This window comes from Bacillus sp. AFS053548 (assembly GCF_002575105.1).
In the GTDB taxonomy this organism is placed as follows: Bacteria; Bacillota; Bacilli; order Bacillales; family Bacillaceae_G; genus Gottfriedia.
This window is the reverse complement of the sequence record NZ_NUHI01000015.1, coordinates 57672-173014: the sequence shown is the minus strand read 5'-3', so window position 1 is coordinate 173014 and position 115343 is coordinate 57672. Positions and strand designations below refer to the sequence as shown.

Sequence of the window (115343 nt, the reverse complement as noted above, 5' to 3'; positions counted from 1 at the left end):
TTTGTTTATCGAAGACCGCCTTCGTATTAATTTGCATTGAATGACAGTTTACAAAATCTTCAAATGACATATACTCACTCTTTTCATCATTAATTAAAACAAAATCAACAAGGTATTATATTCCATTTAATCGTCATTTGTACTATATTCTTCATTTAAAATAAATAATCACTACATTGTAACTAAAAAAAAGTAAAATTTTAGTAGCTTCCTATTTACTAATTCATATTTTCCTAGTACGATAGTGGATAATTTATACAGTTCATATTAGGAAGGGGCTTTTTTATGATTAAAGGAATCATTTTTGATTTGGATGACACATTACTTTGGGACCAAAAAAGTGTTCAAGTTGCATTCGCAAATACATGTAAGCTAGCTACAGAAAAATACGGTATTGATCCAACTGAATTTGAAAATGCCGTTCGTGATGCGGCTAGAAAGCTTTATGAATCATATGATACATACGAATTCACAAAATTAATTGGCATTAATCCATTCGAAGGACTATGGGGGAATTTTTTAGATGATCATGATCAATTTCCAAAAATGAGGGTGAATTCACCTACCTATCGAAAAAATGCATGGACGCTTGGCTTAAAAGCATTTGGAATAAATGATCCAGAATTTGGTCATTTATTAGCCGAAACATTCCCTGAAGAACGCAAAGGAAACCCTTTTGTATACGATGAAACATTTGATGTGCTTGATCGATTAAATGGACAGTATAAACTACTCTTACTAACAAACGGCTCCCCTGATTTGCAACATACGAAGCTTTCAATTACACCAAAGATTAAAGAGTATTTTGATCAAATACTAATTTCTGGAGACTTCGGAAAAGGTAAACCTGATCCAAGCATTTTTGAACATGCCTTATCATTAATGGAACTATCAAAAGAAGATGTCATGATGGTTGGAGATAATCTTTTGACTGATATTTTAGGCTCAAGCAGAATTGGAATGAAAAACGTATGGATTAATAGGCATAATAAAGAGCGGAATGAAGTTGTTCCTACATTTGAAATCACTCATTTAGAAGAGCTTTATCCGATTATTGATTCTTTGAATAAGTAGGTTTTGTTTAAAAAATCTAGTGGTCCATTATTGTGGGGACTTGCTGGATTTTTTTTGATTGGGTATTAGTTCGAAATTCCTCAAGCAAGTGCAATTAAATTCATAGAATCGCAATTAAAAATGGAGAATCTGTAATTAAAAATTCTAGAAATGCAATTAAAAGGATGAAAAACGCAATTAAACTAAAAATATACCCATACTACTATCCGTATTTTGGGCTACTTTTCATCATAAGTTGTTGCCCATAAGGAATTTTTTTAGTCTAACTAGTCAATTCGTTCAAAAAATCAAATCAAATTAGCAATTTCACATCGACATTATTTTATAAATATTACGATTTTGACTAGATATACCCTCTATTTATGTCAATGATCTTAAAAATCTTCTCTTTGAAAGACTGCTCGTCCTATAAATTTTCTTTATTAATGAAATTGACCGTTTCGATGAATAGGATTCGTTACATAAAATGTGGTATCAAGTTTATGGAGGGTAACTATTGTCGGAACAACATGGAATTAGCATATCTAAAAGTACTTCACTAGAGAATAAAAGCCATATTTTAAAAAGAGCTCAGAAATTACTTGGGAAAAAGGTTTTTTTGGAGACATTTTTATTTAATTATAGAGGAAGATTAGTATCAATTAATGAAGACCATTCATTAAATATTATCATTTTGGCTTCTGATGAGGTGTTTAGGCAAATTAGAATTGATTTAGCGTTGGTTATTGAGATTGGTAAATTATCTTGTAAAAGTGTTTCTTCAAGAAATGAGCAAGGAGATTTTTCAAGTGATAAGTCATGGCAGGAAAAGAGACATTATATAACTGTAACTGAAAGAACGTCTCCTCAAACACAAAAAAGGATTAATCGTCTTGCAAAAGAGTTTAAAGGTGAGGTTGTCATTGTAAAAACACTAATTTATCATTATGTAGTTTGCATAAATGAAATTCATGATTCATATATAACAGTCCATCAACTCATCGATTTTGATCCGCATTTTACCATTGAGTTTAGGATTGATAAAAATATTATTTATGAAATTGTTGATTTTCCAATTTAATTTTAGAGCTAAAATAAAAAGTACTTTCTAACAAAAAATTTAGAAAGTACTTTTTTTCAATTCGAGATTAACAAACTGTATTGCTACTAGATTTAAGTAAAGCTTGTTGTAAGTCCGAAACGATATCTTCCCATGCTTCTAATCCAACTGACATGCGCAGCATATTTTCTGTTATGCCCATTTTTTCTCGTAACTCTTTTGGAACTACTGCATGTGTCATCGTCGCAGGATGCTGAACTAATGTTTCTGTATCACCAAGACTTACCGCTATTTTTATCATTTCCAAATGATTAATAAATTCCTGTGTATCTGCCTTTGTCCCGTCAATTGTAAATGCGAAGACTCCTCCGCCTTTTTTCATTTGCTTGCTTGCAATAAAATAATTTTGACTTTTAAAATCTCCAGGGTAAAATACTTCCTTTACCATTGGATGCGATTGTAAAAATGAAACGACCTTTTTTGCATTTTCACATTGACGGTCCATTCGAACTGCTAACGTCTTTAATCCTCTAAGCAGCAGCCATGCATCAAATGGTGACATAATCGCTCCTATATCTTTTCGAATAGTGATCATCCGATCAGCTAGCTCTTTTGTTTTACAAACAACAATTCCTGCAACTACATCACCATGACCACTAATATATTTCGTTGCACTATGTAGCACAATGTCACAGCCTAGTGTTAATGGCTTTTGTAAATAAGGTGAACAAAATGTATTATCAACTACTACGGTAATATTATTTTTCTTTGCAACTTCGACAACCATTTCAATATCAATGACTTTCATTGTCGGGTTGATCGGTGTTTCAATAAATATAACTTTCGTGTTTTCTTGGATTAAGTTTTGAATTTCTTCCTCTGTATCCATTTCACAAAAGTTATGTTCAATTCTAAATTTGCTCTCAAGCATTTCTAAAAAGCCATACGTACATCCGTATATGCCTTTTGAGCATAAAATATGGTCTCCGGTGCTAATTAAAGAGAAAATTGTAGCAGACACAGCAGCCATTCCAGAACCAAATGCTAACGCTACTTCTCCTTCTTCTAACGCAGCCATTCGTTCTTCTAAAATTTGAACGGTTGGATTTCCTAACCTTGAATAAATAAAGTCATCTCTTTCTCCAGCAAAGGACTGTTCTCCATGTTGTGCAGTAGGAAATGTATAGGTAGACGTATGAAATAATGGAGGAGTCAAACTCCCGTTATACTCACTAGTTTTGTAGCCTTCGTGAATCAACTTTGTATCAAACTGATTTTTCTTCATTTCTAATTAGCCTCCTTAATTAAGTGCATGTTGTCAAACGTTAATTAAAGCAAAAAACTAAAATGAAAGCCCTTACAAAATATTCACTTAGACTACTTCTATATATAGGAAAGCAATACCTTTTAAAAGAACCTACTATAGGTAAAATTACATACTCTTAATCCAATATAGTACTCAAACACAAAATTAAAAGTAGCAAAATGTTCAATTTCATATTGGTTCTTACTATTTATTCACTAGAATTTTCTACCAAACTTTTTCCCTATTTCTTTTCCGTTCGGTAGAATTGTAATGATCAAGTAAATCATCCTCTTTAACTAGGTTGATTTTATGTTTATAGATAATGAAAAAAAGCACTTTCTAAAAATCTAGAAAGTACTTTTTTATTTTCATTTTAATCTTATTTCGTTAATCCTCTAACCACTTCAGAATTTCATCAATTCCAATCGCTTCTTCAACTTCTGGAAATTTCTTAATAAAATTTAAATCGGTATCATTTGGTATCAATTCATCAAATTCGTTTGGATCATGGAAGCTCATTGACTACACCTCTTTAGTAAATTTTATTTAATTTTTGTATTGTTAACAAACTTACTTAATAAAATACATATCCAATTTTTAATGAAAAAAGTACTTCGATTAACGAATGAATCAATAATAATAATAGTTCGTAGTTTTTTTATTTTTTCCTCTTTTTTATCACAAAAAATCTTGTACAAATTAGTTCATAGTCTAGTACAAACTCTTCCTTTCGAACATTTAATATAATATCTATTTAATTAGATCTATTTTATGATCATATTTATTACCGAGTCTATATAACGAAGATTTTCTACAACATTTTATTACTGAGTATAAAATCATCCCTATAATTACTTCTTCTAGTCTAACATTTTATCTAAAATTAACTTTTCAATTCGAAACTTCTTCTCCTAAACTACCCTTTCCACTATTTCCCCGAATTGATTTTAAAAGTAATACAAACCATTATGAAAAAATTTCATTTATGTAGATTTCGGTCCAAATAAAGTAGGTGTTATCTCAGATAGAAATAACATCTACTTTTTATTTACGTTCCTAAACTTCCTTCTTACTTCACCATTCCATTTCTTAGTGCCGTTACGACTACTTGTGTTCGGTCTTCACAGCCAAATTTTTGTAATATACGATGGACATGTGATTTAACAGTACCTTCCGTTATAAATAATTTTTTACCGATTTGATCATTTCGAAGTCCATAGGCCATTTCCTGGAGGATTTCTTGTTCGCGATCCGTTAGTTTCTCGATTAGTATTGATTCACTTTTTTTACTTGGAATGGCAAATCCAGAAACAATCGCTCTAGAAAGTGCATTTGCTGCAAGGGTTGTTTTAAAAATAGCTTCACCTCGATAGGCTGAACGAATCGCATCAAGCATTTCTTCAACTTCAGCATCCTTTAATAAAAATCCTACAGCTCCTGAGCGAATTCCTTGGTAAATATATTCTTGATCATCAAATGTAGTTAAAATAACTATTTTCGTCGTAGGTAATTGTTTCATTATTTCTTTTGTAGCATCTATTCCTGAAAGTTTTGGCATTTGTATATCCATCAGAATGACATCTGGGAGCTTTTCTTTTGCTAGCTTGATTGCTTCTATTCCATCGGATGCCTCACCAATTAAGTTCATATCATCTTGTAGATTTATTACATAACTAAAACCTTGCCTAATCATCGTTTGATCATCAACTAGTAAGACCTTTATTTTTTCAATTGACATATTTTCTCACCCTTTCCTTCGTCACAATGGTATTTTTGCAACGATTTCAAAGCCATGTGGAAAAATAACTGAATAAGAAAGACTACCATTCATTTTCTCTAGTCTTTCTCTCATTGATTTTAATCCAAATCCTTCACTAATTTTTTGAGCATTTTCTACATCCCCATTATCCCTTATGGTCATATTGATGACTTCAGATTCCTTTTTTAGTACAACATCTAGTTTTGTAGCTTGAGAATGACGTATAACATTTGTAATTGATTCTTGTAAAATTCTAAACAGTATTTTGTATACCTCGACGTCTAATTCAATATCACCAATCTCCGCTTTAAAGGAATATCGAATAGATGATGAGGACTCCATATGTGTCAATAAAGTTTCTAATGTGCCAATTGCAGATTGAGGAAGATCATCAGCAAGAGAATGAACGGATTTTCGTATATCATCTAAACCTTTTCGAGCAACTACTAACATATCCTTTAAACTTTGTTCGGCTTGATTTGGATCCTTTTTTATCATGTATTGTACAGCTTGCATTTGAACGATAATTGAAGTTAAACTATGTCCCACGGCATCATGAATATCTCTTGCAATTCGATTTCTCTCTTCTAAAATTGCATTTTGCATAACAGTAGAAGACGCTTCTTGTAATTGACTGTACGCTTTTTCTAAATTTACGACATGTTGTTTATTCAATTTATACATTTCATTTCGCTGCATTCTACTTCTTAAATTTAAATAAATAATAATTGAGATCAAAATATAGGTTAAAACGTTTAATAAATCTTGATGTCCGAATCGCGTATAGATAAAAGCAATGACAATCATAACGATCATTGATGTAATCGGAGTCCTCGATAAAGAGGACCGAATAATCGTTACGTGAAACATAAATGCTAAAAAATACAACACATTTATTTCTTTAAACAGAATTAATCCGACCAACGCTTCAATCACCATAATACTAAACGCAATAACTAAATTTACATTCGACCATTTATCTTTAGGAATCAATAAAATACATGTTAAAGTAACCCAAATCGTTAAATAAAGTGCCGTTTTAAGTGGTGGTCCACTAAATAATTTTCCGGTACTCATGAAAATTAAAATAATAGTAGCACCTATGATCGGTCTTAATAAGAAGACTTTGTTCTCCTTCAAAATAAACTTACTCCTCTCAATTTCCCTTTAAAAAAATTCACTTTTAATTTTAATCAATATTCTTCCTGTTTTCCTCTATCTCTAGTTATAGACTTTATGAATAAATTTCTATCAAATAGAAGTCGATTCAAAATAAATAAAAGAATATCATATGAACATACAATACAAATTAAGGAGAAAAACAATGAATCAACAATATATTTTTATTGGAATTATTATTATACTTTTAGTTTATCGCATCTTTAAAAGGTTCCGTCGAAGTATTGGATGGCAGCAATTGAATAAGAAGAGAATGCGTATAAGTACAGTTATCTTCTTTATAATTGGAGCATTAATCCTATTTCAAGGTGGTTTAAAACCAATTATTTTAACTTCAGATATTGTTGGTATTTTAATTGGGATTGGGCTAGCTTATTTCACTTCAATCAAAACAAATTTTGAAAATAGAAATGGAGCATGGTTCTATAATACAAATATTTGGATTAGCGGTACTGTTACACTACTATTCTTCGGTCGCTTGGTTTATCGAATTTATGATATATATTCAATTGAAAAACTAAGTGGATTACAAAATGATGTTTTATCTAACAGATTACAGAGCTTGGCTTCTGGATGGTCTGCTGGGCTAATGCTAATCATGTTTGCCTATTATATTGTCTTCAATTTATATATGATCCGAAAAGAGAAAACACTTGCTCAAGGAAACAACGATTTCCCTATTGAAGGGTAATTGTTCTAAATCGTGAAATATGAAAACCCACAAGGAAATTTTTATACCTTGTGGGTTTCTTTTATTATTGAATACCTAAAGCAAAATCCACAGCACTTTCAGCATGAATTCTTGTCGTATCAAAGACAGGGATACTGCAATTTTCCTGAGAGATTAACATCGTTATTTCAGTACATCCCAAAATAACCGCTTCCGCTCCACGTTCCATTAAATGATCGATTATGTTTAAATAAACTTGTTTAGATTCCTCTTTCACAATTCCAAGACAAAGTTCCTCATAAATAATATTATGTATTCGTTTTCTTTCAGCTTCATTTGGGACAATAACATCTAAACCAAACTGCTCAATTAATCTTCCTTTATAAAAATCATGCTCCATTGTAAATGCTGTTCCTAACAAAGCAACTTTTTTAATTCCATTATTAACAATTTCTTTAGCAGTTGCATCAGCAATATGTAATAAAGGAATTTTGACCGATTCTTCAACTTCCTTTGCCATCTTATGCATTGTGTTCGTACAAATAACAAGACAATCTGCTCCACTTGCCTCCAACTTTTTAGCAATTTCAATCATAATTTTCGTTAACTCATCCCATCGATCCTCAAACTGAAGCGTTTTAATTTCTTGAAAATCGACTGAATACAGTAAGCTTTTTGCGGAGTGATGCCCGCCAAGCTTTTCTTTCACACGTTCGTTCATAATTTGATAATACAGTAATGAAGACTCCCAACTCATACCACCAATCAGCCCAATTGTTTTCATCATCATTCAGCTCCTATTTCTATTTAAATTTTTACTCATCTGTTCATCAAAAAATTCAAGACCTATTAATATCTCTTAGTTTAACAAGGAAATTTAACGAGAACTATGGAATATTTTAAGCACATTAATATGAAGTAGGAGAGAACAAAATGCATATTGAAAAAGAAAAAATATACCCTAATTGTCCATTTATTACTAGAATAGTAGAAATTGGTGGCCAAACGAAATCCCAGTTAATCAAGAAACTACAACAAGCCTCTATCTCGATGAATGAATATGGTGAGATGCTATTAAAAAATGATCACTTTACAGTATCAAATACAAAGTACAGCCTTCAAACAGTTGAACTAACGGTTGGCGATCTTGGATTTTTAGAAGGAGCTACAACACCTCAAATTTATAAAAAAGCTAAGGAACTAAATTTGCAATTGTGCCCTCTTGAGCTAGGACCATACATAAGACTATCCTATTTAGATCAGCCAGAAGGTTTTATAGGGAATTCTTTAAAGCAACATCAAGCTCCATCCGGTTCAATCACAATTGCATCTGAGGCACTATCTGAAGATGAAGATTTTCCGAAAGGTTTTTACATTAGACGGATTAAGGTGTACTATGGCTGCGCGGATACCGTGCCGATCATTTACATGTTTGGAACAACGATGATCATTTTATCTTTTGTCAAAAATAGTGATTAGTTTGCTTTAGATAATCGATCAATTGCTTCTTGTTCAGTTGAAACAAAAAATACATTTTTCCCTTTATTGCATTCATAAATGAAATCCTTTAGTGCTTTACTTGTATAACTAGAAAAGTCACCTATAATCGCAAACTTAATATTGTAGTTAACGAATTTTTGAAGCGCCGCACCTGCGAGTTTCGTACTAAGATTGAAAAAATCTTCTGAAATTGCTTCTTTGTTAAGTGCTATACGATTACTTTTATGATCATAACTTATAGTCATAATAAGATCTAAAGCACTTTGTTCATCCATAAGTATTACTGAATCTGCATTGGCAATTGCAATTAGTTTTCCGTTTACTTCTGTTGTTTTAATATTCATCTACTTTCCCCTTTTCAAAGTTTTTATTATTTCTACTATTTTAAAACAAAGAGTATGTAGCGTGAAGCGATACTTTTATTTTAACTATTTAGAATTAATTGTAGATGAACACTAAAATACCATCTATTTTTGTCGGATTGATAAAAATAGATGGTATTAAAATCTAAATAAGGATAACTTTCTTTGAAGACGGGAGACTACCAGCAGCTTCAAAAAAAGTCATAAACCCTAGCGAAAAATCATTTAATAAACTTGAATAAGAGGTTGGGACCTAATACGCTTGTCCTTTTCTTCTCCAAAAATTATTAGCCGAGTTTTGCTACTAATTGTGCTAATAATTGAATTGCAGCTTGAATGACTACTTCCATTTGCAGTTCAGTTTGTGTTACGACAATTCCATCTGAATTTTCAATGACAACAGATTGGGATTGTAATTGAAGATTTTCTAAGGATTGAGCAACTTTTTGTAGTTGACTAATTCTTGGATCATCAGCAAATAAAAGAATCACAGCTTCAATTGCAGCTTGAAGTGAAGCTTGTACTAAAACTAAAGCTTGAGCTTCAGTCTGAGCAACTGTAATTTATTCAATATAATAGAAGTAGATTGGATAAGTATCCTAGTATAAATATGGAAGTTTTAATAAATTTAGTTGGAAATAAATGACAAGTTTGATGTAAAGGTTAAATATTCGGTGCTGATTTATAAGTCTCAGAATCGCTTGTTTCCGGAGCACCTTGATTGAGTTTAGATTTTTTTTGCTCTTTATTTGATAACTTAAGTGATTTTCAAAATACAAATGATACTCTTCATCTTATATATACAGATATAAGGTCAATCGACTGTTGCAAATAAACTGAGATTGTTGAAACTTCTTGGAGAAATACAACAAGCATTATTGAAGCTGTTTTGGACACAGACCTAAAAAAATTAAAAGTCTTTTTTTAAAACTCAAAGTTCTTTATAGTAATGATTAGTTAATCATAGATGTAAGTTTCATCCAACTTATTTAAAGAGAGGAATCACTATGAAAATCGATACACCTACTATCCCAAAAGAATTAATTGCTAAAAATTTTTATGATATTTTTTATGAAGAAGACCCAGAATTGGGAATGTGTGAGATCTCTGGCTCTGTTTTTGAAAATGAAGTTATAGATCGAGTATATTTATATAAAGCGGTCATCAAGAATTGTAAATTTACGAATACAGATTTTAAAAATATCAGTATGACTGATGTATATTTTGAAGACTGTGATTTATCAAATTGCAATATGAGAAATTCTTCGATCCACAAAGTTATCTTTAAAAATTGTAAATTATTAGGCGCAAATTTTACGGAATCTAGCATTGGTAATGTACAGTTCGAAAATTCTGTTTTGAATTTGTCACTATTCGGTGAATCAAAACTAGAAAAGGTAATTTTTCGTGATTCAGTTCTAAAAAGTACTGATTTTTATGATTGTAAATTCAAAAAAGTTGATTTTAATAGATGTGATCTTGATGGAGCAAATTTTGAACAAACATCTCTCAATGGCATCGATATTAGTAGTTCTACTTTTAATGAATTAACAGTTTCAATTAGTAATTTAAATGGCTGTAAAGTTTCATCAAATCAAGCCGTTCAATTTGCAACATTAATGGGTCTAAAGATTGTAGATTAGAAGTTAAGTATTGGATTAAATCTAAAGATTTTTAGTTAGAATTACTGTTTAAATTCTGTTAGTAATGGGAGTGATATAAACATGGATTATACTTCACCGAACGAAGCGGAGTTAAAAGTGAAAATATGGCCTAAAGCTGCTATAGCAGCTGGTTATCGTCATTCCGTCGGGCTTAAATCAGATGGTACGGTGACAGCCGTTGGTGATCATAAATATGGCAAACTGGAAGTAAACGATTGGCGCGATATTGTGGCGGTTGCTGCAGGGAACGCTCACACGGGAAATTCTCATACAGTTGGACTTAAATCAGACGGTACTGTTGTTGCTGTGGGATGTAATAAGCATGAACAATGCAATGTTAGTGGCTGGTTTGATATTGTGGCGATTACGGCTGGTTGGCGTCGTTCTGTCGGGCTTAAATCAGATGGTACGGTCGTAGCTGTAGGTCGAAACAACGATGGTCAGTGCAATGTAAGTGATTGGCACAACATAGTAGCGATTGCGGCAGGTGACTGGCATACCGTCGGACTTAAGTCGGATGGCACAGTTACAACTGTAGGGAACAATCGGTATGGCCAATGTAAAGTGAGTGGATGGCATGATATCGTGGCGGTTGGCGCAGGTTATCTTCATACCGTCGGGCTAAAATCGAACGGCACGGTTGTCGCTGTAGGATTGAATAAGGATGGTCAATGCGATGTAAGCGAATGGCACGACATTGTAGCGATATCGTCAGGAAGTAATCATACGATTGGACTAAAATCGGACGGCTCTGTTATAGCTGCGGGGTTGAACAAACATGGTGAATGTAATGTAAGTGACTGGTGCGATATTGTAGCGACTTCGGCGGGTTGTACACATACTCTCGGACTTAAATCAGATGGCACAGTTGTAGCTGTAGGTAGTAATGAATTTGGACAATGTGATGTAAGCAGCTGGAACGGTATCCAACCAAATACAAAATAGATTTAAATTACAACAAGCAAAAATTTTCTGAAAATACCCCTTCTCCTCTTCTGTTAATAATGATATATTTTCTTCTATAAGGTGTAAAAAATATCCAATTATCTAAGGGGAGATTTATAAATGAAAAAAACAGCTCTATTAGTAATTGATGTACAGGCTTTTATGTTCTCCGAATCTAATCCGGTTTATAAAGGTGAAACATTATTAAATAATCTAAATAAATTGATCGAACAAGCAAGAGCTACGAATACTCCAATCTTTTATATACAGCATTCTGAAGAAGGTTCTCCACTTGAATATGGTACACCTGGTTGGGAAATTCAGTCAGATATTGCTCCAATTGTTGGAGATATCATTATACATAAAACAACACCTGACTCATTTTTTAAGACGAATTTAAAAGAAGAGCTAGCAAAACTGAATATTAATCATTTAGTCATGGCGGGAATTCAAACGGAAATCTGTGTTGATACAACGACTAGAAACGCCTTTGGAAATGGCTATGAAGTTACACTTGTTACGGACGCACATAGTACATGGAATTCAGATGAGCTTACGGCTGAGCAAATTATTAATCACCATAATCAGACACTGCGCTGGTTAGCTGAGCCTAAAACTACTAATGAAGTTAAATTTTAAAAAGGCAGCTAATATGCTGCCTTTTTTCTTAACAAACCCTCACTTACTTATTTGCCTCACCCTATCTGCGGTGCTTTTTAAGCCTTAGGTAAATTCACACATCATAAGGCAAACGCTTGCATTCAGCCTGAAAATCTTCTGAAAGGATGCCTTTGTTTTCATTTAATTTTTAAGTATGCGAAACAATTATTTCACAATCTCCATCTAAAACAAATTCCCCAAATCCAACAGGAATGATGAAGTTTGAGCCTTTTGATAAACTATATTCTTCTCCGCTATGAATCAGTTTTCCATTACCGTTTATTACACTTAAAAGTAAATATTGATCATTATAAGTTAAATAAGCCCTACCAGTAATATCCCATTTATATACGGTGAAAAATTCCGAATCTACAAATGTATTAATCTTTATATTTTCTTTTTCTTCCGTCTTAAATTCCACTTCTGTTTCTTGATGAGGAACTGTTGTTACATCGATTGCTTTATTTAAATGAAGCTCTCGTAAATTTCCTTCATAGTCTTTTCGATCATAATCGTATACCCGGTAAGTTGTATCAGAGCTTTGTTGAGTTTCTAATACGAGAGTCCCTTCACATAAAGCATGAATAGTTCCACTTGGGACATAGAAAAAATCACCCGGCTTTATTTTTACTCGGCGAAGTAAATCTGACCATTCACCTTCTTCAATTTGTTTAATTAGTTCTTCTTTTGTTTTGGCATTATGGCCAAATATCATATGTGCATCTTCTTTACAGTCAAGAATATACCAGCACTCTGTTTTCCCGAGATCACCATTTTCGTTCACTTTTGCGTAAGAATCTTCAGGATGTACTTGAACAGATAAATCCATATTTGCATCTAATATTTTCGTTAAAAGTGGGAAAACCTCTTCCTTTGGGTGACCAAATAACTCCGGTTGCTTTTTCCATAATTCATTTAATGCAATACCTGCAAATGGACCATTTTCAATAATGGAAGCACCATTAGGATGAGCCGAAATTGCCCAGCATTCACCTGTATTTTCATTTGGTATATTATAGTTAAAATCTGATTTTAAAGCTGTTCCTCCCCAAATTCGTTCCTTAAATACTGGTTTTAAAAATAATGGTTGCATGCTAATTTCCTCCTATAGGCTATTTAAACTAGTGCATTTTTATTTAAAGCATTATGTGCAAGCATAAGAGCTCCGGTAATTCCAGCACGATCTCCTAAGCCTGGTGGTACGATATATTCAGATAACTCTGGTAAACTAACATAATGACAAACTAGTTCATTTAAATATTTATAGATGCTATCGAAAACTTGCTTTTGATTCATAACTCCCCCACCAAGAACAATCTTCTTAGGTGATAAGATTAAAATATATTGCATAAGTGCTTGTGCAATATAGTAGCCTTCTAAGTCCCAAACCTCTTCTCTATTAACGAGGCTTGAACCATTTTCTCCCCAACGAGCTTCGATAGCTGGACCAGCAGCTAACCCCTCTAAACAATCACGATGATAAGGACATTTACCTTCGTACTGATCTAATGGATGACGTCTTACTAAAATATGTCCCATCTCAGGATGAGTCATCCCTTGAAGCAATTCTCCATTAACAATGGCGCCAGCCCCAATTCCAGTACCAACAGTAATATAAAGACAGCTATCTAAACCTTTCGCTGCTCCAAAAGTAGCCTCACCTAGTGCCGCTGCATTCACATCCGTATTAAAACCAATTGGGACTGAAAAATGCTCTTTAAACACTTGAAGAAAAGGATAATTCTTCCACGCCGTTTTTGGTGTTGAAGTAATATTTCCATAAGTAGCACTTTCTTTATTTACATCGATTGGACCAAATGAAGCGATTCCAATTGCTCGTATTGGAAACTTATCGAAAAATTCAATCACCTTTGGGATCGTTTCATCCGGTATAGTTGTCGGAAGTTGAATTCTCTCAATTAAGTTTCCATTTTCATCTCCAACTGCACAGACAAACTTTGTTCCCCCTGCTTCGATTGCACCTAACATAAACTTTCCTCCCGTATAAACTATTTTTTATATTTCCTTCGAGTGAAGCGCGGCCTTTGTGATTGGTTTCTTCCAAATCAAATAGAGAATTGGAATCATTACTACATATATAATTGGAAAAAAACTAAACGAAATTGGTAAAAGTGAATCGAGGTCAAAGTATTTCCCCATTACTAGAAAAATAATTACCCCGATTATTCTTCCGATTCCAAGTGGAATTTCGCGAATAATAATATAATCCAATCGTTTATTCTTATAATTCGGATCTCTTTCAATTGATTCATAAATCATCGCGTTCATTGATGTATTAATCATATTCATTGCAACTGGAGAAATAATACCGAAAATAATTAATGAAATAAGGAAAGGAAGTGATGAAATTAGAATAGAGCTCACCAATATACCAATCGACCCGACAGCAAAAATCTTAATACGATCGTTTTGATTCGTTAGTTTCGCTAAAAAATAAAATGCAGCAACCGCCACAAGCTGTGCACCGGTATTATAGATTCCAAGATTTAATTCCCCGCCAGCTATTTTGAACGTCATCATAGTAATTAAAAAGGTTGTGTACACCCCAGATACTATTCCATCTGATAACATGACTAAGTACATCTTTTTCCATTCCCTAGAAGGACTTTTTACAACCTCCCAAAATTGACTTTTAGAAGAAATAGGTTTTCCTTTTACCTTTAAGGATGTTAAAAAAGAAATAAAGAAGAATACGCAAGTACCAGTAAAAACGGCATAGTATCCCATCATTCCATTAAATTGAGAGATTATGATACCTGACAGGAGCGGTGCGATTACGCCTCCGATTGTCATTAAGATTCCTTGAACGTATAAAAACTTGTCTCTTTGTTCATTTGTCGTTAAATCTAAAATGGCTAAATGAACGCCAACATAGTATAAACTCATTGCTAATCCATTTAAGAATCCTAGTAATAAGATATGCTCGTTCAAAGTTGAATGGTAAAATAACATGATTAAATATGTTATTAAGTAACAGATAAAACCTAATCGCATCGTAATCATTGGACTCGTTTTTCTAGCAATCCATGCACAAATACCAAAGCAAAAAATAATGGCAACTGACCAATATAAGCTGAAATAGGCTAGTAGAGAATAAGTTTTATCAAGCTTCCATAAAAATACACTTTGAAAGATCCCCGATAACGCTCCTCCAAAAGTAAAAAAAGTATTCATCATTAAGTAGAACTTTAATTCTGTCGAAAAAGATTTAAAAATTTGAAGCATCAATAATTTCTCCTCTATTAAGAAGGGCTATTTACAAGGACGACTAACCGCCTTCTATTCCTTTCCTTAGCAACCTCTGAATTTAAGTTTAATAGCTTCCAGCTGTTATTCTTTTTCATCGATTTCACCTTCCTAAAAATTTATAGATAGAAAAAAGGATGCATAAATCAAGTTTCGTTTACCCCATTCCACAAAATTTCATTTCGATAGATTTGGTGCAAATTTCTTTTCCTTGTTTTATGTCATCCTTTCTACAAACGTAATGTTTATAAATAAGTTAGTGAATCTACTATTTCTTGAAGGCTTAATTCAACACATGCCATTGAAGTGTCTGCCACACCGTAAAACATTTTTACAACGTCACCTTCAACTAGCGCTCCACATGAAAAAACTACATTTCCGAAGAATCCTTCTACTTCATAATCTGCTTCTGGTTGAAGTATTGGTTGGTTAGAACGAGCGATAATTTTAGTAGGGGCCTCTAAATCTAGTAAAACGGCACCCATGCAATAACGGTGATCTTCAGTCGCGCCATGATATAATTCAAGCCAACCTTTTTCTGTTTTAAAAGGAACAGCTCCTCCTCCCATTCGAGCACTATCCCACATTCCTTCTCTTAGACCTAATAAATGTTTATGATTTCCCCAATGTAGTAGATCCGGAGATTCAGCAATCCAAATTTCTGGTTCACCGATACTTTTCGGTACCGGACGGTGAAGTGCATAATACTTCCCATTAATTTTTTCAGGGAAAATTAATACATCTTTATTTTCAGGTGCAAAAATCATTCCATGATGCTCAATTGAGACAAAGTCCTTCGTTGAAACCATTGACTCACCAACACCTACTGGAGAAACGGCACTAAAATAGATATAGTATGTATCATCAATTTGAGTAATTCGTGGATCTTCAATCCCGAAAGATTCTAATTCATTTGAAGGATAAATAAATGGTTTTTCATCAATGGTAAACTGATGCCCATCTTTACTACGAGCAATCCGTAAATACGAAAGTGAAGTTAAGTATTTAAAGCCTTGTTTATCACTATTTTCACTAATCGTACGTACATCTGAAAAATCGTATTTTGAATCATTTACATTAAACTCTAAAATTTCAAGTTCATTTGTAGTTGGATTAAAGACTGGTGATTTGATAATGTTAGGATCTTCACTAATTGGGCGTTCTGCAACACGTAGGAGCATGATAATTTCATCATTAAACTTTGCGATTCCTGCATTAAAAGCTCCAATTACTTCAAAGTCGGGACGATGGGGTTTTACGTTTTTCGGCGTTACTACTGGGTTTTCTTCATATCTATATACATTCATTTTTATTAGCTCCTTTGTTGGTGTATGATTAGTACTTATTGTTCGAATTGTAAAAACGGATCAACCATCGTAATTTTTTGGGCATCTGCATCACTAATTCCGGCATAAAGTTCAGCCGTACCATTGGTATTACGAACTAATCCCCCGCTGAAGACAACTTCAATTAAGTCTGGACGCTTCGAAGGACCAGGTAAAAAATGACTTCTTGTCGCAATTAATTCCATCTTTGAAAATGATCCTGTTTCGGGATCAAGACCAAATATCATTGGATAATAATGACGATTACCCTCTTCATCAAAACTAGCAATATGACCTAACACACCAATCTTTCCATTCGATAATAGATGTGCTTCATTTGCTCCTCCCCACTGCTCATCAATAAATTGATTTTCAAGTAATGGAGCATTATTAATTACATCAAGTGTTAAATCAGAAAGTGATTGAATCTTTGTCCAACCAATTTTTCCTCTACCACCTTTTTCACCCTGTGGTCTAGTTAATACACCAATCGTTTCATCTTTCAACTCAATTAAACGTAGATCTTTCATTCCATCAGGACCTTTTGCAAACCTCTCTAACTTTGTAATTGAATCACCTTTGTAAAAAACTGTTCTCCAGCCTAATTGCCCTTCTTTTTCTGGATGTGGAAAGATTTGCACTCCCCCGATCACTAGTTCTCCGGCGATTCTTGTAAAAAATGGATCTTGTAATTCAAGAATAGGAGAATCTTCTCTACGTACCCACTCTCCATTTTTTTCAACGAAGAAATAAACAACTGAATGCTCACTATCACGAGATTCGACCCGGCCAGCAATAACTAGTTCACCTTCGACTTCAAAAGGAGCACTGATATTATAAACATCATTATTTCCAACTCCAGTAAAAACGATATTTTCTGGATTTGTTGGCTGCTTTTTGGTTGTAAATTCAAGAATTAACTCTTCGCAAGTTTGAGCATTTTGCATCTGATTAAATGTCATTCCTCTAATTCCCCTTTTAAAATTAATGCTTCATTTGATAAAGCTTTTATATCCTTAGTAATCCCTAAATCCATACGCTGAGAAGAAAGTAGTATTTCAAATTTTAATTGTCTATAAGAATCTAACGTTATTGATTTTGGTTCATTTGAAAAATTTAAAATTACAATTATTTTTTCATCTTTATACGATCGAATATAATAGAATAAATCTTCTTCATACTTTAATAATTCGTACTGACCTAATTGCAATGAAGTATACTTGCTTCTTAATTTAAGCAAGCTCTTATAAAAAGAAAGCATTGAATTTGAATACTGTATTTGATTTTCAACATTAATATCAAGAGTTTGACTTGGGATTGTAATCCATGGTTCAACAGTTGAGAAACCAACATTGACTTGTGAGTTCCATTGCATTGGTGTTCGAGATTTATCCCTCGATTTCTCATTGGCTACTTTTAATGCTTCATCTTCTGAATTTGTCGATTGCATTTTTAATTCGTATGCGGTCAATCCTTGAACATCCTTCATTTTTTTTATGTCATCAGTAGTCCAATCTCGCATGCCAATTTCATCACCATAATAAATAAATGGGACACCTTTAGCTGTAAGCATCAAAGTAGCAACTAGCTTTGCTCGCTCCTCATCTCCGCCAAATCTTGAAGTAAAACGGGACATATCATGACTTGAGAAAAACAGTGTAGGAATTTGGTTTTCATCATAAGCTTGTTCCGTTTCATATAATTGTTGAAAAATCCTATTTGGATCAAACTCTGAAATACTTCCAATATTAAAATTAAAAACTACGTCTAATTTATTAACGCCTGAGTAGTCTTTAAGAATTGATAAATCCTCTGATCCAACTTCGCCAACTAAAAACTTATCCTTATAGCGATTTACAAACTCAGCTATTTCAGAAATGATTGATAGGACTCCCTCTTGATCTTTATCATGCAAATGAAGTTGCTCATTCTTTTCAATATCATTTGGATTATCTTTGAACGAATTATTTACCTTTAAAAAATTGATGACGTCTAAACGAAAACCATCTATTCCTTTTTGAAGCCAAAAGTCCATTACATCAAACAAAGCTTTTTTCACTTCTGGATTTGCCCAATTTAAATCGACTTGTTCTTTTGCAAATGCATGATAATAATATTGGTTTGTGATCTCATCATATTCCCAAGCTGTCCCACCAAAGAATGATTCCCAGTTATTTGGTTTATCTCTCCAAATATACCAATCTCGTTTTGGATGGTTCCTAGAGGATTTTGATTCTTTAAACCATTTATGTTCAGAGGACGTATGATTTAAAACTAAATCAGCAATAATACGTATTCCTCGTTTATGGGATTCTTTGATAAATAATTCAAAATCCTCCATTGTTCCATAATCCGGATCAATCGAATAATAATCTGAAATATCATATCCATTATCAACCTTAGGTGATGGATAAAATGGAGTTAGCCATATTCCACCAATTCCTAATTCTTTTAAATAGTCGAGTTTAGAAATGATACCAGCAAAGTCGCCAATTCCATCTCCATTACCATCCATAAAGCTCGGCATATAAATTTCGTAAAAAGTAGTTTGCTTCCACCAATTTGCCATTTTGTTAGAACTCCGATCCATGAATTACTTAAGTGTAAATTGCATACCTTCTTTAAACTTTTTAGCAAATAATAAGAAGATAATAATGATAGGCATTGTTAGTAATACTGCTGCAGCATACATTGGCCCTGGGTAACCACCGTAAGGTCCAAACATTTGAGATAATAAAACGTTTAAAGTTAGCATATTGTCACTCTTTGCAACTAACATGTCCCATAAAAGCTCTGTCCATCTTTCCATAAATAAGAAGAGGAAAATAACAGTTGTGATTGATTTGGACATCGGCAAGACGATTTTAAACATGATTTGCCACTCACTAGCACCATCTAATTTAGCTGCTTCTATAAATGTTTCAGGAATAGCTTTGAAAAAGTTTGTGTACATAAAGACTGCCCATAAGCTCATTGCTTTTGGCAATATCATCCCCCAATATGAGTCATACATCCCAATTTTTTGAATGACAAGGAATGTAGGGATTAATAAAATAATCGCAGGGAAAAACATTTGAAATAAAATAAAGTTATTAATAAAGTTTCTTCCTTTAAAAGGAATTTTAGCAAGCGCGTATGCTACCATAACTGCTGTCACCATCATTAATAATGTAGATGCAGCTGATACAAAGAAACTATTAAAAAAGGCATTGATCCATGGCCTTGGTATTGCTGATTCACCACCAGCTAATAACCAGCTATATGATTTCAAAGTAAAACCGGTTGGAATTAATTTTCGGTCTACTTGACTCCAATCAGCGAATGAATTTAAAACCATATAAATATATGGAAAAATCATAACTAGTAAGAGAATCGAGGCAATCAGGTAACGAAACCATAGTCTTTTTTTCTTAATTCCAACCATTTCGTTTTCCCCACATTTCTAAAAGTTTTCGAATAATAAAGATTGATATAAATGTTACTATAGAGGCAATTATCGCAATGGCAGATGCATAACCAGCTTGAAGATTCGAGAATGCTCTCGTAAAGATTTCCATTTGCCATGTATTCGTTGCGAAATTCGGACCCCCACCTGTTAATTGATAAACCTCTGTGAAAATACCAAATGTTACACCGATTGCTAAAATTAATACTGTAAATAATGCAGGATATAATAAAGGAAATGTAATTTTCCAAAAACGCTGCATTGGTGTTACACCATCAATTAATGCTGCCTCATAAACTTCTTTATCGATACTATCAAAACCTGAAGTTAAGATTAGTGCATAGTATCCCGTAAATTTCCAAGCAATAATTACCGCTACAGTGAATAAAGCACCAAACGGCGACCCTAACCAGTTAATATCTAAACCTAATGAATTTCTTAAGAATTCGTTAATCGGGCTATTGTATGATAATAGCCCTTTTACAATTAATGAAGAAACTACACCTGATGCTAGATACGGAAGAAAAAATCCGATTAAAAATAACCCTTTAAACTTTGGTAAACCTTGAACGATTAAAGCTACAATGATTGAAGCTGCTACAACCATCGGTACAAATAGTGCCATAAACTTAAATGCAACGAAAAATGCACTTTGTACACCTGGACTCTTAAAAGCTTCTGTATAATTTTCGATTCCAACAAAGCTAAACGTTGGAGCGATTAAATTCCAATCAGTTAGTGATAGAAACAAAGACCACACTAGAGGAATTAGAAAAAAAACTATTGCATAAATAAGATAAGGACTGGCAAATAGCCAGCCCAACCTTCCTTGTTTCGTGCTCATTACTTAAGAGCCCCCTCAATAGCCTCTTTCATGTCTTTCCATGCAGATTTAGAATCTTTTTCACCTTTTACTACAGGATTGAATGCATATTGGCCAATATAGGTTTGAATATCATTGTATTTTGCGTTATCCATTGGCGGGATCGCATTAGGAACGGCTGCTGCATATGGTTGTAATGCTGGATTTTTATCAAAGAACGACTTAAATGTATCATTTGTTGTTAAATCATCACGTGCTGGTGGTAAGTTCGTTTTCTCAAGCCATTTCAAATCATTTTCAGGATTTGAATACACCCAGTTGATAAACTTCATCGCTGCTTTTTGTTGTTCTTTTGTAGCAGAAGCATAAATTACTAAGCCTTTTGTATCTGCAAATGTTTTAACATTTTCAGTAGACATACCATCTGGAACCGGTGGTGTAGATAATGTATATGTCTCATTAAACTTCATATTAGGGAATTTATCTGCCCAATAAGAGATTGTCCAAGGACCAATATCAGTAAAGATTCCTAATCCAGTTTCAAATGGATCTTTTGCTTGTCTAGTTAGTAATGCATTTGATTTACGTAAGTCATTCACGAAATCAAATACTTGCTCTCCGGCTTTCTTATCACCTGTAAAGTTAGAACCTTCTACGAACTTGTTACCTTCAGATGCTGCATCATATAGCATGAAAAAGTCGAACCATCTTTTCCAAGCCGTTGGATCTGCAAGGTCTGCTTTAGCCCAAACATATTTATCTGGATATTTTTCTTTTAACTTTTTCGCAACCGCTAACATTTCACTGTACGTTTTAGGTGCCGTGTTAAATCCTAATTCTTTTAAAATATCTAATCTCCAACCAAATAGCATTGCATTTGAGTAGATTGGTAGAACGTATTGGTGATTGTCAGCAAACTGCCAACCTTTCATTGTATCGTTCATATGACGATTTTCTTTCACTTTGTCAAAGCCATCTAATTCATCTAAAGGAACTAGTGCTTTACTATCAGCCAACTGCGCTGCAAATCCTCGGTTAATATTTTCAGACATTGTTGGAGCGCTTCCACCTGCAATAGCAGATTGAATACTAGCTTCAGATGTTGGACTTTCCTTCATTGGACTTACATTTACTTTGATACTAGGATTCTCTTTCGTAAACTGTTCAGCTACTTCTTTCCAATAAACTTGTTGAGTCGGATTTGGTGCTGCCCAAAATTCAATTGTTGTTACGCCATCTTTTGCTCCACCTTTTACTTCCTTATTACCTGTAGAACAAGCAGATAAACCAGCAACAGATAAAGAAGCTGCTAATAAGACTGATGATACTTTTTTCATTTCCATCTGGTATTTCCTCCAATGATTAAGATAGAATCAAAATTCTTTTCAAAGAAAAACATGTTGACTAATTTTAATACACTATGTATTTCATTAATCTGGAAGCGCTAACAAATACTCGAAAAAAAGGTATAATAATTGTTAGGTCATTCATAAAAATAGTTATTTGTGCCCTTTATTCATTCATTACTACTAATTCACAAACAAACATTACTATAACATTACAAATATACTTAAATGTAATTTTGTAACGTTATAAATCAACTTATAAGCTGATTATTCCACCTAACATAATTTTAGTCAAGTGATTTTTTACTATTTTCATTGTTTTTTAATAAAACAGTTAATTATTTAACATTACAAAAAGTTGCATTACTATTTTTGTAACGTTACAATATACTTACAATTAATTTTAGGATATAATTTAGATAGATTGATTTAGGGGAGAAATTTATAAATGGAAAAGAAAGTGACAATGCAAGACATTGCGACACGATTAAATATCTCAAAAAACTCAGTATCGCAGGCTCTATCTGGGAAACCTGGTGTTAGCGAAGAAACAAGAAAGCTGATTCAAGATACTGCAGATGAATTAGGTTATTCTTATTCAACTATTCGTACCCAAAAACAAGTTGAAGAAAAAACAATTAAAACAATTGGGTTAATTGCTTCAGATCTTGCGTTTTCTTTAACTGGATTTTTTGGTGAAATTTATTTAAGTATTCAAAAAGAATTAAAAGCTAAAGACATAAACTTTTTGATTGAATCGATCGATCAGCATTCGGTTGAAAATTTAATTATGCCTACCTTATTAACGAATCAAGAAATTGATGGATTGTTGATCTTGTCTCATATTAATACAGACTACACTGCAAAAGTTATAAAATCCGGTATTCCTACCGTACTAATTGATCACCATGAACCCTTCCTTCATGCTGATTCAATTTTAACGAATAATCGATTTGCAGCATTTACAGCTGTAGAGCACTTAATTAAATTGGGACATAAAGAAATTAGCTTCGTTGGAGATGTAGACATATCGCCGAGCTACCAGGAAAGATTAGAAGGATATTTTTTAGCTCTTAAAAAATATGGAATAAAACATGATGAGGACCTACTGTTAAATCACGCTAAAGAGGAACAGGCCCATATTATAACTTTACTTGATCAATTTTCAAAACAACCTACAGCCTATTTTTGTGTAAATGATGGACTAGGTTTTCTAGTTCAAACCGAATTACAACGAAGAGGATTCAATGTACCAGATGACGTATCAGTATGTAGCTTTGATAATGGTCAGCTTTCTCAAATTGCAACACCAAAAATGACGACAATGGATATCGACTTAAACTTCTTCGGTAAAAAAGCAGTTGAACAATTATGCTGGAGAATTGAAAACAAAGACGAGCCAATCCATGAAATCTTATTGCCTACTAGACTGGTTATTAGGGAATCTACTGGTGAATTAGGAAAGTAAGAACAATAGGGTTTTAGAGGATTGGAAACTTAGGAATACGAACACTTATTTACACACCACTACTTCATTTTAAGGTAAGGGTGTTTTTTTTACTATTAATTGTCGATTTTCTTACTTAACATGAGTGAGATTAGAAGAACAAGGAGTTAAATTCTTCTTATTGAATTATTAATCTTAACAATAAATAAATGCATCAGGAATATATTTATTAAAATCAAACACTTGTCCATTTCATTTTGCTTGTCCAATCATAAGCTATCGAGATGAAATTAAAGGAAAAGGTAGTGTTATAATGGGTTGCAATTGTAATAACGAAAGAAATAACCAAAGAAATGACGAAAGAAATGACGAAAGAAATAATAATCGAAATAATAGAAGAAATAACGAGGTTACATTTAATGCGAAAATCACGGTTGATAAAGAGGAATTCTGTCGTGCAGTAGATCGATGTGACGATGAAAGACGCGATAATTTCAATCGTCGTAGTGACAGATGGTGGAACTTTTAAGTCAAAAAACAGAAAAAAGGAAAATCGATTTTTCTTTTTACTAGGAATTGATTGAATGATAGGATAATCTTCAATTTCTTTTACGAGAACATCTATCCCTGACTTTAATAGGATAGATGTTCTTTTGCATTTCAAAAATAAATTTGAAATGCTTAATTCTCGCAAAAATGGAATGATGTCAATTTCCCATATAATAGAAAATGAGATTGTATTAGAAGTAATTTATAGGAGGAGTCTAAATATAAAAAAGCATTTTAATATAAAAGGAAGCCGCTCTAACTGAAAGCGACTTCCCGTAAACTAATAATATTTAAACTAAACTCTCCAAACGCTTTTCTAACCGATTTCTCCAATCCTCAGCTAACTCAGAAACTTCCAATATCGCTTTTATTCCTTCAACATTTTTTGGATCATGGAAATAAATCTCGTTGCAATAAAGTACTGAAACTTTATTTTTTTGAGTTTCGATTAATTCTATGTTCGAATCTTTTCTGATTGTTCCCTCTTTCAATACACGGCATAAGTAGCCTGTAAAACCAGTTTCTACGATTCTCTTAAGTGCTACATTCGTTCTCCTTGTAATTGTGTCACAAGGTATTCTACTTTGTGTAATTTGTATCATTGCATCGCCAATTTGGTAGACATCGCCAATGCATACGTCTTTTTCTAACATATTTGTGACAGTAATATTTTCTCCGAATGCTGAAAGTGGTAAATTTAGATTAAACTCTTTTTCCCAAAGTGCGTAATGTTCATATGGATACACACATACAGCTCGATCTGGTCCACCGTGATGTTTTAAGTCAGCTACTCCATCACCTTTAAAACCTTCTTTTGATAAGTAAACTTCTTCGATTCCTTCTTTACAAATCCCCGTTATCATTTCTTTGTTTTCGCCGTATTCCATTTTACTCGGTAATCCTACTGCAAGATTAATTAACTCAACTTTATTTGCCATACCTTCCACCCTCTCTTTTTTAAGTTTCTAATTGTAAAACTGGGTTTTATTTATGTAATCTAAAATTTTGGAATAAAAAGGAAAAATATCCTACATACAGCATTATATACTAATTTGAGACAATACAAATCTGCAAAATCATTTTTGTTTCAGCTGAACAACGAACAGCATAATAAAAGAAATTAAGACCATTGAAAGCACCCATAACCAAGCCATTTTCATATTTCCAGCATCAATTGCTAAATAAATTGCCGTTGGGACAGTTTGTGTTTTCCCTGGAATATTTCCAGCAAACATAAGTGTAGCACCGAACTCGCCTAGTACTCTTGCTACGCTTAATATACTTCCTGAGATAATGGCTTTTAATGAGAGTGGAATTGAAATCAAGAAAAAAACATTCCATTCATTTGCTCCACAAACTCGAGCTGCCTCTTCAATCTCATTATCTACACTTTGAAATCCAGTTTTTGCAGATTGATACATAAGCGGAAATGCTACAACAATTGATGCAATTACAGCGGCCCACCATGTAAAAACAATTGGCTGTTTAACTAACCATTCGATCATTTTTCCAACGAAGCTTTGTCTTCCGAAAATGACTAATAGTAAAAATCCTACAACTGTAGGAGGAAGAACTAAAGGTAACATTAAGATTGTTTCTAGAAGTGTCTTACCTTTAAATGATTTCATAGAGAGAATTTTTCCAGCTAGTGTACCTAATATAATAACGATAACTCCTGCCACAATCGTAACCTTAAAGGAAATCTTAAGGGGTATTAAAAACTCTTCTAACAATTAATCTCCTCATTTCAAAACCAACCATATTTTCATCTATTTTTTAATCCTCAATGAAATTACCTTTTGACATTTCATTCATCAAGAAATCTAAATAATTTTCTTCATCATAAAGATGGAAATATTGATAATCTTTCAATCTACCCTCTTCAATTTCAAAATGGCTAATCACACAGATAATATTCGTTAATGAATCGAGTAAATTTAAATCATCCTCACTTCTTATTAATACTACTTTTGGATAACTTTCCCTTTTATAACCTTCAATAAAAATAATATCTGTTGAAAAAAAGCGATATAATTCAATTGTTTTCTTTAAATCCCAATTGATAAAATTTGTTCTTAATTGCAAGACTCCATCACCTTCAACACTAGAAACGATTGCTCCTGCATCTAAGTGACGACTACTGTCTTTGCGTTCTATTTCTAAATCAGGTGCACCGCCATGACCATGATGTTTTATAGTTGCACCTGATAATCCTTGGTGATTGGCCAGTTTAATAAGTTTTTCAGTAAGTGTTGTTTTCCCACTATTTTGATAGCCTACAATTTGCAAAATGGAATAGTTTTTTTTCATCGCTCTCAATTCCTTTTTATTAAATACTTTTATTATAAGGAGCCTACTGAAAAAACACCATTAATACAAAAATCAATTTGATCGATTCTTGTATTGATGGTGAAGCAGTTTAGTAAAGTCTTTTAGAAGATGTTCTCTAAAAGTTTTTTCCTTTAAATTTACTAATCATTGTTTTATGATAAGAAAAACAGAATTAATTTAAGGGGTATATGTAATGTCTAAAGTCATCCATGAATTTAATGACTATATACGAAAACTGCGTAAAGAATTATTTGGTAAAGGCCCTGAAAGAATCCATACTGTTTTTGTTGAAAATATGGCTGTTTCAACTTTGTATGGAAATCTGACTCCTACTGAGCTATTTATTGCTCAAACTTCTGAAGGGCGTGATATCGTACATAATGCTAGAACTAAGATGATTCAAGATGTATATGCAAAAAATCATCCAGTTAAGCTAGAAGAAATCGTTGATGCAAAGTTTATCAATCTTTTCTCGGATATGAAAGTTGAAGAAGATATTGCGATTTCAGTTTTTGTATTCGATAAAAAATTAGAAAACTTAATTGATTAGCTAGTAGATGCTACTAATCAATTAAGCTTTTGTTCCGATCTTATTTATGGAAAAAGTCGCCGCTTTTACCACCTTTTTTTTGAACTAAAAACGTTTCTTTTATGACCATACTTTTATCAACGGCTTTACACATATCGTAAAATGTAAGGCCAGCTACACTTACAGCTGTAAGTGCCTCCATTTCAACTCCAGTTTTTCCACTGCATTTCACTGTCGCACGAATGATTAAATCATATCCATTAGGTGCCTCTACATATTCGAATGTAAAGTCAGTTCCTGAAAGTGCGATTGGGTGACACATTGGAATAATGTCAGAAGTTTTTTTAGCTCCCATAATTCCAGCAATTTGTGCAACATTTAGTGGATCACCTTTTTTAATTAATCCATTTTGAATTGCTTCATATAATTCCGTTGAAATCGAAATTGTACTTTGTGCAATCGCAACTCTAGTAGTGATGTCTTTGTCTGATATATCGACCATTTTAGGTCTTCCTTCTTCATTCCAATGTGAAAATTCACTCATGCAAGTACCTCCAGGTAAGTCTTAAATTTGACAAATTAAATCCAGTCATTCGGACTATTTATATTTTTAAAGATGAGATCGTCACTTGAAAATTGAACAGTCATTACATTTACTTCACTGAATAATAACTGAACTTTTCGATTGTTATTATCTAAAATCTCTTTCATTTTTTCAATGCAATTTCGATGATAGAGCGCAAATAGTGGTTGAAGTTTATCCGACTGGATCGGAACGATTGCATCAACATTCGTATTTTCTGCCCTTTCGATCATGTTTTTTACAAAGTCAACTGTAATAAAAGGTGTGTCGCATGCTAGGACAAAATACCAGTCTTTGTTTGGTATGTTGGAAAATGCATTGTACATCGCATATAAAGGTCCTTGGTATTCTTTGGCTTCTCCTTCAATGACAAATTCTAGATCATTTTTATTAAAATACGGAACTAGTTTTTCGTTTGTTGAAATGATAATTGGAGAAATCGAATTTCCCTTTAAGGCTTCGACACTATATTCATACAATAATTTGTCTTTATACGTTTCAAACATTTTTGGTTTACCGTAACGGGATGACTTTCCTCCTGCTAAAACGACGCCAGCTATGTTCATTGTCTATTTAATTCTTCCACAAAATGTTGGCATGTCGGTAAAATTAGTTTTGTCATTGCTAGATTTACTGCGTTTTTTGAACCTGGAATTACGTAGATTGCTTTATCATGAAAGCTACCTGCGATTGCTCTGCTAAACATAGCCTTTGGTCCAATTTCTGTATAACTTAATGAACGAAACAGTTCCCCAAATCCTTGCATTTCTTTATCTAGCATTTTTGAAATTGCTTCATATGTAACATCTCTTTTCGTAAAACCAGTACCACCTGTAATGATGATAACTTGAATCGTTTCATCTTCACTCCATGATCTAACAATCGATTCGATCAATGCTATTTCATCTTTTGTGATTTTATAATCATGGACGATATGTTTTTGCTCGTCTAATAAAGCTTTAATTAGTTTACCGCTCTCATCAGTTTCAACAGTTCTAGTATCACTAACTGTTAAAATCGCTGCGTTAACAATCGCTTTTTCGTTATGTTTATGCATCATTCTACCTACTTTCGAGCTTTATGAAATCCATCATCCTCCACTTACTGGTGGAATAAATGCTATCGTATCTCCATCGTTTACAATTTCTTCATCTGTTACGAATTCTTCATTGATTGCTGTCATAATCTGATTCAGTTGTGGTAAATCATAGTTATTCATCAGCCAGTCTTTTAAGTCTTTTACGTTAATTCCACTTTTATCAGTTAGCGTCAATTCTTCCGTACCAGCTTTCTCACGTAAATGAGCAAAGAATAAAACTTTAATCATTTGGATTCCTCCATATTTGGTTTTCCTTCTTGGTATGATGTATTTTCTAATTGGTCACCAATCCACATCGTACCATCTTCCCAAAACTCTTTTTTCCAGATCGGAACGATTTGTTTAATTCGTTCGATTGCGTATTCATTTGCTTCGTAAGCAACTTTACGGTGCGGAGAGGAAACTGCAATCACAACGGCAATATCGCTAATCTCTAATCTTCCAATTCTATGAGTAATCGCAACAATTGCTTCTGGCCATTTCCCGTGGATTTCATCACCAATTTGGGCTAGCTTTTTTACGGCCATTGTTTCATACGCTTGATATTCTAGCGACAAAGTCTTTTTTCCTTTTGTTAACTCCCTAACTGTACCAATAAAAACAGTAATGGCTCCTGCATTTCTACTTTTTACTTTATCTGAAACTTCCTCAACAACAATCGGTGTATCGACAATATTAAAAAATGTTTGTTCCAAGTAAACCACTTCACTTTTCTTAAATTAATAGAGTACTACTGCTTATTTATACGCTGGAATAAATTCATACCAAGGCCATTTACTTCCTTCATGGTCTTCTAATAATAATAAGTCTACTGACATACCTTTTTCATATTTTCTAGTTCCTCCAGGTAAAACAATAAAAGCATCTGTATAAGCTAATGACGATACAGCGCTGGACTTATCAAAACCTGCTGGAATTGCTGTTAATTGACCTTCATGATACACAATTTTACCTCTTACAAATCTTGTAAATGGATTTGGTTTTGGAAAGTTTTCACCTAAAATTGCACTGACTCTTTTTAAATGTGGTGTTTCGTTAAATAAATAAGTTTGGATAATCGGTCTGACAAATAGCTCAAATCCAACAAAACAAGCAGATGGATTCCCTGATAAACCGAATAATAATTTATTTTCAAAATGCGCTACTGTTGTTACACTTCCTGGACGCATGGCAATTTTATTAAATAAAACTGTAGCTCCTAATCTTGCGTAAATATCTGGTAAATAGTCATAATCACCGACAGATACTCCACCGGTCGTAATTAGAATATCAACTTGCTCTAAGGCATTTTTAACTTCTGAAAAACAAGTATCCAAATCATCGCTAAACTTTCCTAAATATTTAGGGATTGCACCTGCTTTTTGAATTTGAGCGAGAACCATATAGGAATTACTATTGCGAATTTTACCAGGTTCAAGCGGTTCGTTGACATCTAGCAGTTCACTCCCTGTTGCAATAACTCCGATGACTGGCTTTTTCGCTACAGGAACTTGACTATATCCAAAAGTAGCAAGTAAAGCAATCACTCCAGGGTTGATTTCAGTTCCCTTTTTAACAAGAATATCACCTTTATGCGTTTCTTCCCCTTGGAATGAAATATTATCGCCTTTTTGATAAGAACGTTTAATTTCAATAAACGTTTTACCTTCAGTTTTAATCTCTTTTGCTAATTCAAGCATGACAACGGCTGTGCAACCTTGAGGTATTTGAGCTCCTGTCATAATACGAACGGCCTGTAATGGAGCTACTTCATTTGGAAAAACTGAACCAGCACCAATTTCTCCAACCACTTCAAAGATTGTTGGATTTTCATTGCGTGTAAGAATAGTATCTTCAGCTCGAATCGCAAAGCCATCATATGGAGAGCGGTCAAAAGCAGGTATATCCTGATCAGCTTTTATATCATCAGCTAATACTCGTCCATATGCTAAATCGATTGATACCATTTCTTTTGATCCGTGTTTGGCAAAATCCATCACTTTACGAACTGCTTCTTCGATCGGTAGTGGCACTCGTTTTTCAACCATTCTTTTCATCCTCTCTCTATTAACCTAATAAACGATAATATAGTTTTTTAGCTTCCTGTATATCATTTGTTCCGTGAACAAAAACCCTTCCATCCTGAAAAACAACAAATCGATAATCTTCTATCTGACAAGAGATCAAATAAGGATTCCGCCCTACTTTCCCGTGTTGTTTTAGTTGGATTTCTAGTTCATTAAAGTCATAATTTTTAGTCGTTGAAGGTCTAATTTGAACCGTGTTTCGCCCACAAAGTGTACTTGTTTTCGTTTGATTTTCAAAGGCTAAATAAGGATACGTCCTATTTGTTCCACATGAAGGACAATCATCTGATTTGAGTTTCGATAATTTAAATGAAAAATGTTGATTATTCCATAAATCAAATGTAAGGAATTTTGAATTAATTGCTGAATAATCCTCAACTAATAGTTTTAATACTTCAGCAACCTGATATGCCGCTACTAATTGTACCGCAGGACTAATGACTCCAGCTGTGTCACAAGTCACACCAGGTACTGGTAAACTTTTTAATATACAGTTTAAACAAGGAGTTTTACTTGGTAAAATCGTACAACACATACCAAAGCTCCCCACACAAGAGCCATACACCCACGGAATTTCATATTTCTGTGATAAATCATTTATGATAAAGCGAATATCAAAATTATCTGTTGCATCAATCATAACATCAGTGTCCTTCAAATGGACTTCCATATTATCTGCACTTGCATCCATTACTAATGCATTGATGAAAACATCTGAATTTATTTTTTGGAGACGTTTTTTAGCGGCAATTACTTTCGGCAATTTCTCAAAAGTATCTTCTTCAGTATAAAGCTGTTGCCTTTGCAAGTTACTCATTTCAACATAATCTCGGTCAATTAAAGTTAACTTTCCAATTCCAGCTCTAACAAGTGCCTCCGCGCTAGCACTTCCTAACGCACCTGCCCCAACAATTAAAACATGTTTCTTTCTAATTAATTCTTGTCCATTTTCACCAATCGGGGTAAATAGTTGCTGACGTGAATAACGTTCTGACATAAGATATCCTCCATTAAAGAGCAGGACCTAGCGAAAGAGATAAAAAGTTTTCTCCGGGTATCCTCACCAATTTTTCTGCTTTTCTTGTTTTCCTTATATGTAATAAAGCAGCATTAAGAAATCCTCATCATATAAGGAGTTCTGAATGCTGCTTAATTTCTCTGCTAAACGAACAGAGATACCAATCATCACTTTCTAATTTTTAGTTAGAGCATTATATAGACATTGCATAATCTCCAAACCTTCTATTATTGGTAATGATTAACCACCTATATGGGACATTTCAATTTTATGTGATGATTTATCATTCATTTTTTTTGTATTACTTAATCGTTCATCTGAATAACGATCCGTTCGGTTGCTCCATATTGATAGAATCGTTTCTTTTATTTGTTCATCATCTTGGTTAGACCTGACTAATTCTTTTAGATCATAACCTTTTGTTGCAAATAAACATGTATATAATTTTCCTTCTGCAGATATACGCGCCCTTGTACAAGTTGAACAAAATGAATCGGTCACTGATGAAATAATTCCAATTTCATCATCACTATCTTTGTAACGGTATCGATTAGCAACTTCTCCTACATAATTAGCTTCTGTAAATTCTAAAGGCATGACTTCATTGATCAGATCGATGATTGTTTGTTTTCCTACAACTTCATCGAGCCTCCAGCCGTTATAATTTCCAACATCCATATACTCAATAAAACGAAGAATATGTTTTTTCTCTTTAAAATATTGTGCCATCGGGATAAGATCTTGTTCATTCTTGCCTTTTTGAACCACCATATTGATTTTAACCTTCATTCCGATATCAGAAGCAGCTTGTATCCCTTCAAGAACAGACTTTACATTTCCTCGATTACCACTCATATATGCAAATCGTTCTTCATCTAAAGAGTCTATACTTACGGTTACTCTTCTTAAACCGGCTTCATATAAATCTTTTGCAAACTTTTTAAGTAATGTCCCGTTTGTTGTTAAAGCAATATCTTCAACACCATCAATTTTATTTAATCGTTCAATCAGTTTAGGTAAATTTTTACGTAATAAAGGTTCTCCACCAGTAATTCTAATTTTTCTTACTCCTAAAGATACAAAAATACGTGTTAATCTTTCAATTTCATCAAAGGATAGTATTTTATCTTGTGATAAAAAAGAATAGTCCTGACCAAAAATTTCTTCCGGCATACAATAACGGCAACGAAAATTGCAGCGATCGGTAACAGATATACGTAAATCCTGTAAAGGTCGATGATGTTTATCCAATGCAACATTTTTCATAACCATTGCCCCACTTCTTTTTATTTCATAAATGATTTGTTTAACTCACTATTTCACAATACGCTTTGAATGAGTATAAACATTGAGTGACTGATTTCGAATAAATCCAACTGTCGTAATACCTAATTCTTCCGCTAGTTGAAGAGCTAATTCTGTTGGAGCTGATTTCGTCAGTATGACCTCACAACCAATTTTAGCTACTTTTAGTAAAATTTCAGAAGATAATCGCCCACTAAAAACAATTATTTTATCTGAAATACTAATATTGTTTTTTAGACAATATCCATAGATTTTATCTAATGCATTATGCCTACCAATATCCATTCTATTCAAAACAATCCCATTTAAATCACATAAAGCAGCATTATGGACTCCGCCTGTTTCATGAAACAAAAATGCGGACTGTTGCATTTCTTTCATTAATCGAAAACAATCTTGAAATGATAGTTGAACATTCACTTCTTTCATTTTTTTTGCAGTTAATGCATCATTTACAAAAACAAACCCTTGTCTACTCATTCCACAGCATGATGTAATATATCTTTTACTTTGAATATCTTTATAATATGGATTAATATTCTTTGTTTTTACATGGACAAAGCCTTCTTTTTCTTGGAACCATATGTTTTCAATATCCTCGTATTTTCGGATGACCCCTTCGGATGCTAAAAATCCTACGACCATATCCTCAATAAACTCTGGGGTACTGACCATCGTAACAAATTCTTGTCCGTTGATTTTTACCGTGACGGGAAATTCTGTGACAACGCTGTCTTCAATATAGTTTGTTTCACCATTTTCAAAGCGGAGAATTCTTCTTCTCACTTCAGTTGGTAGCATCGTTAAAGATTCCCTTCTTCCTGAAATATTTTTCATATCTCGTTTTTCCACAAAAAATATTCATTAAGAGATGAACCTATCAATTCATTTTTTGATTAAAAGGTTCATCTCTTATTATTAAACTCTTTTCTATTAAATACAAATTGTTTTTTCTATTATTCTTTTAGACCTTTTCCCATACCTTTTAGAAAATGAATACCAAAACCAACTGCTCGATTTACATCAGGATCTTTTAAAACTTTTACTAAATCAAGTATTCCTACTTTATCATCATTTTCAAGATGTTTATTTCCTTCATCGATTCCTTTTGTTACGGAATTGATTAGCTTTGTTGTTAACTCTGGGTCCACACTTGAAAGTGCACCAGCAGCTCCCATAATATTATTGATGATATTCGTGACTGGCTCTCGGTTCATTTGTCCTAAAGCAATTTTTGTAATCTTCTCTTTAGATTGTAGCATTGAATTTGCAGCTTCAAGGACACCTGTTTCATTTAATTCAGAAACGATGTTTAAAATTTTATTTAACGAATCTTCATTTTCTGCTAATAAAAGCTTCAAATCCTCTAGTTTCTGTTGATTTTGCTCTTCTTTAGTTGGTACGTATTTTTGAATTGTCGTGATTGGTTGTGCCATCATTATTCCCCTTTATTTTGTCGTTAAGTGGACGTATCCTTTTCGTTCCCATTTACGCTGAACCTCAACTCCATTTTGAGGGTTGCGCTTTTTATTACGGGGGTTCGACTTTGGCAACGGACTTTCACCCTCTACACGTAATACTTCCATCCGTACCTTCGTTTGTTTATAAGCTGGTGTATTTGTACGGTGATCTTTAGCTGGACCTGTTAAGAAATTGATTGCAGATTCTTTATTTGTTGAATTCATCGGTAAGAACAACTCATTTTTTTGTACTCGGTCCGTTACTAGTGCTGGTAATTTCAGCGCTCCATACGGAGATACTAATCGAACTAATGAGCCATCTTTAATGCCACGTTCATTCGCAAGCTCTGGTGAAACCTCTACAAAAATCTCAGGTACTTTTAATTGAATACCATATGATTTATTCGTCATATTCCCTTCGTGGAAATGCTCAAGCATACGCCCATTATTTATTAATAGGTCAAACTCTTCTGCAAACTCAACAGGTTCCATCCAATCAGCTAAAGCAAATCTTGCCTTTTTATCTGGGAAATTAAAACCATCCTCATAAAGAAGTGGCGTACTTGCTCCGTCTAAGCTTCCCCAAAGGAAACTATCCCAGCCTTCCATCACTTCGTAGCTAGCTTGAGAGAATAGTGGCGCTAACTTTGCCATTTCAGCGAAGATCTCACCTGGATGCTGATAGTTCCAATTCGCACCTAATCGGTTTGCAATTTCTTGGACAATCCACCAGTCAGCCTTCGATTCACCAAGAGTTGGTAATGCTTGATATAATCTTTGTACTCGACGCTCAGTATTAGTAAATGTTCCTTCTTTTTCAAGTGATGGCCCAGCAGGTAAAATAACATCTGCATATTGCGCTGTTTTTGAGAAGAAGAGATCTTGTACGACAAAGAAATCCAAATCTGATAAAACTTCATGTACGTGGTTTGCATTACAATCGACAAGCGCCATATCTTCACCAACTAAGTACATAGCTTTCATTTCGCCTTTTTCGATTGATTGAAGCATTTGGATATTATCTAAACCAGGTTTTCCTCCAATTTCAACGCCCCACGCTTTTTCAAACTTCATGCGAGCCGCGTCATCCGTAACATGTTGGTAACCAGGAAGCCAGCCAGGAAGAGTACCCATATCACAAGCACCTTGTACATTATTGTGACCACGAAGCGGATAAGCGCCAGCACCAGGTCGTCTGTAGTTTCCTGTTGCAAGTAATAAGTTCGAAATAGCAGCAGATGTATCAGAGCCACCAGTGTTTTGCGTAACGCCCATGCCCCATAAAATACAAGTTCCATCAGCTTCATGAATCATTTCGGCTATTTGAATTAACGTTTCCTTTGAAATCCCAGTTACACTTTCGGCATATTCAAGGGTGTATTTCTCAAGTACAACTTTAAAGTCTTCAAAGAAATGAACATTCTCATAGATGAATTTTAAGTCATGCCAGCCTTGATCAATGATATATTTCGTTACAGCCATCAACCATACTTGGTCTGTACCTTGCTTTGGTCTAATAAAAATGTCAGAGCGCTCTGCCATTTCATTTTTACGAAGATCGGCAACAATCAGTTTTTGTCCATGTAATTTATGTGCTCGCTTAACTCTTGTCGCAAGTACAGGATGACCCTCTGCTGGATTCGCACCGACGATTATAACTAGTCCAGCCTTTGCGATATCCTTTATCGTTCCTGCATCTCCACCCATACCAACTGTGCGGAATAATCCATCTGTTGCTGGTGATTGACAGTAACGTGAGCAATTATCAACATTATTTGTTTCAAATACTTGTCGTGCTAACTTTTGAATTAAATAGTTTTCTTCATTCGTAATTTTCGAAGATGAAATAAATCCTACAGAACCTTTTCCATATTCTTGTTTAATGGAACCAAGTTTACTTGCAACTAAATCAAGGGCTTCATTCCAGCTCGCTTCAACAAATACGCCATTTTTTCGAATTAAAGGCTTTGTTATTCGTTCTTCGGAATTTACAAAATCCCAACCAAATTTACCTTTTACACAAGTCGAAATTGCATTGACTGGTGCATCAGAGCTTGGTTGAACTTTTAAGATTTTTCGATCCTTCGTCCAAACCTCGAATGTACAGCCAACACCACAGAAAGTACAAACTGTTTTTGTCTTTTTCGTACGTGTTTCTCGCATTGCTGCTTCAACCTCTGAAACGGCAAAAATACCACTATATCCTGGCTCTACTTTTTTTACTAAATCGATCATCGGATCAAGTAACTCGTCGTTTAATCCAGTCATAAATCCAGCTTCACCTAGCATTGATTTTTCCATTAATGCATTACATGGACAAATTGTTACACATTGTCCGCAACTTACACATGAAGAATCATTAATCGAAACACCCTTGTCCCAAATGACACGTGGACGCTCAGCTTCCCAATCAATTGATAATGTCTCATTTACTTGAAGATTCTGACATACTTCTACACACTGTCCACATGCAATACATTGATTTGGATCATATCGATAAAAAGGATGTGTCAAGTCTACTTCACAAGAAGCAACCTTTGGCTGATAAGGATACTTTTGATGTTCAATACCCATTTCTTCAACCGTATTATGTAGCTTACAATTCCCATTATTATTATCACAAACTGTGCAATATAATAAATGATTTTCTAATAAACGATCCATTGCTTCAGTTTGAGCTTCCTTCGCTCTTGGTGAAGTCAATTGAATATTCATTCCGCTCATTGCTACAGTTGAACATGAGCGCTTTAGCTCACCATTAATTTCAACAATACAAGTATCACAAGTTTGAATTGGATCGACCTCAGGAACATAACAAATTTGCGGATGACTAATTTCATTTTGATTGATGATTTGTAAGATTGTAGAACCTTGCTTTGCGATTACTTCTTTCCCGTCAATCGTAATTGTAACCATGTTATTTTTCACGGTTTTTTCTCCCCTTTTTAACATAAAAAAATCCACCATGAATACACATACCCGATTAATAGGTTTTATGTTTTCATGGTGGAATAGTTTATTAGCAAATCGTACTAACATACCAATCCATTTTTTTGTTTACTAAATTGATAGAGTCATAACATCCCATACTATGATTCCATCTCAATAGATTAATTATAATCTTAAAATGATAATTAAACAATAGATTCACGATACGAAAGTAAAACGCTTACAATATTATTTATTTACTTACTGCTGATTTTAATTTCTTAGCATTTTGATTTAGTTTATTAACTGCCTCACTATACTCTTCTTCCAGTTCATTTATAATGTCGGCAATTGAACTGATTTTTGTAATTGCCCCAACGCCATGACCAGCAGACCATATTTCTTTCCAAGCCTTTGCATTCGATTCATTTTTCATTCCATCGAAATCGACTTTATCTTTCTTTTTCAATGTTTCAGGATCAAGACCAGCCTTCACTATGCTAGGAATTAACATATTCGCTTTCACACCAGAGAATGCATCAGTTAGGACAATATCATCTTGTGTTGCATCAACTAGCATTTGTCGATATTCATCATTTGCTAAGCTTTCCTTCGCAACAATGAAGCGTGTTCCCATATAAGCTAAATCTGCGCCCGCAGCTTGTGCAGCTAATATACTTTTACCAGTTGAAATCCCACCTGCTAACACAATAATGCCGTCCCAGAACGTACGAACACTATCAACGAACGCAAATCCATTTAAATTTCCAGCATGACCACCAGCACCTGACGCAACTAAAATTAGTCCATCTACACCAGCCTCAGCTGCTTTTTTAGCAAATTTCATATCACTAACGTCTGAGAATACTAGTCCACCATAACTATGTACAAGATCAACTACTACTTTTGGAGAGCCTAATGAAGTAATAACAAGCTCAGGTTTATGTTTTTTCAATAGCTCAAGCTCTTCTTGTAATCTACTATAAGAGCTATGAACGACCATATTCATTGCCCATGGTGCAATTTTACGCTCCGGCTCATTTGCGCGCGCCAAAGCAAGATGATCATTTAATTGCCCCATCCATTGATCAAGTACCTCAATCGGGCGAGCATTCGGTGCTGGAAATGACCCAATTACACCATTTAAACATGCTGCCTCTACTAGCTCAGGTCCAGAAACTAAAAACATCGGTGCAGAAATTGCTGGCACCCTCAGTTGACTCCACCATTTTTCAGGAATTTGTTTACTCATTTACATGTCCCTCTTTTCTTTACGGAATATTCTGATTATTAATAATGATACATTAGTAAACTATTCTTTTCAACTCTATCTCTTTCAAAAATGCTTTTTCAAGGCTATACGCAATAGCAAGGATACTAAACTTGATATACAAATATAATATAGTGAATAGTAAAAAAAGGAACTTATAAACTCAATACACTAATAGATTCATAAATTTAACAATCTTATACTTCAATAGTAGATAGAAAAATATTATTAGAATTAGAGTGAGGCATTATATAATTAATTTATACTTTTTAGTCCTATCCTTTCACTAAGCCTGCTAAAAATAAAAAAAGGAAAAAATTCCTACAACTAAACAAATTGTGACAGAGTTCGACCGAAGAAAATTGTAGAATAGTCACATATAAGTAAATAATGTAATATAATTGTAATATTCTAATCTGAATTTCAGTAAACATTGATAGATGGACTAATTGGTTATGGGAGGAATTGTTTTGGAAAGCACTTTAAATGTAAAAGGAACTAATATTCAACAAAGAAGATCATTTAAACGGTCTTTGCCTTGGCATTTCATTTTGGTTGGTGTCATTATTATTATTACACTCATCATTGTGTTCAGCTATCGGGCTAATCATTTTAATGCTCAAATCAAAGTAAACGGCATAAATTTAGGTGGACTGAATGCTGACGAAGCACTAAAAAAATTAAAAACAAGCAAACTTAAAAACATCGTTTATGTAGGCGACCAGAAAATATTGGATGGAAAAGATACAAAAATGAATTTTACGGAAAGTGATCTGCCTGCTATTAAAAAAATTGTAAAAAACCAGCGCACGTTTTTTCCTACTTCAAAAGAAAAAAATTATTCTTTAATGCCGAGTAAACGAGATGAAAAACAAATTCACACAATGAAAAAACAAATTGAAAATAAGCTTCTCACTCTTAATAAGAGCTTAAAAGCTCCAAAAGATGCGACTGTTCAATTGAAACAAGGTAAAATTATTGTCTCAAAAAGCATTAGCGGTGAACGGTATGATGTTGATCATCTATTAAAAGACTATAAGGGACAAGAATATACTAGTATAATCCGTCTAAACCCTGTATACATACAGCCAATCAAAGAAGATAATCAAATTGTGAAAAATGAAAAGAAAAAACTTCAGGAACTACTAGGGCGTACAGTTCAGTATAAAGTTCAGGATAAAGTTTATTCTTTAAATGCGAGTGAATACATTCAAAATGCTTCTGTGTCAAAAGATATGAAAGTTACGATCGACTCTAGTAATCTTAAAAACAAGATTGCTGAAGTAAATAATTCTCACTCTACATTAAATAAAAATTTTACATTTAAGACACATTCAGGATCAGTCATTTCAGTTAAAGGAGAAGGCTATGGCTGGGCATTAGATGTTGATAAAGAATCAACACTAGTTCAGAAGGCTTTTGAAACAGGAGAAAAATCGATTACTCCTACTCATATTATCGGAAATGGCTGGAACAATGAAGGTTATGGATATAATACGACCACGAACAATGGGATTGGCGATACATATGCTGAAGTGTCGATTGCCGAACAGCGTATTTGGCTTTATAAAAATGGCAAATTGGTTATCACAACGAATGTCGTTACTGGTAAACACATCACTGGTGAGGATACTTCAAAAGGAGTTTGGTATATCCTTTATAAACGAACACCATCGATCCTCAGGGGTTCACATGTAGGTCTTGGTTCTTATGAAGTTAAGGTCGATTATTGGGCACCATTCACAAACAGCGGACAAGGATTCCACGATGCTAGCTGGCGAAGCAACTGGTCAAGCAATGCCTATCTAACTGCAGGATCGGGTGGCTGCGTTAACACTCCACCTATTCTAATGAAAACCGTATTTGATAATCTCAGCACATATGAGCCAGTAGTCATCTACTAAAAAATTGCATAATCAAAAACACTGAAACCCTATAAAACGTTTCAGTGTTTTTTTATGATTAGTTTAATATCGTTACTTTCACTTGTTTTCTTCCAAAATTAATCGCATCTTGTTTATTTGGGATAAATACATCAATACGTTTTCCCTTAATCGCACCGCCAGTATCTCCAGCTATTGCTACACCATAACCTTCTACATTCACTTTACTTCCAAGCGGGATTACACTTGGATCAACGGAAATGACTTTTGTATTTGGATTCTCTTTTAAGTTGATTCCAGTAGCCGTAATGCCAGTACAACCTTTACAAGAAGCTGTATAGGCAGATGCTTCCATTATTATTACTTTTGAACCAGCTGAATCATTTGTTTTAGATTCATTTTCTTTTGGTGTTGGTGCACTTTCTTTTGTTGTTGGTACACTTGCCTTTGTTGTTGATGCACTCTCTTTTGCTGCTGGTACACTCTCTTTTATTGTTGATGTACTTTCTTTTGTTGTTGGTGTACTCTCTTTAGTTGTTGATGCACTTTCCTTTGTTGCTGGTACAATTTCCTTTGTTTTAGGAACATCTTCTCTTGATGCCGATGCAGTCTTTGGAGATTCTTGAACTGACTTCACTGTTGAAGTAGTTTTAGAATTTGTTGCAAGATTTGTATTTATCATTTTTGATTGAGCTATATTTTTTACGCCTTCAAAAATTACTAGGTTTAATCCAGGTTGAATTAGATCAGTATGTATATTGTTCCATTCTTGAACTTGCGATACTGTTACACCATGATTTTGTGCAATATCCCATAACGTATCACCTTTTTTAACTTGATAATGTTTTTCTGGTGCAATGATAAGTTTATCACCAGGATGAATTAAGTCTGAAGTAATCCCGTTTAACATTTTAGTATTTTCAACGGTAGCATTATTTGCACGTGATAGATCCCACAAGGTATCCCCTTTTTTTACATTAATAGTAGCAGCCTGCACATTAGCACTTACAGATACTGAGAGTGCAGCAGCTGCTAAAATGGTTGTAACTTTAACTTTGTTAATCATTTCTTTTACCCTCCATGTTCCTTTGTTTGCTAATTTTCACTAATCGTAACATAGATTTTTCTAAAAAAAGTAACAGGGAGATGATAAATCATTTCCTTTCATCGGATGTTTATTACAGGTGTTTAACTAAAATTACTGAGAATACAGCAATAAAACGGGCTTTTTCTTAAGCTCTTTTCAAAGTAAATTGCCGGTATTACTCGGTATTTAGCCCTTTTTTTTATTCGTTAATGAGTATTTCAAAATCTGACGGTGAAAATTACATAAATTACAATAGATAAACAATTTCAACAATCCGTTTTTTTCTATAAAGGCTCTTTTGAGTAGATTGTTGATTTTTTTATTAAAGTTAAGGGCAGTTTTGTTCAATTAGGAATAATAAAATATGTTACTATTATGAAAGTAATTAAAGCGCTTATTATTAAGTTCTAGAAAGGGGTGATTTAGTGAAAAAAGCTTTTTATTTAATTTATTTATTACCGATTCCTTTTCTTACCACATGGTTTGACTTGAACAGAGTACCATATACATCTTATTTCTTATTATTTGCAACGCTTATTATGGGGTTATTATTAGTTCGATTAAGAATGAGTCACTTTTTCATTGTAAATGCACTAGTACTATTATTATCTATTATTTTAGTGAAAATTTTCATACCAGAAAATGGTCCATATAAGCTATTTGAGAGAAATATTTCTCCTATTTTCTATTTTATTTTATATTTTCTAGGTCAATTAATTATTAGATTTATACTTCATGTTATAGCGATCAATAAATCAGTGCAAAAAGTAGAGTGAAAATTTATATACCCAGTCTAAAAAACTACTTTTGTGAGGAAAATTAATGAGGAAATATCTATATAAGATATTTGAAGGTATGGGAGTTTTTATATATATTTTATTTTTTATTTTGGAAGTAAAAGAAGAAAAAATTTGGACGTTTATACTAAATCCACTGTTAACGACTTAGATCTATCGTTAATATTTCTTATTTATTTGCAATTATTTGTTTTACATTTTTTCTTACTCGACTATTTAAATAGTTACTATGAATATTTTAAAATATATTCTTATTCACTGCTTTAGTTGAGCTTCGGCGGTCTTTTTTATTTGACTAATTGCAGATTAGTAGCATATGGCCTCTTATCTTACTTGCTTTGAACTTTTAAAAATAGTGTTAAGTAAACCAGAGGATTCTGGAAAATAAAATATAAGTTCTAATTCAACTAAAGTATTGCTTAAGTTGAATTAAAAAAGAAAAGAGATAAATGAGTATACTTACTCATTTACCTCTTTTTTTTAAATCAATGATACATGCACTTATTTTGATTCACTTGAATTAGCTGGTAATTTATCAAGTTCAAGATGATTTCTCAAACTACTTGTTATAGCATTTACGCTAGTTTGATCAGGCATATAATAGTAAATTCTGTTAATATAATCGTCTTTTCCTTCTAATTTTAATGTCGTGATGTCTTTAGGATTAGCTTCTTTCATATCATTGAATAAGTATAATCCTTCAGACAAGCTCATATTTGTTTTGACATTTTTACTAAATACACTAGCATAATTATCTATTTTAAATAATGTTTTCGGAGACTTTAATTTATCGATAATTGCCAGCATAGCTTGTTGTTGACGTTCCTCACGTCCAAAATCACCACGTGGATCGCGCTTTCTCATTCGAGCATAGGCTAAAGCTTCTGTTCCATTTAGATGTTGATTTCCTTTTTTGAAGTAAACCTTATAACGTGGTTTAGTATCTGTATATTGCCAAAAATCAAATGGAACATCAACATCAATTCCACCAATCTCATCGACAATATTTTTAAAACCACCAAAGTCTACAGTAACATAATAGTCGATTGGGACATGTAAAAAGTTTTCTACTGTATTTACAGTGGATTGAAGACCACTGTTATATGCACCATTAATTTTAGTTTTTCTTTTTTGAGCTGGAATTTCCACGTACGTATCACGAGGAATACTCATTTTTTGTATTGTTTTATTTTTGGGATTTACAGTTACTAATATGATGGAATCAGTTCTCCCACCTTTACCCTTTGTTGCGTAGTTTTCAATTCCAAGAAATAAAATGGAAAACGGTTGAGTATCTTTTATTTCTTGTTTACGCAAACTTGAGTGAAGAACATCACCCTGGGTAGCATTCTGTAATTTATAGTATGTTTTTATTCCCTTATATCCAATAAATGCTATAAGAATTAGAACAATCAACAGCAATATTTTAAGAGGCTTTCTTTTTGTTTTTTTGATTTTATTACGCTTCTCTTCCATTTGAGCTCCTTTTGAGATAATTGTATAGCCTATAATTTTTAATCAGAATATTTAAGATGAAAAATGACTAGTATAATTTAAACATTTATGTCGTTATACTACAATACAGATTTTGTTAAATTTTTTTAATGAATAAACTAAAAAGAATAAATTTAAATACAATTTTAGCAACGTAGTTTTAAATCTAAACTTGATTATTTTATATCTTTATTGTTAGCGGCATTAGGGGAAATTATCATATTTAATTAGTAACAAATTTTTTGCTTGAATTGTTACTCGAACTTTAGACTAATTTTCTTTCAAAAATCAACGTTTATATTAAACAGATCCCCTCTAAAAAAGAAAAAGGACCTATAATAATAGGCCCCTACACAAAATTAAACGCGATACTCATCCGCTCGCCAATTTTTAATATTTTGTTTAATCTCTTTCGAACTCATTCCTTCATTTACAGCTCTTTCACTTAGCGCTACAAATTCCTCGTCACTTGAAAATCGTAATGCAATGATTTGCCCCATTGTTAATTGAGGATTTAACGGTTTACCAGTTAGCGTAAAGTGACGAAAATTTTCTTCCATTCGAATGACACGGTCTTGCACTTTGTTGGAATAAAGTCTTGTTAGAAAAAACGAAACAACTAATAAAAGCGAAGTAACTAAAATAAATACTGCTAACCAAATATGATCGTTATTTTTTATTGCGATACACAAGTTAACGATTGAACCAATGATTGTGATTAACGCTAGTGGTGCCCCAAAAAAGTGGAAAACTGGATGATATCTAACGTGATGATCTAAGCTTTGCGGTTTCATATGTACATCTCTCCTCTAAATATGTTTTATGTCCCTATTCTAACATTATTATTCTAACTGCTTTTTTATCATTAAAGAATTTTTATTTACAATAAAAAAATCTAGTAAGTCTAAAGGGCTTACTAGATTTGAATCAAAATTATATCCTTTTTTCTGACACCGCTTCGCTTATTACACTATACATATTTTCAACACCTTCATTAGAAGATTCAAAAGTATAAGCATTTTCTTTTAAAATTCCTAGGCTACTTGCTTCTTTTGCTACATCGATATTTGCTCCCATAAATATAAATTCCCAATTATACTTATCTTGTTGGTGTTGGATAAGATGTTTCACTTTACTATACGTAAATTCAACACTCGCATTCTCTAACCCATCAGTCGTAATAACAAAAATGACTTTAGCAGGTCTTTCCATCTCGTTACATAAAGACAATCTGTTGCCTACATTTAAGATGGTTTTACCTATTGCATCTAAAAGTGCAGTAGTTCCTCTTACAAAATACTCTTTATCCGTTAATATTAATTCATGTGCATTGAGCCCATTCCATAAGACTTCGTACTGGTCGTCAAAAAGCACTGTTGTTACATTCGTTTCCCCATCAAAACTACTTTGTTTTTTCATAAATGCGTTAAAACCACCAATCGTATCACCTTCAAGTCCAGCCATTGAACCACTTCTATCGATTAAAAAAATGATTTCTGTTTTATTACTGTTCATTCTAAATCAGCCCCTTCATTCTTGATGTTATAATAGTAACTGAATTAATTAGTAGATAGTTCGCCTTAAAAGAGACATTTTGGAAGGGGGAATTGAACATGCTTAACCAAGAATTTTTGATTGAATTACAACTATATGTAAAATGCCATTTAGAAGAAGTAAAAATAGAAGAAATACATTTTAGTCAGAATGAAATAAATGCGGCTGAGCCTTTAGAAAATATAGAGATTGAAGCATTTATTAAAAACAAACTGAAACCAACATTTAAAGAGCTCTTATTTAACTTTATTGATAAAAAAAATCTCAGTGATCCACTAATCTATAAATAATCTATAAAAAGACGGGAATTGACCGAAAACATTTTTCAAAAATTCGCTCCATTCCTAATTATCTTCCAAAGAAAAATACAATAATTGCTTTATCACTAGCACTTGAACTAGATAAAATTGAAACGAGCGATCTCTTAAGTTCTGCTGGCTATACATTATCAGATAGCGATTTAACTGATTTAGTTATAAAATTTTTCTTAGAGAAAAACATTTATGATATCGATTTAGTCAACGATGCATTGAACCATTTTAATTTAAATCCACTAATAAAATAAATAAAAAAACACCTTAAATCACCTTTTCTGAAGTGATTAATAGATGTTTTTTCATTTTTAACCATATTCCATATTTTAGCAACTCACTTGATCTCTTCCATTATGCTTCGATTTGTATAATGCCAGATCAGCTTGCTTCACTAGCTTTAAGTAATCTTGTTCAGTTTCAGCAATCAATGAAGCTACACCAATACTTAATGTAACTAATTTTTTCTCTGATTGCTCATGTTCAATCTTTAATTTTTTTATATTTTTACATAATCGATTAGCTATTTTAATTGCATCATTCAGATCTGATTTCGGTAACAAGATTGAGAATTCCTCTCCACCATACCGTGCAACAATGCCTGATGCGCTTGTCGTCTCTAATTGCAAACTAGTTGCTACTTTTCTTAAGCATTCATCACCTTTTGGGTGACCATATAGATCGTTATATTTTTTAAAATAGTCCACATCAATCATTAATAACGTCATTGGTATAGAAGTGTCATAGGATTTGGAACATCCATTTAAAAGTTGTTTTTCAAAATATCTACGGTTATATAGTCCAGTTAGACTATCCACATTTGCGATATTTTCCATTTTCTTTAATTTTATTTCTGTATTACGTGTTTGATAGGCTATAAAATAACTTAATAATAATGCTGGAACAAACATTAAAATCCAAAACCCAATCGTTTGAAGTAATCTTTCTGATACAATCTCACCAATTGGTTTTAGCATCCATTTATCGATTAAATAAAAACCGATACATCTAAATAAAATGATAATAGGAGTCAAAATAAGAATTCTTTTCTTTTCATCCCATTTTTGATAATTCATATAAAAACCAATAAATAAAACAATTAATAACAAAAGTGAATCAATTAGGTAAACATAGTTAAATCCTTTAATAAAATAAAAAGCAATAATATCGAAGAAAAACATTGTCACTAAGGTAATATTCCCAAAAAAGATTGCTGCAATTTCCATTCCAAGAGCTCTAATTTGAATATTTGTTCCATGATCTGTGAAAATCGGGAAATTTATTAATACAATTGTTAATACACTCAATAGAATCCCGATAAAAAATTCTTGAGATTTCGATTTCCCTGCAAACCTTTGTTTTGCTTCTCCCCATAAGATGGAAGAGGTTAGATAAAAAAAACTAATGATGATTGTATGGGTTATTAAAATATTTTTAAAAAGCATAATCCCCTCCAGGAATTACCTTAAAATAAATACAATTATTTTTAATATATTAAAGAAACTAATCTATGTTTTAAATTATCTTATACTTAACTTCTCCGTAATATTATATTAACATACTTATCTATTTGTTTGTATACAATTTTTATACAATGTTCTTAATTAAAAAAGACGTCTATCTGTCAAACAATGACCTTAAGACGTCCCTTTTTAGTTCCATTTATGTTTTAATAGTTCTTCTATTCATTCGAAACATGATCTATTCAACAATTCCTGTATGAAGTATATCTAAATTAACCTTAACTTTAATTTTTGCACTCGAATACTGTTTCCTCCATTTTTTCCCATTAAAGTCCCTGTAATGTGCTTCTAATTTTGAGCCGAAACCAATTGGATCAACATTATTTTTTTGAAGGAGTGAAATAAGCTCCTTTGCATTTTTTTCAATATCCCTTTCAATTGCTTTACTTATTTCTTTAATATGTTTAGGAAGTACTATTGGTTTATCACCAGTATATTCTTGAATTCTGGCATTCATTTTCATATGAATTGTAAACTCTGGTTGTCCTTTTTTGATTTTGATGTCATATTTACTTTTAGATTTTATATTATCAATTGCTACATAGTCTCCATCAATTTTGAATTGATGTAATCCTTGTTTATAATTTTCTTTCAACCCTTTAAAAATGAAAGCATATTTCCAAGGAATAATTGTTATAAGTTTATCTCTTTTGAAAGTTGCAATGCCATTTAATTTAATCTTTTCATCCACTATTTTTAACACAGGTAAATACGGATCCTGCCCTACTTCAAAATATTGATAGACAAACGTTGAAAAATCGGTATAGGGAAAAGGTCCAGCCTCTGAATTGTGTACAAGCATATCGTAAAGATATAAAGCTATGTTTTCATTTTTATACTGTGGTAATGAAAGTAAATCACTTGATTTACCATCAACAATCGCTAATTGTATGATATTCCCAACGGCCGGGTCCCGATTAAACGTATCAACAATTGGGAAAAAACCTTTTTTGGCTAAGTCTAGACTGAATGTAACAACACGCATCTGACCTGACATTAACCGATACCTCATTTGACTATCTAATCTTTCCCTTACTTTTTTTATTGTTTCTCCACTTGCAGAAGACACTTTAAATTCGATCTGTCCAGATGGTCGAAACACAGGGAAAACAACAGTCCCTTTTAGTTGTTCTGGTTTTGGAAGGTCGAAACCAGCTGCTTCAATAATATTTAGTTCATTAACATTCGCAGACGGTACAAGTGCACAGCCATTTAAAGATAATGCAATACAAATAATAAAAAATAGAAGATATTTTTTCATTTTGCTTTCCAAGACTTCATTATCATAAATAGGATTGAAAAAAGTGGTATATAAACATAAAAAATGTAAAGAGAAATTCTACTTGTATAATCTGCAAATGCATTAATTTGATATCGAGTTTCAAGTAATTGACAAACGATAAAACTAATTACACTAATCAATATTAATGTATACTTTTGCTTCCATTTAAAAATTAATTTTAATCCTCTGCTTGAGCTCCATAATAAAAGAGCTAAAATTGAAATAACCTTTATTAAAAAACTGGAAATTAGTATATATTCAAATCTTTCTAAAAATGGAAAATGAATTAATTTAGCTATATAGAGTCTCGCCCAGATTACATGTTCAATTTGTTTTTCACTTAATAGTAAAAAAGTTGTAAAAGCCGATAATGTGAAGACTAAAGTTGAAAAAAAGATTCCCCATTGAGCATACTTTTGAGAAGAATTTCCATTACGAATAAATGGAAAAACCATTAGTAATATTTCAAACCCCGCCATTGTATAGATTGATTTTTTTGCTGACAATAACAAATCTTTAAACGAATGATCAAGAATAGGTAAAATATTATCCATATGAATATATTTATGTGGCAAATGAAATAGCAAAGCCCAAAGCAATGCCGTAAAGATTCCAGATAGAAATGCAATCCCAACTACTACACGAAACCCACCTGATACAATATAGTAGCATAATAATAAAATGATACTCGATAATAGCCACGTTGATATAGACGGAAACATCCAAACTTGAACGATTTCAATATATAATCTTAAAACAGATATTGCTAAAATTAGATAATAGATTAGAATAACTAAACTTAAGATTGATCCGATAATATTACCAAAAAATTGCTTATGCGCATCAATAATATCTCCTTGTGCCTTTGTTAACATTTTATACATAAACCATACAACTGCATTAACAATAAACCCAGCAATAATTACACTAATCCATGCATCATAACCAGCATCTTGTGCGATGAGTCGTTGAAACCCTAAAACACCTACGCCTATTTGAGAGCTTGTAATAATAAAAAATAGGAGATACGGTGAAACTTGTTGTCTTCTATACGATGCCATTAATAAATCTCCCCTTTTTATTCATCAAAATCACTCGGTGGACCTGGACGTTTTATATCATTTGTTGATCGAAAAAGTGTAGCTGGTCTTAAATTCGTAGGTCTTTTTTCCTGCTTTGCAAATGGTAATCTGATCCACAAATCATTAAATGACGTTTTCCTAAACGGATATGTTCCAATATAGGGTCTTCCTAAAGAGGTTAATCGGAGCAAGTGCGTCATTAAATAGATAAAGCCCATAAATATCCCTAAAAGCCCAATTAGCTGAGCCATTATGATTACCGGAAACTTTATAAATCGAATCGTATTGTTAAATTTATAGATTGCAGATGTGTAGGATGCAAGTGTACCAAGTCCAACTAAGATTAATAGAATATTACTCGTAAGCTTAGCTTCTACAACAGCTTGCCCAATTACAATACCACCAACAATACCAAGGGTTTGTCCAATTTTTGATGGTAATCGAAGTCCGGCTTCCTTTACTAACTCGATCGTAATTTCTAAAAATAGCACCTCAAAAATTGGAGGAAATGGTACAGATGCTCTAGATATGACTAATGATTCAAGTAAGCGAGGTGGAATTAGCTCATAATGATAGGTCAGAACTGCAACATAAAAAGGCGTTATAAATATCGCAAGTGCAAAACCGAATATTCTTAGTAAACGGAAAAATGTAGCAAGTTCCCAATTGACATAATAGTCTTCCATCGCGATAAAAGTCTCATCTATTAAAGCAGGAGTCAGAAGAACATTTGGGGAACCGTCAACAACAATGGCGATTTTCCCTTCAGTTAAACCTCCGACTGTGCGATCAAGTCTTTCAGTTGGAATCGATTGTGGGAAAATAGAATGCGTGTTATCACCAATCATAGACGAAATAAATGAACTATCCGGAATATGATCATATTGGATATCTTTTATCCTCTGAGTAACTGTATTAATATTTTCATCATCAGCAATTCCACTTATATAGATAACAGCAACACTCGTTTTTGATAACTTTCCAACTATCAATTCCTCCACATGAAGATCAGAAATTGGTAATTTATTTCGAATTAAATTGATGTTTACATCTAAATCTTCTACAAATCCAACTTGCGGACCTAAAGTAGTAGCTTCCATTAAAGGAGGACCAATCGTTCTGGAAACATTATTCGATATATTAACAAGTAAACAATCAGTTATATTCTCACCATACTGAATTGCCGTATAACCTTTTAGCAATTTACTTTTGATTTTAGAACTATCAGAAGTAATCGTAAGTTGTTGAACTGGAAGTTGAGACATCAAATCTTCAAGAGTATAATTCTTTGTCAAATATGGAAGTATTTGATCATGCATGATCTCAGACCTAATTAATGTTCGGTAAAAATAAATACTATAGTAACTATCATTCTGAAGATCACTTGAAGTTTTAAATTTAATAAAATCATTTGATTTCGATAATTCATCAATCCAATTTTCTTTTGAGGAATCTTTTTTCATACCATCTTTATAAGTTCTCATACCATTCCCCTATTTTGATTTTATTTTATCATTTGAATTGGAGATGGAAATTATTCTAATAAATGGAAGAAAAATACATCGTTTAATTAATCAATAAAAAGTTGATATTTAAATTCAGATAATAATCAACCTATAAATATTAAAATCACCTATATTCCTTTATCAAAAATTCAATTATTTTTTTCTATAGCTTATCAATTGGATTTTTAATGTATACTATTAAGGATTAAATAAGAAGATCTTTTTTGAAATAGTTAATACATTTATAGTAGGAGAATAAAATGGCAAAAGAGAAAACGTTAGAACAAATTGCATATGAAAAATTAAAAAGTTTGATTCATTCAGGTGAGTATCAAACTGGTATGCATTTGAAAGAAACTGCACTTGTATCTGAATTACAAATGAGTAGAACACCGATTAGAAGAGCACTTGGAAGACTAGTATCCGAAGGGTTGTTATCACATAATAACTTTCATGGAACGACTGTTACATATACTCATTTTACTTTACATGAAATTATTAATATGATTGAAATTCAATGGTGCTTTGCTGTATTTTGCGTAGAAAAATCCCAAAGGAAGCATACTCCATTTAATGTCAAACTACTTAGAGAAATTACTGCCTCTATGGAAAAAGCCTATAATCAAGATGATGCCCACAATTATCACGGAGCGTTGACAGAGTTTTATAAAACATTTTTACTAAATTCTCAAAATAATTTAATCATCGAAATGCTTGATAATCTATGGAAGAGATTTACTGAAGAAGCGACGTCATCTAATGTATTTAATGTAAGAAAAAATAGAATTCCACACACTATAGATTTATATAACTCTCTTGTTGATCGTGTGGAAAAATCTGAATATGATAAAGCAACTGAAATTTTATCTCAACTGAAAGAAGAAGCATTTATGGATTTAATGTTTTAATGTAAATTCAATAAAAAACATCTAAACCTTTTAAGGCTTTAGATGTTTTTTTATTGATTATCGAGAATTAACTAATAAAAATATTTTTGTATACAATTTTTATACTTAAGTTAATATAACTTTAACTTATTTACTTCAGAATTCTTTAAACATCCTCTTACTTCATTTATCACATTGATTAATCTGATTAGATATTTCCCTTTATTACCATATTATTGAAACAATTATTTTTCTATACTATTTAATCAATTTTATTGTATACTTTGTGTATAATATTAGTTCTTTTCTTAGAACTAAAAGAAGATTAGTAAAAGCTGTGGGACAATATATTAGATTTGTTCGTATAGTGAGTGGATTTATAAAAAATCCCTACTCTTGTTTAGCTACGCTTTTAAATAACACTAGAAAGTAGGATGGTGAAACACTTGCCAAATAATATAACATTAGAACAAAAAGCATATGAAGAAATCAAAAAATTTATAATACAAGGTAAATATTCTGCTGGAACATATATAACTGAAGCATCACTTGTAAAGGATTTGAACATGAGTAGAACCCCAATTCGAAGGGCTCTTGTCAAATTGGAATCAACTGGTTTAGTTAAACATTTTAAAAACCAAGGCTCAATGGTGCAAAATATTCAAATTACATTGATCGATATCGTTAATTTTTTAGAATGTCGATTATTTTTAGGCATTGGTAGCATTGAAAAAGCTAGAAGGAAAATGCTTGATTTTCCAATAAATGAAATGAATGAATGCATTCAGTTATTGAAAAATGCGGTTGCTCATGAAGAACATGATTTATATTACGAAGAAGCAAATCGCTATCATAACCTTATTTTACAAACAAGTCAAAATGATTTAATGATGGAAACGGTCGGAGCTTTACAAAATAAATTTGAGATTATTGCAAGTAAATATTATTCCTATAGACGAAGTTCAGTTAAAAATCATATTAAGCAGTACGAAGAATTAACTAAATTTTTTGAAGAAAAAGAGTATGACCAAGCATTGGAACTGTATAATGAAATGATGAAAGAAAAAATACAATCATTATTTTAGAAATATGAAAAAGCCTTATTCTTCACTTTGAATAAGGCTTTTTCATTGAAATGACTATTTAAAAGAACACCCTAACAACTTAAGCTGTTACATCTCGTTTTGAAAATACAACTAATGATAATCCTAGGAAAATAACAAAATAGACTAATAGCATAATTACTGAAAATGTCATTGTCATTCCTTCAACTGGTGGATTACCATTGACGTACTGCATTAAGTTTGTATTGGCGAATAAGATAAACTTTGTCCAGTCAAAGAATCCAGCCAAAATAACTGTTACCGTATTTCCGACTGTTAATAGTAAAATTGAAATACCGATCGCTATTGTATTGTTCCTAAATACTGTTGAAACCATAAACGCCATCGTAGCAAGCATAAATGTTTCGATAAAGCTCATTACGTAAAGCTTCGCAGAATAAATAAGTCTACTTTGCTCTTCAACATGGCCATCAACATATGCTAAATATGAAGTATTCCCACTTCCTGTACCAAATAGTGCTAAACCAAGTAGATTCGAAACTAAAAATAATATAAATAACATAGCAAAACCAAATAGAATACTAGTTAAATACTTTGACATAATTATTTTTTTTCTAGAAAACGGACGGATTAGTAATAGCTTTATCGTACCCCAGTTAAATTCACTTGCCACTATATTGGCAGAAACGATAATCGTAAATAGTCCTACTAATATAATTAAACTTGATGAAACATCCATAAAAGTCCAAACATTCGTCTTTTCATTTGGTGATATATTATGCTCTATTCTGTACTCATTAATTGCAATTGTTCGTTCTAAATACTTTCTTTCAGGGTCATTTTTATCACTTATACCTTTTAATTGTTTTTTATCTTCTGCTGTTTGTACTTGTAATGTTTGCTTCCAATTCTTATCTGCATTTTGCTCTTTATTATGTTCATTATATTTTACAAATGAACCCATCGCTCCTACAAGTAAAACAATAAGAGCAACCATCACAATTGTACCTGGTCTTTTAATAATCTTTATCCATTCATTTTGAATCAATTTTAACATGATTTAAGTTCCTTTCTTTTTGAAATTCAGCATCAACAAACTAATGAAACTTCTAAAGAATTGTTAAACATTCGTAATTTCTAAGAAACGATCTTCCAATGTTTTTGCATTTGCCTTAAATCCATATACGCGAATGCGATTTTCGACTAATAACTCAATTACATTCGGTACATCTTCTCTCGTTAATTCAATATGTATTTCCCCATCAACTAATTGAGCATTATGTTTAGAAAGTACTTTAAGTGCAGTTTCATTATTATTCACTTCAATTGAATACGTTTGGATATCTTCAGTTGTAAGCTCTGTTACAGTTTGTACATCTATTAGCTTACCTTGTTGAATAATACCAATTCGATCACACATCATTTCCATTTCTGCTAATAAGTGACTCGATACAATGATGGCCATCCCTTTTTTCTTCGTAAGAAGCTGCAGGTGATCCCTCATTTCACGAATTCCCGCTGGATCAAGTCCATTCGTAGGTTCATCAAGAATTAAAACCTTCGGGTCATGCAATAAACATTGAGCTAGACCAAGTCGCTGTCTCATACCAAGAGAATACGTTTTAACTTTTTGACGTATAGCTCCAGTTAAACCAACAAGCTCAACAACTTCATCAATTTTCTCTTTTGTTACATTCTTATCCATTCGAGCATATTGCAGTAAATTATCATAACCACTTAGAAATTTATACAATTCTGGATTCTCTACAATTGCCCCTACATTCTTAATTGCATCTTCAAAGTTGGACTTAATACTATGACCATTAATGACAACGTCACCTTCAGAAATATTCATCAAACCAACCATCATCCTGATCGTCGTTGTCTTACCAGCACCATTTGGACCTAAAAATCCAAAAACTTCACCTTCAAAAATATCAAAGCTTAAATCAGAAACAATCTTCTTCCCTTTTATTTCCTTTGATAAGTTCTTAATTTGTACAATTGCCTTTTTCATTTTGTCCTCCTTATTTCCAATATTTTCTAAATTTCTAATTCTATTTTAACAAAACTAATCGGAGAGCAAAACGGTCTAAAGTCTGAGTTTGTTAAGAACTGGAAGATATTGTTACAAAAATATGAAAAATATTACAATATACGCGGTTTTTACACCGTTTTTTGAAATATTTACTTTTAATAGAATCATAATAAGTTTTAAAATTAAAAATAGCCTTATCCCATTAATTAGGGTAAGGCTATTTTCTAGGAAATTAAGTTTGCTTAACTTTTTGAAATAGGAGCTAAAATTTTGTACTTTCTGTGGTTAATTACAGTGTGATCATGATCGTAATAATTTCGGTGGTTACGATCATTTCCCATATCTACTATCACAGAGTTTGAAAGAACTTTCGTTACAATTCCTTTTACAAAATTCGGTTTGATCTCTTTTACATTATCCTCTTTTGGCATAAATTCGATTTCGTCACCCGGTCTTACATAATATTTATTCATTGTTATGATTGTTTTATTATTTTTGCACATATGTTTATCACCTTTTTATTTACTTTTATTTAATATTACAAAAATATCTGAATATTCAAAAGTGAACAGGATACTAGATTTCACCGTGACGGTGTACCTATAAACCTATGTAGAAATAGTTTTGGATAACTAGTTCTTATTTTGGTAAAGTGAAGATAGTTTAGCGTGATCATTCCTGCTCGATCTCATTGAATTTAATGATGTTTTGATAGCATGTATCTGGCCTTAAAAATAAAAGAAACTGTAGACAATTTCGATTTTCATCGATTTTGTTTACAGTCTTAGCCCCTTTAGCAGTAGGAGATATTTCAGAATTAGATTCTATGTTTGAAATGGCGGAACATAATGTTTACTCAAAAGTATCAAATCAGATGAAGCAAAACCCACCATCTATTGGTAGTTCGATCATCCTATTTAACCAACTTTTACAGTTAGCTTTATCTTTTCTTTTCTGTAGTCATAACAATTAAATAATAAAATGAAATTAATTTACTGCACGGTTCAATTCTTCACGAAGTCCGTAGCTAGCTATTTTATCCATATTTAGAAGCAGCGTTTTAACTTGTACAAAATCATCAGCACTTTCTAGTTCAAAGATCGCAACTAGATTGTTGTTATTGGTTTTAGAAACTTTCATTTTGTATTTACGTTTACGGAATAGTCGTTCTACCTTTGTTCCACGAGCTACAGAAATTCTGTAGGTGTCATTATTATAGACTGTACCCGCATCAAATCCATTGTATGAAAAATTTGTATAATCCTCAGTAGGTATAGATACATCGATGTCTAGTTCTTTGTTAAGAATAAAATCTTTCAGTAGGTCTAGTTTCGTCATTTTTAATTCCTCCTTAGCCACAATGGCTTCTCTTGTAGTCGGAAAGTCAACCCCTGAAATATTAAAGGTCAGAGCTCAAATAAATAGCTCTTCTTCCTATTCAAATTACCATTTTCCTCAAAATGAACTTGAATAAGATTAATTTTATCATAATAGTCCAAAAACTTATAATAGTACCTTTTTTTTATAATGTCAATTCCCACAAACTCTTTAAATTATATTTCATATTTAGTTAGCCTTGTTTGAGAATAAATCGAATGAGTTGAGCTTATTCCATCTTTATTTACCTTTATCCCATGTAAAATCCCACCATATGCAGCTGCCCCATCAATACAGATCTTCGTTTTACAAGGTGAATACCAAATATCGAATTTACCTTCAGTCTTGTGAAGGATTGATGTTGGAGTATGGCCAAAAATAAATGTTTTATTTGTTTCATTTTTTCCGTAATGGAACTCATCGCGAATCCAGTAAAATTCCTTGTCAGTCGTTTCTTTCCAATCATCAAGATTAAGATCGACTCCGGCATGAACGAACACATAATTTTCCCATTCGAAATACAATGGTCTAGATTTAATAAATTGTAGTTCAGATTCAAATTGCTCTTTCATTAATTGAGCTACTGCATTAGGTCCTCTTTTATTCGTAATTTCAAATTTAAAAAATGAATTAATTGTTTCTAAACCACCTTGTCCGTAATAATACACTTGTTTAAACTCAGGTTGCTCAAGCCAGTCCAATAACATTTGTTCGTGATTTCCTAGTATAACAACCGCTCCAAATTCTTTTTCTAATTGTTGCGCTCTTATCAAAACCTCGTATGGATTCTCACCACGATCAACTAAATCTCCTAATAGTACTAGTCTTTCATTATCTGGATTCCATTGTTTAAGTAATTTTTCTAATTCATTTATACTGCCGTGTATATCCCCAATTGCAAATACTGTATCCTTCTCCATTCATCCAACCCCTTCTATAAGCCTATTATTCCCACTAAATTATTTAAATAATATAAATAGTTTAACAAATATAAATTACTAAAGTAACTTATCCGTCTTATTGCATTTTTAAGTAATAAAATTTTATTTAAATGTCCAATTATAGCTAGGATAGTTTTTTTACCACAGGGAATAATGAAAAGGTAAAATTTTTGGTAAAGGGGATTTTTGAAATGAGTAATGAAAATAAAGATTTAAATAATAATGATTTTTTTATTGCAGATTTAACTAGTGATGCTAAGAGTAAGATTGAAAATTTGGAAGATGAATTGGATATTACTTTGGTTGCTTATGATTGTAAGAAGTGAGATTTAGTTAATATGGTAAAACGACTGCTAATAGTTAGTCAGTCGTTTTATTTATTTATAACTTCCTCGTAGTTTTTTTCATTTAGATATTTATAATAGAGTTTTGGTACTTGTGCTGCTTTTGTTATAGACTCTTTTATGATATTTGATTCATTTGTGTTTGTTTGATTATCTACGAAGGTTTCAACAGAGTAGTTTCTTTTTGAGGAACTTCCACTTTTATTACTGGATACCGGACTGAGAAAGAATATTAACGTAAATACAATCACTATGAAAGTTAAAAGAAGAAATAACATTACTCTAAATAAATTTCCTATTACAACTCACCTCTTTCTTGAAAATACAATTCAAATAACGTTTAAACCTCGACGTATACTATGTTAATCCAAAGAGAAGTAACTAGAATTAAATTCAAACTTAGACCAATATTTACTTTTTCACTCCATCTTTTATTTGTTGAAATGATTGAAACCGTAAAACTAAGCAAGCTTAGTAAAATACTAATACAATTTAAAATTAAAAATATATGGAAGTTGTTAAATCCGTTGAAGGTGACATTTAAAATGAAAATTGTATAACTAAAAATAAGATAGAAGAAACTTTTCAAATTTAACTCACCCCCGAAAACGTTTTGTTTTTTGATTATATTAACATATTAATTTCTGGTAAAATGTTCTAAATTTGAATAATGTATGAAGATGAACTAATTATTTACGTATGTTCCTTAAATTGTAACAATTACTCATAATCTCTTTTATATTAGATGTTAAATTGAATTTGATGGATTGAGTATCAATCGGAGAATCCCACTAATTTATAAAGGAGAATCCAAATGAATATGATTATAAAGATTACATTAAGTTCAACAATCGCTTTATTTGTGGTTGGTGTTATTTATTCAACTATTACACCTAATAGAGTAATTATTTCAAATGCAGAATATGAATTTGATATTAATAAAAAGGAAAATATTACAGAAGCAGCAAAACAATTGTTTGTAGGAAGAGTAGTCGAGCAATTAGATACTGAATCAGATGAGGGTGGACCATATACACCATATAAGGTTGTAATCGAAAATAATTTAAAAGGTGAATTGGAAGCAAATCAGGAAGTTATAGTTGAACAACGGATTGGTTATGAAAGAAGTCACAAAGCTATAAGAAAGATGGAAGTCGATGATGATTTTTTAACTACTGCAAATACATATGTATTTGGAACAAGTAATGTAAAAAACAAAGAACGATTTAGAATAATCGTTCCGTTAAAAGGTAATGTAAAAATTAAGGGTAAAAATGATCGATTTCCAAATGAGGAAATTTTAAAAGATTTTAAAGATGCTTTAGAAAAACGAATTATGATTAATGCCTCCCTGAATTTAGGATTTTTTTCACCCAAAGATTTCCAAGGCTCACTTTATTTGATAAAAAATTCATCCAATGCCTCTTTCATTAACTCATTTGGATAAGCACCTAACTTACTTAAAGGAGTCTGGTTAAGATTGAGATTCAAATGAAGTAAACTAATTGTTTCCCCTTCCTCAGCCCTGTAATAAATAATATGTTCTGCTTGATAAATCATTTCATTCATCTGTGAAATAATACTTCGATTGCTTGTTGCAGTGTATTGAACTTCACCTAGTTGTTTCATATATTGATCAACTTTCTCAACATCGAATTCGTTTGCCAGAAAATTTGTTACAATACTTCTCTTCATTAACTCTTCAAAATTTGTAAAATCCTTTTTTAATAGACCATACATTACAAAACAATATCTAGTTACATTATTCATTACTAATACACATTTTTTACGGCCAATTTTAAAGATATTCGCATGCCAGCAAAAAAGTTGATTCTCGTTTGATAACTCTGGTTTCTCTACTTTTATTTTCATTTCATCTGAAAGTTTTTTTGTTAGTTGAATGTACATTTTCAAGGTCCTCGTTTTTTAATTATTCTTATTTATATTCTAACATCGCATCAAACTAAATCCAGTATATATGTCATTATTTTACTAAAACAATCACATTTTCAAAAGTCTAGAAAGGTCTTTTTAATAAGCAATTAAACGGCAACATCCCTCCTTGTCTTTATAAAAAGTTCTCAAAAATTTCATCATAAAAAAAAGAGAATCGTCAAACGATTCCCTTCTTTTATCAAATATAAATTAGTTAATGATTAAAGCTTAACGCTCTTTATTGTTGTCCAACCACTATATACTTTAGTAGTTCCAACCGTTCGATAAGTTCTTACTTTATAGTAGTAAGTCTTTCCTTTTGTTAAACCACTATTTGTATAAGAAGTTGAAGTTGTTCTTTTTACTAAACTATATGATCCAGCACTTGAGGTAGATCTGTAAATTTCATAACCGCTTGCTCCACTCACAGAACTCCATGATATTTTTGAACTAGTTGAATTTACTTTAGCGACATTGAAATTAGTTGGAACTGATGGAATTGGTTTTGCGCTTACTATTGATGAATAATTTCCATAGACCTTCTTACCTCCAACTATTCTGTATGATTTTACCTTATAATAATAAGTTTTATTTGTTGTAAGCCCTGTATTATTGAAGCTTGTTGAAGTGGTTGTACCAGCAAGTGTATAAGTTCCCGTGCTTGTCGTTGAACGGTAAACTTCATATCCACTTGCTCCACTTACAGCTGCCCAACTCGTTTTTACACTATTGTATGCAGATGAAACTGCCTTTACGGATGTTGGTGTAGAAAGGACCGGTTTTGCAGATACTGCCTTACTATAATCACTGTATTGTGTAGGTGTGCCTGTTTTATAAGACTTAATCTTATAATAATAAGTTGTACCTGTATTTAAAGATGTATTAGTATACGAAGTACTTGAAGTAGTTGCTATTTTCGTATACGTACCTGTACTAGAAGTAGAACGATAAATTTCATAACCTGTCACATCATCCGCTTTTGTCCAGCTTAATTTAACGCTATTATATGAACTAGCTGCTGCCTTTACGTTAGTAGGTGAAAGAATAGGCTCCACATAATTTGGATCTGTTGAGAACCATCCGTATATCGTTTGATCTGCACGAGAATCATAACCCATTCCGATTCGAATAATTGGATAGCCCACTGTTTTTTTCACTAAAATACCGTAATAAACTTCAGATTCTGCACCCGGATATAACTCTACATCGTATTCATCTAAACCTTCTAACTGGCCTGAAAATGAAGCAGTATCAATCGGGTTAACTTTCTGACCAAACTTCGTATAAAAACTATCGTTACTATCAACAACATCATAAGCGTATAAAGGTTCTTCTGGGCCCGAGACATATTTTAAATTGAATCCCATCACAATCCATTCTTCATCATCTGCCGGTTTAGTATTATACATATTTTCATTAGCTACAATTTCATTTGCTTCTTCACCTGTATACATATCGAATAATTGCAATTCCACTTCTCTAGGTGTATCCCATTCATATTGTTGAAGTGAAAAGTTATAATTAAACCATGCACTATATGGAGTGCTACGATCTCCTATTTCAGCAAAAGCTGATTTTGAATTAAACGAAAACATAATTATAAATGTTAAAAATAAGTACATAAAACTTCTTTTCTTCATGATTTTCCCCCTTAAATCTTTCATTCTATTGAATTACCACACACAGCAGCGCTCTACTATTTATACCTCCTAAATTTGATAACTTCATTATATAAAGTGAGGTGTTCAAAAAATTGAACATCAAAAAAGAGAATCCTATAGATGATTCTCAGATTGTACGCATATAATATTAGTTTGATAAATTATTAACTTAATCCTAAAACCTTATATAGGTTACATCACCTCATTATTTAAAGTATTTTTTTTGATAAATACTCATCAATATTTTTCCTATAAGTCTCGTAGAATTCATACAAATAATTAAGTTGCCCATCTTTAAAAATATAGATTACTCTTTTATCTTTCGTTTGATATTCTCTAACTTTAAGATTGTTTAAAATTTTAGTTCTCGCCTTGTTCCCGCCTTCGTAATCTAAGCTATTTGATGAATGAATACTTATATTAATTTCATTTGAAAGATGCACTTCAATTTGTGGTGAAAGCAAACCATCATCTATTAGATATACATTTTTCACTTCAAACTCAGAAGGAATAAGAATTGTTTGGTTACTATTTAATTTTTTACTTATTTCATTTTTCTCTATGTTAATCTTTGTATCCGGGGTTGGTAGGAAAAACATTATGTATAAATACATTATTAAACCGGTCACTACAATTGAAATAAAAGAAAAGAAAATTACCTTTAGCATCATTCTCAATCCTCACATCATATTTAAAGTTGCTTCACTTGTGAAAATAGTAACATACATAAATACATTTTAATTAAAGTAATTTTGAATTTAATATGAAGGTTTTATAATGAAAAAAGAGTATCCCCGAAAGATACTCTTTTTAGTAGACACTTATTTTTGCAAATTCATGCTATACAACTTGCTCATCTCCAAAATTTGCTCCTGAACCTTATCAATCACTGATGGCGGACTTATTACCTGAGCATCCCTTCCCCAAGTTAAAATCCAAGTAATCAATCCATCACTAATCGCAGCTTTTGTAGTTAAAATGAAATGCTCCTCATCCACTTGCTGAATATCAGCCTTTAATCCAAAACGATCTAGTACGACATTTAATAATCCTTTTTTGAACTTGATTTTTACGTAATCAGGTTCACCAGCGAACATATTAAAAACCGTAGACAAATATTCATCTACATTAAATCGATCATCTAGGAATTTTTCTTCCGTTCTCTTAACCTCTCGCATTCGGTCTACACGGAAATGTCTCAGTTGATCATCAGGTAAGCTTTTTGTAATTAAGTAATAGTAATCATTTGACCAAATTACCGCGAGTGGCTTTACTGAGTACTCTTTTCCATCATGGCTTAATTCAAATTCTTTCTTAATATTGTATCGACCATATTGAAATGTTAGTAGTTTTTTCTCGGCAATTGCTTGATGAATTTGATCGATTGAGAAGTGTATTCGATTACTTTCACTTTTAATGGCTGTATCTGGGATAATCCCATTGTGAAGCTTTTTAGCTTCGTTTTCACTTGTAAGGTTTTTTAATTTATCAATAATCTTTTTGGTTTCTTGTTTGTTTAAAAATCTTGAAGCTGTAACAGCATCTACTAATAAACGGAGTTCATGTAATTCAAACAATCTTTCTTGGTGACTATATGTAGTTGCCCTACCATCTGAAGCGTTTTCAATTACATCAAAACCAACATCCACTAATACCGATATATCTTTTAAAAATGTATTTTTACTATACGAAAAGTCCTCTTCCCCGGCTGCTAATCTCTTTTTTATTTCATCAAAGGTAAACTCACGATCAATATCTGTTTTACTTTCTAGTAGTTTCATTAGTTTATAGAAACGTTCACGGTTTTCCATGGATTCCTCCGTTTATTTAGTAAAATTCATAAGATGTATTTTATATGTAACTTAATCTAATTTTAATTTTAACATATTTAATTGGTAAAATTTATAGTTAAAAAATACTAGTCTATTTTTACTAGAAAAGTACCCTATCGAGTAGCTGTTTTAGGTGCTTACTCAATAGGGTACTTCTTAAGATGGGGGTGCTTTTTAGTCCTTATAATTGTAACAAATTCCCTTTCGGCTATTATTAAGTCTCTTGGAGATTTTAAATCTGTTAGTGCTATTTGGCGTTTATGGTTAATTGGGTAGTCTTCTTCTGAATTCCATGAAGCGTAATACTCTATTACGCCACTCTCATTAACAGCCTCTTTAATGTATTCATACAAAATCTTTAAACATTTTTCACCTTCTGGAGAGATGCGTTTTTCTCCTTTAAGTGGAACTTGTTGAGACATCATACAAACTTGATACTTATATTTGAAGTGTTTAGAGAAACTAAACATCTTTTTTTTCTTCTGGGTCATAGTTTTTCTCCATATAGAGATGTGTAAAATCTAGTTCATTTGCATATACATTAGGAGAAATAGAATTTTTACCAAAGGCACCGTCTTTCAGTGGTATTGGTGAAGAAATATAATGATATTGTGTCATAAATTGCCTCCCTTTTCTAATTAATCTTCCCTCAATACTAAGCGTGCGATTTTGGAATTGCCGGATGATGATAATAAAATTAGCTGAAGTAGCAACACTCTTAGTCTGATTTTTATAATCACAAATTTTTTACATTTTAACTTCGATTCAGCCTCTGAATTTGCCAGTCCTTTACCAATCTATACGCTCCCGATTTCACGGTAACTCTAAGTGTCTATATGTGAAAATCTTAACATATTAACTTAAAGAAAATTATGGTATCTATGATAAAATATTGAACTTTTTAGTAAAATTTATGAATTATTACTCTTAATAACATTATATGGTCTCACTTTTTTAAGCATTAGATTAACGGCACTTCCTATCATTTACATAGAACAATTCTGTTTTTTACTTTTATGCATCTAGTGCGAAAGTCCTCGTCCAAAAAGCCTAAAAAAGAAATAAACGTGATATCGAAATGTAAACAAGCATACACATAAAATATTGATTCCCAAAATTCCCCATTTTACATAGTCAAGAAAATTGTACAGGAGGTCAGGAATGATTGAATTTAAACATGTAAATAAGTTTTATGGCGATTTTCAAGTCTTGAAAGATATTAATCTCATAATTAATAAAGGTGAAGTTGTTGTTGTGATTGGGCCGTCTGGTTCTGGTAAGAGTACTTTGTTGCGATGTATTAATCATCTAGAAGCTATTAATGACGGGACACTTACAGTTAGTGGGATTTCTGTTGGGGATAAAAAAACAGATCTCAATAAGTTAAGACGCAATATTGGAATGGTTTTTCAGCATTTTTATTTGTATCCGCACAAAACTGTGCTTGAAAATATCACTCTAGCTCCTATGAAAGCGTTGGGCCAATCTAGAGAAGTTGCTGATGAAACAGCGAATCATTTTCTTGAAAAGGTAGGCATTTTAGAGAAGGCGAAATCTTATCCTTCCCAGCTTTCTGGTGGTCAGCAACAACGTGTGGCAATAGCTCGCGGGCTTGCGATGAAACCGGATATTATGCTTTTTGATGAACCTACTTCGGCACTTGATCCTGAAATGATTGGTGAAGTGCTAGATGTTATGAAGACTCTTGCTAGGGAAGGCATGACGATGGTTGTCGTGACTCATGAGATGGGCTTTGCCAGAGAGGTTGCTGACCGAATCGTCTTTATGGACGAGGGTCGCATATTAGAAGAAGCAACTCCGGCTGAGTTTTATGAGAACCCGCGTGAAGAACGGGCTCGCTTATTTCTCAGTCGTATATTAAATCATTAATAGGAGGTAATGGAATGTTTCTAAAAAAATTCATGAAGATGGCATTAGTTTCAACAACGGCCGCCTTAGTTCTTGCAGGCTGTGGTGGTAAGGATGATTCTAAGAGCAAAGATGCTCTAGCACGTATTAAGGATGATAAGAAAATCGTATTTGGCGTAAAATATGACACTCGTTTATTTGGATTGAAAAATCCATCAACAGGTAAAGTAGAAGGATTTGATATTGACCTTTCCAAAGCACTTGCAAAAGAAATATTTGGCAATGATGTTAAACCTGAGTACATAGAGGTTACGTCAAAAACTAGGGTTGGTCTCTTAAATAATGGGAAAGTTGATGCGGTAGTCGCTACTATGACCATTAATGAAGAACGTAAAAAAGAAGTAGATTTTACTGATGTTTACTTTAATGCCGGACAATCTTTACTTGTGAAAAAAGGCAGTAAAGTTCATGGACTTGCTGATTTGAAAAAAGGGACAAAAGTGCTTGCTGTTAAAGGTTCTACTTCTGCTGTAAATATTCGTCAGAAAGCTCCTGAAACAACAGTACTTGAATTCGAAAACTATGCTGAAGCTTTTACAGCCTTAAAAGCAGGTAAAGGTGATGCTTTAACAACTGATGATTCAATCCTTTACGGTATGAAAGAAGAAGATCCTTCATTTGAATTAGTAGGTGGAACTTTTACGCAAGAACCTTATGGAATCGCTGTTAAAAAAGGCAATAAAGATCTTGTCGACTCATTAAATAAAGCATTAAAAAGCCTGAAAGATTCAGGTAAATACGATGAAATTAAGAATAAATGGATTAAAAAATAATCATAGATATTATCGTTGGAATCCGCAGTGTCCGTAATTTTACGGGCCTGCTTTTCCTGATAATTAGGAGGAAATCCTTTGATTGATTTCTCGATACTGACAGATCATATGGAATATTTTTTAGAAGGATTAAGAGTAACCGTTTTAACTAGTTTAATCGCTTTATTATGTAGCTTTATTTTAGGAACAATTATTGCTGTTATGCGAATTGCTCCAATTAAACCGCTTAACTGGTTAGGTTCGGTTTATGTTGAATTTATCCGTAACATCCCTGTACTTGTGGTCGTGTTTTTCACTTACTTAGCTGGAAGCTTTAGTGGGATGGTTGCAGGAACGATTGGATTAACCATCTATACAGCAGCCTTTATAGCCGAAGCAATTCGTGCCGGTATCCTTTCTGTTCCAAAAGGACAAATGGAAGCTGCCCGCTCGACAGGTTTGAGTTACGGACAGGCAATGAGATTAATTATTCTTCCCCAGGCGATAAAAATCGTCATCCCTCCTCTCGGCAATCAATTTCTAAATCTAGTAAAAAATTCTTCATTGTTAGCAGTCGTAGCTGGTGGAGATTTAATGTATCAAGGCGATCTAATATCTGCAATGACTTACGTAACGTTTGATACTTATATTTTCGTAGCCTTATTTTACTTAGTCTTAACAATTCCTTTAAGTATTGGAGTAACATATTTAGAAAAACGCTTGGCTAGAAGTAATTAAGGAGGTGGATGAATGGATTTTCTGCAACCGTTCGCTGATGTATACACATTAGATCATATCAAGTTTTTGCTAGAAGGATTTTGGGTTACCCTAAAAGTAGCTGCCATTTCAATAGTACTAAGTTTCATTATAGGTGGACTTATTGGTACGCTTAGATATACGAAGATTCCTGTTGTTACTCAATTACTAACCGCGATTGTAGAGATTATACGGAACCTTCCTTTACTACTGATTATTTTCTTTACGTATTTTGCCCTACCGGAAATTGGGATTGAAATGAAAATAACGACAGCAGCCATCGCAGCATTAACGATTTTTGAATCAGCTATGATTTCAGAGATTATTCGAAGTGGCTTAAACTCGATTGAAAAAGGACAGATTGAGGCAGCGCGTGCATCTGGACTGAATTATATTCAGACATTGCGTCACATCGTTTTGCCTCAAGCATTGAGACGAATGGTTCCGCCGATTGTTAGTCAGTTTATTTCATTACTGAAAGATACATCGTTAGCTGTTGTTATTGCGTTGCCGGATTTATTGCATAATGGACAGATTATTTATGCGCAGAAGGAATCTTATGTGATCCCTGTTATGGTGATGGTTTCTTTGATGTATTTTATTGTTAATTATGTTTTGTCGTTGGTTGCGAGTAGATTGGAAATTAAGCAGTCTTGAGAAATCTGGTTCATTTATTGGGCCGGATTTTTTTGATGTAAAAATAATTAAATTCTCTCGATAGAAGGAAATAAAAAATTCCCCCTTTTAAATGAATCTTACAAAGAAGGATTTTGATATCTTCAAAGATTTTAACAATTACATTCTTCCAATTAATACGATTATAAATGCTCCTAATCCTAAAGATATAAGTAATATTATACTTGAAATAATTATAATATATTTTTGTTTTCTCATTAAACCAATAACTAAAGAAAATAATGAAAAAAGAAACATAAAAATAATAACAATTGAAATGCCCATAATTTATCTCCTTAATTTAATATTTAGTTAGAATAATTTGAAATACTTTCTCTTTATACATTATGAAAGTCAATTTTACATTTCTCTCTTTATCAAGATACGATATCGTTTCTCCTATTTCTTCAAGCGAGTGAATGTAGTTATTACCATACTTATTCATAATAGTAGACTTATCATCTCCTATTCCAATACCTTTATTAGTTTTTAGTTTAGGATCTTCAGAAACAATACTATTAATTTTGTTGTTTTTAATTCCAATATATAATTTCTTAAATTGATAGTTTCTATCATTTTCAACAGAAAGTATTACTACAATATCTGTGTGTTTAACTGTTCTACCATATTTACTTTTTAGATCTAACAATAGTTCAGGTGTAACTTGTTTATCAATCTTAATTTCATTCAATCTTTCACTTTTTAGTGAAGTACTTTCTAGTAGTGTATTTTTTACTAAAATAGAAGTACGCTCAACAATGAAAAAACCTATTAATAGCAATACAATAATTCCAAATAGTGCAGTAATATACTTCCAGGTGAGAATTTTAAATAATACGTTCCCCAGAATAAGTAATAAAATTAAAAATAAGACTGTTAATATCATTTTTATTCCCCCGAACTTTTACGAAATGTAGGTATTACAGACCCTTAACTACAAGAAAATAGCGAAGCCTTTCTGGATATAACTTAGAGGGTTTCGCATATTTAATTTGTACGAACTTTTTTAGTGTCCTCTTTAAAAGTCTCTCTTCCACATCATTCAGTTCTTATTTATTCATCTTGTGATAGATGATTTAATCAATCAATTTTTAATTTTGCTAAACTAATTGGATTTTCACTATCAGCATCAATTAACCATTGATAAACAGGAATCCTATTCATATCATTTTCCCAACTCTTCTCATAGAGTTTAAAAACCTCATTTGCAATAAAAAAATCTACTTTAGGATTTACACTGGGTTTAAATTCAATGAACGTTTCTGCAAGTTCTATTAATGCATCTTGTTTCTCATCTGTTATACTTTCAAAAGTATAAATTCTCACAAAAATAAGGTTTCTATCATCATCCCAGTCTTTTTAAAAAACAGGATGTAAATCTTTAAAATCATTTGGTATACCTGGACGATTAACATCTTCTAACACCATATAACCAATTAAACTAGTAGCTCTTTTTATTTCTTCTCTTATAGCAAGTATCATATGATTTTTACAATTTAATTCTAGTTTGAGTAAATAACAGCTTTTCTTCAAAAGTATCACTCCTAAGTAAAATTTTACTAACTTGTGAAAAGATTAACATAGTAAGTTCTATTAAATTCATTATAAATGTGATAATAAATTGAAGATTTCAGAAATAAAAAATACAGTCTTCAAAAATTTGAAGACTGCAATAATACTTTAAAATAGTATTGGTCACTGAGACAAACTCCATAAAAATTAGGTTTGCCAACAGTCTGAGATAGTTAGTTCCTTCTTGAGAACCAATATTTTTTACTTCTTAAACTTATCTTTCACACGCTATTAAATCTTTGTCTCGATCCATTTTTTTATTAGCGTCATATAGAGCTTTTGATGCATACGGTTTATATTTAGTTTTACCGCCTTTATTTTTAACGGATGAATTACGGGCAACTCCACCCTTGTATACTTTGTTCAATTCAGTACAGTTTTTAAATGTTTTCACAGCTGCACTAGCATCATCAGTTGAAATAATTGAATAACTTTGAATAAGTCCAATTGTAAGAATACCAATAACAAGTTTTTTCATCTGTAGTAACTCCAATCTATTTTTATATTTAATAATATTAGACTAGCAAAAGTTGTTAAAAGTTTGTATGAAATAAAGATGTATGTTAAATCTATCTTAATCTATTTATAATTTTAACATAGAAAATCTTGTTATTTTAGTAAAAATTAACCAGATTTGTATAGGAAGTATTTACTAAATTCATAAAACTACTCAAAATTTGAGTAGGTTTTTGAAATCCTAATTCAAATTATATCCGTGCTTACGACTGCCGAGTTTCTGTTTATAAAGTTCTTCTCTAGCCAAAACTTCTTTTCTCGGTAGTGTACGAGGTAGTGTTTCAAGCAAAGTGTAATGTAAAAACTTTACTTTCATAGGATCATTTTCTATTAATTTTTGTAACTCTATGTTACCACCATCTGGACTTTTGGCATATTCCTTAAAACGTCCAAGAACTCCTTCATTTCCTGAAGCAGAACCAATATATTGTTTTCCATTTGAAGTATCTACTATTACATAAATTCCCGATATTGCAGCGAGCATATTATGCCATTCTTTATGAGCATCTGGGTTATTAATAATCTTTTTCAGTTCTTCATAAGTCAGGATAAAGTTTGAATAACCTGGAAAGTGTGAAACATATCCCTTTGGAAGTATTTGAACAACTTCTTTATTCCTTGTATCAAGCCATTGAATCCAATTTATCGCCCCGCCACTCCAATTTATTATAAGTCGATCTTTTAAATCCTCAAAACCAGACAACTCTTCTAGCTCATAAAAATAATTTCGGTTAGGTTTATATATGTCATAATAATAAAAGTCAATTGGTAAAGGTACCTCAGACGCTCTTTTTATTGATTTCACCTTATATATACCGATAAATACAGCTTGGCTATTATTTATTCCAAGAAAGGAAATAAGATAATCACAACCGTGAAAATCTTTATCCTCCTGGTAACTTTGATAAATATCAAATTGATTAATACGATAAAGTAGAGGTAAATCATATCCTCTCTTTTCATCTTTATGTCGAGCTATTTTAATTTTCGAATTATTAGTGTCTAAACCATAAAATTCTAATAAACTCTTTAAGTCCATTTTGTACCCCCACTATATTTTCAATTACTCGTAACTTTCCATTTTCCATTGGGGATTTCTTTGAAATAGATAAAAAAATGATTAATTACTTTTCACAACATGCTTCAATAGAATTCTATCTTTAAACCCACCACGATCTTCCTTCTTTTGAAGTCGAACTTTTTCAATTTCCTCAATAGAAATACCTTTCATTTCAGCTAGAGCATAAAGCACTTCCAAAATATCTGCAATTTCTCCAACAGTTTCTTCAGGTGTTGCATTATAAAACTCTTCAAGTTCTTCATTTAACTTTTCGTTTAGTTTTTGTATATATTCTTTTTCACCTAGGACTTCCGTCTTATATGTACTTCCTGATTTGGTAATAACGGCCGGAATTTTATCTCTCACTAATTTGTTATAATATTTTATAGTCATAAAGTACTCTCCTTTTCCACATAATTAGTATAATATATATCTCTTTAAAATTAATTCATTATTTTTAATATTAATAAGAATTATTCATTTAAATGGGAATTGTGTTTGATATTAATGTGAATTATATTTTTTCCTATATTTTGAATGACTGTAACAAATTTATATTAGTGGTGATAAAATGAATGATTATGTAAATCGATGGCATAACTTAATACTAAATTGTAGTTTTGATAATACTTATAAAATGGTTTGGGGAAAAGCATTAGTTGAATTATCATTAAATGTTAGTGAGGATTATGACAAGGATATAGTTGTATTTGAATTTAAAGATATTGCAGAGCTTTGCTTAAAATATTATTGGAATCAGATTATATATTTTGACTTAATTCAGAGTGCAAACTTAAAGAAACCTCCTGAAATAGTTTGTATTACTAAACTATTAATTAATGAGTTTTTTATAAAAAGAGGCTCAGTTCAACCAATAAGATTTGAAAAGATAAACTTTGATTCCATTGGATTAACTAATAATTATTTTGTATCAATTAAAAGAATAATAAAAACTCTAAAACAAGATGTTTGTTGGAGATTCATGAATCTTAACAGTAATACTTACGAAATTTATAAGTTAGACCGAGATGAAGGAAAAGTATATTTTACCAAACAAGATGCTTTATCTCTTAAAATTCATAGTGATTTTTTATTTACTGTTATTAATTACCGATGGACACAAATATTAGAGGGTTTTAATTATAGCCCCCGTATCTCCCGAAAAGTACGAGCTATTGATGAAGATAAAATAAGCAGATCTTCGTTAAAAAAGTTTCATAAACATATTGATTTGTTATTTAAAGATGGAAATCGTAAATGCTTTTACTGTGGTGAAAAAATATTTGAAAATGAATTATCAGTTGATCATGTTATTCCCTGGTCTTATATGTTTTCCGATGACTTATGGAATTTAGTATACTGCCATAAGGGTGAAAACTCGGAAAAGTCTAATCGTATGCCATTAGAACAAGATATTAAAAGTTTAGAGGAACGAAATAAAGCATTATTAAAGGTCCTTGATAGAAAATCAAAAGAATATGATCAACTACAAATTGCTATTGAAAAGGATTATTTAAAACAGTTTTGGATTTCATTTAAAGGATAGTAAAAAATGGCGTTCCCTATTTAAATAGGAAAACGCCATTTCTTTTAATTCATCAACTTCTCAACAGTAGGAATATCAGCCGGAGCCCATTCAAGTTCCTCTAGTTCCGAAACATCTCTCCACTCCAATTTAGCATGCTCACTAGCAACCGGTGTTCCTAATGAAATCTCTGCTTCATATGTTAACAAGTTTACAATAATTGCATCATACTCATGCACAACATCTTCAACTAAATTTGAAACCACAATTTCACAACCTAATTCTTCCTTAATTTCTCGAACTAAAGTCTCCTCGGGTTTTTCACCTTTTTCAATTTTACCACCAGGAAATTCCCATAAATTCGGTAAACTCATTTCAGGTGACCTAAGCGCACACAAAATTTGATTTTCATTGTTCCTAATTACGGCTCCAACTACTTTAATTTGTTTTTTCATTTTTACATCCCTTTATTCATTTTATTTAACTCTATTATATTGTAAAGATTATTCAATTTAAATAAAGGAAGTAATTTTTTCATATATTAGTTAGAAATAGGAGCAATTACTCTTCCTCATTTTCACCACTAATAATGTAATAGTACAACTTACTTTCAATACTGCTTTCCATGATCATATTCATCTGGACAACTGGAAGTTCTTTTTCATCTTTACCTAACATAACCGATTGTTTAACCGTGTTTTTGTCAGGAAGTGCTTTTCCAAGGTAATAGAAATCTCCACCTTCATCATTGTCCTTTTTCACAAAGATATGAATATCGATATTATTTTCTTTAGCATTTATAATTTTTTTAACTTCTTCAGATTCTAAGGAACGATTACTTCTAGTAAACCAATTTAAGACTTCTTGGTTTATAAATTCATCACCATATGCCACACTTGACTCTACTTCTTCATGTTTATGATAGGTTACAAATATTGGACAAGTATTATATTTTGTTTTGTACCCATACATTGTTGAGCTTTCGTCATTTGCCCAATTTAATAATCTGCAAGCGTCTTTTCTTGTATATTTTTCATACAGTGTAAGTGGTACATCTGATTGATACTTGGTATTCTTTTCTTTAGCTGTTTTTATAACATCCCAAACCATTTTCTTAAAGTGAGCATTAGTTTGTAAGCTTTCAATAATCGATCCATTAAATCTAAAATTGTTATTTTCATCTAAGATTACAATTGGTATTTCACCATATTTAGTTGTAAATGATATTGTAAAAAATGACAGATCAAAAATTTTTTTAACAGAATTTATCGTTGAATCATCAATTGAACAATTAGTTTCTTTCAAATGATCGATATAATCGTTCATCTTTACTGTCCCATCGTTTAAAAGAAACTCCAAAAGAATTATTTCATGCTTACGTTTACCATTTAATATTTCTAAAGAAAGGAATGTTAAAACCTTATCCTCATAATCACTTAATAAAGGAACATCTTCTTTAAGTTTCAATAAAAATTGTTGATAGTTCGGATATTTATTTACGATTACATTTGGATCAATTGAATTATTAGTAATAAAATCAATTAGAAATGGAGTTCTTCCAATTCTATTTTTTAGTTCAACAAATGCCTCTCTCAGTTTTTTCAACTCTGTTAAATTACTATTATTTATTGAACTAAATATTAATTTCTTAGCTATTTCTTCAAAATTAATAGAAGAAACACCTTTAATATAACTTGTATCCTTCATATTTCTTCGAATGCTATCTTTGTTTAGCGATTTGTCACCTGAAAGTGCTATCGGAATTAAATAATTATTTCGGTAGTTACCTATAAAATCTATAATTGTAACAAAATCTTTTGAACCATGTTTACGTAATCCTCGACCAAGTTGCTGAATGAATATTATGCTGGATTGTGTTTGTCTTAGCATTACTACTTGATTAACACATGGAATATCGATACCTTCATTAAAAATATCAACAGTAATGATATAATCCAAGTTCCCATTCTCTAAAAGTTCTACTTTCCTAGCTCTTTCTTCTTGTGAATGATCCCCTGTTAAAGCAAAGGTATTATAACCTTTTTGGTTCAATGCAATTGATAACTTTTCAGCTTCTTCTTTTCTACTACAGAAAATTAGACCTTTTACTTTATCACCTGAATAACCATAATACTCGATTTTATCAATTAAATGGTTAACACGTTCTTCTGTTACTAACTTCGATAATATTGTTGTATCATCTATTGTTTCGCCATCAAACTCAAGATCAGTAACTCCAAAGTAATGGAAAGGGCAAAGCATGTCTTCTTCAAGTGCTTCTTGTAAACGGATTTCATACGCAATGTTGTAATCAAAAAGTTCATAAATATTAAAATCATCAGTTCGCTCAGGTGTTGCGGTCATTCCCATTAAAAACTTTGGTTTAAAATAATTAATTACTTTTTGATAAGTTTGAGCACCCGCTTTATGCACCTCATCGATTAAAATATAATCAAACTCTTCAGGATCAAATTGTTGTAATGTATCATCCTTAGAAATTGATTGAATTGTAGCGAATAAATATTTAGCATCTTTTTGTTTATTTGTACCTGATAAAATACCAAAATCCTCTTCGATTCCACCAAGTACTTTTATATAATCTGATTTAGCCTTCTGTAAAATTTGCTCACGATGAACGATAAATAACATACGTTTCGGCATATAACTTCTAACATCAAATGCTGAGAGATATGTTTTCCCTGTCCCTGTTGCTGAAATAATTAATCCTTTATCTTTACCAGCCTCGCGAACTGCTTGAATTTCTGCTAATGCCGTTTGTTGCATTTTATTTGGCAAGATTTTTAACGCTTCTACTATTGGATTAGTTTGATATGATACTGGGAAATCTGATATTCGATCGAAAACTCTATTTTCTACTAATTGATTATAAGCATTTTCATAACTGACAATCCACTCATGGTTTAATGGCTGAGATTTTTCCCATACATCTTCAAATTGCTCTTTAAAATGACGAACAATTTCACCATCTTCATGTGAAGTAAGCTTTATATTCCATTCATAATTTACTTTTAACGCATTTGCTGTAATGTTAGAACTCCCAACGATTAGGGAATAGTGAGTGTCATTATTAAAGATATAGCCCTTCGAGTGAAACCCTTCTAAATTCGTTAATCGAACTTCAACATTTGTAATCTTTATTAACTCTCTAAAAATTTTAGGTTGATTAAAATTTAAATAAGTCGAAGTTAAAATTCGACCACTTACACCTTTACGCTTAAGGTCAAGTAAATGGGATTTAAGCATAGCAAGTCCACTTTCAGTAATAAATGCTACTGAAAAATAAAATGACTTACAATTATCAAGTTCTTCTAATAAAGTAGATAATACATTTTCATTATTTTTAGTATTATTGACTAGTAATTTAGGTGCAAAACTTCCGTTATTAATATGTTTTTGATCTATAAACCCCTTGTGTAAAGATTCTTCTAGTTTTTGAATAAAATTCACTATACGATCCCCAATCACTACAGTTTTTATTTATTTCTAATTTGGATTTTAACTTAAAAGAATACCTAATACTATGATTATTGTCATTGCTATTTACATTTTCTGTATTTAGAATACAAAAGAACCTACTCAAAAAATTGAGCAGGCTCTTTTTGGAATACAGTTATTAAGACTGTAAATCTAAAAAGCTTCTTCTAAAATATATTATTAAGAAAAACTGGCTATACTTTTCTCTATGGACTATTATCCTTTGTTTAAATTTTCCTTGTAAATATAAACCTAGAAAATGAGCACATTAATAAGCACTTATTAATATTTATAAATATATTTCTTATGCCAAATGAAATATTCTTTATTTTTGGAATGCATTTGTATATTAACCCTCTTGTCTAGCCCATAAGTCATATAGTTTTCTTCACAAATTATTGAAGCAATGTGTAAATTCCCTTTGCCATCGAATGCAATCAATCCTTTATCATAAAGTGCATAATGATTACAACAGAGCAACACCCCGTTGTATTGATCTAAACGTTCACTATTATTGCTATCTTTCCATGGTTTCGAATGGCTAGCTCTAAGTAATTCTGATAAATTTATATCACACAATGCACATTTATTTTTCCAGAGTTCTAATAGATCTTTCCTAAACTTTTGTTGCCCCAATCTAATTTTAGCTTTCGCTTCTAATTCTGTCTCTGCTATAACATGGATTAACGTATTGTTTTCAGTTCTTCTTACTGCATCTATGGATAATTCTAATTGCTCTTCATTTATTTGATAAATATTCAGTTCACTAATTAGTTCTAGCAACTTTATTGCCAATTCCTCGTTACAAGGATATAAGTAGCCTTGATTTCCACTTCCATCTTGCTGATATGCTGAATACTTAATGGGTAAAAGAGGAGAAATATCATTAATATTTTCTCGCACATTTAAAGGTACATCTAATTCATTATATTTTAAATTTACTAAATATCCCTCGTCATTCCATTGACTGTGACCTTGCATTATAGTGGGTTTACTAGATTTTATACACTCTTCTATAGCTGTACTGATAGCAATGATATTCCCTTTTACGTAATGAAATATGCGATCACCTTTTTTTATTTCTTTCATTCGTTGCCATGAATGTGGTAAATTACTTCCTTTATCCTGTTGTGGAGACCAAATTATCCCTAGTTCCTTTTCCTCATAATAAGTGCGTCCTTGCATAACAATAAAATTATTCAAAGCGCTTCCTCCTAAGCAACTTTCCAATCTAATATTTTTTATGTTATATAATAAGATGCAACTCTATACATTGAATTAAATATTCTATAGCCAGCAATAGCTACTAAATATTAGATAGAATTATAAATGCCACCTATGTTTTCACAATAACAATAAGAAAAAGGCTATTTTCCGTATTTATTAAAAACGAAAAATAGCCTTTTGATTTAAAACAAAATCGATTTTACTTGATTTGGTCTCACATTTATTCCTACTTGCTGATCGTTTACAAATACCTCTTCTTTTACTTTTTCATTTAAATTAATAGTGTATACCTGCTCAATCTCATCATTGAATTGCCAAAAAGCATATTCTTCATTTTCCAATGGATTATAAAAACGAATTACAAATTTATCTGCTCTTTCAGCCTTTTTCAATGTACTTAAAACAACATTTTGAGAACGCTCTTTAAAAAAGCTAAACTCTAACGGCGTCTTCACACCAGCCACATTCAACTTCATAGCATCAAAAGGAATCTTATTATAAGCAACAATCGGAGTTAAATACTCTTTAGCAATCCGAGCAACATTTTCTTCTATATTATATGAAGCAATCGCAAATTCCAACGACAACTTCCCAACCATCTGAGAATCCGGAGTAGGCAACTTAATACCAGATGGTCGCCCAGGTCTACGAACCATCTCTTCTTTTCCAAGGAAGCCAACACTCCTAAACAAAGTAATCGCTATCGTATCAAACTTTCTACCAGTAATTTCATATTCTCTAGTACTATTCGTTAATACACTAACTTCATATTCTTCATTAGATAACGCTACATAGCTCAACATTGGATAAATTGGATCTGGTCGTTCATCCCAATTTTCTTCCTCCCACACATGAATTGCATGATCTACAACGCCACGCTTAATCGAACCAAATTGATTGTCTGATAACGAGAAAACTGATGCAATATTAGTAGGAATTAATACTCTAAGTCGATGATCCCTTGCTTGATTATCCACTTCAAATTTAACTTCGAGTATTGGTTTATTCTTTGAAACATTCACTACAATATAAACGTCGATAGCTCCATCAATAATTCGTTCTTTGCGATTTTCTAAATTGGAAGGAACAGCTAATGTGTATTTAATATCAATCGTTGCCCCATATCGATTTTGCTGAATTTTAGTTTCGGCTTGGACTGAATCGCTATAAATTAACTCTTCATTTAAAAGTGGAGAGTAATCATATTCATCTCCATCATCGCCACCGTTTTCTAAACGAAGCACATTTTCAAAACCTTGTTTAAGTTGCTTATCAAAAATATTCAATGTTCCATTTGAATTAATGGTAATCTTGTAATAATCAGTTTCAATCTCATTCGTAGAATAAGTGATTTTCTTTAAGACTTCATCACTTTCCTCTACAAAATATGTTTTATAACCCATTGATGGAATAGTATCTTTTAACTGGATTGTATATTCAATAAAAGGATCGTAATTTCCATAATGAACAATTTGACGATCAATTAAGCCTGGGTCAGTAATCTTACTTTCAATAATTTCGAAATCTATTTCATTCGATTCATGATCAACAAGCTTAAATGATTTTAACTTAGTCATAATGCTGGTTGTCACAACTTCAGCTCGTTCATAAGGAAGTAAGTTAAAAAGTGTGATTCGGTCATTTTGGTTAGTAGTATCCATCGAATCAACAATTCTCCGTTTATAAAAATTAATTAATTGATCAACTTTTTCCTCTGCCAAATAAAAACGGTTTAGAATTTCTCTGTGCACTTTATCAGAACAACAACACCCAATACTATCATGCGCATGATTTTTCATGATTTCTTTCCATATTAATTCTATCAAACCATGGTGATACTCAAATCCTAATCGATAAGCGATTGATGCAAGTGGTTCTAAAATATTCGTGATTTTATTCTCAATTCTAGTATTCGCTGATTTAATATCCATTCTAGTCGAGTAAATACTTCGATGGACACGCATGTACTTCCCATCTAAAAATTCACCTTTCAATGTATCAAGGTCTTTTTGTACTTCTAGATTTTCAAAAACATTTTCATATTTACTTAAGAAAAATTCACGCTCTGGGTATAGTTTTTGTAGCTTTTCGATGACGGTAAAAATATTCTTTTGAATTGGCATTTGATCATGACCATTCGGTAAGATAATATGTTCAGTTGTTGCACCACGATCAAGTACCGTAAAATACTTATCAATTCTATTTTGCAGTGCTTCCTCATCCTCTGGTAAATACTTGCCAATCGCATAACCAAGCGGAAACAATTGAACTAACACTTTTGATCCATCATCTGTCTCCCAATAAAATTCTGTCTTGTCTGTACCATGACGTTCAGATGTCCCTCTCCAGAAGATTGAATACTTAATATCAAATCCGTTTAAAATCATCGGCATTTGAGCTGATTGTCCAAACGAATCTGGAAGATAACCAATTTTCATCGGTACTCCAAATTCTTCGCAATCCTTCATTCCGTATAACAAGTTACGAACGATTGACTCACCACCAACGATCATTTCATCCGTTTGCGTATACCATGGTCCAATAATTAATCGACCTTCTTGAACTAGTTTTTTTACTCGCTCTTTATTTTCTGGTTTTACCGCGAAATAATCTTCTAAAATCGCAGTTTGTCCATCTAGTACATAGTAAGGATAATCAGGATTTGTTTCTAACATCTCCATAATTTCTTCCATATTATTAACTAGTAGAATTCTAGATTCTTCCGGTGTAAAATACCATTCTCTGTCCCAATGCATATGTGGGACGATATGAACTTTTTTCATTTTATGCCTCCACTCTTATGCTACTTTTTGTTGTGATGATTTTACTTGTATATCTTTAACGATTTTTTGTTTTCTTGTCATGATTAGTAAAATTGTTGAAATAACTGCTCCAACTAAGGCTGCTCCAAACCAAATACTTGCTGCTAATAGAGCTGGTTTTCCTTGAAGTAAAGCTAATGAGAAAATCCCAGCACCTGGAACATTTAAACCAATATTAAAGTAAGCAACAATCGCTCCTGTTACTGCTGAACCAGCTATTAATGAAGGAATCACTCGGAGTGGATCGTTAATCATAAATGGAATCGCACCTTCAGTTATTCCAGCTAATCCTAGTAACCAAGTTTGTTTACCAATTTCTTTTTCTTGTTCAGAAAATAAATGTTTACCAATTATCGTTGCTCCAGTGACAGAGAATGCAGAAACCATTTTGACAGATGCAAATGCTGCATAAGGTACAATATTTCCACTCGCCATTGCACCAATACAGAATGTGTAAGCAGCTTTGTTTACTGGGCCACCAAGGTCAAATGAAACCATAGCTCCCAAAATTGCTCCAAGAATAATCGCATTTGTACCGCTCATTCCATTTAGCCAATCAATTAATCCTTCGTTTAAGAAAGCTAATGGCTTACCAATTACAAATAGCATTATTGAGCCAACCACTAATGTTCCTACTACAGGATAAAACCAGAAACTAACAAAGCCCGCGAAGGTCCCTTTAGGTTTGACTTTTACTTTTAAATACTTTAAGAAATAACCAGCTAGTAATCCTCCTAGCATACCTCCTAAAAATCCACTTCCTATTAAATTAGCCGCGACCCCTGCTGCAAAACCTGGCCCTAATGCTGGTTTATCCGCAATTGAGTACGCCATGTACGCTGATAAAATTGGTATCATGATCTGTCCTAATAAAGAACCACCTAATTGACGTAATAGCCATAACCATGATCCTTCAGCCGCATATACATCTTGAAGACCAAATGCTTGAGCAATAAAGACTGCAGCTGCTAATGTCATACCACCCGCTACAATGACAGGGATAATATGAGAGATTCCTGTTAAAAGAGAATCCTTGATTTCTGTTTTTATAGATTTGTTTTCTACTTCATGATGTTGCTCTTCTCTTTCGGCCATTTCAGATTTAGGCGCATTTCCCACTTTTTGGAGAGCCTGTTCTAAAATTCCTTTTGCGTTTCGAATTGGTGCAACTACAGATGTTTTAACTTTTGGAAGATGCTTGAATCGCTCTTCATCTTTTATCGCAACATCCACCGCAAATACAATCGCATCAGCCTTTCTAATCAACTCAAACGTATGACGGTCTTCAATTCCATTTGCGCCTTGTTTTTCAACGAATACATTAATGCCTAATTCATTTCCCGCTTTCACAAGTGCTTCTGCTGCCATATATGTATGTGCAATGCCAGCTGGACAAGCTGTAATAGCTAATACTGTTTTATCACCATTTGGAGAGACTTTCAGATTAGTAGGTTGTAAAGGTGCATCAAGAAGATCAAATAGTTCTTTATTTGTTCTTGCATGAAGTAAATTATTTTTATACTCTTCATCTGATAATCTTGTAACCAATTCAGCTAATAAAGTAAGATGTGTAGTGCCTTCCTCTTCTTTTGGAATCGCTAACAAAATAACTAATTCAACTTGATTACTTGGATCAATACTTTCCCAATTATTCATTGGTTTCTCAAGTGTAACAACCGCAAACGAAGACTCTTTAACAGATGAAGATTTGCCATGTGGAATTGCTAGACCACCTTCAAATCCAGTAGGTGATAGTTCTTCTCTTTCCATCACCGCATTGTAAAACTCTTCTTCAGAATGGATTTTCTCTTCTGTTGCCAACTTTTTAACTAAATATTCTATGATTTCTTCTTTCGATGAAAATGACATTTTTGTACTGATTAAAGCTTCTGAAGTTAACTTTTTTAACTGCATTCTTGTAACCCCTTTCATTAGTTAATGGACTACTTTGGATTCATCATAGCAAAAAAAAAATAAGAAGCCGGAAACTTCTTATTTTTACACAGTTTTTAGTAAATTTTTATTTTTAGTGTGTATTTATACACATCATTTTAATGTTTTCCAGTAATACTCTGATAATGATCTAATAACGAACAATAAAGGTGTTTTATCCGTTACATTGTATTCATTCATTTTTTTACTAGGAGAATAGCAATACAAGTTCACATCTGCTATTTGTTGTAAAGGATTTTTACTAAAATGAGTAAGTGATATTAACTTTATTCCCTTAAACTTTGCTAATTCCGCAACATCTAATACTTGGGCTGTTTCTCCAGATAATGAAATTAAAAAAAGTAAATTATTCTCATTAGAATCAAATTTAGAAAGCTCATATAAGACATCGTGTCGGTGAATATAATACTCAGCTTGTTTACCGACAACTTTCAGATTTTTTATTATCATTTCACAAAATGGTGCAGTATCCCCTACACCAAAGAAAAGGACCCTACGTGCTTCTTGAATCAATTTTGTCGTAAGTTCTAGTGTATTTTGATCAATTAGTCCAATTGTTTTATGAATGTTGTATGTAAGACCATCTTCCTCTGTAAAATTATCTTGCTGAATTATTTCCTCTTTTAAACAATTCTTCATCTGAGAATATCCATCAAAACCTAATTTTTTAGATAATCTCGTAATCGTATTCGGAACCGTAAATAACCTTGCAGCTAAATACTGTATTGAAAAGCCAACAACTTCCTCTTTGTTATTAATGATGAACTCGACTATTTGATCATCCGTATCGTTTAGCTTATATTCATATTTTTGAATCCTTTCTTGGAATTGTAACATTAACATACACCTACTTTTATGTACTGGAATTATTTATGCAAAAAAGAGAACAACTCTAACATTGTTCTCTTTTTCTATTGTTCTTTCCTTTTTATTTTTTCCTTAACAATAAAATAATGTACTCTAAGTCGTTTAAATCATATAAAGGCTCAATATAAGCTGTTTGATTTAGACCTAAATTATCAATTTTAACTTCTTTTACTTTACCTATTTCAATACCAGGTAAATAGATTCCACCTAAACCAGAGGTAACAATAATTTCGCCGGCCTTTAATTTATCATTTACATTGAAAAGAGTCATTTTTAAATAGCCAGTTTTCTCATCTGATCCTTTAATTAGACCTTGTAATTGATGATTATTTTTTGGTTGGACTGAAATATAAGAGTAATATTTCACTGCACTTAATAATTCTACTTTTGAACTATTCTCTGAGACTTCTATTACTTTACCTACCAAGCCTTGAGAGGTCATTACATTAGTATTTATTTTCACACCATTTTTAGAACCCTTATTTATTTCAACAAAGCTGTTCCAAGTATCAAAATCTCTTTTTGTGACGACCGCTACATCAGTTTTGTATTTTTGACTTTCTTTATCTAGTCTTTCTTTTAGCATTTTTAATTCTTTATTTCCGATAGTAAATTCAGTTATATTTGCTTTTAAAGATGTTTCATTACTCATCTTTTTATTTAAGTAATTATTCTCTTTTTTTAATTTAATTAAATCATTGATATTGTTAATGTAATTTTCGAATGTCTTGCTTTTTGAGAATAGATAACCACCTGTAATAAGAATAACGATTAAAACCGTAATAATAATTATTTTTTTCATCGGTTAATCCTTTTCATACTTGTTTTTATTATGAAGCAATGCAATTTCAATTTAAGAATAACATGAAAAATATCCCAAATAAGTAGGGTAATATGGCAATTTTGTGATTGAACAATTTTAATAGAATCTGCTATTATGCTTCCCAATTGTTCCCAAAAATTAAGAATTAAAAATTAAAAAGTCAACTGCCGACAGTTGACTTTTATTGCTGTAAGTTATATAAATTATATTTCAAATCAAACTCTTGAATTTTCAAAAACCCATAAATAATTATTTTGCATTAGCATCAGGTTGATGAATTCCAAAAATATTACCTTCAGTGTCAATGAAGTATCCTTGCCATGCCATTCCAGGCAGTGCATATTTAGGCATTGCTACTTTGCCACCATTTTCAACAATTTTAGCTTCCGTAACGTCGTAATTTTCTACTCCCATGGTACATGCATATCCATTTAAAGGTTGGTTTGCTTCAGGAGGAGCACTTTGGCGCTGCATTAAGGCACCATTAATTCCCATTTCGTCCTCATTGCCTGTCACTGCACCAAAGTATGGCATTCCTGCATATTCACTCCAATCTTGAAACGTCCAAGCAAATACCTCTCCATAAAACTTCTTTGCACGTTCCATGTTATCAACATGAATTTCGAAATGAACTAATCTTCCCATAGTTTCCTCCTATGTTTTACAAGAATTTTCCTTAACTCATCTAGTATGTACACTATAGTTGCTATTTATTATTATATTGGATATGGAAAAAAATTCAATTTCCAAAGAAATATTTCTTTTATCAATTGTTCGACATCATTCTAGATTACTTAGTTTTACCGTTAATAGTCTAGCAATCACTTATATACTAGTATTTGATATTTTATATAATCAATTTTTCAACCGTAGGAAGGTCAGCAGGAGCCCATTCAAGTTCTTTTAACTCAGAAATTGCTTTCCATTCGATCTTCGCATGTTCATTAGCTACTGGCATACCGCTTATAATCTTGGCTTCGTAAGTTATCAAATTTACAATTATATTTGGATACTCATGAATGACGTCTTCAACTAAATCAGCTATAGATATTTCGCAGCCTAATTCTTCTTGTATTTCACGAACCAGCGCCTCTTCATGCCTCTCATTCTTTTCGATTTTTCCACCAGGAAATTCCCAGCAATTTGGCATGCTCATTTCTGGTGAACGTAAGGCGCATAGTATTTGGTTTTGATCGTTTTGTATGACAGCTCCAACGACTTTAATTTGTTTTTTCATTGATTCCTAGTTCCTTTTAATTTAATTATTACTTTATTATTTACACCGTCATTATACTATTTGCCACTTTTATCTAAAATACAAATTGCTTTTTCAATTTTAGCTAACGTCTTACCCATTCCAAAATCGATTACTTTTGTGTGTGGTTGAGTGGATTTTCTTTTATTTTTTCGTTTTAATCCCATAATGCTCCTCCTTTATTATCTATTTTATTTTAACAAAGAAGGAACAAAAATTTTTTCAAAAGTAAGAAGAATATGGGAACTCTTAATAACATCCCGTTTTCATCAGTGTAAGACTTCTTTTCATCCCTTTCAGTTAAGTTAAGACACTATAAGAAAACTAAAATATTCACGTATAGTTCATTTTTGTTTAAATAAAGTCGTATGTTTTTCTGCTAACATTAAATATATCTAGAGTTAGGTTTGCAGAAAGATCATATTTAATAAAGGAAGATGCCAATGAAAACACTCTCAGGATTTCAAAAATTATTCTTTTTAATTTGGATCCCTTGTATAATAATTGGAAACATTTTTTTGATTAAAGAAGATGGCTTTACTATTTCTATTTGATATCAAATTATCCTCTCGTTATCTACTTTGATATTTAGTTATGCTAATTGGAAAGATAGAAATCTCACAAGATTTTTAATTAATGTTAGTGTATGTTTAACTATTTCAACTTCAATATTGATTTATTACATATAGACTGATACTAAATTTCTATTATCCTACATACTCCATTTCTTCTATATAAAAACGCAATCCCCATAACTGGATTGCGTCTTTAAAGTATTATGAACCTGTCGATCGATAATGCCTCACTCCAATTTGCCAAACTAATAAACAAGGTATAATAAAAATAATCCCGGCTACCGGCGATAACATATATAAATACGCTTTTCCCTCCGTTTTATCTAAAATGTACATTAAAGGCAAGTAATTGACACATCCAAAAGGTATAACAAATGTAAAAAATTTAGTTACCCATTTCTGATAAATATTTAATGGATATTGTGCCATCTCTCTTCCGCCATCTGTAAAAATATTAACCACTTCGAGACCTTGAATTGTCCAAAAACACATCGTTGCAGCAAGGGTAAAGATTCCGGTAAAAATAAAGACCCCGCTAATGATCATCAAAATAATGGTTACTACTTTCATACTGCTCCATTCGATGGAGAGATTATTTAATGCCCAAATCAAAACACTTAAACTCTGAAGCAATCTACCAATTCTAGTAAACTCGAATTTGGAGCCCATAACTTGAACAATTGTACTTCTTGGACGAACAAGTACACGATCAAAGCTACCGCTGGCTACTAGACTAGAGAAAGAGTCAAATCCACGAGCGAAACATTCGCTTAAAGCAAAAGCCATATGAATAATAGCAAAACAAAGCGCAACCTCGTAGAAAGTCCATCCTTTAATTTGTCCAAACCGTTCAAATAAAAAATAAAGACCCGCAAACATTGAAAACGGGATTAGAAACTGGCCAATAGTTAAAAGCAAAAAAGAAGTGCGGTATTCCATTTGTGATTTAAAGAGAATAAGTAGATATTTAAAATATAGTCCCATGTGTCAACCTCCTTGGACCACGACTCTTCGTAAGGCTTTATTAAAAGCGATTCTTCCTAGCCAAACAAGTAAACCTAACCAAATAATTTGTATTACGATACCAATCAAAGCCTGATTTTGAGGAATATTCCCTGAGTAAACCCTAAACGGAAAATCTGCTGTCCATCGAAACGGAAGGAAATAAGCAACGGTCTGAAGCCAATTCGGCATTAGTGGAATTGGAATTGTTAATCCAGAGAAAAATTCCCCAATAACCCCAAACAGTAGTAAAGAGCCGATAGGTGACATTGTCACAAATACTGAAATATAAATGAACATTGAAATCGAAACTAGTAGAAGTAAACCAAAAATAAGGGCAAGCAAAAATAACACAAAGGTTAAGACACTTGGTGGTAACGTCATTTTATAAGGTTGAGGTAAAAGAAATGCAACAAGTAGGATTGGGAAACACCTTAGAATTGCACTCGACAAGCGTTGAGCTAAAAGTTTTGAATACCAAAATCCGTATATTTCGCATGGTCTACAAAGCTCATATGCGATATTCCCAGTTGTAATTAGATCGAAAAGCTCATTATCACGAAACCACAGCATGATGAAAGCTAAAAAGGATTGTTGTAACCATAAGTATGTAATGATTTCTTTTAAAGAAAGTGGTTGAGAATGTACTGTTTGACTATAAAAAGCTTCAAAGATCATGATGTACATAAATCCCCAGAAAAACTGTGTTGCTACCCCCGCCAATGCTGCTGAACGATATTGCATTCCATTCATTAATCGGAGTTTTAGTACAGATACATATGGCTTCATATTTGAAACTCCTTATATAAATCTACGATAATTTCTTCAATTGGTTGTGCCTCAATCGTCACATCAAGTAGATCAACCTTACTGGATAAACTGGAAATCACATCAGATATTTTAACTTGTTCAATATCTAAACTTAAAATTGCCCGTTCAGGAGACCATGAAATCATTGTCGTTCCAGGAATTTTAAATGGATTTTGGTCCTCCTTATAATCTACCGTAATCGTTTTATGAGTCCCATAATGTTTTCGTAATTCAGTCAAGTTACCATCGAATAATAGACTTCCTTTACCAATTAAAATAACCCGATCAGCTAAAGCTTCAATATCATTCATATCATGTGTTGTAAGGATAACGGTAACGCCCTTTTCTTTATTGATTGTTTTAATGAACTCACGTACGGCAATTTTTGAAACGGCATCAAGCCCAATTGTGGGTTCATCCAAAAATAAAATTTTAGGACTATGTAGCAAAGATGCTGCGATTTCACAACGCATCCTTTGTCCTAAGCTTAATTGTCGTACAGGTGAGTGAATAAGACTTTTTAAATCGAGTGTTTCAACAAGTAGGTCAAGATTATCTTGATATTCATTTTGAGGAATTTTATAAATATCACGAAGAAGCTCAAACGAGTCTATAACGGGAACATCCCACCACAATTGAGAACGTTGCCCAAAAACAACACCAATATGTTTAACATAGGAAGCTCTTTCCTTCCAAGGAGTGTATCCCATTATGCTACATGTCCCTCGATCTGGAACCAATATTCCGCTCATGATTTTTATCGTCGTTGACTTCCCTGCGCCATTCGGACCAATATACCCTACGATTTCCCCCGGCTCAATTGAGAAAGAAATATCATTCAACGCCTCGACAATCGAATGCTCTCGATAAAAAAGCCCCTTCACTGCCTGTTTCAAACCAGATGTACGTTTCGCAACCTTGAAGGATTTACTTAAACCATCTACTGTAATCATTTTTTTCGCCTCCTAACTTTTTGACTGGAAGAAAAATACTATCATCATAATATCGGCACGTCAATATTTTTTTAGTATATTCTGTATTTTTCAAAAAAAGTAAAATCGATAATTATCGCAACTAAAAAAGAATGAAATCAATTAATCTCATCCTTTTTTAGTAAATCACTTATACATCAAATACTTTTTTCGAACCTTCTTAAATTCATCTAGTTCCTTCTGGTATTTATTCATGATCTCTGTGACAGAAGCTCCTTCAAGAATCATTGGTCTGATCCAGTCGTTTCCGATTAATTTATCAAAGAAGTTGTTTGATAGAAATTCGAAGTCATTCGGGTACATGTCATGAATTGTTTTAATGATATGAAGTCCTGTTGAGACCGCTTCTAATTTTTCACGATCAGTGACATAGATTTCAACACCATGGCTCAGTATTCCCGCATGTTTCGAGAATGTTGGTATAAAGGATGCCGCTCTGAATTTGACACCCGGAAGTTTTAGTGCGTTCAATTTTGATACAAGGTCTGTTCCATTTATATAAGGTGCACCGATTATTTCAAATGGCTTGGTAGTTCCTCGTCCTTCTGACAGGTTTGTTCCTTCAATTAGCCCAGTAGCTGGATAAATAAATGTAGTTGAAACTGTAGGCATATTAGGTGATGGTAAAACAAAAGGTAGTCCTGTTTCGTCGTAATCCATGGAACGTTTCCAGCCTTTCATTTTGACGACTTTTAAATCTGCTCCAATTTTATATTCTTTATTGAAGAAAGTAGCGAGTTCTCCTACTGTCATTCCATGCTTTGTTGGTATTGGGTACAATCCAATAAAGGATAAGGAGTCAGGTTCAAGAATAGGACCGTCAACTGAAAGTCCGCCTTGTGGATTTGGACGATCAAGTACTACAATTGGAATGTTGTTTTCTTTTGCCGCTTCCATTGCATAGGCCATTGTGTAGATATATGTGTAGTGGCGTGTACCCACGTCCTGTATATCAAAGAGAAGTACATCTACATTTTTAAGCATATCAGGTGTTGGTTTTTTTGTTTGTCCATTGAGGCTGTAAACAGGAAGTCCTGTTTTATCGTCAATATACGATTCCACATAGCTTCCGGCTTGAGCATCACCACGAACTCCATGCTCAGGACCGAATAAAGCTGTTAGTTCAATATTTGGATCCTCGTACAACAAATCGACAATGCTGTTTAGTTTTGAGTCAATACCCGTTGGATTGGTAATTAAGCCAACTTTTTTTCCTATTAAAAGTTCTTTCTGATCAGCTAAAAGGACTTCAATTCCAGGAGTTACTTTATTCTTTTTCTTATTTGCAGAAACATCTTTTTCGACAGGCCATGCACAAAGGACAAGTACTAGAATCATAATGAGCAAAAATACTCGTTTCAATCTCCCCCCTCCTCTACTTATCGGGTTATTTTAGTTGCAATACCTAAACGGATATAGATTTTTGATGAACACAAATTTTTGCTTTTAGCCGTAGCTATCATTCTTCACAATTTCCCTATCTTTTATGACAAATAGGGCTACTACTAAACTAGCAGCCCTACTTTTTCAAATTTTCTAAAATAGCGATAGTTCTCCTGCTGACATGTTAACTTAAATTACTTGAATTCAACAGCCATTTCATCTTTAAATCCGAATAAGTAAGTAAAAATAAAGCCAGCTACATAAGAGATAATAACTCCTGTTAAGTATAATAAAATCTGATTTGTATGAACTAAGAATGATAATGGAAGTCCTGAAACACCAACTGCAATTGTAGCGATATGGAAATGAGCCTGAAATGCTCCTCCAATTCCGGCACCTAAACATGCCGTTAAGAATGGACGTCCTAGTGGGAGCGTTACACCAAAGATTAAAGGCTCACCGATTCCAAGCATTCCTGATGGAAGTCCCCCACCAATTGCACGTTTTAAGCTTTTTTTCTTTGTTTTAAAGTAAATTGCAAACGCTGCTCCGACCTGACCTGCTCCACCCATCGCAAGGATTGGTAGTAATGGGTCATCACCAATGGAGTTAATTAATTCAAGATGAACTGGCGTCAAACCTTGATGAAGACCAGTAACGACTAGTGGAAGAAATGTTGCGCCAAGCACGAATCCAGCTACAACTCCTCCATAATCAAGAACATTCAATAGGCCTTTTGTGATCGCATCGGATACATAACCACCAACAGGCATAAACACAATATAAGTAACAATACCAGTAATTAATAACGCAATAGTTGGTGTAAGAATGATATCAAGAGATTGCGGCACAAATTTTCTTACTTGCCTTTCAACAATCGCGATGAAGATTGCCGCGAAAAGAACTCCAATTAACCCTCCTCGTCCAGGAAGAAGATTATTTCCAAATAAAGAGATATCTCCAACTGCAGGGTTAATGACAAGAATACCCGCCAATGCCCCAAGCGCGGGTGATCCCCCAAATTCCTTTGCTGCATTTATTCCAACTAAGATTCCAAGATAAGCAAATAGACCCGATCCGATAACAGTTAAAATAATAGCTAATTTTGAGTCTGCTGCTAGCCATTCCGCTTGAACAATTGCTTTTGTAATACCAGTTATTAACCCTGAAGCTACAAGGGCAGGAATTAACGGAATAAAAATACTTGCGATTCTACGTAAAAACAATTTAAAAGGTTTTGCATTCTTTCTATCAATCTCTGATTTGTTTTTTGAAGCTACATCATTCAGATCAAAATCATCTGCAGCTGCAAGCAGTTTATCAAACTCTGCTGCAACTTTATTTACAACACCAGGTCCAAGTATGATTTGAATTGTTTCTTCTTCTACAACTCCTAAAACCCCTTCTGTCTTTTTGATCGCCTCTATGTCTACCTTTGTATGATCTTTCGACGCTACGCGTAGTCTTGTCATACAATGAGTGGACGAATTAATATTCTCCACTCCTCCCAAATGCTCTAATAATAATTCGGCAATTAATAAGTATTTGCTAATCCCCTTTGCCATCTTTACATCTCCTTTTAAATTAACAAGTTAATTAGTTTAAAAGATATAATCTAACTCCTGAAATAGATTTGAATTAATTATGACAATAGACAGTGTTACTAGATTGATAGTTTTTCAAATCGTTTATCCTCTCCATTTCTTATCAATTTGCAAGTACATTCATAGGTTATTTACCATAAACAAAATTTCTAATTTTATATTAAAGATATTGAAATTTTATTTTAAATTTTACGCTATTGAACTCGTTTTTATGACAAGGTATTAATAGGAAAAAATATAAAATGGGAGAATGATAATTTGTATGTGGATGAATCGTATTTAGATGCGTAAGCTAATTTCCGATGGAGTAAAACCAAGTATGAATTTATAAAAAAAATAGACGCATCCCATGTTACTGGAATGCGTCTATAAGGTATCACCTATATCTTCCCTATCTTCTTTGAAATTTCTTCCGCTGCTTTTATTACTTCTTCGATCAAGAACGGAATACGTTCCTGAGTAAAACGAAATCCTGGTACATTCACGCTTAAAGCAGCAAGTACTTTGTTGTTGTATCCGGTAATTGGAGCCGCAATAGCCGCCGTATCCTCTGTTTTTTCACTTTGACTTATTGCATAACCATTTTGTCTGATTTCAACGAGTTGCTGTTTTAAAATTGATGTTGAATTAGGTGAAAGATTTAGCTGATCTAGTATTTGTTGAATTTCATACTCTTTCATATAAGCAAGAATGGTTTTATTGGGAGCACCAATATATAGTGGAATTCGGATACCCAAATTTTCAGCAATTCTAATTTTTAAAGGACTGTCAATTTTATCAATAACAATTCCGTCTATACCACTCTCAATATTTAAATAGATACTTTCCTCTACATGGTTCGCCAAACGCTCCATTACTGGTCTTGCAACTAATCTGAAATCCATTTTATCCAATTGACGGAGGCCAAGCTCCATCCATTTATACCCTAACTTGTAATGCTTCGTTTCAGGTATTTGTACAACAAGTCCGTGTTGGATTAAAGCGTTTAGTAATCGGTGAAGCGTACCGAGAGATAGAGATGTTTTTTCCGCTAATTCGGTGATTTGCCAATTACTTTTGGATTCATCCGAATTTAGGATATCGATAATAAGCATAGCTCGGTCAATTGATTGGACCATGATCATAACTCCTATGACTCTTCACTTCTTATCTTGGGGAGTCTGTTCAAAAATCTGGGAATATTCCTCGTAAGGTGGATTCCCGTTCATTACGTACTGGTAGTATACGTATGTTTCTTTAAAGATGCGTTGACTTGAAGATCTCAGCTCTTCTTGTTCACATTTCGAACTTGCAAATGAATAATTGTGAGAGTAATTTTTTACATCTATCATACAAGTTTATCGTCTGTTTTTCCAAAGACTTTTAGATTAATTTACAGCTTTATTGATTCTAATAATGCATTAGACTTATTTTTTCTTATTTTCCGTTTTTTACCACGACTCACATCTAAAGAATCTTCAAGCTTTTTAACACCAAACGTAATAATTAGTACAAGCGCAAGATAATATAAACCTACTACAATATATGTATTCATCTGTTCAAAGTTAGAGGCAGCCTCACTTAGTCCTGCTCCCCATAAATCTTGCATCCCTACATATGCTACAAGTGAAGAATCTTTTAATCCAATGATAAACTGATTACCAAGAGTTGGAATCGCAATTTTAAATGCTTGAGGTAGTACGATTCTTCTCATTGCTAAAGGTTGGGACATCCCAAGAGAACGGGCAGCTTCCAATTGCCCTTTGTCAATTGATTGAATTGAACCACGAAAGATTTCAGCAATATAGGCTCCACTATGCACACCTAATGCTATTGCACCCGCCCAAAACTGCGAAAATGTAATAATACTAGAAAGTCCGAAATATAAAATTGCGATTTGAACGATAAGCGGTGTCCCACGGATGACCGTGATATAGAGATTAGCAATATAATTTAGCGCTTTAATACGTGAGAGTCTGAAAAATGCAAATATAAGACCTATTCCACTTCCCAAAATAGTAGATACGATTGTTAATTTTAATGTTAATAAAGTTGCTACTAAAAATACATGAAATGTATTTAAAAATATATGCATGATGAACCTCACCCCTCATCTTGTCCTAAAAAATCTTAGGCTCTTATTTTACTCTAGTATTCTATTATTATTTTTCTTCAAGAATATTGCGACCAAACCACTTTTTACTAATTTTTTCATAAGTTCCATCTTTAATAATTTCATCTAAAGCCTTATTAATTTTCTTCTCAAGTTCTTTATCATCTTTCCTTACAGCAATTGCTTGATTATCGTGAGTTAGTGGAGTGCCTACATCTTTAATCTTAGCCTTTCCTTCTTTCATTACTCTAAAGCCAACCATTTGATCCGTAATTACCGCATCTAGTCTACCAGTTGGAAGATCCATGATAGCCGTTAGATCACTATCATAATCAACTACATTTTCTTTTCCAGTATATTTAATCGCTAAATCTTTATACGGGCTTGCTTTTACAACGCCAATTTTCTTCCCTTTTAAATCCTCGACAGATTTGATTTTCTGGTTATTATCTGCAACAAAAATCTGAGAACCTGAAATATAATATGGATTACTGAAATCAACCACTTTTAATCGTTCATCAGTGATCGTCATACTCCCCAAAATCGCATCATACTTATTGGATATTAATCCTTGTACAATTGTTTCCCATGGGTTTGTTACTGGTACAGCTTTCATTCCCATCTTATCTGAAAGTGCTTTACCGATTTCAACATCAAATCCAGTAAGCTTGCCATCTTCCTTAAAGTTAAATGGTTTATATAACCCACTCATCGCATAATGAAATTCTTTTGAACTCGCTTGATTACTAGTTTTATCTGCCCCACATGCACTTAGAAACATTGCCCCTGCTATCATTGAAGATAATAAAATACCATGCCAATTCTTTTTCATTACACTTACCTCCATCATTTTTTTATTTTATAAAATACTATTAAGAAATTGTTTTGTTCTTTCATTTTGTGGATTTTCAAAAAACTGTTGAGGTGTACCCTCCTCTAAAATTAGACCTTCCTCCATGAATAAAACTCGATCTGCTACACCTTTAGCAAAACCCATTTCATGAGTGACTACAACCATTGTCATTCCTTCACTTGCTAACTGCTTCATAACTTGAAGAACCTCTCCAACCAGTTCAGGATCTAATGCTGAAGTAGGCTCATCAAACAGCATTACCCTCGGGTTCATCGCAAGTGCACGTGCAATCGCAACCCTTTGTTTTTGTCCTCCTGATAACATTTCTGGATATTCATCAGCCTTATCTGTCAGTCCAACCTTGTCCAACAAAGCAATAGCAATGTCTTTTGCTTCACTTTTTTTCATGCCCCTAACATGAATAGGAGCTTCAATTATATTTTCTAAAACCGTTTTATGCGGAAAGAGATTGAAGTGTTGAAAAACCATACCAACCTCCGACCGAATTTTATTCAAATCTGTTTTGCCGGGTTGAACCAATTCACCTTCAAAATAAATTTCTCCCTTATCATTAATCTCTAAGAAGTTTAAACATCTCAAAAGGGTACTCTTTCCTGATCCACTTGCTCCTAATAAAACAACCACTTCTTTTTCTTTAATCGTTAAATCAATTCCTTTTAATACTTGTAAAGGCCCAAATGATTTACTTACACTTTTGATCTTAATCATATTGTTTCATCCCTCCCACCGAGTAATTAACAACACTTTTTTCCACAATGCGGAAACGATTTCTATTTTATTAACATTATACACAATTCTGACTATTCCGTCATTAAGTAATTTTCTTTCTATTAATTTGAGTTAAAAATGTAGCTAATTAAGTACTACTTTTAGAAGTCAATCTGTCAAATCTTTCCAATCACCCTAATCTAGGCGAATGCATATATTGTTAGCCAATATATGTATCGAAAGGGGGCTATTCTCATGCATGTTGATTTAACTGCCATACATTGGCTTTATGTAGCATTTATAGGTTTAATTATTTTATTTTTAATTCTTAGACGTGACACTAGCCTAGTCTGCCTCGCAGGAATTTTCCTTCTTGGTCTAGTAGCAACTGAGTCACTTTCAAGTTCCGTTAGTATCTTGTTTTCAAGTTTCATATACGCCATAACTGAATTACTTTCTACTATTTTAGTAATCTCGATTATTGTTTCTATGAGTAAAGCTTTAACTGATAGTGGAGTGCATCAGGCACTCATCAGTCCATTTACAAAGGTGATGAGAAACGCCACACTTGCCTATTGGACGATTGGTATTGTTATGATGGTTGTATCTTGGTTTTTCTGGCCGTCTCCTGCAGTAGCTTTAATAGGTGCAGTTTTACTACCAGTTGCTTTAAGAGTTGGGTTACCAACATTAGGTGTAGCAAACGACAACAAAGGAGGCATTTTCCGGAGTGTTTTTCGCTGTATAAAAATCAATCTTCTGCTTTAAACTTTTCTTTTAATTCACTTCCACTTTAAACCCCCATACTATTAAAATTCCCATCATGAATTTTACCAATTTTTTATCTTTAACAAATAAATAACAGCAAAATCTATTCAAGAACATAATTCAACTCTCTAATTTAATTTGCAATAACCCTCTCTCAGTACTTATTAACCATTTTTTCTACAATATTAGCCCAATCTCTCATATTTAAATGAATATTCTTACTATTCACCCAAATCATTCAATAAATTAATCTACTAAACAAAAATAATCCGACATTATTATGCAATTTCACCAACATTAAATAAGGTTTTTAGCCCGCACAATGCTAAATATGTCATTTTTTGTAAAAATATGGTTTGTCATTTTATGCAAAAATACCCCAATTTACTTCGTTAAATAGTGTATGTACGATTTAGATAGTATTTAATTATTCACATTATGATAAGAGTTAAGTCGAACTTTGTGTTTTTTCTTCATTAATTTTTTCTAGCTTTTAAACTATTAATCTCTCACTTCATGGTGTAATTGCAAATACTAAATAAAAGATTATTTTCATATAAGAAGGAGCGGAGTAAATGAAAACTAACAAAATACAAGCATTTAAAGTAATGACAACAGCAGCTTTAACATCAATGATTTTTTCATCATATTCAGTTTTCGCAGAAATCAATGACCCAACATCCCCATCTCAAACAGTTCAAGAAACTGCAGATCAAGATCATTCCCTTTATAAAGATGTTAAAAAAGAAGGTTTTGAGAAAGTATATAAACCAACTGATAAAGTTCGTTTTATTGTAGAAGTTGAACAACCATCATCTACTGACGATTCACCTAAAATCAAAAAATCATTATTTAAAGAAAAGCAAGATAAAGTTATTGAGGAAATCACAAAGAAGGATAAGTCTAAATCAAATTCACCTGAAGTTAAGCAAAGATTTTTTGAAGGTTTTAATGGATTTAGTGTAGAAACTGAGTATCAAAATTTGAAGGAAATCGAGTCTACTCCTGGTGTACTTCATGTTAATGTTGCAAGGATGTTCCATGAAACAATGGCAGCAAGTAAAGAATTAGTGCAAGCTCAAAAGGTTTGGAATCAATATGGTTATCAAGGAGAAGGATTACTTGTAGCAATTGTTGACTCAGGGATTGACTATACTCATAAGGATATGACACTGACTGAAAAGGGAAAACAGAAAGAGAAATTAACTCCAAGTGGAATTAAAAGTAAATTAGACGCTACTGCAGTTAATGATGTTTGGTATACGGACAAAGTTCCAACGGGTTATGACTGGGCTGACCATGATACAGATGTCATTCCTCGAGGAGACGGTAGTCCTCATGGCACCCACGTTGCAGGTACAGTTGGCGCAAATGGAGACGAAACAATTGGTGGAGTTCAAGGTATTGCACCTGGTACTCAGTTGTTGGCAGAGAAAGTATTTTCAGATAAAGCTTCTGGAGCTTATGAAGATGATATTATTGCAGGTATTGAACATGCAGTTACAATGGGTGCAGATGTAATTAATATGAGTTTGGGAACTGATGCAGGCTATGTAAGTGAAGAAGATGATCCAGTCCAAAAAGCAATCCGGGTTGCGACAGAACAAGGGACTCTTGTTGTTGTGGCTGGAGGTAATTCAGCATACAGTACAAAAAATAATATACTTCAATCTTCTCAAAATCCATATGCAGAAAATCCTGATATTGGAACAGTTGGTGCACCAGGTGTAAGTCCATATGCTTTATCAGTTGCGTCCTATGAAAACACTAAGATGCATTTAAATACATTAGCAGACGCAAGTGGTTTAAAGCTTCCTTTTCAAGATCAAACAATGTTCGCACCACATGTTAATTTTAAGCTATCTAAAAATTTAGTACCGGGTCAAGAATATGAAATGGTCTATGTAGGTGAAGGCGGTAGCCTATCTGATTTTAATGGTAAAAACGTCGAAGGAAAAATAGTAGTAGTAAAATTATTAAATCAATATAATTCCTATTCGTTTGCTCAATTTAACGCAGCGCGATATAAAGCAAAAGCAGTTATCATTATACCTCCAAATAGTATGTCTGATTATCCTTATTTAAGATTGAGCGAATTTTCAATACCAGCTGCTACAACTGGTAAGGTCCCTGGACAACAATTAATCGATAAATTAACAAGTGGCCAAATTGTAAAGATGAAATTGGCAGGCGATACTTGGGTGGATAATCCAACAAAGGATAATATGTCATATTTTTCGTCATTTGGCTCCACAACCACATTAGATTTTAAACCTGAGATTTCTGCTCCTGGTGGAAACATTTATTCAACGGTCCCAGGAAATGATTATGAAGTTATGAGTGGTACTTCAATGGCAACTCCTCATGTTGCTGGGGGTTCAGCATTATTATTACAAGCTCTTTATGAAAAAGGATTGCCACATTCAGAAAATACAGTTTTAAAATCAAAACTTGCATTAATGAATACAGCTAGTGTAGCTATGGATCCAAGAACAAATGGAGAAGTTCCATATTCGCCACGTGTACAAGGTTCTGGTTTAATGCAAATTCAAAATGCGATTAATACCCCAGTCATTGTCACTAATAGAAACACTCCTTTAGAACAAGCTGGTGCGGTAGCTTTAAAGGAAATAGGTCAAAATACTAGCTTTAAATTAAATGTAGAGGCATTTGATGCTCCTAAAGGAAAAAATAATAGTGATGATATTGAATACAATGTTTATGTAGATTTACTAAAAGATAAGACTGAAACGAAGGAATTTGATTTAGACACTGATGGTACTATGGATTCAAAAGACTATCTAACTATGACAAGTGAACGTATTAATGGTGCTACTGTGACTGTAAATGATAATAAAGTAACAGATCAAGATGGCACATTACTTAAAATCAAACCTGGTCAAACAAAAATGTTAACGGTTAATATTAATTTACCTGAGTCATTAAAGAAAAATAGTTTTGTAGAAGGATTTGTCCGATTAGTTCCAACAGATAAATCTAAAGATAAAGCTGTACCAATTTCTATGCCTTATATGGGATTCTATGGAAATTGGGATGAACCAAAAAATATCGACCCTCCAGCATGGGAAAAGGATGCATTTTTAGGCTATACAGCACTATGGGATGGTACATCAGAACGTTATCCAAAAGGATATGATTCGACAAAAGGAACTTTTGATTTAAGCAAAATTGCAATTTCCCCAAACTATCATTTAGATGGAATCTATTCTTCGTTTACTGTTTTACGTAATTTGCAAAAAGCTGAGATGTTTATCGAAGATCAGACTGGAAATATGGTTAACTATTTAGGTGACTTCAGTGAATATACAGCTACAGGTACTCCATGGAAATTCAGAAAAAATATCATGTCTTATGGGGACTTTTATTACAATGAACTCTATAGTTGGGATATGACAGATGAGTCTGGACAAGTTGTACCTGATGGAAATTATAAATATGTTATTAAAACGACTCTAGACTATCCAGGTGCAAAACCACAAGAAGTGAAAATGCCTGTAAAAGTGGATTCGACGCTTCCTAAAGTTACAGACATTAAAGTAACGCCAAAAGATGGAAAATACGAAATTTCTTGGAAAGGCACAGATAATGAAAATGGAAGTGGATATTGTGCTTCTATGGTTTGGGTTAACGGAAATTACTATACACCAGGAGCAGCAACATCAATGATAATAAATGTAGAACCGAAAAGTATTGTTGTGATCGGAGCAGACAATGCATTTAATCACTCTTACACTGTTTGGGGAGACCAAAGTCCAAAATACATGAGTGAATGGATGGTTCTTTCAAACGGTAGTGTATATCCGTCTACCAATTTAAACAAGAACAGACAAGCAAGTGTTGATTATTATGCTCAAAACAGAGTAGATTGGACGTTCTATGTTAAGGATACAAATGGAAAAGTAGTTGATACTTTTGAACTTAAAAATCAAAAAGAAGTGCATACAAAGTGGATACCAAAACCAGATCTTCCAAATGGTACGTACTATATCTCAGCTGATGTAGTTGCAAAGGATGGATTTAAAGTATCATCAACACCTACAAAAGTAACGGTTCTTCAATAAACATAATTTAAATCAACTAGTTAAATTAAAAAAGCTATCTATCCTATTTATTTTAGGAACTAGATAGCTTTTTTACTTTGATTCACTTAATCTAACAAATATTTTATTTCAAGGTGCAAAACATTTTATAACTTAATTTAATTCAAAAGCAATCTCCCCTACTTCATAAGTTATTTATAGAAACATCAATGTTTTCGAATTTACAATTCTATTATTCTTCCTAGTAGCGGCCAGCCCCTGAGAATTTTTCAAAATAGCCTGGAGTGTTTAACGGGATGATTTCGACATTTGAAGCGTTAGGAGTATGAATCATTAGACCGTCACCGATATACCTCGAGACGTGATGAACGGGAGCCAGTTTCATTCTTACTTGCAAAGAATAAGATATCATCAGGCTGAATCTCATCATTGTTGACTTCCTTACCTAACTTAGCTTGTACAGAAGAATCGTTATACTATTTGCGATTATCCATTTTTAGTGTATCTGAAATATAGTCCTTCCTCATTGATCACTTGAATATGAGCTTTAACCGTGCGCTCAATAGTACTCTTGTTTAATTTATTTACAACCCATTTTCCCCTTTTGTAGAAACTAGTTCTTGAAACTTCTGTGATTTATCGAATTTGATTTGGAATTACCTCTCCCCTTTTTTAGTATTCTACATTCGCTTTTAACTCGTCTCTTTCTTCTTCAATTGACTCGAATTTAAATTATAAGGAGTATAAGTCGGAATTCGAATTCCTAGCTTAGCTACTGCCCCTTCTACTTAAAGACTAAGTGCTTTTTGTTTTAACTCAATTGAATACTTATTAAATTCCGATCCTAGAAATGCCGTAATTAGCTCACTCTTAGTAGACTACCTATCCTATTTATGTGATGGGCTTTTTTGAGTGACTACTATATTTGGTCATATCAAATGCTGTTTTTTTATTTAATTACTTTATAACTTTCTTACATTTTTCTATCGCAAAAAGTGACAGGGCTATAGATGATCTATAATCAATAAGCCTTAATCATAGAAAATAAAGGTAGGTCAAATTCACTGTATTTTATCCTTATACAAAGAATTACTAACCAATCTCTCATGAAGTACTAATTCTTCCCCAATTCAAAAATCGGCAATCTACAAATAATTACAATAAAACCGGTGATATTCCCCCTTTTCTTATCTGTTTTGACAAAAAGTAATATTAATATCGATTTTTTTGTAAGTTTTTGTATAAATAAGCGAACGGGTTTTATCTGAATTTCCCCCATTTTTAAAAATCATGTTTAACTATATTATTGATTTGTAAGAATATTCCGAGCATCCCTAAGTATGGCGTGTTGTAAAAAACTTATGTGTATTAAATGTGAAAGATCGTAATAAACCACGAAGAGACATCACATTTTTACAAATATATTAGATTACTATTTTAGTTTGAAAAGGAGAGGTTTGATGAAGAAAAGTAGAAACAAAAAACTCATTAAAGTTATGACAACTGGGGTGTTAACCACAAGCTTAATGACTACTTGTTTTATATCTGGGCAGAAATCTTTTGCGGTGACAGATTCCAACTCTAGTAATAAGGATATTGACAGTTACATAAAAAATATATCCGATTCTGACAGAGATAAAATTCACAGCATGCAAGAGATGAACTTTGAAGGGTTAAAGATTTCGCCGGATGTTAATTTAAATGTAGATACACCGTTAAGTGTTATTGTTCAATTTAAACAAAAACCAGCAGAGGTTGATTTTAAGTTAAAACAAGCTAAAGGACTTCATGCGTCAATGGAAGAGTCCAGAAAAAATGTAGAAGATTCCCATAAAAAATTTAAGGAACAACTAAATGACAATCAAAAATTAAATGAATCCTTCGAAATCAAAAATGAATACAAGCATGCTTTAAATGGAGTTTCCATGACACTACCTGCTAATCAGGTTCAAGAATTATTAAATATGGATACCGTCCAAGCGGTTTGGGAAAATAAAGAAGTTTCAATTGAGCCAAACGTTGAGACTGAAGCCGAATCAACAAACAATTCAACATTATCAAGTTCAACCTTAACACAAGATAACATTGAGCAAATTGGCGCTGACAAATTACATAAGGAAGGAATAACTGGCAAGGGGATCAAGGTTGGTGTCATTGATACAGGAATCGATTATACCCATCCTGACCTAAAGGATGTTTATAAGGGTGGATATGATTTCGTCAATAACGATTCAGACCCAATGGAAACAACCTATCAAGACTTTTTGAAATCAGGTCAGCCGCAATTTAATCCATTGAGTGGAGCATCATATTGGACGGATCATGGAACACATGTATCCGGAATTATTGCTGGTACTGGGAAAAATAATTCTGACTTCGCTATAACGGGTGTTGCTCCGGATGTAGAACTTTATGGATATAAGGTTTTAGGTCCTTATGGTAGTGGCCTAAGCAGTACCATAATTGCAGGGATCGATCGAGCTGTACAAGAAAAGATGAACGTTATTAATTTATCATTGGGAACAGATATAACTGACCCACTTAATCCGATGTCAGTTGCTATCAATAATGCAACTTTGGCTGGAACAGTCTGTGTTATTGCTGCAGGGAATTTCGGAGCACCGTATTCTATCGGAAATCCAGCTGCATCGCCACTTGGTATATCAGTCGGTGCTAGCAGTTCAGCTGTTACTGCTGAAACGAGTAATGTAGAGATCAGTTCAATTAATGAAACGATTAATTTAAACAACATAAGAATGATGGCTCTAGATTATCGAACTTCGCTCGATTCGCTAAAAGGAATGACTCTTCCAATCGTTAATGTGGATAAAGGTGCAATTCCTAGCTATTTTGGTAAAGATGTTAGAGATAAAGTGGTACTAATTGAACGTGGTGATACAACATTAAATGCTAAGATTAATCTCGCAAAGGAAAACGGAGCAAAAGCAGTTATTCTTTACAATAATGTTCCTAACGAAGACTATATTCCTTACTATTTTGGCTATTCCTTTGACTTATGCCCTACCTTCAACGTTTTAAACGAACAAGGTACTAAAATCGTCAATATGTTAAAAAATGGTGCAGTTAACCTTACCATTAAAGATTTTGGGAAAATGACTCAACAAGGGGATCAATTAGCAGACTTTAGCTCAAAAGGACCAGGAAGAAGAGATTATGATATTAAGCCTGAAGTCACGGCTCCAGGTGTAGGAGTGTTCTCTTCCATACCAGCTTATGCTAACGGACAAGGCCATAGGGATGATTACCAGCATGCATATGCAAGATTTTCTGGTACATCAATGGCTACTCCTCATGTAGCTGGCTCTGCTGCCTTGATTTTGCAAAACCATCCTGAATACACACCTGAGGATGTTAAACTAGCTTTGATGAATACCGCTGATAAATTAAATGGTTCATATAGCGTATTTGAAGAAGGTTCTGGAAGAATTGATACATACGAAGCTGTCCATTCTTCTATTAAAGTAAGTGTGAATGATGAAATATCAACTTTAGAAAATGGACAACCCGTAAATCTACCACAGACAGCTGGTGACATTGCTTATGGCCCTATTCCTGAATCTAAAAAGGATTATAAAATTAGAAAAACAATTGATCTAACAAATAGCTCTAATTCAGAAAAAGTATTTGACGTAAAAGTTGTATATAATCCAGGTGGCTCAATGTCACAAGATGCTTTAAAAAATGGTGTGAATTTGGATATTGCTTCTGAAGTAACGGTAAATCCTAATGCAACCTCTTCCATTAAAACTAATCTAACAATACCAAAAGACTCTGAGCTTGGTTTGTATGAAGGATATATTTACTTTACTAATAAAAACGATCGCAACGAAGTTTACCAAATTCCATTTGGATTTAAGAAGTTAAAAGAAGGAATAAAAGATTTTGAAGTACCATTTAAATCCTTTGCGACTAGAAGAGATTTAAATACTAGTTTCATGGGATATACTCCAATTGGATTTAGTTTTTCAAGTCGTATGACCGATGTTGATGTTGTTTTAAAAAATGCAGATACTGGCGAAGCACTTGGGATTATTGACTCCTACCATGGTGGGTATTTTAATGAAGATACGTTTTGGGGCGTAGAAGGTGGATTTGTTGGGCTGTACTTCCCGTTTACGTCGAATAAAGATCAACCAATAAGTTTGACTAAGAAACTTGCTTCACCTGGGAGATATGAAATTGAATTAGTGGCACAAAACGAAGATGGAGATCTATTTAAAAAGTCTGAGCAAGTCTTTATAGACAATACGCTTCCAACAGTTAAAATGAATACTCCTGATGGAGTATATGAAGTGGATGAAAATGGTCTAAAACTAAGCGGAACCATTAATGACTCAAATGTTGATGTTATGAATAAATATGGTTTTAATGTTGACCAATCCACAAATATGGTTAATGCATTAACTACTTTCCCGAGTGGAAAAATCCCGCTCACGATTGACAAAAATGGTAATTTTGAATACCAAAGAACGATTCAGCAAGGGAATAACACAACGGTCACTCTTCAAACCTTTGATAATGCTGTGAACGGAATGCAGGATCATCCTGATTTTACTTACACATTGGTGAAAAAGGGTACTCCATATGTGAAGCTAACGACTGACAAAAGTAATGCAAAATATGGTGATACTTTTAAGGTAACTTTAAGTGAGCAAAATATTAAAGATTTAATGGGAGGAGAATATACTCTTTCTTATTCAAATCAAGTATTTGAACTTCAAGGCGTGGAATTAAACAGCGATTTTGTTAAGACTGCTCAGGATAAGGGACTTTCTGCTAACATAACAAAGGTAGAAACAACTTCTGGTACAACGAACAGTATTAAATTAATACCACAATTAACAGGTACAAACCCTACTTCAGGAATAAATCAAAATATGGCAGTAGCAGAGCTCACTTTCAAAGTGAAAGAGAATCCAACTACCTACACAAAATGGGTTCAGCAAATCAATATCACATCAGCAAAAGCATATGTATTAAACCAATCGCCATTGTTTATTAACAAATTTGGTAGAGGAATCAATATACTGCCAACATCCTCCATTCTCGAAGGTGGCTTCTTGCCTGATGGCTTTATTGCTCCAGGTACATTATGGCTTGATTACAATAAAGACTATTCAAAAGTTGGAGCTGAGGTGTATTTAATCGGCCAAGATGGAAAACGATATGATGCAACAATTAACAGTTCTGCAAGATTCTCCATAAAGAATCTTCCTTTAACTAATCAATCCTATGAACTCGTTGTAAAGGTTCCTGGACACTTTGAAAGACATACAAAGGTAGATGATCTAGTAGACCTATATGAAGGACAGGAAGTTGGAAAACTTAAGTATATCTTCTACGGAACAATGAGAGCAGGAGACGTTAATAATGATAACGTAATTGATATTCTCGATGCTGCATATATTTCCGAAAAGCTTAAAACGAACGATCGAAATGCAGATATCAATAATGATGGTGTAGTTGATGTAAAGGATATGGAGTTTGTTAAAGATAACTACCTATTGTTAAATCCTGACACTACGATCCATAAACAACCAACGACAAAATATAAAGGAAAAGTTCTGGAAGATTATCTTGAACCTTTAGGAATAAACTAAAAATAGTGATTTGAGTTTTCATTTGCCACCAGCTTACGTTGGTGGTTTTTTATTTTTGTGTTATGTAGTGGATTGATGAGAAGAAAACTTGCTTTTTTAAAAGCAATCTTAATAAACTTCACTCTTAAATAGTTACTGTTTCAATGACCATTTTATATGAAAACTAACTAAGGTAGTATTGCTTCTAGTAGCTCTAAGAGTTGGTTTACTTGTAATAGCTTTTATCCATGGCCGTACCCAGTTGATTGCTCAATTTTCACATTGGTTGCATCAACAGGAGTTAACCAGTTAAGTGTTGCTGTATGATTCGTTTTTGTAGTTGCTTCCAATGTTTTCACAAGAGACGAAATGTCCAACACTTTGAAGTAATCTGTGCTAACTTTTCCTTCAACCATCTCTTTTGCTACACTAGCACTTCCTGATTGGAGGGCTTTTTTATAAAATCCTCTTTTAAGTCGGAATAGTCTAATATAGCTGTGCAAGAAAGATAAAGCGATGTTAATGATTCATCAAAAAAAAAACACCAGCAAAAGCCGGTGACAAATTAGTACACAAATCAGTATACTTGTTTAATAACTATATTTGGATAGAGTAGAATAAGATGAATAAGTTATGTTATCTATTATTTTCTGTGCATCAGCATTCAAAACAGTTTTAGCCTTTTCATTGCTATACTTAGCCAATTCTTTATTATTTAGGCTGTCTATAAAATCCTGTAAATGCTTAGCTGCATTTTTAGGCTCCCCAATATCTAGCTGATGCTGGGCTTGATTAAGATGATTTGTAAGCTGTGGTATGATTGGTCCAGTGAGCTCATCTGAATTCATATAGCGTCTTACCAACTCCATCATTGAGTTTATACCCGTAGTGACTTTAAAACTAAGCGAAGTTTCCAATTGATTGCCAGCTAAATCCTCTAGTGTAACTAGGGCTGTAAAACTTCCTGGTTTACCCGCCATTTCTATATCTACACTCTGCTGTGTTTTCGTGTCAATAATATAGACCTCTCCGTCTATTTTGATCTTTGCTGAAGCTATTCCAGATAAATCATCTGCAACATTAAGGGTAAGTGGTAAATAGTCATCGAACGACTCTCCATCATTTAATTCTTTACCATTTACAGTAAGATTAAAGTGAGGCATTGTTTTATCAATTTTAATTATCTGCTGTCTTGTTTCTTCTATATTACCTGCCCTGTCCATCGAGCGAAATTCTAGCGTATAAACTCCCTCTTGATTAAGATCAACCGGTTCATTATAAGGAATCCACTCTTCGCTACTACCGCCGATTCTGTATTCTGTCCTTTTAAGGCCGCTCAAATTATCATTTGAACTTAAAGTAACAGTTACATTCGAATTATACCAATCATTCGACCTGATTCCATTTACCTTTGCGAGAGAAACAGGTGCCGTATAATCTACTACAATTGGGATGTTATTTGATTCTATTATTGTACCGTATAGATTAACTATTGCATTTAGTTCTGCATTTCCTTCTTTATTAGGTGTTATTACCCCATTTTTATCTACCGATGCTACTTCTGGATTACTGCTTTTATACTGTATTGTGGCTTTTGTTAAATCTGCATATAATCCACTTTCAAGCTTTCCTGTAATATTAAGCATTCCTGTTTGCGTCTTGCTAAAGACGTCTTTATCAGCTTTTATATTGACAGCATTCAATTTATCAACTGTAAAGTTCACATTATATGATTTTATTGTAGTTCCATCCTCAGCAGTTACCTTAATAGTTGTTGTATCAGGTAGTTTTGTTGCAGTTTTGACTTCTACACTTGCATTACTATCTGATGTAGTTGCAGCTACTATTGGAACTTCATTTGTTCCTGCTGGTAACACTACATTGTAATCTGTTGTTTGTGCTTCAAATCCATTTAATGGTGTATCATTTAAAGTAATAGAACTTAAAGTTGCAATTGGTGATTTTGTCAATGTTACAATCTCACTTGCACTCAAAGCTCTATCGACAATTGTTAGTTGGTCTACGCTCCCTGCAAAGAATGAGGTTTTTGTACCAGTTCCTGGTTGTATTTCAGCTCCCACATATGACATTGGACAATTCATTTTATCTGGAATTGTTTGATTAAGTACACCATTTACATAAAGTGATGTCCCTGCACTAGAGCCAACAAATGTCAGATGAACCCATGTGTTTGTAGTAGGAAGCTTATAATTGAAAGAACTGTCTTTAACTCCAAATACAGAAAATCCAACTTTACCTGTTTTATTCCACTGGTTAGCCTTTATACTTGATGTTGGTCCACTAACGAGTGCCTCTGCACTTTTGGTTGTATTGGATCTTCCATTAACCCACATTCCCAATGTCCAGTCTCCAGATATTTCTGTGCCTCCCAAACTTATATATTGAGAAGTCCCATTAAGACTAATAGCATTTCCAAATTTACCTGTTGTCCATATTGGGAGAGTTGTGGTGGTACTTAATAATGTTGCATTATATCTACCTGAGCTTTCGGATGCTGTAGTTCCCGTACCTTCATCCATGCTCCATTTTGAGTTAATTGGCGGTGCTGGCGGAGCGAAAGCAATAGGATCTGCGAAATACTTGATTCCCTTATTCTCCAAACTTGATGCATGGTTATAAAGTCTGGTCTTAAAATCGGTCCAGTTTCTACTACTCTTAGGTGTCCAGCCAACCTCAGCATTAGCTATTAATCGAGGATATATCATGTAATCCAAATTATCCTGAGTAACAACGGTTTCTGTCCATAATGTGCTCTCTATTCCATAAATAGAAGCTGCAGGAGAAAAATCTGTTGGATCCCAATTGTAAGCTTTATTTGTATTTATATAACCTCTCCAGCTTAATCCTAAAGGAGAATCAGGGTAATATTTCTGATCTATATAAGCATTTGCCGGAGATAATATCATCTTCATTCCTTTTGATATTGCAGAAGTCCCAGTTGAAGGGGTACTATGCCAGTTTTGAAGAATGGAATCACTCGATGTTATACCTGTTGAAGTATCATATGGATCCCATCCTACAACTTTCTTACCATATTTATTTACAATACTTGCAACTCTTCCTATAAAATAATCGTAATCTGCTGCAGAAGTTGAAAAAGATTCATCACCACCAATATGAATATATTGTGAAGGTGAAATAGCAGCTAGTTCACTTATTACATCATCAACAAAATCATAAGTTGCTTCAGATCGAGCCATAAGTGTACTATAACCTACTGCTGTATCATATCTAGGTTGCGCTCTGACTCCAGTAGAATTTAATTCTGGAATAGATGCTAATGCTGCATTCGTATGTCCGGGCATATCAATTTCAGGAATAACTTCGACATATCTGGCATTTGCATACGTAATGATATCTTTAAACTGTTCCTGTGTATAATATCCACCCTGATCACGATTAACTGCAGATAAGCTTCCATATGTTATGAGGTCTGGTCGGGATTTAATTTCAATTCGCCAACCTTGATCATCTGACAAGTGTAAATGAAGTTTATTAATCTTATATTGTGATGCAAGATCGATCTGACGCTTAACCTGATCTACTGTGAAAAAGTGTCTAGCTACATCCAGCATAAAACCTCGATAACTATATGAAGGCTTGTCATTAATGGTTGAACAAGGTATAACCCATGGTACTTCAGTAACAATTGTGTTCTTTTCAATTTCCGCAGGTAAGAGCTGAATTAACGTTTGAGTACCTCTGAAAATACCTTCTGGTTTATATGCAGAAATTGTAACTTTATCAGTTTCTGTAACTAAGCTATAGCCTTCATTACCTTGTTCAGAAGTTCCTCCTATTGTAGTAAAATATATACTTCCTGCTTGTGGGTTATTTGATTTTAATATGCTGATATTAAACCCTGTGGAAGTATTTAACTTTTCTACGAGTAATTTGGCAATGTTATAAATTTGATCTGTTTCTTCTTGAGAATTACCCGCTACGTATATCGAACTGTTTGGGGTTAAAGTAAATTGACCAGTGCCCGGTATATAACTTACAGGTTTAGGTAATAAGGAAGGAATAATTGGAGCTGCTTTAACTTTATTAGGTAATATTAATCCAAAATTAAGTAGTAAATTAATTAGTAACATAATTGCTAATGTCATAGGGAACATTTTATTTTTAATTAATTTTTTCAACCTACATTCTCCTCTTTATTTTGAGTTTTAAGGATCAATTATATTAGTACCTTCTTCAAATTTCCCTCATCAACTTCTCCTTTACATAAGTAATTAGTAGCTAAATATTTCTTAAAAATGTGATGTTTTTAAATTGATTACTCGTATTCACACTTATTACATTTATCTATTAGTCTACTAACTAAATCTGAATCTATTGCGAGTCTAAAATATGTACTTTTCCTCTTCTTGATTGTTTTTATAAGGCCTATTCTTATGATCAACCTATTTCTGGATATTCCAAAATAGCTACTAACCCAAATTATAAGTAGGTAATGTCTTGAAGTGTATTGGGGGAATTTCACATGATGTTTATTGATATTTTTTGACATATAATTACAAATAGATTATTTTTTATGAACTATTTTGTAAAATTAGGTAGAAAAAGAAATTATTATAATTTTATTTAGTGTTACATTTTGTAGATTCTCATCAACTGGTTTTAGGGAATATCGGAATATTATGTGAAAATAGCATTTCAATTTATATAATCATATTTTTTCCCATCTTTTTTTAATGTAAGAGATGATGTAGAATTTTTATAAACATAGAATGATATTGTTTATTACAAAAATCTGAATGGTACTTTTTAGAAAGACTCCATTATTAATCCTCTGATTTACATACTGAAACAAGGAGACGTGTTTAAGGTGAAAATCAAAAAAATTCTGAACAACAATGCGGTAGTGGTAACTGAAAACAATAAAGAAAAGATTGCTATAGGTATGGGAATCGCTTTTCAAAAAAAGAGAAATGACATTGTTAATCCTAGCAAAATTGAAAAGCTTTTTGTTATGAAAGAAAATGAAAAGTTACAGCAATTGCTACTCCAAATACCCGAAAAACACTTTGAAATCTCAGAGGAGATTATTACTTATGCAGAAGAATACCTCGGTACCAAATTAAATGACCATATCCATATCGGGCTGACAGATCATTTATCTTTTGCTATTGAACGAGTAAGAGATGGGATTAATCTTAAAAACAAGCTTTTTCATGAAATAAAGATTCTCTATAAAAAAGAATTTGATATCGGAATGTGGGCAATCAAGCATATTGAAAAAAGAACAAATCTAAAAATGCATGTTGATGAAGCAGCCTATATCGCTATTCATATTCATACTGCTAAGTTACAAGGTGGTGAAATGAAGCAAACACTTAGACAAACGGCCATTATTAGTAACATTATTCAAGTAATCAAGGAGTTCTTAAAAATTGATATAGACGAAGATGAGCTATCTTACCAACGTTTAGTGACCCATCTTCGCTATGCTGTTTCCAGGATTAGCAACGGTAAATTTCAATCAATTGATGATGAGATGCTAAAAATGTTCATAACTAAATTTCCTATTGCTTACAAGTGTGCAAAAAAAGTCGCCTTGGACCTATTGCAAACTTATGCCATTCAACTTCCCGAACATGAACTTGGATATTTAACCCTACATATTGAAAGATTAAGAAAACATTAAGCTGTTCAAAAACGCTTGGGGGGCCAAGCGTTTTTGATTGTTTATTTTTTATTTCGAATTTTCAACATTTCATCTGCTACGAATTGCACATTTGTTCCTACTATGACCTGAATGCTCTGTGGACCTACTATATTAACACCCGGTACTCCTGTCGCTTTAATTTTCTTTTTGTCTACCGCGTTCATATCTTTTACTTCCAATCTTAAGCGTGTTACACAATTGTCAATCGAAGTAACATTCGAGTCTCCACCTAATCCTTCGTAAATCTGAGCTGCCATTATAGCAAATTTACTTCCACCTTCAACAACAGATCCATCGGAAGTTTCATCATCATCTTCCTCACGGCCAGGAGTCATTAAGTTAAACTTTGTAATGATAAATCGGAATAAGAAATAATAAATAACTGCAAAAACTAAACCTTGAACTAATAACATATAAGGGTGGTTCGCTAACGGAAGTCTTGAACTTAAAATAAAGTCAACAAATCCTGCACTAAATCCAAATCCTGCTGTCCAATGAAATGCTGCTGCTATGGCTAATGAAATACCTGTTAAGACTGCATGCACTAGATAAAGTAGTGGCGCAACAAACATGAAAGCAAATTCAATAGGCTCTGTCACTCCTGTAAAGAAGGCAGCGAAACCTCCTGCAAGCATCAATGATGCCACTTGCTTTTTCTTTTTTGTATTTGCAGTATGATACATTGCAAGGCCAGCAGCAGGCAAACCGAACATCATGACCGGGAAGAAGCCAGCTTGATACATACCTGTGATTCCCTTAGTCCCCTTACCTGACCAGAAATTACCAATATCATTAATTCCTGCTACATCAAACCAGAATACAGAGTTTAGAGCATGATGTAATCCTGTTGGAATCAATAAACGATTGAAGAATCCATAAAGCCCTGCACCAGTAGCACCTAATTCACTAATACCTTTACCAAACGAAACTAATCCTGTATAAATAATTGGCCATATAAAAAATAATATTGCAGAAATCACTAACATTGAAACTGCTGTCATTATTGGAACTAGACGTTTACCACTGAAGAATGCAAAGGCATCCGGTAACTTTACTTTACTAAAACGATTGTACATCATGGAAGCAACTACCCCGGAGAGTATTCCAACAAAGGCATTTCCTATTTTTGCAAAAGCCGGGTCAACCTTTGCCGGATCAATTCCTTCTAGCAAGGCGACAGATCCTGGTGAAAGCAATGTCGTTACAACGAGATAAGCAACCAAACCACTTAACGCAGAAGAACCATCTTTTTCTTTCGCCATTCCCAATGCGACTCCAACTGCAAAAAGAATTGGGATATTATCAATAATAGAGGCACCAGCTTTAATTAAAAAGGCAGCTAAAGGACTATCAGCACCCCAGCCGGTAGGATCGATCCAATAACCGATACCCATCAGAATTGCCGCAGCAGGCAGAACGGCTACTGGTAACATCAATGAACGACCAATTCTCTGTAAATATTTCTTCATTTTATTACCCCCATGAAATTTTTTTAATAAACTACAAAAATGAATAATTCCTAAGTATAAAGAATTGCACCAAATTCAGCTTTTGTTACTTAGTCGATCACCTCCTAAAGAATTTATTCACTTACAACTACGGTAAAATTACCGGTCTTCTCTTGAAGAGTCTCACTTTCACTCTTAAGATAAATCGTTAATCTGATGACTATTAGTAATTATGATGGGTGTTATTATGCTTTTTGTATTGGTTCGAATAAAATCGCAATCAACCTCCACCAATAACTACCCGACAAAAACTTTGTACCGTTTTTTACTGCAATATTAAAGCAATTTCCATAAAAGAAACCGGGTCTAATCCCACGTGAACGAGAATTTCTAGCTCAATTTCCGCAAAAATTTCCATTGCATGTTTAGTTGCTGAAATTAGAATTTCTCCTTTTTACCGGAGATTGAATTTTGCAATAAGTTGAAATGACTGCTATCCCTCATCTACTATCTTCTGATTAAAAATCCGATCTAGAACATTCTCTTACTGCATTAGTAAAGCATTGAACATAGTATGTAATTTCCAGTTTTCAAAAAAATTTAGTAGCGTTCGTATGTAAATGCTCCTTTTTAAGTAGTAAAAAAATAAAAAAGGCATGGAGGTACAATAAACGGATAGAGCTACCCATTCATTTACCACCATGCCTGATCGTATCAGTAACATGTGATCAATATTAAGAATATTAAGAGAATTCTACCATAAAACTTCTAAAATGTAAACGCTTTATTTAGTAGTTAATAGTTTCGAGTTTCAAACACTTTAATTTCGTATAAAGAGTAGCCCCAGCTTGTTGCACGACTTAATCCCTGCATTTTAACATATCTCGCATCTATTGAGTTAAACTCAATTTCGTCGGTACCACCATTACCATTTAATTCTGTATAAATATCCGTCCATTGATTGCCATCCTGTGAAACCTGGATTTTATATTGTTTTCCATAGGCAGATTCCCAGTTTAATACTACTTTATTGATAGAATAAAGCTTTCCAAGGTCTACACTTATCCATTGATTATTCGTGTATAGGGAGGCCCATCTTGTACTATTGTTTCCATCCACTGCTAAATCAGGTGTCAGCCAGCTAACCTCAGATGAAGAAGCTTTGGCGATTTTTCCCTCCGCTAAATTTACTCCATTAATTGCTCGGTCAAGGAAGTTCGGGATGACACCCAAGCTTAGTTTTTGCGGAATTTTCGCAATCTCCGTCATTGTGTTTTTGAGCAGTAGCCTTTGCTCCGCTGCAACTTGGAAATTATTTTCCTGTTCTGCAAGAAGCATTTTTATTGCTGCTTCACCAGCGATACCGTAAAGCTCCATTTTATTTAAATATGGGTCGATTTCATTAAGGAAGTTCTGATTATCTAACGTTTCCCGAAGCTTGGAGGGTGTATTTTTTAGCTTAATGAATTCTTGTAAAAGTACACTTGCTCCTTCTTGGCCCGCTTTTGCTTCATACGAAGACCAGAACTGCTCCATTATCGTTTTTAATTTTTCTGAATACGGTTCCTTGTTGTTATTTAGACTTGAAGAATAAGAGGATTCTACAAAAACTTGTAATACTTCAGAAGCATCTCCTGCAAACTCCTTTAAACTTTGTTCTAAGGAGGCGTTTGGATCATAGGCTTCTGGGTTCCATGTATAATCTGCTACAGTAAACAACGATATCTTAGATGCCTCTGCTTCATTCATAGGATTTGCTGTTAAACCAATGACACCATGTTCAGGAGTAAGATTTACATCTCTACCTACTAATGGCCCAAGGAACAAACGATTTCGATCAAAATCATTTACTGGATAGTTATCCCAGATTAGTAGGTCGTGATTGAAAATACCGTGTATTTTATCGGCATCTGCAGAAGTAATTGAAGGAGCTACGACACCAATTCCTGTCCATTGAACGACAATATCTGCTTGGACCAATTCGGCAAATCTTTTTCGGTATGGAGAAGTATTAGCTTGATAATATTCTGTAGGTACTGTAATCAATCGCTCTGCACCTTCATGTGTTTTGATAAATTGGTCATTAAAACGATTTAATAAATAAGCTTGAGCTGCTGCAGCTGGATTCGCATCTTTTCCAAACATCGCTCGATCTTGAGGGGAACTTAGAGTAGTGCTAATATCATCTAGGTACAAGGCAAATGATCTCACTCCGATATCCCACATGGCTTGGGCTTTGTTGATTAAGGCTTGTAAATCCGCATCACTAGAATATGTAATCGTATTCCCAGGTGAAATAGCAAACGTAAAGTCTACATGGTTTTTTTGTGAAGACTTAACAAGTTGTTCAATTTCACTTACTTTTCCCTGAGGATACGGTTCTTTCCATTTTTCTCGATGATAAGGATCATCTTTTGGAGCATAGATATAGCTATTCATTTTATGTTCACCGTAAAAATCCAACTGACTTAATCTATCTTCATGAGACCATGGTTCACCATAAAACCCTTCAATAGTTCCTCTTATCGGCATTGTTGGCCAGTCCCTGATTTCTACCTCAGGAATCCAATCTGTCCCTTCCCGTTCTAAAATTATATGTTTGAAGGTTTCGGCACCATAAAATGTTCCTGCTGCATCATTTCCGGCAATTACAATATCTTTTTTACTTCCTTGACTCTTTCCAGAAGATACAATATAGCCTTCTTTGTGATTAATATGGAAGTCTTGTATATCAACGTTTTCTTGTAATCTATTTAACTCGTCTTTATCTTTAAATTCTCCCACCCATATTATTACTGGGGCATTAGGAAGTGGATCATTAATATCTCGCTCAATAATCTTTTTAACACCTGCTTTTTTTAGAGCCTCTTTCACTTCAAGAACGGCCATTTCATCAGTGTCATTTTCAGTGACTATACCAACTTTTGGATTAAGAGGGAATCCATTTCCTGTTTTTTCAAT

General features: G+C 32.9%; 106 protein-coding genes and 2 pseudogenes (2 of these 108 cut by a window edge). 26 read left to right on the top strand and 82 right to left on the bottom strand.

The features are described 5' to 3' along the window. Positions 1 to 70 carry the 5' portion of a DUF1643 domain-containing protein gene (locus CN946_RS08920; RefSeq protein WP_098426816.1) on the bottom strand. 497 nt of this gene lie to the left of the window's left edge, so the window shows 70 of its 567 coding nt (coding positions 1-70); the start codon lies at positions 68 to 70; its stop codon lies off the left edge, out of view. Between the two features lie 215 nt (positions 71 to 285). Between CN946_RS08920 and CN946_RS08915 the strand changes: the two genes are divergently transcribed. Next, positions 286 to 1074 (top strand): HAD family hydrolase, encoded by a 789-nt coding sequence (locus CN946_RS08915; protein ID WP_098860817.1) that lies wholly within the window; start codon positions 286 to 288, stop codon positions 1072 to 1074. A gap of 496 nt (positions 1075 to 1570) precedes the next feature. Beyond that, positions 1571 to 2134, top strand: coding sequence for a hypothetical protein (locus CN946_RS08910; protein WP_098860816.1), 564 nt, complete (start codon positions 1571 to 1573; stop codon positions 2132 to 2134). 67 nt (positions 2135 to 2201) lie between these two features. Here CN946_RS08910 and megL read toward each other — a convergent pair whose 3' ends face one another. The 4 genes from megL to CN946_RS08895 all read right to left on the bottom strand — a co-directional run bounded on the left by megL (position 2202) and on the right by CN946_RS08895 (position 6318). After that, positions 2202 to 3398, bottom strand: coding sequence for a methionine gamma-lyase (gene megL / locus CN946_RS08905; protein ID WP_098860815.1), 1197 nt, complete (start codon positions 3396 to 3398; stop codon positions 2202 to 2204). Positions 3399 to 3806: 408 nt separating this feature from the next. After that, positions 3807 to 3938 carry a hypothetical protein gene (locus CN946_RS23800; RefSeq protein ID WP_282439847.1) on the bottom strand — a complete coding sequence of 44 codons (132 nt, stop codon included), beginning with the start codon at positions 3936 to 3938 and terminating at the stop codon, positions 3807 to 3809. Between the two features lie 550 nt (positions 3939 to 4488). Further along, on the bottom strand, positions 4489 to 5157 hold the full coding sequence (locus CN946_RS08900) for a response regulator transcription factor (protein WP_098860814.1): 669 nt from the start codon (positions 5155 to 5157) through the stop codon (positions 4489 to 4491). Between the two features lie 21 nt (positions 5158 to 5178). After that, positions 5179 to 6318 carry a sensor histidine kinase gene (locus CN946_RS08895; RefSeq protein WP_098860813.1) on the bottom strand — a complete coding sequence of 380 codons (1140 nt, stop codon included), beginning with the start codon at positions 6316 to 6318 and terminating at the stop codon, positions 5179 to 5181. Positions 6319 to 6502: 184 nt separating this feature from the next. On the opposite strand from CN946_RS08895, the gene CN946_RS08890 reads away from it, so the two are divergent. After that, positions 6503 to 7048, top strand: coding sequence for a CcdC protein domain-containing protein (locus CN946_RS08890; RefSeq protein WP_098860812.1), 546 nt, complete (start codon positions 6503 to 6505; stop codon positions 7046 to 7048). Positions 7049 to 7112: 64 nt separating this feature from the next. On the opposite strand, the gene CN946_RS08885 is transcribed toward CN946_RS08890, so the two are convergent. Continuing rightward, the gene (locus CN946_RS08885; protein ID WP_098860884.1) at positions 7113 to 7811 is read right to left on the bottom strand and encodes an aspartate/glutamate racemase family protein; all 699 of its coding nucleotides are present in this window, start codon (positions 7809 to 7811) and stop codon (positions 7113 to 7115) included. Positions 7812 to 7960: 149 nt separating this feature from the next. On the opposite strand from CN946_RS08885, the pseudogene CN946_RS08880 reads away from it, so the two are divergent. Beyond that, positions 7961 to 8499 (top strand): annotated as a pseudogene (locus CN946_RS08880) (helicase). Between the two features lie 3 nt (positions 8500 to 8502). Here the strand turns inward: CN946_RS08880 and CN946_RS08875 are convergent. Continuing rightward, positions 8503 to 8871, bottom strand: a complete 369-nt coding sequence (locus tag CN946_RS08875) for a DUF4180 domain-containing protein (RefSeq protein WP_098860811.1) — start codon at positions 8869 to 8871, stop codon at positions 8503 to 8505. A 305-nt stretch (positions 8872 to 9176) separates the two neighbouring features. Next, the gene (locus CN946_RS08870) at positions 9177 to 9380 is read right to left on the bottom strand and encodes a spore coat protein (protein WP_176547270.1); all 204 of its coding nucleotides are present in this window, start codon (positions 9378 to 9380) and stop codon (positions 9177 to 9179) included. Between the two features lie 516 nt (positions 9381 to 9896). On the opposite strand from CN946_RS08870, the gene CN946_RS08865 reads away from it, so the two are divergent. The 3 genes from CN946_RS08865 (at position 9897) to CN946_RS08855 (ending at position 12137) form a co-directional block, all read left to right on the top strand. Next, positions 9897 to 10532, top strand: coding sequence for a pentapeptide repeat-containing protein (locus tag CN946_RS08865; protein WP_098860809.1), 636 nt, complete (start codon positions 9897 to 9899; stop codon positions 10530 to 10532). An 81-nt stretch (positions 10533 to 10613) separates the two neighbouring features. Further along, positions 10614 to 11498: an RCC1 domain-containing protein gene (locus tag CN946_RS08860; protein WP_098860808.1), complete on the top strand. Its 885-nt coding sequence runs from the start codon at positions 10614 to 10616 to the stop codon at positions 11496 to 11498. Between the two features lie 120 nt (positions 11499 to 11618). Continuing rightward, the gene (locus CN946_RS08855; protein WP_098860807.1) at positions 11619 to 12137 is read left to right on the top strand and encodes a cysteine hydrolase family protein; all 519 of its coding nucleotides are present in this window, start codon (positions 11619 to 11621) and stop codon (positions 12135 to 12137) included. A 169-nt stretch (positions 12138 to 12306) separates the two neighbouring features. On the opposite strand, the gene manA is transcribed toward CN946_RS08855, so the two are convergent. The 9 genes from manA to CN946_RS08810 all read right to left on the bottom strand — a co-directional run bounded on the left by manA (position 12307) and on the right by CN946_RS08810 (position 22355). Continuing rightward, entirely contained in the window at positions 12307 to 13251 is a 945-nt protein-coding gene (gene manA / locus CN946_RS08850) for a mannose-6-phosphate isomerase, class I (RefSeq protein WP_098860806.1), read from the bottom strand. 23 nt (positions 13252 to 13274) lie between these two features. Beyond that, entirely contained in the window at positions 13275 to 14147 is an 873-nt protein-coding gene (locus CN946_RS08845; RefSeq protein WP_098860805.1) for an ROK family protein, read from the bottom strand. 27 nt (positions 14148 to 14174) lie between these two features. Beyond that, a complete protein-coding gene (locus tag CN946_RS08840; protein WP_098860804.1) occupies positions 14175 to 15404 on the bottom strand; it encodes an MFS transporter in 1230 nt (409 codons plus the stop codon). A 266-nt stretch (positions 15405 to 15670) separates the two neighbouring features. Beyond that, positions 15671 to 16732, bottom strand: coding sequence for a BtaManbiosPhlase (locus CN946_RS08835; RefSeq protein WP_098860803.1), 1062 nt, complete (start codon positions 16730 to 16732; stop codon positions 15671 to 15673). Between the two features lie 35 nt (positions 16733 to 16767). Then, positions 16768 to 17712: an MTP-1 family protein gene (locus CN946_RS08830; RefSeq protein ID WP_098860802.1), complete on the bottom strand. Its 945-nt coding sequence runs from the start codon at positions 17710 to 17712 to the stop codon at positions 16768 to 16770. Next, positions 17709 to 19319 (bottom strand): glycoside hydrolase family 13 protein, encoded by a 1611-nt coding sequence (locus tag CN946_RS08825; protein ID WP_176547269.1) that lies wholly within the window; start codon positions 19317 to 19319, stop codon positions 17709 to 17711. Before CN946_RS08825 ends, CN946_RS08830 begins: the two co-directional genes overlap by 4 nt. 24 nt (positions 19320 to 19343) lie before the next feature. Continuing rightward, on the bottom strand, positions 19344 to 20174 hold the full coding sequence (locus CN946_RS08820; protein WP_098860800.1) for a carbohydrate ABC transporter permease: 831 nt from the start codon (positions 20172 to 20174) through the stop codon (positions 19344 to 19346). Then, on the bottom strand, positions 20161 to 21039 hold the full coding sequence (locus CN946_RS08815; RefSeq protein WP_098860799.1) for a carbohydrate ABC transporter permease: 879 nt from the start codon (positions 21037 to 21039) through the stop codon (positions 20161 to 20163). The genes CN946_RS08820 and CN946_RS08815 overlap by 14 nt, the downstream gene beginning before the upstream one ends. Further along, positions 21039 to 22355, bottom strand: a complete 1317-nt coding sequence (locus CN946_RS08810; protein ID WP_098860883.1) for an ABC transporter substrate-binding protein — start codon at positions 22353 to 22355, stop codon at positions 21039 to 21041. Before CN946_RS08810 ends, CN946_RS08815 begins: the two co-directional genes overlap by 1 nt. Before the next feature lie 457 nt (positions 22356 to 22812). Here CN946_RS08810 and CN946_RS08805 point away from each other — a divergent pair, with 457 nt between their 5' ends. Next, positions 22813 to 23832, top strand: coding sequence for a substrate-binding domain-containing protein (locus CN946_RS08805; protein WP_098860798.1), 1020 nt, complete (start codon positions 22813 to 22815; stop codon positions 23830 to 23832). 292 nt (positions 23833 to 24124) lie between these two features. Further along, positions 24125 to 24340, top strand: coding sequence for a hypothetical protein (locus CN946_RS08800; protein WP_098860797.1), 216 nt, complete (start codon positions 24125 to 24127; stop codon positions 24338 to 24340). Positions 24341 to 24650: 310 nt separating this feature from the next. Here the strand turns inward: CN946_RS08800 and CN946_RS08795 are convergent, their stop codons facing one another. From CN946_RS08795 to mobB, 3 genes are all read right to left on the bottom strand, one after another. Further along, on the bottom strand, positions 24651 to 25298 hold the full coding sequence (locus CN946_RS08795; RefSeq protein WP_098860796.1) for an MOSC domain-containing protein: 648 nt from the start codon (positions 25296 to 25298) through the stop codon (positions 24651 to 24653). Between the two features lie 138 nt (positions 25299 to 25436). Next, positions 25437 to 26093 (bottom strand): molybdate ABC transporter permease subunit, encoded by a 657-nt coding sequence (gene modB / locus CN946_RS08790; RefSeq protein ID WP_098860795.1) that lies wholly within the window; start codon positions 26091 to 26093, stop codon positions 25437 to 25439. A gap of 43 nt (positions 26094 to 26136) precedes the next feature. Then, positions 26137 to 26670, bottom strand: coding sequence for a molybdopterin-guanine dinucleotide biosynthesis protein B (gene mobB, locus CN946_RS08785; protein WP_098860794.1), 534 nt, complete (start codon positions 26668 to 26670; stop codon positions 26137 to 26139). A 214-nt stretch (positions 26671 to 26884) separates the two neighbouring features. Between mobB and CN946_RS08780 the strand changes: the two genes are divergently transcribed. Continuing rightward, positions 26885 to 27241, top strand: coding sequence for a Na-translocating system protein MpsC family protein (locus CN946_RS08780; RefSeq protein WP_097974143.1), 357 nt, complete (start codon positions 26885 to 26887; stop codon positions 27239 to 27241). Positions 27242 to 27281: 40 nt separating this feature from the next. Here CN946_RS08780 and moaC read toward each other — a convergent pair whose 3' ends face one another. The 12 genes from moaC to CN946_RS08720 form a co-directional block, all read right to left on the bottom strand. Then, complete coding sequence (gene moaC / locus CN946_RS08775) at positions 27282 to 27764, bottom strand: cyclic pyranopterin monophosphate synthase MoaC (protein ID WP_069034221.1); 483 nt, start codon at positions 27762 to 27764, stop codon at positions 27282 to 27284. A gap of 35 nt (positions 27765 to 27799) precedes the next feature. After that, positions 27800 to 28369, bottom strand: coding sequence for a molybdenum cofactor guanylyltransferase (locus CN946_RS08770; protein ID WP_098860793.1), 570 nt, complete (start codon positions 28367 to 28369; stop codon positions 27800 to 27802). Continuing rightward, the gene (locus tag CN946_RS08765; protein WP_098860882.1) at positions 28366 to 28860 is read right to left on the bottom strand and encodes a MogA/MoaB family molybdenum cofactor biosynthesis protein; all 495 of its coding nucleotides are present in this window, start codon (positions 28858 to 28860) and stop codon (positions 28366 to 28368) included. The genes CN946_RS08770 and CN946_RS08765 overlap by 4 nt, the downstream gene beginning before the upstream one ends. 33 nt (positions 28861 to 28893) lie before the next feature. Beyond that, positions 28894 to 29130 (bottom strand): molybdopterin converting factor subunit 1, encoded by a 237-nt coding sequence (moaD, locus tag CN946_RS08760; protein ID WP_098860792.1) that lies wholly within the window; start codon positions 29128 to 29130, stop codon positions 28894 to 28896. Continuing rightward, positions 29127 to 29597 (bottom strand): molybdenum cofactor biosynthesis protein MoaE, encoded by a 471-nt coding sequence (locus CN946_RS08755; protein ID WP_098860791.1) that lies wholly within the window; start codon positions 29595 to 29597, stop codon positions 29127 to 29129. Before CN946_RS08755 ends, moaD begins: the two co-directional genes overlap by 4 nt. A gap of 42 nt (positions 29598 to 29639) precedes the next feature. Next, a complete protein-coding gene (locus CN946_RS08750; protein WP_098860790.1) occupies positions 29640 to 30929 on the bottom strand; it encodes a molybdopterin molybdotransferase MoeA in 1290 nt (429 codons plus the stop codon). 19 nt (positions 30930 to 30948) lie between these two features. Beyond that, positions 30949 to 31965, bottom strand: coding sequence for a molybdopterin-synthase adenylyltransferase MoeB (locus CN946_RS08745; RefSeq protein WP_098860789.1), 1017 nt, complete (start codon positions 31963 to 31965; stop codon positions 30949 to 30951). 261 nt (positions 31966 to 32226) lie between these two features. Continuing rightward, entirely contained in the window at positions 32227 to 33252 is a 1026-nt protein-coding gene (gene moaA, locus CN946_RS08740) for a GTP 3',8-cyclase MoaA (protein WP_098860788.1), read from the bottom strand. A gap of 48 nt (positions 33253 to 33300) precedes the next feature. Further along, entirely contained in the window at positions 33301 to 34092 is a 792-nt protein-coding gene (fdhD, locus tag CN946_RS08735; protein ID WP_098860881.1) for a formate dehydrogenase accessory sulfurtransferase FdhD, read from the bottom strand. A gap of 155 nt (positions 34093 to 34247) precedes the next feature. Beyond that, entirely contained in the window at positions 34248 to 34727 is a 480-nt protein-coding gene (locus CN946_RS08730; protein WP_098860787.1) for a helical membrane plugin domain-containing protein, read from the bottom strand. A 12-nt stretch (positions 34728 to 34739) separates the two neighbouring features. Beyond that, on the bottom strand, positions 34740 to 37667 hold the full coding sequence (gene fdhF, locus CN946_RS08725) for a formate dehydrogenase subunit alpha (protein ID WP_141546888.1): 2928 nt from the start codon (positions 37665 to 37667) through the stop codon (positions 34740 to 34742). A gap of 265 nt (positions 37668 to 37932) precedes the next feature. Next, on the bottom strand, positions 37933 to 38931 hold the full coding sequence (locus tag CN946_RS08720; RefSeq protein ID WP_098860786.1) for an NAD(P)H-dependent flavin oxidoreductase: 999 nt from the start codon (positions 38929 to 38931) through the stop codon (positions 37933 to 37935). 473 nt (positions 38932 to 39404) lie between these two features. Between CN946_RS08720 and CN946_RS08715 the strand changes: the two genes are divergently transcribed. Further along, entirely contained in the window at positions 39405 to 40853 is a 1449-nt protein-coding gene (locus CN946_RS08715) for a L,D-transpeptidase family protein (RefSeq protein ID WP_098860785.1), read from the top strand. A 58-nt stretch (positions 40854 to 40911) separates the two neighbouring features. Here the strand turns inward: CN946_RS08715 and CN946_RS08710 are convergent, their stop codons facing one another. After that, positions 40912 to 41898, bottom strand: a complete 987-nt coding sequence (locus CN946_RS08710; protein ID WP_098860784.1) for a LysM peptidoglycan-binding and 3D domain-containing protein — start codon at positions 41896 to 41898, stop codon at positions 40912 to 40914. A gap of 446 nt (positions 41899 to 42344) precedes the next feature. On the opposite strand from CN946_RS08710, the gene CN946_RS08705 reads away from it, so the two are divergent. Beyond that, entirely contained in the window at positions 42345 to 42695 is a 351-nt protein-coding gene (locus CN946_RS08705) for a hypothetical protein (RefSeq protein WP_098860783.1), read from the top strand. Between the two features lie 522 nt (positions 42696 to 43217). Here the strand turns inward: CN946_RS08705 and CN946_RS08700 are convergent. The 3 genes from CN946_RS08700 to CN946_RS08690 all read right to left on the bottom strand — a co-directional run bounded on the left by CN946_RS08700 (position 43218) and on the right by CN946_RS08690 (position 45725). Continuing rightward, the gene (locus CN946_RS08700) at positions 43218 to 44192 is read right to left on the bottom strand and encodes an LCP family protein (RefSeq protein ID WP_098860782.1); all 975 of its coding nucleotides are present in this window, start codon (positions 44190 to 44192) and stop codon (positions 43218 to 43220) included. Between the two features lie 377 nt (positions 44193 to 44569). Next, positions 44570 to 45004, bottom strand: coding sequence for a DUF6526 family protein (locus tag CN946_RS08695; protein WP_098860781.1), 435 nt, complete (start codon positions 45002 to 45004; stop codon positions 44570 to 44572). Positions 45005 to 45143: 139 nt separating this feature from the next. After that, entirely contained in the window at positions 45144 to 45725 is a 582-nt protein-coding gene (locus CN946_RS08690; RefSeq protein ID WP_098860780.1) for a vWA domain-containing protein, read from the bottom strand. A 98-nt stretch (positions 45726 to 45823) separates the two neighbouring features. Here CN946_RS08690 and CN946_RS23670 point away from each other — a divergent pair, with 98 nt between their 5' ends. Then, a complete protein-coding gene (locus CN946_RS23670; protein ID WP_218012649.1) occupies positions 45824 to 46054 on the top strand; it encodes a hypothetical protein in 231 nt (76 codons plus the stop codon). A gap of 350 nt (positions 46055 to 46404) precedes the next feature. Here CN946_RS23670 and CN946_RS08680 read toward each other — a convergent pair whose 3' ends face one another. From CN946_RS08680 to CN946_RS08665, 4 genes are all read right to left on the bottom strand, one after another. Next, positions 46405 to 47520 carry a GGDEF domain-containing protein gene (locus CN946_RS08680; protein WP_098860779.1) on the bottom strand — a complete coding sequence of 372 codons (1116 nt, stop codon included), beginning with the start codon at positions 47518 to 47520 and terminating at the stop codon, positions 46405 to 46407. Positions 47521 to 47776: 256 nt separating this feature from the next. After that, positions 47777 to 48859, bottom strand: coding sequence for a Ger(x)C family spore germination protein (locus tag CN946_RS08675; RefSeq protein ID WP_098860778.1), 1083 nt, complete (start codon positions 48857 to 48859; stop codon positions 47777 to 47779). Continuing rightward, the gene (locus tag CN946_RS08670; protein WP_098860777.1) at positions 48856 to 49941 is read right to left on the bottom strand and encodes a GerAB/ArcD/ProY family transporter; all 1086 of its coding nucleotides are present in this window, start codon (positions 49939 to 49941) and stop codon (positions 48856 to 48858) included. Before CN946_RS08670 ends, CN946_RS08675 begins: the two co-directional genes overlap by 4 nt. A gap of 17 nt (positions 49942 to 49958) precedes the next feature. Then, positions 49959 to 51446, bottom strand: coding sequence for a spore germination protein (locus CN946_RS08665; protein WP_098860776.1), 1488 nt, complete (start codon positions 51444 to 51446; stop codon positions 49959 to 49961). Positions 51447 to 51727: 281 nt separating this feature from the next. On the opposite strand from CN946_RS08665, the gene CN946_RS08660 reads away from it, so the two are divergent. Continuing rightward, positions 51728 to 52375 (top strand): GntR family transcriptional regulator, encoded by a 648-nt coding sequence (locus CN946_RS08660; protein WP_098860775.1) that lies wholly within the window; start codon positions 51728 to 51730, stop codon positions 52373 to 52375. 425 nt (positions 52376 to 52800) lie between these two features. Continuing rightward, entirely contained in the window at positions 52801 to 53439 is a 639-nt protein-coding gene (locus CN946_RS08655; protein WP_176547268.1) for a GntR family transcriptional regulator, read from the top strand. A gap of 79 nt (positions 53440 to 53518) precedes the next feature. Here CN946_RS08655 and CN946_RS08650 read toward each other — a convergent pair whose 3' ends face one another. From CN946_RS08650 to CN946_RS08630, 5 genes are all read right to left on the bottom strand, one after another. After that, positions 53519 to 54475, bottom strand: a complete 957-nt coding sequence (locus CN946_RS08650; RefSeq protein WP_098860773.1) for an ABC transporter permease — start codon at positions 54473 to 54475, stop codon at positions 53519 to 53521. Between the two features lie 63 nt (positions 54476 to 54538). Next, a complete protein-coding gene (locus CN946_RS08645; protein ID WP_098860772.1) occupies positions 54539 to 55435 on the bottom strand; it encodes an ABC transporter ATP-binding protein in 897 nt (298 codons plus the stop codon). Between the two features lie 263 nt (positions 55436 to 55698). Further along, a complete protein-coding gene (locus CN946_RS08640) occupies positions 55699 to 55959 on the bottom strand; it encodes a DUF2187 family protein (RefSeq protein ID WP_098860771.1) in 261 nt (86 codons plus the stop codon). A gap of 484 nt (positions 55960 to 56443) precedes the next feature. After that, positions 56444 to 56794: a hypothetical protein gene (locus tag CN946_RS08635; protein WP_098860770.1), complete on the bottom strand. Its 351-nt coding sequence runs from the start codon at positions 56792 to 56794 to the stop codon at positions 56444 to 56446. A 215-nt stretch (positions 56795 to 57009) separates the two neighbouring features. Continuing rightward, the gene (locus CN946_RS08630) at positions 57010 to 57753 is read right to left on the bottom strand and encodes a metallophosphoesterase family protein (RefSeq protein WP_098860769.1); all 744 of its coding nucleotides are present in this window, start codon (positions 57751 to 57753) and stop codon (positions 57010 to 57012) included. Positions 57754 to 57965: 212 nt separating this feature from the next. Between CN946_RS08630 and CN946_RS23795 the strand changes: the two genes are divergently transcribed. Both CN946_RS23795 and CN946_RS08625 read left to right on the top strand, forming a co-directional pair. After that, on the top strand, positions 57966 to 58100 hold the full coding sequence (locus tag CN946_RS23795; RefSeq protein ID WP_286133881.1) for a hypothetical protein: 135 nt from the start codon (positions 57966 to 57968) through the stop codon (positions 58098 to 58100). 832 nt (positions 58101 to 58932) lie between these two features. Further along, positions 58933 to 59565 carry a hypothetical protein gene (locus CN946_RS08625; protein ID WP_098860768.1) on the top strand — a complete coding sequence of 211 codons (633 nt, stop codon included), beginning with the start codon at positions 58933 to 58935 and terminating at the stop codon, positions 59563 to 59565. Here CN946_RS08625 and CN946_RS08620 read toward each other — a convergent pair. The 6 genes from CN946_RS08620 to CN946_RS23410 form a co-directional block, all read right to left on the bottom strand. Next, entirely contained in the window at positions 59514 to 60026 is a 513-nt protein-coding gene (locus CN946_RS08620) for a DUF6933 domain-containing protein (protein WP_098860767.1), read from the bottom strand. The two genes, CN946_RS08625 and CN946_RS08620, sit on opposite strands and share 52 nt — an antisense overlap. Before the next feature lie 248 nt (positions 60027 to 60274). Beyond that, a complete protein-coding gene (locus CN946_RS08615; RefSeq protein ID WP_176547267.1) occupies positions 60275 to 61693 on the bottom strand; it encodes a fibronectin type III domain-containing protein in 1419 nt (472 codons plus the stop codon). A 230-nt stretch (positions 61694 to 61923) separates the two neighbouring features. Continuing rightward, positions 61924 to 62385 (bottom strand): hypothetical protein, encoded by a 462-nt coding sequence (locus tag CN946_RS08610; RefSeq protein ID WP_098860765.1) that lies wholly within the window; start codon positions 62383 to 62385, stop codon positions 61924 to 61926. 150 nt (positions 62386 to 62535) lie between these two features. Beyond that, positions 62536 to 63525 (bottom strand): helix-turn-helix transcriptional regulator, encoded by a 990-nt coding sequence (locus CN946_RS08605; protein ID WP_098860764.1) that lies wholly within the window; start codon positions 63523 to 63525, stop codon positions 62536 to 62538. A 158-nt stretch (positions 63526 to 63683) separates the two neighbouring features. After that, on the bottom strand, positions 63684 to 64037 hold the full coding sequence (locus tag CN946_RS08600) for a hypothetical protein (RefSeq protein WP_098860763.1): 354 nt from the start codon (positions 64035 to 64037) through the stop codon (positions 63684 to 63686). Continuing rightward, the gene (locus tag CN946_RS23410; protein ID WP_176547266.1) at positions 64009 to 64164 is read right to left on the bottom strand and encodes a hypothetical protein; all 156 of its coding nucleotides are present in this window, start codon (positions 64162 to 64164) and stop codon (positions 64009 to 64011) included. Before CN946_RS23410 ends, CN946_RS08600 begins: the two co-directional genes overlap by 29 nt. Positions 64165 to 64707: 543 nt before the next feature. On the opposite strand from CN946_RS23410, the gene CN946_RS08595 reads away from it, so the two are divergent. The 4 genes from CN946_RS08595 to CN946_RS08580 all read left to right on the top strand — a co-directional run bounded on the left by CN946_RS08595 (position 64708) and on the right by CN946_RS08580 (position 67640). Continuing rightward, the gene (locus CN946_RS08595) at positions 64708 to 65436 is read left to right on the top strand and encodes an amino acid ABC transporter ATP-binding protein (RefSeq protein ID WP_098860762.1); all 729 of its coding nucleotides are present in this window, start codon (positions 64708 to 64710) and stop codon (positions 65434 to 65436) included. A 14-nt stretch (positions 65437 to 65450) separates the two neighbouring features. Further along, a complete protein-coding gene (locus CN946_RS08590) occupies positions 65451 to 66248 on the top strand; it encodes a transporter substrate-binding domain-containing protein (RefSeq protein ID WP_098860761.1) in 798 nt (265 codons plus the stop codon). A 78-nt stretch (positions 66249 to 66326) separates the two neighbouring features. Further along, on the top strand, positions 66327 to 66965 hold the full coding sequence (locus tag CN946_RS08585) for an amino acid ABC transporter permease (RefSeq protein WP_098860760.1): 639 nt from the start codon (positions 66327 to 66329) through the stop codon (positions 66963 to 66965). Between the two features lie 12 nt (positions 66966 to 66977). After that, complete coding sequence (locus CN946_RS08580; protein WP_098860759.1) at positions 66978 to 67640, top strand: amino acid ABC transporter permease; 663 nt, start codon at positions 66978 to 66980, stop codon at positions 67638 to 67640. 138 nt (positions 67641 to 67778) lie between these two features. Here the strand turns inward: CN946_RS08580 and CN946_RS23405 are convergent, their stop codons facing one another. The 7 genes from CN946_RS23405 to CN946_RS08555 form a co-directional block, all read right to left on the bottom strand. Next, on the bottom strand, positions 67779 to 67943 hold the full coding sequence (locus tag CN946_RS23405) for a hypothetical protein (protein ID WP_176547265.1): 165 nt from the start codon (positions 67941 to 67943) through the stop codon (positions 67779 to 67781). Between the two features lie 16 nt (positions 67944 to 67959). Next, positions 67960 to 68544 (bottom strand): hypothetical protein, encoded by a 585-nt coding sequence (locus CN946_RS08575; RefSeq protein ID WP_098860758.1) that lies wholly within the window; start codon positions 68542 to 68544, stop codon positions 67960 to 67962. A gap of 194 nt (positions 68545 to 68738) precedes the next feature. Further along, positions 68739 to 68984: a hypothetical protein gene (locus CN946_RS08570; RefSeq protein WP_098860757.1), complete on the bottom strand. Its 246-nt coding sequence runs from the start codon at positions 68982 to 68984 to the stop codon at positions 68739 to 68741. A gap of 33 nt (positions 68985 to 69017) precedes the next feature. Then, positions 69018 to 69191 carry a hypothetical protein gene (locus tag CN946_RS23400; RefSeq protein ID WP_176547264.1) on the bottom strand — a complete coding sequence of 58 codons (174 nt, stop codon included), beginning with the start codon at positions 69189 to 69191 and terminating at the stop codon, positions 69018 to 69020. Between the two features lie 253 nt (positions 69192 to 69444). Continuing rightward, entirely contained in the window at positions 69445 to 69708 is a 264-nt protein-coding gene (locus CN946_RS08565) for an excalibur calcium-binding domain-containing protein (protein WP_098860756.1), read from the bottom strand. Positions 69709 to 69927: 219 nt separating this feature from the next. After that, positions 69928 to 70785, bottom strand: a complete 858-nt coding sequence (locus CN946_RS08560; RefSeq protein ID WP_097974052.1) for a GIY-YIG nuclease family protein — start codon at positions 70783 to 70785, stop codon at positions 69928 to 69930. 81 nt (positions 70786 to 70866) lie between these two features. Continuing rightward, entirely contained in the window at positions 70867 to 71199 is a 333-nt protein-coding gene (locus tag CN946_RS08555; RefSeq protein ID WP_353616188.1) for a pyrophosphohydrolase domain-containing protein, read from the bottom strand. Positions 71200 to 71377: 178 nt separating this feature from the next. Between CN946_RS08555 and CN946_RS08550 the strand changes: the two genes are divergently transcribed. Continuing rightward, entirely contained in the window at positions 71378 to 72352 is a 975-nt protein-coding gene (locus tag CN946_RS08550; protein ID WP_098860755.1) for an HNH endonuclease domain-containing protein, read from the top strand. A gap of 44 nt (positions 72353 to 72396) precedes the next feature. Here CN946_RS08550 and CN946_RS08545 read toward each other — a convergent pair whose 3' ends face one another. The 19 genes from CN946_RS08545 to CN946_RS08460 all read right to left on the bottom strand — a co-directional run bounded on the left by CN946_RS08545 (position 72397) and on the right by CN946_RS08460 (position 94813). Continuing rightward, complete coding sequence (locus CN946_RS08545; protein WP_098860754.1) at positions 72397 to 72786, bottom strand: (deoxy)nucleoside triphosphate pyrophosphohydrolase; 390 nt, start codon at positions 72784 to 72786, stop codon at positions 72397 to 72399. 106 nt (positions 72787 to 72892) lie between these two features. Then, positions 72893 to 75802, bottom strand: a complete 2910-nt coding sequence (locus CN946_RS08540) for a DEAD/DEAH box helicase (RefSeq protein ID WP_098860878.1) — start codon at positions 75800 to 75802, stop codon at positions 72893 to 72895. Positions 75803 to 76108: 306 nt separating this feature from the next. Next, entirely contained in the window at positions 76109 to 77029 is a 921-nt protein-coding gene (locus tag CN946_RS08535) for an HNH endonuclease (protein ID WP_098860753.1), read from the bottom strand. A 206-nt stretch (positions 77030 to 77235) separates the two neighbouring features. Continuing rightward, positions 77236 to 79836: a mannosylglycerate hydrolase gene (gene mngB, locus CN946_RS08530; protein WP_098860752.1), complete on the bottom strand. Its 2601-nt coding sequence runs from the start codon at positions 79834 to 79836 to the stop codon at positions 77236 to 77238. Positions 79837 to 79851: 15 nt separating this feature from the next. Further along, positions 79852 to 81789, bottom strand: a complete 1938-nt coding sequence (gene mngA, locus CN946_RS08525) for a PTS 2-O-a-mannosyl-D-glycerate transporter subunit IIABC (protein ID WP_098860751.1) — start codon at positions 81787 to 81789, stop codon at positions 79852 to 79854. 132 nt (positions 81790 to 81921) lie between these two features. Further along, positions 81922 to 82665 carry a MurR/RpiR family transcriptional regulator gene (locus CN946_RS08520; protein WP_176547263.1) on the bottom strand — a complete coding sequence of 248 codons (744 nt, stop codon included), beginning with the start codon at positions 82663 to 82665 and terminating at the stop codon, positions 81922 to 81924. A gap of 91 nt (positions 82666 to 82756) precedes the next feature. Continuing rightward, entirely contained in the window at positions 82757 to 83497 is a 741-nt protein-coding gene (gene mreC, locus CN946_RS08515) for a rod shape-determining protein MreC (RefSeq protein ID WP_098860749.1), read from the bottom strand. A gap of 270 nt (positions 83498 to 83767) precedes the next feature. Further along, complete coding sequence (locus tag CN946_RS08510) at positions 83768 to 84163, bottom strand: VOC family protein (RefSeq protein ID WP_098860748.1); 396 nt, start codon at positions 84161 to 84163, stop codon at positions 83768 to 83770. Between the two features lie 202 nt (positions 84164 to 84365). Next, positions 84366 to 84755 (bottom strand): (deoxy)nucleoside triphosphate pyrophosphohydrolase, encoded by a 390-nt coding sequence (locus CN946_RS08505; protein ID WP_098860747.1) that lies wholly within the window; start codon positions 84753 to 84755, stop codon positions 84366 to 84368. A gap of 56 nt (positions 84756 to 84811) precedes the next feature. Next, positions 84812 to 84940 (bottom strand): hypothetical protein, encoded by a 129-nt coding sequence (locus CN946_RS23790; RefSeq protein ID WP_286133880.1) that lies wholly within the window; start codon positions 84938 to 84940, stop codon positions 84812 to 84814. Between the two features lie 609 nt (positions 84941 to 85549). Further along, complete coding sequence (locus tag CN946_RS08500) at positions 85550 to 86332, bottom strand: ABC transporter permease (RefSeq protein WP_098860746.1); 783 nt, start codon at positions 86330 to 86332, stop codon at positions 85550 to 85552. Positions 86333 to 86335: 3 nt separating this feature from the next. Next, a complete protein-coding gene (locus CN946_RS08495) occupies positions 86336 to 87139 on the bottom strand; it encodes an ABC transporter permease (RefSeq protein ID WP_098860745.1) in 804 nt (267 codons plus the stop codon). Then, entirely contained in the window at positions 87136 to 88113 is a 978-nt protein-coding gene (locus tag CN946_RS08490) for an ABC transporter ATP-binding protein (protein ID WP_098860744.1), read from the bottom strand. Before CN946_RS08490 ends, CN946_RS08495 begins: the two co-directional genes overlap by 4 nt. A gap of 165 nt (positions 88114 to 88278) precedes the next feature. Then, complete coding sequence (locus tag CN946_RS08485; RefSeq protein ID WP_098860877.1) at positions 88279 to 89490, bottom strand: exo-beta-N-acetylmuramidase NamZ family protein; 1212 nt, start codon at positions 89488 to 89490, stop codon at positions 88279 to 88281. A 239-nt stretch (positions 89491 to 89729) separates the two neighbouring features. Further along, positions 89730 to 91100 carry a PTS transporter subunit EIIC gene (locus CN946_RS08480; RefSeq protein ID WP_098860743.1) on the bottom strand — a complete coding sequence of 457 codons (1371 nt, stop codon included), beginning with the start codon at positions 91098 to 91100 and terminating at the stop codon, positions 89730 to 89732. 419 nt (positions 91101 to 91519) lie between these two features. Next, complete coding sequence (locus CN946_RS08475; RefSeq protein ID WP_098860742.1) at positions 91520 to 92257, bottom strand: IclR family transcriptional regulator; 738 nt, start codon at positions 92255 to 92257, stop codon at positions 91520 to 91522. A 254-nt stretch (positions 92258 to 92511) separates the two neighbouring features. Next, positions 92512 to 93213, bottom strand: a complete 702-nt coding sequence (locus CN946_RS08470; protein WP_098860741.1) for an amino acid ABC transporter permease — start codon at positions 93211 to 93213, stop codon at positions 92512 to 92514. Positions 93214 to 93280: 67 nt separating this feature from the next. Further along, positions 93281 to 94063: an ABC transporter substrate-binding protein gene (locus CN946_RS08465; protein WP_098860740.1), complete on the bottom strand. Its 783-nt coding sequence runs from the start codon at positions 94061 to 94063 to the stop codon at positions 93281 to 93283. Positions 94064 to 94090: 27 nt separating this feature from the next. Next, positions 94091 to 94813, bottom strand: coding sequence for an amino acid ABC transporter ATP-binding protein (locus tag CN946_RS08460; protein WP_098426718.1), 723 nt, complete (start codon positions 94811 to 94813; stop codon positions 94091 to 94093). A gap of 255 nt (positions 94814 to 95068) precedes the next feature. Between CN946_RS08460 and CN946_RS08455 the strand changes: the two are divergent. Both CN946_RS08455 and CN946_RS08450 read left to right on the top strand, forming a co-directional pair. Continuing rightward, positions 95069 to 95515 (top strand): annotated as a pseudogene (locus CN946_RS08455) (hypothetical protein); the annotation flags it as partial. Positions 95516 to 96156: 641 nt separating this feature from the next. Then, complete coding sequence (locus tag CN946_RS08450; RefSeq protein ID WP_098860739.1) at positions 96157 to 99663, top strand: S8 family serine peptidase; 3507 nt, start codon at positions 96157 to 96159, stop codon at positions 99661 to 99663. Between the two features lie 220 nt (positions 99664 to 99883). On the opposite strand, the gene CN946_RS23130 is transcribed toward CN946_RS08450, so the two are convergent. Next, positions 99884 to 100054, bottom strand: a complete 171-nt coding sequence (locus tag CN946_RS23130; protein WP_141546883.1) for an NlpC/P60 family protein — start codon at positions 100052 to 100054, stop codon at positions 99884 to 99886. Positions 100055 to 101102: 1048 nt separating this feature from the next. On the opposite strand from CN946_RS23130, the gene CN946_RS08445 reads away from it, so the two are divergent. After that, positions 101103 to 105263: a S8 family serine peptidase gene (locus CN946_RS08445; protein WP_098860738.1), complete on the top strand. Its 4161-nt coding sequence runs from the start codon at positions 101103 to 101105 to the stop codon at positions 105261 to 105263. 221 nt (positions 105264 to 105484) lie between these two features. Here the strand turns inward: CN946_RS08445 and CN946_RS23395 are convergent, their stop codons facing one another. Together CN946_RS23395 and CN946_RS08440 are read right to left on the bottom strand one after the other, a co-directional pair. Beyond that, a complete protein-coding gene (locus tag CN946_RS23395; RefSeq protein WP_176547262.1) occupies positions 105485 to 105658 on the bottom strand; it encodes a hypothetical protein in 174 nt (57 codons plus the stop codon). A gap of 174 nt (positions 105659 to 105832) precedes the next feature. Next, positions 105833 to 109405, bottom strand: a complete 3573-nt coding sequence (locus CN946_RS08440; RefSeq protein ID WP_098860737.1) for a family 20 glycosylhydrolase — start codon at positions 109403 to 109405, stop codon at positions 105833 to 105835. 689 nt (positions 109406 to 110094) lie between these two features. Between CN946_RS08440 and CN946_RS08435 the strand changes: the two genes are divergently transcribed. Beyond that, positions 110095 to 110913 (top strand): PRD domain-containing protein, encoded by an 819-nt coding sequence (locus CN946_RS08435; RefSeq protein WP_098860736.1) that lies wholly within the window; start codon positions 110095 to 110097, stop codon positions 110911 to 110913. Between the two features lie 41 nt (positions 110914 to 110954). On the opposite strand, the gene nagE is transcribed toward CN946_RS08435, so the two are convergent. Continuing rightward, complete coding sequence (gene nagE / locus CN946_RS08430; RefSeq protein WP_098860735.1) at positions 110955 to 112403, bottom strand: N-acetylglucosamine-specific PTS transporter subunit IIBC; 1449 nt, start codon at positions 112401 to 112403, stop codon at positions 110955 to 110957. Positions 112404 to 113177: 774 nt separating this feature from the next. Continuing rightward, positions 113178 to 115343, bottom strand: the 3' portion of a protein-coding gene (locus tag CN946_RS08425; protein ID WP_141546882.1) for a glycoside hydrolase family 84 protein. It continues 141 nt past the right edge of the window; only the last 2166 of its 2307 coding nucleotides appear in the window; the start codon falls outside the window, past its right edge; it ends in the stop codon at positions 113178 to 113180.

Bases quoted from the DNA above. Each gene is read 5' to 3' on its own strand.
- CN946_RS08915 (WP_098860817.1), top strand. From the start codon at position 286: ATGATTAAAGGAATCATTTTTGATTTGGATGACACATTACTTTGGGAC.
- megL (WP_098860815.1), bottom strand. From the start codon at position 3,398: ATGAAGAAAAATCAGTTTGATACAAAGTTGATTCACGAAGGCTACAAA.
- CN946_RS23800 (WP_282439847.1), bottom strand. From the start codon at position 3,938: ATGAGCTTCCATGATCCAAACGAATTTGATGAATTGATACCAAATGAT.
- CN946_RS08900 (WP_098860814.1), bottom strand. From the start codon at position 5,157: ATGTCAATTGAAAAAATAAAGGTCTTACTAGTTGATGATCAAACGATG.
- CN946_RS08890 (WP_098860812.1), top strand. From the start codon at position 6,503: ATGAATCAACAATATATTTTTATTGGAATTATTATTATACTTTTAGTT.
- CN946_RS08885 (WP_098860884.1), bottom strand. From the start codon at position 7,811: ATGAAAACAATTGGGCTGATTGGTGGTATGAGTTGGGAGTCTTCATTA.
- CN946_RS08875 (WP_098860811.1), bottom strand. From the start codon at position 8,871: ATGAATATTAAAACAACAGAAGTAAACGGAAAACTAATTGCAATTGCC.
- CN946_RS08865 (WP_098860809.1), top strand. From the start codon at position 9,897: ATGAAAATCGATACACCTACTATCCCAAAAGAATTAATTGCTAAAAAT.
- CN946_RS08860 (WP_098860808.1), top strand. From the start codon at position 10,614: ATGGATTATACTTCACCGAACGAAGCGGAGTTAAAAGTGAAAATATGG.
- CN946_RS08855 (WP_098860807.1), top strand. From the start codon at position 11,619: ATGAAAAAAACAGCTCTATTAGTAATTGATGTACAGGCTTTTATGTTC.
- manA (WP_098860806.1), bottom strand. From the start codon at position 13,251: ATGCAACCATTATTTTTAAAACCAGTATTTAAGGAACGAATTTGGGGA.
- CN946_RS08845 (WP_098860805.1), bottom strand. From the start codon at position 14,147: ATGTTAGGTGCAATCGAAGCAGGGGGAACAAAGTTTGTCTGTGCAGTT.
- CN946_RS08840 (WP_098860804.1), bottom strand. From the start codon at position 15,404: ATGCTTCAAATTTTTAAATCTTTTTCGACAGAATTAAAGTTCTACTTA.
- CN946_RS08835 (WP_098860803.1), bottom strand. From the start codon at position 16,732: ATGAATGTATATAGATATGAAGAAAACCCAGTAGTAACGCCGAAAAAC.
- CN946_RS08830 (WP_098860802.1), bottom strand. From the start codon at position 17,712: ATGACATTTAATCAGATGCAAAATGCTCAAACTTGCGAAGAGTTAATT.
- CN946_RS08825 (WP_176547269.1), bottom strand. From the start codon at position 19,319: ATGGCAAATTGGTGGAAGCAAACTACTTTTTACGAAATTTATATGCCG.
- CN946_RS08820 (WP_098860800.1), bottom strand. From the start codon at position 20,174: ATGGTTGGAATTAAGAAAAAAAGACTATGGTTTCGTTACCTGATTGCC.
- CN946_RS08815 (WP_098860799.1), bottom strand. From the start codon at position 21,039: ATGAGCACGAAACAAGGAAGGTTGGGCTGGCTATTTGCCAGTCCTTAT.
- CN946_RS08810 (WP_098860883.1), bottom strand. From the start codon at position 22,355: ATGAAAAAAGTATCATCAGTCTTATTAGCAGCTTCTTTATCTGTTGCT.
- CN946_RS08805 (WP_098860798.1), top strand. From the start codon at position 22,813: ATGGAAAAGAAAGTGACAATGCAAGACATTGCGACACGATTAAATATC.
- CN946_RS08800 (WP_098860797.1), top strand. From the start codon at position 24,125: ATGGGTTGCAATTGTAATAACGAAAGAAATAACCAAAGAAATGACGAA.
- CN946_RS08795 (WP_098860796.1), bottom strand. From the start codon at position 25,298: ATGGCAAATAAAGTTGAGTTAATTAATCTTGCAGTAGGATTACCGAGT.
- mobB (WP_098860794.1), bottom strand. From the start codon at position 26,670: ATGAAAAAAAACTATTCCATTTTGCAAATTGTAGGCTATCAAAATAGT.
- CN946_RS08780 (WP_097974143.1), top strand. From the start codon at position 26,885: ATGTCTAAAGTCATCCATGAATTTAATGACTATATACGAAAACTGCGT.
- moaC (WP_069034221.1), bottom strand. From the start codon at position 27,764: ATGAGTGAATTTTCACATTGGAATGAAGAAGGAAGACCTAAAATGGTC.
- CN946_RS08770 (WP_098860793.1), bottom strand. From the start codon at position 28,369: ATGAACATAGCTGGCGTCGTTTTAGCAGGAGGAAAGTCATCCCGTTAC.
- CN946_RS08765 (WP_098860882.1), bottom strand. From the start codon at position 28,860: ATGCATAAACATAACGAAAAAGCGATTGTTAACGCAGCGATTTTAACA.
- moaD (WP_098860792.1), bottom strand. From the start codon at position 29,130: ATGATTAAAGTTTTATTCTTTGCTCATTTACGTGAGAAAGCTGGTACG.
- CN946_RS08750 (WP_098860790.1), bottom strand. From the start codon at position 30,929: ATGGTTGAAAAACGAGTGCCACTACCGATCGAAGAAGCAGTTCGTAAA.
- CN946_RS08745 (WP_098860789.1), bottom strand. From the start codon at position 31,965: ATGTCAGAACGTTATTCACGTCAGCAACTATTTACCCCGATTGGTGAA.
- moaA (WP_098860788.1), bottom strand. From the start codon at position 33,252: ATGAAAAATGTTGCATTGGATAAACATCATCGACCTTTACAGGATTTA.
- fdhD (WP_098860881.1), bottom strand. From the start codon at position 34,092: ATGCTACCAACTGAAGTGAGAAGAAGAATTCTCCGCTTTGAAAATGGT.
- CN946_RS08730 (WP_098860787.1), bottom strand. From the start codon at position 34,727: ATGGCACAACCAATCACGACAATTCAAAAATACGTACCAACTAAAGAA.
- fdhF (WP_141546888.1), bottom strand. From the start codon at position 37,667: ATGGTTACAATTACGATTGACGGGAAAGAAGTAATCGCAAAGCAAGGT.
- CN946_RS08720 (WP_098860786.1), bottom strand. From the start codon at position 38,931: ATGAGTAAACAAATTCCTGAAAAATGGTGGAGTCAACTGAGGGTGCCA.
- CN946_RS08715 (WP_098860785.1), top strand. From the start codon at position 39,405: ATGGGAGGAATTGTTTTGGAAAGCACTTTAAATGTAAAAGGAACTAAT.
- CN946_RS08710 (WP_098860784.1), bottom strand. From the start codon at position 41,898: ATGATTAACAAAGTTAAAGTTACAACCATTTTAGCAGCTGCTGCACTC.
- CN946_RS08700 (WP_098860782.1), bottom strand. From the start codon at position 44,192: ATGGAAGAGAAGCGTAATAAAATCAAAAAAACAAAAAGAAAGCCTCTT.
- CN946_RS08695 (WP_098860781.1), bottom strand. From the start codon at position 45,004: ATGAAACCGCAAAGCTTAGATCATCACGTTAGATATCATCCAGTTTTC.
- CN946_RS08690 (WP_098860780.1), bottom strand. From the start codon at position 45,725: ATGAACAGTAATAAAACAGAAATCATTTTTTTAATCGATAGAAGTGGT.
- CN946_RS23670 (WP_218012649.1), top strand. From the start codon at position 45,824: ATGCTTAACCAAGAATTTTTGATTGAATTACAACTATATGTAAAATGC.
- CN946_RS08680 (WP_098860779.1), bottom strand. From the start codon at position 47,520: ATGCTTTTTAAAAATATTTTAATAACCCATACAATCATCATTAGTTTT.
- CN946_RS08675 (WP_098860778.1), bottom strand. From the start codon at position 48,859: ATGAAAAAATATCTTCTATTTTTTATTATTTGTATTGCATTATCTTTA.
- CN946_RS08670 (WP_098860777.1), bottom strand. From the start codon at position 49,941: ATGGCATCGTATAGAAGACAACAAGTTTCACCGTATCTCCTATTTTTT.
- CN946_RS08665 (WP_098860776.1), bottom strand. From the start codon at position 51,446: ATGAGAACTTATAAAGATGGTATGAAAAAAGATTCCTCAAAAGAAAAT.
- CN946_RS08660 (WP_098860775.1), top strand. From the start codon at position 51,728: ATGGCAAAAGAGAAAACGTTAGAACAAATTGCATATGAAAAATTAAAA.
- CN946_RS08650 (WP_098860773.1), bottom strand. From the start codon at position 54,475: ATGTTAAAATTGATTCAAAATGAATGGATAAAGATTATTAAAAGACCA.
- CN946_RS08645 (WP_098860772.1), bottom strand. From the start codon at position 55,435: ATGAAAAAGGCAATTGTACAAATTAAGAACTTATCAAAGGAAATAAAA.
- CN946_RS08640 (WP_098860771.1), bottom strand. From the start codon at position 55,959: ATGTGCAAAAATAATAAAACAATCATAACAATGAATAAATATTATGTA.
- CN946_RS08635 (WP_098860770.1), bottom strand. From the start codon at position 56,794: ATGACGAAACTAGACCTACTGAAAGATTTTATTCTTAACAAAGAACTA.
- CN946_RS08630 (WP_098860769.1), bottom strand. From the start codon at position 57,753: ATGGAGAAGGATACAGTATTTGCAATTGGGGATATACACGGCAGTATA.
- CN946_RS23795 (WP_286133881.1), top strand. From the start codon at position 57,966: ATGAGTAATGAAAATAAAGATTTAAATAATAATGATTTTTTTATTGCA.
- CN946_RS08625 (WP_098860768.1), top strand. From the start codon at position 58,933: ATGAATATGATTATAAAGATTACATTAAGTTCAACAATCGCTTTATTT.
- CN946_RS08620 (WP_098860767.1), bottom strand. From the start codon at position 60,026: ATGTACATTCAACTAACAAAAAAACTTTCAGATGAAATGAAAATAAAA.
- CN946_RS08615 (WP_176547267.1), bottom strand. From the start codon at position 61,693: ATGAAGAAAAGAAGTTTTATGTACTTATTTTTAACATTTATAATTATG.
- CN946_RS08610 (WP_098860765.1), bottom strand. From the start codon at position 62,385: ATGATGCTAAAGGTAATTTTCTTTTCTTTTATTTCAATTGTAGTGACC.
- CN946_RS08605 (WP_098860764.1), bottom strand. From the start codon at position 63,525: ATGGAAAACCGTGAACGTTTCTATAAACTAATGAAACTACTAGAAAGT.
- CN946_RS08600 (WP_098860763.1), bottom strand. From the start codon at position 64,037: ATGACCCAGAAGAAAAAAAAGATGTTTAGTTTCTCTAAACACTTCAAA.
- CN946_RS23410 (WP_176547266.1), bottom strand. From the start codon at position 64,164: ATGACACAATATCATTATATTTCTTCACCAATACCACTGAAAGACGGT.
- CN946_RS08595 (WP_098860762.1), top strand. From the start codon at position 64,708: ATGATTGAATTTAAACATGTAAATAAGTTTTATGGCGATTTTCAAGTC.
- CN946_RS08590 (WP_098860761.1), top strand. From the start codon at position 65,451: ATGTTTCTAAAAAAATTCATGAAGATGGCATTAGTTTCAACAACGGCC.
- CN946_RS08580 (WP_098860759.1), top strand. From the start codon at position 66,978: ATGGATTTTCTGCAACCGTTCGCTGATGTATACACATTAGATCATATC.
- CN946_RS23405 (WP_176547265.1), bottom strand. From the start codon at position 67,943: ATGGGCATTTCAATTGTTATTATTTTTATGTTTCTTTTTTCATTATTT.
- CN946_RS08575 (WP_098860758.1), bottom strand. From the start codon at position 68,544: ATGATATTAACAGTCTTATTTTTAATTTTATTACTTATTCTGGGGAAC.
- CN946_RS08565 (WP_098860756.1), bottom strand. From the start codon at position 69,708: ATGAAAAAACTTGTTATTGGTATTCTTACAATTGGACTTATTCAAAGT.
- CN946_RS08560 (WP_097974052.1), bottom strand. From the start codon at position 70,785: ATGGACTTAAAGAGTTTATTAGAATTTTATGGTTTAGACACTAATAAT.
- CN946_RS08555 (WP_353616188.1), bottom strand. From the start codon at position 71,199: ATGACTATAAAATATTATAACAAATTAGTGAGAGATAAAATTCCGGCC.
- CN946_RS08550 (WP_098860755.1), top strand. From the start codon at position 71,378: ATGAATGATTATGTAAATCGATGGCATAACTTAATACTAAATTGTAGT.
- CN946_RS08545 (WP_098860754.1), bottom strand. From the start codon at position 72,786: ATGAAAAAACAAATTAAAGTAGTTGGAGCCGTAATTAGGAACAATGAA.
- mngB (WP_098860752.1), bottom strand. From the start codon at position 79,836: ATGAAAAAAGTTCATATCGTCCCACATATGCATTGGGACAGAGAATGG.
- mngA (WP_098860751.1), bottom strand. From the start codon at position 81,789: ATGCAGTTAAAAAAGTTAACTTCAGAAGCTTTAATCAGTACAAAAATG.
- CN946_RS08520 (WP_176547263.1), bottom strand. From the start codon at position 82,665: ATGTTACAATTCCAAGAAAGGATTCAAAAATATGAATATAAGCTAAAC.
- mreC (WP_098860749.1), bottom strand. From the start codon at position 83,497: ATGAAAAAAATAATTATTATTACGGTTTTAATCGTTATTCTTATTACA.
- CN946_RS08510 (WP_098860748.1), bottom strand. From the start codon at position 84,163: ATGGGAAGATTAGTTCATTTCGAAATTCATGTTGATAACATGGAACGT.
- CN946_RS08505 (WP_098860747.1), bottom strand. From the start codon at position 84,755: ATGAAAAAACAAATTAAAGTCGTTGGAGCTGTCATACAAAACGATCAA.
- CN946_RS23790 (WP_286133880.1), bottom strand. From the start codon at position 84,940: ATGGGATTAAAACGAAAAAATAAAAGAAAATCCACTCAACCACACACA.
- CN946_RS08500 (WP_098860746.1), bottom strand. From the start codon at position 86,332: ATGGGACTATATTTTAAATATCTACTTATTCTCTTTAAATCACAAATG.
- CN946_RS08495 (WP_098860745.1), bottom strand. From the start codon at position 87,139: ATGAAGCCATATGTATCTGTACTAAAACTCCGATTAATGAATGGAATG.
- CN946_RS08490 (WP_098860744.1), bottom strand. From the start codon at position 88,113: ATGATTACAGTAGATGGTTTAAGTAAATCCTTCAAGGTTGCGAAACGT.
- CN946_RS08485 (WP_098860877.1), bottom strand. From the start codon at position 89,490: ATGATTCTAGTACTTGTCCTTTGTGCATGGCCTGTCGAAAAAGATGTT.
- CN946_RS08480 (WP_098860743.1), bottom strand. From the start codon at position 91,100: ATGGCAAAGGGGATTAGCAAATACTTATTAATTGCCGAATTATTATTA.
- CN946_RS08475 (WP_098860742.1), bottom strand. From the start codon at position 92,257: ATGGTCCAATCAATTGACCGAGCTATGCTTATTATCGATATCCTAAAT.
- CN946_RS08470 (WP_098860741.1), bottom strand. From the start codon at position 93,213: ATGCATATATTTTTAAATACATTTCATGTATTTTTAGTAGCAACTTTA.
- CN946_RS08465 (WP_098860740.1), bottom strand. From the start codon at position 94,063: ATGAAAAAGAATTGGCATGGTATTTTATTATCTTCAATGATAGCAGGG.
- CN946_RS08460 (WP_098426718.1), bottom strand. From the start codon at position 94,813: ATGATTAAGATCAAAAGTGTAAGTAAATCATTTGGGCCTTTACAAGTA.
- CN946_RS08450 (WP_098860739.1), top strand. From the start codon at position 96,157: ATGAAAACTAACAAAATACAAGCATTTAAAGTAATGACAACAGCAGCT.
- CN946_RS23130 (WP_141546883.1), bottom strand. From the start codon at position 100,054: ATGATATCTTATTCTTTGCAAGTAAGAATGAAACTGGCTCCCGTTCAT.
- CN946_RS08445 (WP_098860738.1), top strand. From the start codon at position 101,103: ATGAAGAAAAGTAGAAACAAAAAACTCATTAAAGTTATGACAACTGGG.
- CN946_RS23395 (WP_176547262.1), bottom strand. From the start codon at position 105,658: ATGGTTGAAGGAAAAGTTAGCACAGATTACTTCAAAGTGTTGGACATT.
- nagE (WP_098860735.1), bottom strand. From the start codon at position 112,403: ATGAAGAAATATTTACAGAGAATTGGTCGTTCATTGATGTTACCAGTA.